Source organism: Companilactobacillus farciminis KCTC 3681 = DSM 20184, from assembly GCF_002706745.1.
In the GTDB taxonomy this organism is placed as follows: domain Bacteria; phylum Bacillota; class Bacilli; order Lactobacillales; family Lactobacillaceae; genus Companilactobacillus; species Companilactobacillus farciminis.
In genome coordinates this window covers 403,698-519,040 of record NZ_CP017702.1, presented here as the reverse complement: position 1 = coordinate 519,040, position 115,343 = coordinate 403,698, and the positions used below count along the sequence as shown (strand labels likewise).

At 36.3% G+C, this 115,343-nt stretch carries 112 protein-coding genes (2 of these 112 cut by a window edge); 38 read left to right on the top strand and 74 right to left on the bottom strand.

Going from position 1 to position 115,343, the window contains the following annotated elements:
- Positions 1–106 carry the 3' portion of an acetolactate decarboxylase gene (budA, locus tag LF20184_RS02440; RefSeq protein ID WP_010020912.1) on the top strand. 602 nt of this gene lie to the left of the window's left edge, so 106 of the gene's 708 nt are visible here — the last part of the coding sequence; its start codon lies off the left edge, out of view; the stop codon is at positions 104–106.
- Positions 107–437: 331 nt separating this feature from the next.
- Here the strand turns inward: budA and LF20184_RS02435 are convergent, their stop codons facing one another.
- The 3 genes from LF20184_RS02435 to LF20184_RS02425 form a co-directional block, all read right to left on the bottom strand.
- On the bottom strand, positions 438–1,310 hold the full coding sequence (locus LF20184_RS02435; RefSeq protein ID WP_010020914.1) for a DMT family transporter: 873 nt from the start codon (positions 1,308–1,310) through the stop codon (positions 438–440).
- 156 nt (positions 1,311–1,466) lie between these two features.
- Positions 1,467–2,240: a DNA-processing protein DprA gene (locus LF20184_RS02430; protein WP_010020916.1), complete on the bottom strand. Its 774-nt coding sequence runs from the start codon at positions 2,238–2,240 to the stop codon at positions 1,467–1,469.
- 91 nt (positions 2,241–2,331) lie between these two features.
- A complete protein-coding gene (locus LF20184_RS02425) occupies positions 2,332–3,252 on the bottom strand; it encodes a DMT family transporter (RefSeq protein ID WP_010020917.1) in 921 nt (306 codons plus the stop codon).
- A 243-nt stretch (positions 3,253–3,495) separates the two neighbouring features.
- On the opposite strand from LF20184_RS02425, the gene LF20184_RS02420 reads away from it, so the two are divergent.
- On the top strand, positions 3,496–4,452 hold the full coding sequence (locus tag LF20184_RS02420) for a LacI family DNA-binding transcriptional regulator (RefSeq protein ID WP_010020918.1): 957 nt from the start codon (positions 3,496–3,498) through the stop codon (positions 4,450–4,452).
- Between the two features lie 81 nt (positions 4,453–4,533).
- Complete coding sequence (locus LF20184_RS02415) at positions 4,534–5,934, top strand: 6-phospho-beta-glucosidase (RefSeq protein ID WP_010020919.1); 1,401 nt, start codon at positions 4,534–4,536, stop codon at positions 5,932–5,934.
- Positions 5,935–6,110: 176 nt separating this feature from the next.
- On the opposite strand, the gene LF20184_RS02410 is transcribed toward LF20184_RS02415, so the two are convergent.
- On the bottom strand, positions 6,111–6,935 hold the full coding sequence (locus tag LF20184_RS02410) for an alpha/beta hydrolase (RefSeq protein ID WP_010020920.1): 825 nt from the start codon (positions 6,933–6,935) through the stop codon (positions 6,111–6,113).
- A 17-nt stretch (positions 6,936–6,952) separates the two neighbouring features.
- The gene (locus LF20184_RS02405; RefSeq protein WP_010020921.1) at positions 6,953–8,917 is read right to left on the bottom strand and encodes a PTS sugar transporter subunit IIABC; all 1,965 of its coding nucleotides are present in this window, start codon (positions 8,915–8,917) and stop codon (positions 6,953–6,955) included.
- A gap of 250 nt (positions 8,918–9,167) precedes the next feature.
- On the opposite strand from LF20184_RS02405, the gene LF20184_RS02400 reads away from it, so the two are divergent.
- The 4 genes from LF20184_RS02400 (at position 9,168) to LF20184_RS02385 (ending at position 12,595) form a co-directional block, all read left to right on the top strand.
- Entirely contained in the window at positions 9,168–9,995 is an 828-nt protein-coding gene (locus LF20184_RS02400; RefSeq protein ID WP_010020923.1) for an EAL domain-containing protein, read from the top strand.
- Positions 9,982–10,494, top strand: coding sequence for a hypothetical protein (locus LF20184_RS02395; protein ID WP_010020925.1), 513 nt, complete (start codon positions 9,982–9,984; stop codon positions 10,492–10,494). The genes LF20184_RS02400 and LF20184_RS02395 overlap by 14 nt, the downstream gene beginning before the upstream one ends.
- A 9-nt stretch (positions 10,495–10,503) precedes the next feature.
- Entirely contained in the window at positions 10,504–11,832 is a 1,329-nt protein-coding gene (locus tag LF20184_RS02390) for a glycosyltransferase family 2 protein (protein WP_010020926.1), read from the top strand.
- Positions 11,833–11,902: 70 nt separating this feature from the next.
- Positions 11,903–12,595 carry a M57 family metalloprotease gene (locus LF20184_RS02385; RefSeq protein WP_010020927.1) on the top strand — a complete coding sequence of 231 codons (693 nt, stop codon included), beginning with the start codon at positions 11,903–11,905 and terminating at the stop codon, positions 12,593–12,595.
- Positions 12,596–12,619: 24 nt separating this feature from the next.
- Here LF20184_RS02385 and LF20184_RS02380 read toward each other — a convergent pair whose 3' ends face one another.
- Both LF20184_RS02380 and LF20184_RS02375 read right to left on the bottom strand, forming a co-directional pair.
- Positions 12,620–13,174: a TetR/AcrR family transcriptional regulator gene (locus LF20184_RS02380; protein WP_010020928.1), complete on the bottom strand. Its 555-nt coding sequence runs from the start codon at positions 13,172–13,174 to the stop codon at positions 12,620–12,622.
- 110 nt (positions 13,175–13,284) lie between these two features.
- On the bottom strand, positions 13,285–15,030 hold the full coding sequence (locus tag LF20184_RS02375; RefSeq protein WP_010020929.1) for a DUF262 domain-containing protein: 1,746 nt from the start codon (positions 15,028–15,030) through the stop codon (positions 13,285–13,287).
- Between the two features lie 254 nt (positions 15,031–15,284).
- Here LF20184_RS02375 and LF20184_RS02370 point away from each other — a divergent pair, with 254 nt between their 5' ends.
- On the top strand, positions 15,285–16,454 hold the full coding sequence (locus tag LF20184_RS02370; RefSeq protein ID WP_010020931.1) for an RNA-guided endonuclease TnpB family protein: 1,170 nt from the start codon (positions 15,285–15,287) through the stop codon (positions 16,452–16,454).
- Positions 16,455–16,592: 138 nt separating this feature from the next.
- Here LF20184_RS02370 and LF20184_RS02365 read toward each other — a convergent pair whose 3' ends face one another.
- Positions 16,593–18,074, bottom strand: coding sequence for an MFS transporter (locus tag LF20184_RS02365; RefSeq protein ID WP_010020932.1), 1,482 nt, complete (start codon positions 18,072–18,074; stop codon positions 16,593–16,595).
- A gap of 150 nt (positions 18,075–18,224) precedes the next feature.
- Positions 18,225–18,869: a CatA-like O-acetyltransferase gene (locus LF20184_RS02360; RefSeq protein WP_010020933.1), complete on the bottom strand. Its 645-nt coding sequence runs from the start codon at positions 18,867–18,869 to the stop codon at positions 18,225–18,227.
- 254 nt (positions 18,870–19,123) lie between these two features.
- Here LF20184_RS02360 and LF20184_RS02355 point away from each other — a divergent pair, with 254 nt between their 5' ends.
- Positions 19,124–21,562 carry an L-type lectin family protein gene (locus LF20184_RS02355; RefSeq protein ID WP_010020934.1) on the top strand — a complete coding sequence of 813 codons (2,439 nt, stop codon included), beginning with the start codon at positions 19,124–19,126 and terminating at the stop codon, positions 21,560–21,562.
- A gap of 81 nt (positions 21,563–21,643) precedes the next feature.
- Complete coding sequence (locus LF20184_RS02350; RefSeq protein ID WP_010020935.1) at positions 21,644–22,126, top strand: GNAT family N-acetyltransferase; 483 nt, start codon at positions 21,644–21,646, stop codon at positions 22,124–22,126.
- 13 nt (positions 22,127–22,139) lie between these two features.
- On the opposite strand, the gene LF20184_RS02345 is transcribed toward LF20184_RS02350, so the two are convergent.
- The gene (locus LF20184_RS02345; protein WP_010020936.1) at positions 22,140–23,084 is read right to left on the bottom strand and encodes a LysR family transcriptional regulator; all 945 of its coding nucleotides are present in this window, start codon (positions 23,082–23,084) and stop codon (positions 22,140–22,142) included.
- A 144-nt stretch (positions 23,085–23,228) separates the two neighbouring features.
- On the opposite strand from LF20184_RS02345, the gene metE reads away from it, so the two are divergent.
- From metE to LF20184_RS13130, 3 genes are all read left to right on the top strand, one after another.
- Entirely contained in the window at positions 23,229–25,490 is a 2,262-nt protein-coding gene (metE, locus tag LF20184_RS02340) for a 5-methyltetrahydropteroyltriglutamate--homocysteine S-methyltransferase (RefSeq protein ID WP_010020938.1), read from the top strand.
- Positions 25,477–26,343 carry a methylenetetrahydrofolate reductase [NAD(P)H] gene (gene metF, locus LF20184_RS02335; protein ID WP_010020940.1) on the top strand — a complete coding sequence of 289 codons (867 nt, stop codon included), beginning with the start codon at positions 25,477–25,479 and terminating at the stop codon, positions 26,341–26,343. The genes metE and metF overlap by 14 nt, the downstream gene beginning before the upstream one ends.
- A gap of 122 nt (positions 26,344–26,465) precedes the next feature.
- Entirely contained in the window at positions 26,466–26,552 is an 87-nt protein-coding gene (locus tag LF20184_RS13130) for a type I toxin-antitoxin system Fst family toxin (RefSeq protein WP_119318022.1), read from the top strand.
- A gap of 131 nt (positions 26,553–26,683) precedes the next feature.
- Here the strand turns inward: LF20184_RS13130 and LF20184_RS02330 are convergent, their stop codons facing one another.
- Positions 26,684–27,151: a glutathione peroxidase gene (locus tag LF20184_RS02330; protein ID WP_010020942.1), complete on the bottom strand. Its 468-nt coding sequence runs from the start codon at positions 27,149–27,151 to the stop codon at positions 26,684–26,686.
- A gap of 134 nt (positions 27,152–27,285) precedes the next feature.
- Here LF20184_RS02330 and LF20184_RS12650 point away from each other — a divergent pair, with 134 nt between their 5' ends.
- Entirely contained in the window at positions 27,286–27,423 is a 138-nt protein-coding gene (locus LF20184_RS12650; RefSeq protein WP_010020944.1) for a hypothetical protein, read from the top strand.
- Here the strand turns inward: LF20184_RS12650 and LF20184_RS12645 are convergent.
- Together LF20184_RS12645 and LF20184_RS02325 are read right to left on the bottom strand one after the other, a co-directional pair.
- Positions 27,393–27,572, bottom strand: a complete 180-nt coding sequence (locus LF20184_RS12645; RefSeq protein ID WP_056945227.1) for a hypothetical protein — start codon at positions 27,570–27,572, stop codon at positions 27,393–27,395. The two genes, LF20184_RS12650 and LF20184_RS12645, sit on opposite strands and share 31 nt — an antisense overlap.
- Positions 27,573–27,674: 102 nt before the next feature.
- On the bottom strand, positions 27,675–27,878 hold the full coding sequence (locus tag LF20184_RS02325; RefSeq protein WP_010020946.1) for a type II toxin-antitoxin system HicA family toxin: 204 nt from the start codon (positions 27,876–27,878) through the stop codon (positions 27,675–27,677).
- A gap of 298 nt (positions 27,879–28,176) precedes the next feature.
- Between LF20184_RS02325 and LF20184_RS02320 the strand changes: the two genes are divergently transcribed.
- The 4 genes from LF20184_RS02320 to LF20184_RS02305 are packed head-to-tail and all read left to right on the top strand — an operon-like array spanning position 28,177 to position 31,226.
- Positions 28,177–28,908, top strand: coding sequence for a Firmicu-CTERM sorting domain-containing protein (locus LF20184_RS02320; protein ID WP_010020947.1), 732 nt, complete (start codon positions 28,177–28,179; stop codon positions 28,906–28,908).
- Positions 28,905–29,525: an exosortase XrtG gene (gene xrtG, locus LF20184_RS02315; protein WP_010020948.1), complete on the top strand. Its 621-nt coding sequence runs from the start codon at positions 28,905–28,907 to the stop codon at positions 29,523–29,525. The genes LF20184_RS02320 and xrtG overlap by 4 nt, the downstream gene beginning before the upstream one ends.
- Positions 29,526–29,527: 2 nt before the next feature.
- Entirely contained in the window at positions 29,528–30,949 is a 1,422-nt protein-coding gene (locus LF20184_RS02310) for a TIGR03111 family XrtG-associated glycosyltransferase (protein ID WP_010020949.1), read from the top strand.
- Positions 30,858–31,226 carry a 6-carboxytetrahydropterin synthase gene (locus tag LF20184_RS02305; RefSeq protein WP_050783100.1) on the top strand — a complete coding sequence of 123 codons (369 nt, stop codon included), beginning with the start codon at positions 30,858–30,860 and terminating at the stop codon, positions 31,224–31,226. Before LF20184_RS02310 ends, LF20184_RS02305 begins: the two co-directional genes overlap by 92 nt.
- On the opposite strand, the gene LF20184_RS02300 is transcribed toward LF20184_RS02305, so the two are convergent.
- From LF20184_RS02300 to LF20184_RS02200, 21 genes are all read right to left on the bottom strand, one after another.
- Positions 31,205–32,170: a type II TA system antitoxin MqsA family protein gene (locus LF20184_RS02300; protein ID WP_010020952.1), complete on the bottom strand. Its 966-nt coding sequence runs from the start codon at positions 32,168–32,170 to the stop codon at positions 31,205–31,207. The two genes, LF20184_RS02305 and LF20184_RS02300, sit on opposite strands and share 22 nt — an antisense overlap.
- Positions 32,171–32,182: 12 nt before the next feature.
- Positions 32,183–32,527, bottom strand: a complete 345-nt coding sequence (locus LF20184_RS02295) for a type II toxin-antitoxin system MqsR family toxin (protein ID WP_010020953.1) — start codon at positions 32,525–32,527, stop codon at positions 32,183–32,185.
- Positions 32,528–32,676: 149 nt separating this feature from the next.
- The gene (locus LF20184_RS02290) at positions 32,677–33,069 is read right to left on the bottom strand and encodes a type II toxin-antitoxin system HicB family antitoxin (RefSeq protein ID WP_010020954.1); all 393 of its coding nucleotides are present in this window, start codon (positions 33,067–33,069) and stop codon (positions 32,677–32,679) included.
- 297 nt (positions 33,070–33,366) lie between these two features.
- Positions 33,367–34,389, bottom strand: a complete 1,023-nt coding sequence (locus tag LF20184_RS02285; RefSeq protein WP_010020955.1) for an Abi-alpha family protein — start codon at positions 34,387–34,389, stop codon at positions 33,367–33,369.
- Between the two features lie 143 nt (positions 34,390–34,532).
- On the bottom strand, positions 34,533–35,222 hold the full coding sequence (locus tag LF20184_RS02280) for a 2,3-diphosphoglycerate-dependent phosphoglycerate mutase (protein ID WP_010020956.1): 690 nt from the start codon (positions 35,220–35,222) through the stop codon (positions 34,533–34,535).
- A 150-nt stretch (positions 35,223–35,372) separates the two neighbouring features.
- A complete protein-coding gene (locus LF20184_RS02275; protein WP_010020958.1) occupies positions 35,373–36,836 on the bottom strand; it encodes a hypothetical protein in 1,464 nt (487 codons plus the stop codon).
- Between the two features lie 73 nt (positions 36,837–36,909).
- Positions 36,910–37,959 (bottom strand): AI-2E family transporter, encoded by a 1,050-nt coding sequence (locus tag LF20184_RS02270; protein WP_010020960.1) that lies wholly within the window; start codon positions 37,957–37,959, stop codon positions 36,910–36,912.
- Between the two features lie 10 nt (positions 37,960–37,969).
- Positions 37,970–38,773 carry a YdcF family protein gene (locus LF20184_RS02265; protein ID WP_010020961.1) on the bottom strand — a complete coding sequence of 268 codons (804 nt, stop codon included), beginning with the start codon at positions 38,771–38,773 and terminating at the stop codon, positions 37,970–37,972.
- 14 nt (positions 38,774–38,787) lie between these two features.
- Positions 38,788–40,212, bottom strand: a complete 1,425-nt coding sequence (locus tag LF20184_RS02260) for a hypothetical protein (RefSeq protein ID WP_148223974.1) — start codon at positions 40,210–40,212, stop codon at positions 38,788–38,790.
- A 118-nt stretch (positions 40,213–40,330) separates the two neighbouring features.
- Entirely contained in the window at positions 40,331–41,263 is a 933-nt protein-coding gene (locus LF20184_RS02255; RefSeq protein WP_235699486.1) for a peptidoglycan recognition protein family protein, read from the bottom strand.
- A gap of 125 nt (positions 41,264–41,388) precedes the next feature.
- Complete coding sequence (locus LF20184_RS02250; RefSeq protein ID WP_010020965.1) at positions 41,389–41,883, bottom strand: sigma-70 RNA polymerase sigma factor region 4 domain-containing protein; 495 nt, start codon at positions 41,881–41,883, stop codon at positions 41,389–41,391.
- A 165-nt stretch (positions 41,884–42,048) separates the two neighbouring features.
- Positions 42,049–42,816: a hypothetical protein gene (locus LF20184_RS02245; RefSeq protein WP_056945226.1), complete on the bottom strand. Its 768-nt coding sequence runs from the start codon at positions 42,814–42,816 to the stop codon at positions 42,049–42,051.
- 123 nt (positions 42,817–42,939) lie between these two features.
- Positions 42,940–44,496 carry a hypothetical protein gene (locus tag LF20184_RS02240; protein WP_010020967.1) on the bottom strand — a complete coding sequence of 519 codons (1,557 nt, stop codon included), beginning with the start codon at positions 44,494–44,496 and terminating at the stop codon, positions 42,940–42,942.
- 105 nt (positions 44,497–44,601) lie between these two features.
- Positions 44,602–46,326, bottom strand: coding sequence for a glycoside hydrolase family 73 protein (locus tag LF20184_RS13080; protein WP_010020968.1), 1,725 nt, complete (start codon positions 46,324–46,326; stop codon positions 44,602–44,604).
- Between the two features lie 128 nt (positions 46,327–46,454).
- On the bottom strand, positions 46,455–46,694 hold the full coding sequence (locus LF20184_RS02230) for a hypothetical protein (RefSeq protein ID WP_010020969.1): 240 nt from the start codon (positions 46,692–46,694) through the stop codon (positions 46,455–46,457).
- Positions 46,695–47,016: 322 nt separating this feature from the next.
- Positions 47,017–47,679 (bottom strand): hypothetical protein, encoded by a 663-nt coding sequence (locus LF20184_RS02225; protein WP_010020970.1) that lies wholly within the window; start codon positions 47,677–47,679, stop codon positions 47,017–47,019.
- Positions 47,654–48,187: a Panacea domain-containing protein gene (locus tag LF20184_RS02220; RefSeq protein ID WP_010020972.1), complete on the bottom strand. Its 534-nt coding sequence runs from the start codon at positions 48,185–48,187 to the stop codon at positions 47,654–47,656. Before LF20184_RS02220 ends, LF20184_RS02225 begins: the two co-directional genes overlap by 26 nt.
- Before the next feature lie 64 nt (positions 48,188–48,251).
- Complete coding sequence (locus LF20184_RS02215; protein ID WP_133278239.1) at positions 48,252–49,724, bottom strand: DUF6056 family protein; 1,473 nt, start codon at positions 49,722–49,724, stop codon at positions 48,252–48,254.
- Positions 49,725–50,000: 276 nt separating this feature from the next.
- Positions 50,001–51,377 carry a DUF6056 family protein gene (locus LF20184_RS02210; protein WP_056945225.1) on the bottom strand — a complete coding sequence of 459 codons (1,377 nt, stop codon included), beginning with the start codon at positions 51,375–51,377 and terminating at the stop codon, positions 50,001–50,003.
- A gap of 121 nt (positions 51,378–51,498) precedes the next feature.
- Positions 51,499–52,518 carry an acyltransferase gene (locus LF20184_RS02205; RefSeq protein ID WP_010020977.1) on the bottom strand — a complete coding sequence of 340 codons (1,020 nt, stop codon included), beginning with the start codon at positions 52,516–52,518 and terminating at the stop codon, positions 51,499–51,501.
- A 17-nt stretch (positions 52,519–52,535) separates the two neighbouring features.
- Entirely contained in the window at positions 52,536–53,891 is a 1,356-nt protein-coding gene (locus tag LF20184_RS02200; protein ID WP_235699487.1) for a DUF3329 domain-containing protein, read from the bottom strand.
- Positions 53,892–53,984: 93 nt separating this feature from the next.
- Between LF20184_RS02200 and LF20184_RS02195 the strand changes: the two genes are divergently transcribed.
- Positions 53,985–55,703 (top strand): 6-pyruvoyl-tetrahydropterin synthase-related protein, encoded by a 1,719-nt coding sequence (locus LF20184_RS02195; RefSeq protein ID WP_029606587.1) that lies wholly within the window; start codon positions 53,985–53,987, stop codon positions 55,701–55,703.
- Between the two features lie 16 nt (positions 55,704–55,719).
- Here LF20184_RS02195 and LF20184_RS02190 read toward each other — a convergent pair whose 3' ends face one another.
- The 6 genes from LF20184_RS02190 to LF20184_RS02165 form a co-directional block, all read right to left on the bottom strand.
- On the bottom strand, positions 55,720–57,060 hold the full coding sequence (locus LF20184_RS02190) for a DUF3329 domain-containing protein (RefSeq protein ID WP_268869555.1): 1,341 nt from the start codon (positions 57,058–57,060) through the stop codon (positions 55,720–55,722).
- Between the two features lie 141 nt (positions 57,061–57,201).
- Positions 57,202–58,665, bottom strand: coding sequence for an ATP-binding protein (locus LF20184_RS02185; protein ID WP_056945224.1), 1,464 nt, complete (start codon positions 58,663–58,665; stop codon positions 57,202–57,204).
- A gap of 95 nt (positions 58,666–58,760) precedes the next feature.
- Positions 58,761–59,723, bottom strand: a complete 963-nt coding sequence (locus LF20184_RS02180; protein ID WP_010020983.1) for an ABC transporter substrate-binding protein — start codon at positions 59,721–59,723, stop codon at positions 58,761–58,763.
- 146 nt (positions 59,724–59,869) lie between these two features.
- A complete protein-coding gene (locus LF20184_RS02175) occupies positions 59,870–61,354 on the bottom strand; it encodes a hypothetical protein (RefSeq protein WP_010020985.1) in 1,485 nt (494 codons plus the stop codon).
- A gap of 369 nt (positions 61,355–61,723) precedes the next feature.
- Complete coding sequence (locus LF20184_RS02170) at positions 61,724–61,936, bottom strand: DUF2922 domain-containing protein (RefSeq protein ID WP_010020986.1); 213 nt, start codon at positions 61,934–61,936, stop codon at positions 61,724–61,726.
- A 31-nt stretch (positions 61,937–61,967) separates the two neighbouring features.
- On the bottom strand, positions 61,968–62,174 hold the full coding sequence (locus LF20184_RS02165) for a hypothetical protein (protein ID WP_010020987.1): 207 nt from the start codon (positions 62,172–62,174) through the stop codon (positions 61,968–61,970).
- Positions 62,175–62,331: 157 nt separating this feature from the next.
- Between LF20184_RS02165 and LF20184_RS02160 the strand changes: the two genes are divergently transcribed.
- The 3 genes from LF20184_RS02160 (at position 62,332) to LF20184_RS02150 (ending at position 64,733) form a co-directional block, all read left to right on the top strand.
- Positions 62,332–63,201, top strand: a complete 870-nt coding sequence (locus LF20184_RS02160; RefSeq protein ID WP_010020988.1) for a lipoprotein — start codon at positions 62,332–62,334, stop codon at positions 63,199–63,201.
- Positions 63,202–63,359: 158 nt separating this feature from the next.
- Positions 63,360–63,812 (top strand): hypothetical protein, encoded by a 453-nt coding sequence (locus tag LF20184_RS02155; protein ID WP_010020989.1) that lies wholly within the window; start codon positions 63,360–63,362, stop codon positions 63,810–63,812.
- A 111-nt stretch (positions 63,813–63,923) separates the two neighbouring features.
- On the top strand, positions 63,924–64,733 hold the full coding sequence (locus LF20184_RS02150; RefSeq protein ID WP_010020990.1) for an SLAP domain-containing protein: 810 nt from the start codon (positions 63,924–63,926) through the stop codon (positions 64,731–64,733).
- 219 nt (positions 64,734–64,952) lie between these two features.
- On the opposite strand, the gene LF20184_RS02145 is transcribed toward LF20184_RS02150, so the two are convergent.
- On the bottom strand, positions 64,953–66,203 hold the full coding sequence (locus LF20184_RS02145; protein WP_157769878.1) for an ISL3 family transposase: 1,251 nt from the start codon (positions 66,201–66,203) through the stop codon (positions 64,953–64,955).
- Between the two features lie 274 nt (positions 66,204–66,477).
- Between LF20184_RS02145 and mazE the strand changes: the two genes are divergently transcribed.
- From mazE to LF20184_RS12640, 4 genes are all read left to right on the top strand, one after another.
- Entirely contained in the window at positions 66,478–66,729 is a 252-nt protein-coding gene (gene mazE / locus LF20184_RS02140; RefSeq protein WP_010020994.1) for a type II toxin-antitoxin system PemI/MazE family antitoxin, read from the top strand.
- Entirely contained in the window at positions 66,723–67,076 is a 354-nt protein-coding gene (locus tag LF20184_RS02135; protein WP_010020995.1) for a type II toxin-antitoxin system PemK/MazF family toxin, read from the top strand. Before mazE ends, LF20184_RS02135 begins: the two co-directional genes overlap by 7 nt.
- Before the next feature lie 140 nt (positions 67,077–67,216).
- Positions 67,217–67,588: a hypothetical protein gene (locus LF20184_RS02130; protein WP_010020996.1), complete on the top strand. Its 372-nt coding sequence runs from the start codon at positions 67,217–67,219 to the stop codon at positions 67,586–67,588.
- On the top strand, positions 67,588–67,758 hold the full coding sequence (locus tag LF20184_RS12640; RefSeq protein WP_010020997.1) for a hypothetical protein: 171 nt from the start codon (positions 67,588–67,590) through the stop codon (positions 67,756–67,758). The genes LF20184_RS02130 and LF20184_RS12640 overlap by 1 nt, the downstream gene beginning before the upstream one ends.
- A 126-nt stretch (positions 67,759–67,884) precedes the next feature.
- Here LF20184_RS12640 and LF20184_RS02125 read toward each other — a convergent pair whose 3' ends face one another.
- The 8 genes from LF20184_RS02125 to LF20184_RS02090 all read right to left on the bottom strand — a co-directional run bounded on the left by LF20184_RS02125 (position 67,885) and on the right by LF20184_RS02090 (position 76,754).
- A complete protein-coding gene (locus LF20184_RS02125) occupies positions 67,885–68,133 on the bottom strand; it encodes a P8 family protein (protein WP_010020998.1) in 249 nt (82 codons plus the stop codon).
- Positions 68,134–68,546: 413 nt separating this feature from the next.
- A complete protein-coding gene (locus LF20184_RS02120) occupies positions 68,547–69,998 on the bottom strand; it encodes an APC family permease (RefSeq protein ID WP_010020999.1) in 1,452 nt (483 codons plus the stop codon).
- Between the two features lie 193 nt (positions 69,999–70,191).
- A complete protein-coding gene (locus LF20184_RS02115; protein WP_010021000.1) occupies positions 70,192–71,385 on the bottom strand; it encodes an RNA-guided endonuclease InsQ/TnpB family protein in 1,194 nt (397 codons plus the stop codon).
- Positions 71,386–71,499: 114 nt separating this feature from the next.
- Positions 71,500–72,864 carry an aspartate aminotransferase family protein gene (locus tag LF20184_RS02110; RefSeq protein WP_010021002.1) on the bottom strand — a complete coding sequence of 455 codons (1,365 nt, stop codon included), beginning with the start codon at positions 72,862–72,864 and terminating at the stop codon, positions 71,500–71,502.
- A gap of 249 nt (positions 72,865–73,113) precedes the next feature.
- Positions 73,114–74,223 carry a hypothetical protein gene (locus LF20184_RS02105; RefSeq protein ID WP_010021003.1) on the bottom strand — a complete coding sequence of 370 codons (1,110 nt, stop codon included), beginning with the start codon at positions 74,221–74,223 and terminating at the stop codon, positions 73,114–73,116.
- A 66-nt stretch (positions 74,224–74,289) separates the two neighbouring features.
- Positions 74,290–74,628, bottom strand: a complete 339-nt coding sequence (locus tag LF20184_RS02100; protein ID WP_010021005.1) for a hypothetical protein — start codon at positions 74,626–74,628, stop codon at positions 74,290–74,292.
- Positions 74,594–75,673, bottom strand: coding sequence for a helix-turn-helix transcriptional regulator (locus LF20184_RS02095; RefSeq protein ID WP_010021006.1), 1,080 nt, complete (start codon positions 75,671–75,673; stop codon positions 74,594–74,596). Before LF20184_RS02095 ends, LF20184_RS02100 begins: the two co-directional genes overlap by 35 nt.
- The gene (locus LF20184_RS02090) at positions 75,663–76,754 is read right to left on the bottom strand and encodes a hypothetical protein (RefSeq protein WP_010021007.1); all 1,092 of its coding nucleotides are present in this window, start codon (positions 76,752–76,754) and stop codon (positions 75,663–75,665) included. The genes LF20184_RS02095 and LF20184_RS02090 overlap by 11 nt, the downstream gene beginning before the upstream one ends.
- 203 nt (positions 76,755–76,957) lie before the next feature.
- Between LF20184_RS02090 and LF20184_RS02085 the strand changes: the two genes are divergently transcribed.
- Together LF20184_RS02085 and LF20184_RS02080 are read left to right on the top strand one after the other, a co-directional pair.
- On the top strand, positions 76,958–77,164 hold the full coding sequence (locus LF20184_RS02085; RefSeq protein WP_133278260.1) for a hypothetical protein: 207 nt from the start codon (positions 76,958–76,960) through the stop codon (positions 77,162–77,164).
- Positions 77,165–77,427: 263 nt separating this feature from the next.
- Positions 77,428–82,941, top strand: a complete 5,514-nt coding sequence (locus LF20184_RS02080; RefSeq protein WP_198403324.1) for a BspA family leucine-rich repeat surface protein — start codon at positions 77,428–77,430, stop codon at positions 82,939–82,941.
- Between the two features lie 46 nt (positions 82,942–82,987).
- Here the strand turns inward: LF20184_RS02080 and LF20184_RS02075 are convergent, their stop codons facing one another.
- From LF20184_RS02075 to LF20184_RS02060, 4 genes are all read right to left on the bottom strand, one after another.
- The gene (locus tag LF20184_RS02075) at positions 82,988–83,617 is read right to left on the bottom strand and encodes an RloB family protein (RefSeq protein WP_010021014.1); all 630 of its coding nucleotides are present in this window, start codon (positions 83,615–83,617) and stop codon (positions 82,988–82,990) included.
- Entirely contained in the window at positions 83,586–84,878 is a 1,293-nt protein-coding gene (locus tag LF20184_RS02070; RefSeq protein ID WP_235699489.1) for an AAA family ATPase, read from the bottom strand. The genes LF20184_RS02075 and LF20184_RS02070 overlap by 32 nt, the downstream gene beginning before the upstream one ends.
- A gap of 180 nt (positions 84,879–85,058) precedes the next feature.
- Positions 85,059–85,247, bottom strand: a complete 189-nt coding sequence (locus tag LF20184_RS12815; RefSeq protein WP_010021016.1) for a hypothetical protein — start codon at positions 85,245–85,247, stop codon at positions 85,059–85,061.
- Positions 85,248–85,274: 27 nt separating this feature from the next.
- The gene (locus tag LF20184_RS02060) at positions 85,275–86,999 is read right to left on the bottom strand and encodes a pyruvate oxidase (protein WP_056945193.1); all 1,725 of its coding nucleotides are present in this window, start codon (positions 86,997–86,999) and stop codon (positions 85,275–85,277) included.
- 197 nt (positions 87,000–87,196) lie between these two features.
- Between LF20184_RS02060 and LF20184_RS02055 the strand changes: the two genes are divergently transcribed.
- On the top strand, positions 87,197–87,718 hold the full coding sequence (locus tag LF20184_RS02055; protein ID WP_010021021.1) for a DUF308 domain-containing protein: 522 nt from the start codon (positions 87,197–87,199) through the stop codon (positions 87,716–87,718).
- Here LF20184_RS02055 and LF20184_RS02050 read toward each other — a convergent pair.
- Complete coding sequence (locus LF20184_RS02050; protein WP_149029786.1) at positions 87,715–88,095, bottom strand: PaaI family thioesterase; 381 nt, start codon at positions 88,093–88,095, stop codon at positions 87,715–87,717. The genes LF20184_RS02055 and LF20184_RS02050 overlap by 4 nt on opposite strands.
- Before the next feature lie 98 nt (positions 88,096–88,193).
- Here LF20184_RS02050 and LF20184_RS02045 point away from each other — a divergent pair, with 98 nt between their 5' ends.
- Positions 88,194–89,651 (top strand): AMP-binding protein, encoded by a 1,458-nt coding sequence (locus tag LF20184_RS02045; RefSeq protein WP_010021025.1) that lies wholly within the window; start codon positions 88,194–88,196, stop codon positions 89,649–89,651.
- 392 nt (positions 89,652–90,043) lie between these two features.
- Here the strand turns inward: LF20184_RS02045 and LF20184_RS02040 are convergent, their stop codons facing one another.
- Complete coding sequence (locus LF20184_RS02040) at positions 90,044–91,390, bottom strand: M20/M25/M40 family metallo-hydrolase (protein ID WP_010021026.1); 1,347 nt, start codon at positions 91,388–91,390, stop codon at positions 90,044–90,046.
- A 130-nt stretch (positions 91,391–91,520) separates the two neighbouring features.
- Between LF20184_RS02040 and LF20184_RS02035 the strand changes: the two genes are divergently transcribed.
- Positions 91,521–91,940, top strand: a complete 420-nt coding sequence (locus LF20184_RS02035; RefSeq protein WP_010021027.1) for a MarR family winged helix-turn-helix transcriptional regulator — start codon at positions 91,521–91,523, stop codon at positions 91,938–91,940.
- Between the two features lie 3 nt (positions 91,941–91,943).
- Entirely contained in the window at positions 91,944–93,329 is a 1,386-nt protein-coding gene (locus LF20184_RS02030) for an MDR family MFS transporter (RefSeq protein WP_056945191.1), read from the top strand.
- On the opposite strand, the gene LF20184_RS02025 is transcribed toward LF20184_RS02030, so the two are convergent.
- From LF20184_RS02025 to LF20184_RS02015, 3 genes are all read right to left on the bottom strand, one after another.
- Positions 93,301–94,053 carry an alpha/beta fold hydrolase gene (locus LF20184_RS02025; protein WP_010021028.1) on the bottom strand — a complete coding sequence of 251 codons (753 nt, stop codon included), beginning with the start codon at positions 94,051–94,053 and terminating at the stop codon, positions 93,301–93,303. The genes LF20184_RS02030 and LF20184_RS02025 overlap by 29 nt on opposite strands.
- Before the next feature lie 77 nt (positions 94,054–94,130).
- Positions 94,131–94,406 carry a hypothetical protein gene (locus LF20184_RS02020; RefSeq protein ID WP_010021030.1) on the bottom strand — a complete coding sequence of 92 codons (276 nt, stop codon included), beginning with the start codon at positions 94,404–94,406 and terminating at the stop codon, positions 94,131–94,133.
- 1,055 nt (positions 94,407–95,461) lie between these two features.
- Positions 95,462–95,743 (bottom strand): hypothetical protein, encoded by a 282-nt coding sequence (locus LF20184_RS02015; protein WP_010021031.1) that lies wholly within the window; start codon positions 95,741–95,743, stop codon positions 95,462–95,464.
- Positions 95,744–95,839: 96 nt separating this feature from the next.
- Between LF20184_RS02015 and proB the strand changes: the two genes are divergently transcribed.
- The 4 genes from proB (at position 95,840) to LF20184_RS01995 (ending at position 98,960) form a co-directional block, all read left to right on the top strand.
- Positions 95,840–96,652, top strand: coding sequence for a glutamate 5-kinase (gene proB / locus LF20184_RS02010; RefSeq protein WP_010021032.1), 813 nt, complete (start codon positions 95,840–95,842; stop codon positions 96,650–96,652).
- A 12-nt stretch (positions 96,653–96,664) separates the two neighbouring features.
- The gene (locus LF20184_RS02005) at positions 96,665–97,090 is read left to right on the top strand and encodes a MarR family winged helix-turn-helix transcriptional regulator (protein WP_010021033.1); all 426 of its coding nucleotides are present in this window, start codon (positions 96,665–96,667) and stop codon (positions 97,088–97,090) included.
- 171 nt (positions 97,091–97,261) lie between these two features.
- A complete protein-coding gene (locus LF20184_RS02000) occupies positions 97,262–98,509 on the top strand; it encodes a glutamate-5-semialdehyde dehydrogenase (protein ID WP_010021034.1) in 1,248 nt (415 codons plus the stop codon).
- On the top strand, positions 98,490–98,960 hold the full coding sequence (locus tag LF20184_RS01995; RefSeq protein WP_010021035.1) for a GNAT family N-acetyltransferase: 471 nt from the start codon (positions 98,490–98,492) through the stop codon (positions 98,958–98,960). The genes LF20184_RS02000 and LF20184_RS01995 overlap by 20 nt, the downstream gene beginning before the upstream one ends.
- 82 nt (positions 98,961–99,042) lie before the next feature.
- Here LF20184_RS01995 and LF20184_RS01990 read toward each other — a convergent pair whose 3' ends face one another.
- Complete coding sequence (locus LF20184_RS01990; protein WP_029606592.1) at positions 99,043–99,471, bottom strand: hypothetical protein; 429 nt, start codon at positions 99,469–99,471, stop codon at positions 99,043–99,045.
- 68 nt (positions 99,472–99,539) lie between these two features.
- Positions 99,540–100,484 (bottom strand): D-2-hydroxyacid dehydrogenase, encoded by a 945-nt coding sequence (locus LF20184_RS01985; protein WP_010021038.1) that lies wholly within the window; start codon positions 100,482–100,484, stop codon positions 99,540–99,542.
- Positions 100,485–100,814: 330 nt separating this feature from the next.
- Between LF20184_RS01985 and LF20184_RS01980 the strand changes: the two genes are divergently transcribed.
- Entirely contained in the window at positions 100,815–101,534 is a 720-nt protein-coding gene (locus LF20184_RS01980; RefSeq protein WP_010021039.1) for an MIP/aquaporin family protein, read from the top strand.
- Positions 101,535–101,585: 51 nt separating this feature from the next.
- On the opposite strand, the gene LF20184_RS01975 is transcribed toward LF20184_RS01980, so the two are convergent.
- The gene (locus LF20184_RS01975) at positions 101,586–102,809 is read right to left on the bottom strand and encodes an ABC transporter permease (RefSeq protein WP_010021041.1); all 1,224 of its coding nucleotides are present in this window, start codon (positions 102,807–102,809) and stop codon (positions 101,586–101,588) included.
- Positions 102,802–103,698: an ABC transporter ATP-binding protein gene (locus tag LF20184_RS01970; RefSeq protein ID WP_010021043.1), complete on the bottom strand. Its 897-nt coding sequence runs from the start codon at positions 103,696–103,698 to the stop codon at positions 102,802–102,804. The genes LF20184_RS01975 and LF20184_RS01970 overlap by 8 nt, the downstream gene beginning before the upstream one ends.
- A gap of 121 nt (positions 103,699–103,819) precedes the next feature.
- On the opposite strand from LF20184_RS01970, the gene LF20184_RS01965 reads away from it, so the two are divergent.
- Positions 103,820–104,731: a DMT family transporter gene (locus tag LF20184_RS01965; RefSeq protein ID WP_010021045.1), complete on the top strand. Its 912-nt coding sequence runs from the start codon at positions 103,820–103,822 to the stop codon at positions 104,729–104,731.
- Positions 104,732–104,774: 43 nt separating this feature from the next.
- On the opposite strand, the gene LF20184_RS01960 is transcribed toward LF20184_RS01965, so the two are convergent.
- The 12 genes from LF20184_RS01960 to LF20184_RS01905 form a co-directional block, all read right to left on the bottom strand.
- Positions 104,775–106,127, bottom strand: coding sequence for an ABC transporter substrate-binding protein (locus tag LF20184_RS01960; RefSeq protein WP_010021046.1), 1,353 nt, complete (start codon positions 106,125–106,127; stop codon positions 104,775–104,777).
- Positions 106,127–106,957: a carbohydrate ABC transporter permease gene (locus LF20184_RS01955; RefSeq protein ID WP_010021047.1), complete on the bottom strand. Its 831-nt coding sequence runs from the start codon at positions 106,955–106,957 to the stop codon at positions 106,127–106,129. The genes LF20184_RS01960 and LF20184_RS01955 overlap by 1 nt, the downstream gene beginning before the upstream one ends.
- On the bottom strand, positions 106,957–107,898 hold the full coding sequence (locus LF20184_RS01950) for a carbohydrate ABC transporter permease (protein ID WP_010021048.1): 942 nt from the start codon (positions 107,896–107,898) through the stop codon (positions 106,957–106,959). Before LF20184_RS01950 ends, LF20184_RS01955 begins: the two co-directional genes overlap by 1 nt.
- A complete protein-coding gene (locus LF20184_RS01945) occupies positions 107,891–108,976 on the bottom strand; it encodes an ABC transporter ATP-binding protein (protein WP_010021049.1) in 1,086 nt (361 codons plus the stop codon). The genes LF20184_RS01950 and LF20184_RS01945 overlap by 8 nt, the downstream gene beginning before the upstream one ends.
- 117 nt (positions 108,977–109,093) lie before the next feature.
- Positions 109,094–109,744: a carboxymuconolactone decarboxylase family protein gene (locus tag LF20184_RS01940; RefSeq protein ID WP_010021050.1), complete on the bottom strand. Its 651-nt coding sequence runs from the start codon at positions 109,742–109,744 to the stop codon at positions 109,094–109,096.
- A 72-nt stretch (positions 109,745–109,816) separates the two neighbouring features.
- A complete protein-coding gene (locus LF20184_RS01935; protein ID WP_010021052.1) occupies positions 109,817–110,227 on the bottom strand; it encodes a cupin domain-containing protein in 411 nt (136 codons plus the stop codon).
- Between the two features lie 2 nt (positions 110,228–110,229).
- Complete coding sequence (locus tag LF20184_RS01930; protein WP_010021054.1) at positions 110,230–110,553, bottom strand: carboxymuconolactone decarboxylase family protein; 324 nt, start codon at positions 110,551–110,553, stop codon at positions 110,230–110,232.
- A gap of 193 nt (positions 110,554–110,746) precedes the next feature.
- Positions 110,747–111,193, bottom strand: a complete 447-nt coding sequence (locus tag LF20184_RS01925; protein ID WP_010021055.1) for a MerR family transcriptional regulator — start codon at positions 111,191–111,193, stop codon at positions 110,747–110,749.
- Between the two features lie 45 nt (positions 111,194–111,238).
- The gene (locus tag LF20184_RS01920; protein ID WP_010021056.1) at positions 111,239–111,943 is read right to left on the bottom strand and encodes an SDR family oxidoreductase; all 705 of its coding nucleotides are present in this window, start codon (positions 111,941–111,943) and stop codon (positions 111,239–111,241) included.
- 14 nt (positions 111,944–111,957) lie between these two features.
- Positions 111,958–114,483, bottom strand: a complete 2,526-nt coding sequence (locus LF20184_RS01915) for an ABC transporter permease (RefSeq protein WP_010021057.1) — start codon at positions 114,481–114,483, stop codon at positions 111,958–111,960.
- A gap of 10 nt (positions 114,484–114,493) precedes the next feature.
- Positions 114,494–115,195, bottom strand: a complete 702-nt coding sequence (locus LF20184_RS01910) for an ABC transporter ATP-binding protein (RefSeq protein ID WP_010021058.1) — start codon at positions 115,193–115,195, stop codon at positions 114,494–114,496.
- A 125-nt stretch (positions 115,196–115,320) separates the two neighbouring features.
- Positions 115,321–115,343: the end of a M13 family metallopeptidase gene (locus tag LF20184_RS01905; protein WP_010021060.1), read on the bottom strand. The gene runs 1,915 nt beyond the window's last position; only the last 23 of its 1,938 coding nucleotides appear in the window; its start codon lies off the right edge, out of view; the stop codon is at positions 115,321–115,323.

Below are 115,343 nucleotides of genomic sequence, written 5' to 3'. Positions count from 1 at the left end.
ACAATTCGATACTTTGGAACAACACTTGCCAATTCATAATAAGGATTTTATGAACTATGACTTCTCTGATTGGGATATTTTAGGAGAAATTCATAACGCTGAATGATATTAAAAAAACGAGATGACAAATTCCAGTAATTGGAGTTATCATCTCGTTTTTATTTTTGAACTATTGAATCTAGATTCAAATCATCCCCATGTATATGGGGAACACGAACTGGATTGCATGACATCATGAACTGTATCAGAATCATCCCTATGTATATAGGGAACACGCTAAGAAAAGACTGATATATCAACATTCTAAAATTAGAATATCACTTATTTTATCAACTTAAAAATGTAATCCTTCGTTTCCTAAAGAATAACCCCTTCTTTTATTCTAAGCAACTGTAATTTTAAAATTATAATACATTTTCATTTAAAAAAATTATCAATCATTCCGCAAATCTAATCGACACAAAAACACTGCCTAAAATCAAAATCGATCCAATAACAAAACCAACCGTAATACCTTCACCCAATAACAACCAACCTAACAGAGTTCCAACTATTGGCTGCAATAAATAAAACAGTCCCGAAACACTAGTGCTGACCATCGTTAAACCTTTGTTCCACATTACAAAAGCAGCTGCGGTTGAGACTGCTCCCACGTAAAACAAGCAAAGCATGATTTTTGGATTGAAGAAATTGATTGACGTGAAGTCGGCTGCATCGTTGATAACAAATGGTGTCAAACACAACAAGGCTATCGAGGCCGAAATAATAGTAATCTGAAGTGCTGAATAATTAGGGAGCTTTTGGATCATGACCGACATCAACGACCAAGTTAAAGCCGACACGATCAAGAAAAATACTCCGGTTAAAATATGTTTGCCACTCAAGTGAATTCCGACAATCATAATCACGCCTAAAGTTGCCATGACTAAAGACATAATTTTGACCTTAGTTAACTTCTCTTTTAATAGTAACCAAGCAAAAATTACCATAAACGTCGGCGTTGAAGAAGTCACGACTGCACCAGTTTGAGCACTGGAAAACCAGGTTCCAGTCTCCTGTGCCACTAAAGAAACTGCATAGCCAGTCAGTCCGATGGGAATAAACCACTTCAAGTCCTTTGCATGAAAATTCCACTTTTCTCGTTTTATGATTGAAAAACCAATCAAAAAGACTATTGCCACAGCATAGCGTAACCAAACTAATTGTAGTGGATGGATTTGGCCAACGATGACTTTGACCGCGACGAAAGTTCCACCCCAAATACAGGCTGCCACACTAAGTAGAATTGAACCAACTAACTTATTATTCATAATGCTATTTTCCTTTTTTCACTGGATTCCTCTCGCAAATCTCAGTGGGAATTTCTTTAAATATCCTCAAGGAAACCTTTACTAGAATCAGATTATAGCATTTTATTTTGGCAATAGTTCATTTCTAATATTACAGTTATAAGACATTTTGTAAGTCTAATTATTTATTTGATTTTTAAGTATTATTACCTCTCGTTTTTGTTTTAAGGCGTATTCGATAGTGATGTTAGTACCACTGTTTTCGTTGGTTTCTAAGACGATGACTTTATCACTCAAACCACTCTGCCACCGATCTCTTTCAGCTAATCGATATGGAGCTACCTTCGTCATCGGTGGATAAGTTGTTACTAACAAACCACCACTTTTAATGATTTCTTGAGCTAATTCCCCATTCTCTGGTGGATAAATTTGTTGAGCTAAACCGTGAGCCAAAACAGCAATCGTCTGACCATGATTTTGTAAACAAGTCTTGTGGGCAATTGTGTCACACCCTAATGCCAAGCCGGCCACAATAACGTGATCTCTTGATACTAAATATTTAGTCAGTCTCTGACCACGTTTGACTGTAATTGACTGTGGTTCTCTAGTTCCAATAATAGCCGTTAGTTTCGGTCGGTTCAAAAGGTTCTGGTTACCTTTGACATAAATTATGGGTGGAAAGTTGTCTAAAATTAATAGGCGCTGTGGATAAGCTGTGTCTTGATAGTTGATGACAGTTATTCCTAATTCTTGCGCTAAATTCCATTGTTTTTGAGCTTTTATTGCGTACTCGTCCCATAGTTGGTTAGGAATCTGTTTTGGAAAAGTTTTCCCCTTGTTACTAAGTACTGTTGTCGGATCGATTCCCGTTGCCAAAAAGTTCAAAACGGTAATCGGTCCAACGTAAGGTATCTGCAATAAAATTAAGATCAGCTTTGTTAGTGGCGGCATGAGTTTGTCCTTTCTGAATGCTTCTAAAAATAAATTACGCACTAAAAAAGACAAACCCAAATGGATTTGCCTAATATTTTATATTTAATTTTTAAATGCTGTTTCCGGCACTAGCCAATTGCGTTTCTTCATTAGAAGAGCCGTCATATTTAACTGATATCCAGACACTAGCCAAAATCATTGCTGAACCGATAACGAAGCCGACTGAAATTTGTTCGCCGAGCAATAACCAACCTAAGAATGAACCAACGATTGGTTGAATCAAGTAGAACAAACCAGATGAACCGGCACTAACGATTTGTAATCCACGGTTCCACATAACATAAGCCACAGCTGTTGAAACTGCACCGATGTAAAGTAAACTCCAAATTACCTTTGGATCTAAGAAATTAATACTTGTAAGTGATGACATATCACTCAAGATAAATGGTGTCAGAGCAACTACCGCTACTACTGTTGACATAATAGTAATTTGTAAAGAACTGTACGTCTTTACTTTCTTGACCAAGACAGACATCAAGGCCCAAGCGATTGAGTCGAGAACTAGGAGCAAAACTCCTAAGATAACATTTGTTCCGGACATCTTTAATCCGACGATCATGACTACCCCTAAGATAGCGATGACAACGGAGAAAATCTTAACCTTATCTAATTTCTCTTTCAGTATCAACCAACCGAAGATGATCATAAATGCTGGAATAGTTGATGTGATGACTGAACCAGTTTGGGCATTAGACAACCCGGTACCCATTTCCTGGGCAACTAAAGAAATTGTATTTCCGATTATTCCAATCCAAAAAATTAATTTTAAATCAGACCAATTGATATGCCATTTCTCTCTCTTCATGATTGAATAGGCAATCAAGAATACTAAGGCGATTAAGTATTCCAACCAAACTAATTGAATTGGATGTACCTCATCGACAATAATTTTTACAACTACGAACATTGCTCCCCAAATAATTGAAGCAATGGTTAAAAAGACGGATCCGAGAATCCTTTTGGACTTCATGAGTAATATTTCCCTTCGCTTTGATTTCATTTGAATTCATTGCTACGCTACCCTCGCGAATAGCCGAAATATTACTGCTGTCAATTAACGATAAATATTCACCTTCCTTATGGTTAACGACATCAGTATAACAATGCGAGATAATAAAACAACCGCTCTGACGGAGTAAACGTTTTCAATGTATAATTTACTCAAAAAGTCCATTATTATTTAATTAATACTAAAAGCGAAAGGAGTTTTTGAATGACAACTATTTACGATTTAGCCAAAAAAACTGGTATTTCGAAGTCAACAATTTCTCGGGTCGTCAGTGGCAACGGCTACGTCAGTGAAGAAAAAAGAAAGATTATTTTGAATGCCATGCACGAACTCAATTACATCCCTAATCAAGTCGCCAAAAACTTACGGCAGAAGCAGACCAAAACCATTGGTTTCTTAGTCAGCGATTACTTCCCCTTGGTTGGAGATTTTATTAATTCATTCACTAAAATTGCCGCTAAGTATGGTTATAACGTTAACGTCTACTTCACCCAAAATGCTAAAAATGAATTGAAAACTTTACGTTTACTAACTACTAGAGCACTAGATGCCGTCTTTATTTTAACTAGGATCAATTCTTGGGATACAATCAGTTCTTACGCTGACTTTGGACCAATTTCCACTTGGCAACGAGTCGAACATGCACATATTTATTCTAATTATATCGATCATTACCCTGTCTATACTGATGTTTTGAACCATCTGGACGGTCTAGGATATAAGCGTGTGGGTCATGTTTTATCCAGCTTGCGTAACGCCAATACGAGAGCCCGGGTCAAAGCTATTGATGATTTCAAATTAAAACATCCCGACAGCAATCAAGACTATCAACTGTTCTATCACGGACAACACAATGCTGGAGCTGATGCGGCTGATAAATGGCTACACGCTAAAGAACGCCCTGAAGCTATGGTTTTCTTCGCCGATTTTGTAGCAGCTGAATTCATAGCGTCGTTACGAAAGCACCACGTTAAAGTTCCACAAGATTGTCTAGTCGTTGGCAGCGATAATAGTGAAATTGCCAAATTGATGAACATACCTACGATTGATCTGTGCTTTAGAAACCAAGCTCATAACGCTTTTATTTACCTTTATAACGAATTAAATGACCAACAATTACCGTTCGAAAAGCAGACACCTCAATGGATTGACGCTGATTAGAAAAAAGTGCTTGCTATGGGATTAATCCCACAATGTATGCTCTAATTGTAGAAAAATTCATATCAATTGGAGGAAGAAAACATGTCACGTAACGCACTCAAAATGGTCACTATTGGTGGAGGTTCCAGCTACACTCCCGAGTTAATTGAAGGTTATATCAAGCGTCAAGATCAATTGCCTATCAAAGAAATTTGGCTAGTTGATATTCCTGAAGGTGAAAAGAAACTCAATATCGTCGGTAACATGGCTAAGAGAATGGTCAAAGCTGCCGGACTTGATTGGGAAGTTCATCTAACTTTGGACCGTCGTGAAGCCTTGAAAGATGCCGATTTCGTTTCGACCCAATTTAGAGTGGGACTACTAGAAGCCCGTGTCAAAGATGAAAGAATCCCCGGTAGCTATGGTTTGCTAGGTCAAGAAACTAACGGTGCCGGAGGAATCTTCAAAGCTTTTCGAACGGTGCCTATAATTTTGGATATTGTTAAGGATATGAAAGAACTTTGTCCAGATGCTTGGTTGATCAACTTTACTAATCCTAGTGGAATGATTACTGAAGCCATCCAACAATATGGGAAGTGGGATAAAGTCATCGGTCTTTGCAACGTTCCCGTAATGGCAATGATGAACGAACCAGCCACAATTGGTAAAGAACTAAAAGACTTAACTTACAAATTTGCCGGAATCGATCACTTCCACTGGCACAGAGTCTGGGACAACTCCGGTAAAGAAGTTACTATGGACATCATCAATAAAATGTACGACGGTTCAGAAACTGGTCTACCTAAGAATATCTTCGATGTGAAATTCTTCCGTGAACAGCTCAACCAAATGAAGATGATTCCTTGTGGCTATCACCGTTACTACTATCGTCAAACAGAAATGCTCAACCACAGTCTTGAAGAATTCGATCAAAATAAGACTCGTGCTCAAGAAGTTATGCGCATCGAACATGAATTGTTTACTCTCTATCAAGATCCAAATCTCGACCATAAACCAAAGCAATTAGCCGAACGTGGTGGAGCTCATTATTCTGATGCTGCCTGTGAAGCCATCGCCTCAATTTATGGTGACAAGAAGACTCACATGGTCGTTTCTACTTTGAACCGTGGTGCATTGCCAGACTTACCATCCGACCATACGGTTGAAGTTTCTTCAATCATCACTGCTTCTGGTGCTTTGCCATTGACATTCGGTCACTTCCAACCTGCTGAACGTGGCTGGATCCAATTAATGAAGAATATGGAATTGGTTATCGATGAAGCCGCTGTAACTGGTGACTATGGTCTAGCTTTACAAGCCTTTATCATGAATCCATTGATTCCTAGTGGTCAAGCTGCCAAAGACTTGTTGGATGAAATGCTCGTTGCCAATAAGAAATATTTGCCACAGTTTGCCGACAAAATCAAAGAACTTGAAGGCCAAGGTGTGACTGTTCATGACCAAGTTGCTGCCACAATTGACGAACACATTGGACAAATTTAAAGAAATCTCTTGACCTGGGACCCATCCCATATTTTATTATATAGTCGTACCGAAGAAGAACCACTGAGCCTTAGTCAAAAAGACGGGCTATCGTGGCTATAAGAAGATACCTCATTTATTTGTTTGTTACTAAGCAAAAATCCCAACTCTCATCAATTTGAGAATTGGGATTTTTTTTAACCTAATAGTTTCATCATTTGAAGCCAATTTAAAGCTAATTCGATCCATTTAGAAGTCCAAGCATTTAAATACTTATCCTTGCCTGGTTTTTGTGTGACATATGTACCAAAGACTAATCCATGAATGCCGGAGCCAAACATGTGATATTCAGCTTCCAAACCTAGTTGAGTCATCTTCTCAACATAAGTCAAAGAATTGATAACGTTGACCAATTCATCGGTTCTCGTCTGCCAAACAAAGGCTGGTTTAGAATTCTTATTCAACAAATCTTGAGCTTTCCAAAAGGTCGGATCATTACTGATTTCATGCAAAACCTTATCGTCATTAGGAAAACTACCTTTGACTGTTAAATCAATTGCGGGATAACCCAAGATGATTCCGGCATGTTCGCCAGTTAAATGGTCGATTTGGTATTTTTGACGAAGCTTTTCATCCGTGCCAATGCCGTTATAAGTCGCTACTAAGTTACCACCAGCGGAAAATCCAGCTAAGATGATGCGCTTTTTATCAATGTGTCGTGATGCTGGTTGCTTGTTGATCCAGTCAATCGTTTTTGCTAATTCTTGTAACGCTGTTGGATAGACCGTTTCTTGGTCAATCAATTTGTACTCTAGGACTACAGCGTGCATCCCAAAGGAATTGAAACGTAACGCTACTGGTTCTTCTTCACGAGCCGAATGGAAGGTAAATCCTCCACCCGGACAAATTACTACGATTGGATAATCGACTGTTTGGTTGAAATCTTCTACTTGATCAAGCCAATAACTTTTAACAGTAAAATCATGATTGGAGACTTCAAGATTGTATTTTTTTGCTTCCATTCTTATAATCTCCCTTGCTATGCCACTTTGACGTTTTCTACGTTCATTGGGTCATTTCTTTTTGCCAGCATTTTATCAGTATAGCCAAATAGATAGACAAGTACAACGGAAATTAACAATGTTGCGTAGTGTGAAATTAAATATCCATAGAAATTGCTGCCGATACCAACTCCTGGTGTGATGAAAGCTGGGAATCCAATCAAGGCACCTGATAAGGCATAATTATCAACTCTCAAGAATCCAGTCAAAGCACCACCGATAGCACTGGCGATACTTGCAACAACGAATACTCGCTTATATTTCAAGTTAACACCATAAAGTGCTGGTTCTGTAACGCCACAAAAGGCCGAAATAGCTGCTGCTAAAGACATTTCCTTCAACTTCTTGTTCTTAGTCTTCAAAAAAACTGCTAGAACAGCGCCACCTTGAGCAACCATCGTTATGGAAAGAATTGAATTGATATAACTGTGACCATTAGTAGCGATATCGTTGATAACGATTGGAATTAATCCCCAATGAAGTCCAAAGATAACCATCGTTTGATAAAGTCCACCAAGAATCAAACCAGATAAGGCTGGACTGAAGTTATAAATTGAAACTAAACCAGCAGACAAACCTTTACTAATAACGGTAACGATTGGTCCTACACCGATAAAGATTACTAAACTCAAAATTAAAGCTTCTAAAATTGGTACGAAGACACTTCTCAAATAAGTTGGAATTATTTTCTTCAAAAACTTTTCGACATATTTACCCAACCAGGCAGCTACGATGATTGGAAAGACTGAAGAAACATAAGATACTAAAGTTGTCGGTACACCTAAGAAATTAGTACTGGCTGTACTAGCTTTACCAGCTAAAGTAACAATCTGTGGATAAATTAAAATCCCACCGACAATTCCCAACACGATTGGATCAGAGCCTAATTTTTTAGCAGCTGTAAATCCTAAAACGACTGGCAAGAAGTAGAATGTTGCATCACCGACCGCATTTAAAATTACGTAAGTACCACTAGTTGCTGATAAAACTTTGAAACCTGTTAAAGCTGCTAAGATTCCCTTTAAAATACCTGAACCTGCTAAGATACCAATAATTGGAATCATTGAAGCGGTCAAAACACCGATAAAATTATTTACGCCTTGTTTTACATTTGGCCAAACTCCATGTACCTTCTTGGCATCCTTAGTTGTCTGTGCCACAGCTTCAGCAGTAGCGGCATCGTTAGTAAAACCTGGTCCAATTTGTTTAATAACAGCGTCATAAACATCTACGACCGCTTGACCGATGACGACTTGATATTGTCCACCGGCTTTGGCAACTGTGATAACACCATCGAGATTCTCGATAACTGCTGTATTAGCCTTAGATTCATCCTTTAAGTAAAAACGTAATCGAGTAATACAGTGGATCAAACTATTGATGTTTTCTGCCCCACCAACATTTTTGATGATTTCGGTTGCCAACTGATCGTATTTATTGCCTGATTTTGTGGTAGTTTGGTTCTCAGTTTCTTTGACATTCATTACAGCAACAATCTGACCACCTTTTACTTCCGATGTTCCTGTAATCATTAAATCATTTAAAATATCATTACTATTAGTTACTGCTAAAATCACCGTGGTACTTTTGCCAGCATCTTGAATCATCTTCAGATTCATCTTAACGACTGATTGGCCGCTAGTCACAATATCCCCTTGCTTAATCAAGACTTCAAATGGTGCGCCCTTCAATTCCACGGTATCGATACCCAAATGTACTAAGATATCTGCCCCATCATTTGTCTTGATACCAAAAGCATGCTTCGTATCTGAAACCAAAGTTACCGTCCCTGATACTGGTGCGACGATATCTGAAGAATTAGGTTCAATCGCGAATCCTTGTCCCATCAACCCTTGTGAAAAGACCGGATCGGGTACTTTTGACAGCGTTAGAAGTTTCCCACTGGCTGGTGCTGTGATAGAAATCAGTGCTTGCTTGTTCATAACGTTCATCCCTTTTTTGAAATAACTACTTTGTTTACGCTTACATTATATGTTCAAACATGTTGCTCGTCAATATTTATTCGAACAAATTTCTATTTAACTAATTTTTTTGAGAATGATTGCTGAATAATTGCTATCAAATATTTGTTTTAACTAAAATATCAAGTAATTTTTCATATTAAATGAATACGATTTATACTATCACCGTGGGTTATAATTAGATTTATAAAATTACATGTGGGTGTATATGATGAGCTTTTTAGAATTTGAGTTAACCTTACTGTGGCTAGTTATCGCGACAATTATTGTCTTTGGTATAACGATAGCCATTTTTTATTGGCGGTCTCGAAAAACCAATAATAATTATCTAGAAAATAAAAATTTCCATTTGCGCTACTTCATTCAGCGTCAAGTGGACTATCACGATAAAACAGTTGGCTATGAATGTCTCTTGCGGCAACAACAGCCAGACAACTCTTGGACTTTACCAAAGCAACTAGATTCATTGCCGTTACAACGGGTGGTCTTTTTATTAGAAGATACTTTCAAAGCTTTACCGACTGAACCTTACGTTTTATCAATCAACTTAGAATACAATCAGATCATCAGCCGTGACTTCCAATACTTCGTTCGCTGGGCCATTTCAAAAATTGAACCGATGAAGTTGTCGATTGAGTTTTCGCCGGGAAACATCAAAAAGTTTCACAAGAAACATCTCTTTGAAGAACGTATTCGTGAAGCTAGAAACTACAATATGCAATTCAGTATCGACAACGTTGGTTCAGAAATGGCTAATCTAAAAGCAATTGAGTGGATGTTGCCTTTTGTCGACAATATCAAATGTTCAATGAGGAGTTTTCGCAAAGATGACCCTAGTGTTTGGCTTGATCTCAATCTACAATCTTGGAATCGTATTTCTAAAGAACACAACATCAATTTAGTTTTGATGGGAATTGAAAACGAAGAAGACGAGGCTTTAGCTGAACAGTTGAACATCCCTACTCGTCAAGGCTATCTTTTCGGTCATCCCGTAAATCCAATCAAAACTAAGCAGGAAGAAGAACATGGAAACAGATAAACAGCAAAAAGATAAACAACAGCTTTATACGGATAAATTCTTTGAATCGGGTCACTGGTTATTAAAGATTCGCCAAGTCTTGATTGCTACCATCGGTTGGCTGGCAGTTATCATTCCAATCGTTATAACGGTCTTAGCCTTTTGGGCTAGTTTTGACCCACGAGTACCACATTTGTGGGCTTATCACGAAGGAATTTACGAAATCAAATTTATTGGTATCATTTTGATTTTTGCCTGGGTCATGACTCTGATATTTGCTGTCAGCATGACTATCATTCAAAATCGCAAACGTGACCGAATCGTTGAACAGTGGCCAACTTTTAACCCTATCAATCAAAAAGAACGTAAGAAGACAATTGATGATTTTATCGACAAACGTTTCGGACCAAAAGAATTTCGTGAAAACGTCCGTAGCTATACAGTTAAACCAGAACAGAATTTAGAAACACATCAAATCCAAGAGCTCTATGCCAAAAAAGATCTCGATGATGTCGATTAGGAGAAAAAGATGAAAAATATATTTATTGACCACATTGCTGGCTCAACTACTTTAGGCACGATTATCAATATTTGCCTGTTGATTCTATGTCTATATCCTATCATCGGCTCATTCTTTTGGTTCAGTGGAGCGTTATGCTATCGTTTCTTAAAGAAGAACAAGTACGACGACAACTGGGAAAATATTCCGCCAAATAAACAGCCGATGATCACTATTATGATACCAGCTCACAACGAAGAAGTGGTTATAAAAGAAACTATTACTTACCTATTTAATGAACTGAATTATCAAAATTTTGAGGTCCTCGTCACTAATGATGGTTCGACAGATACGACTCAAGAAATTCTCGAACGTCTACAACTAACTTATCCAAAATTACGAGTCATCAATATTGTTAAAAACAAAGGTAAAGCGCACGCCTTCAACATCGGTATGCACTTTGCTAAAGGTGAATACATTTTGAGTAACGATGCTGACACGATTCCTGAACCCGATGCTTTGATGAAATACATGAACTTCTTTATCCACAACCGTGATATGAATACTTCCGCTGTCACTGCCAATATGGACGTGCAAAATCGCAGTACGATGCTTGGAAAATCTCAAACCGTTGAATTTTCCAGTATTGTTGGAACTATTAAACGTAGCCAAACTTCTATCAATGATTCCATGTACGCCTACAGTGGTGCCAATACTTTGTATAAGAAGGATTTCTTGATTGACGTGGGTGGCTTTCGACAAGATCGGGCCACTGAAGATATTAGTATTGCTTGGGATCATCAGACAATTGGGGCAGTTCCAAGGTTTGCTCCGAACATCGTCTTTCACATGAATGTACCTGAATCAATCTCCCAACTATACAAACAACGTAAGCGCTGGGCTCAAGGTGGGACTGAAGTTTGGCTGACTAATTTGAAAAAATTCCTCTTCCATCCCATCAAACGTCGCTATCAAATGTCGATGTTTATCGATTCATCTCTTTCGATCATTTGGTCATTCTTCTTCGTTATCACCTCCGTTATATTCTTTATAACGATGCTCTGGTTCTTCTTCCAAGGTGATTTTGAACGAATCTTCCATGCCTTTGTCATATCGTTTATTTTCGTCACTTTCGAATTGATTGCCGGCTGTTTCCAATTATTCACGGCTTTACTACTCGATCACCACGGTGCCAAACTCAAATATGCCTTCTTTGCTCCTCTGTATATGCTATTTTACTGGATAATCAATCCGATTACTGTTGTGATGACTTTCATCCCCGCTGTCAAAACGATTCTAGGTTTCGGTTCAGGAACTTGGACTAGTCCTAAACGTAGTTCTCTGCAGAACAATAAGTAAGCTAATAGTGGACTTTTGATAGCTAAAAAACTATCATAAGTAGACACAGAATGAATTTTAAGGAGAAACAATGAGGAAAAATTCATGGATTGCTTGGTTGATTGTTTTGGCTGGTATTTTTGCTGTCGTTCAAATCAAGCCCCAGATTGTTCCGCAAGTTAAAAGTGAACTTCAATCAGCGAACAACCAAATCCAACCATACGTTTATTTAATTAAAGCTAATATCGAGAAAAAATTATCCGGTCAAAGAGAGACTACTACTGAAAAACAAGTTGGCAAAGCTACTACTCCTACTGAAGAACCGCTTCAAGGTATGACGACTGCCAAAACTTACTATTACCACTTCAAAGACAATGTTCCCCAATCAGCACGTCAAGTATTTGAATATGCCGTAGAACAATACAACAAAACTGGCATCGTCAATCTAGTTCCGGGCAAAGCCGATTCTGATCAAAACAGTGTGACTTTCTTCGTTTACCATAAAAAAATCGAGAATGTCATGTCTAGTTCAGTTGAATTAGGAAATGGTGGACCTTCTGCTCTACAATTAAACGACTATGCTATCAACACTAGTCGAGCGGGATTGAATCTGACCTATCCAACTTTGTCAGTCAAGAAATCCGTTGCTATGCATGAATTGGGTCACGCTTTGGGCTTAGCTCACAGTTCTTACACCAATTCAGTTATGTATCCTGTCGATCAAGGTGTCTATCAATTATCTGAGGCCGATTTAAATGGATTACGTAGTATTTACGACAAGTAAGTCACCTTGTCATTGGTGGCTTTTTTAGTATCCTTCAAGGATTAACTTCAACATCACTTCAAAACTATCTCGTGGAGAAATCAATTTGTTATTAAAACGATGATTGCCAACATGAACGATTTCCCCAATAATTAAGTTAACCAACATCCTAGCCAAAACTAATTGCCTTTTTGGATCAATTTCAATTCTCTTAATTAGGCCTAAGACAATCATTTGAATTTCTAAAGCATTTTGTTCCAATTCTTGATTATCAAGTTGTCCTGCCGGTAGACTAATAACTTGTTGCGTAATACGATACTTGCTCAAAGCATATTCCACCCCAACATTGCAAAAAGTCACGATGGCTTGTTTTCCAGATAAGCCCAATAAGTCAGCCTTCAAACGAACGGCTAAATCTTGATAAAAACTAACTGCTACACTAATTTTTACGGCCATTACATCTGGAAAATAATTATAAAGAGCCTGCGACCTAGTGCCTAATTTGCGACTCAATTTAGTAAACGTTAAATTTTCTTGATTATTGATCAGTTCAATTGCAGCTTTGATAATTTTTTCTTTGGATAATGTTTTCGAATTCATAGCGCACCTCCACATGAAAATTCACATCAAGCTTAATCGGGTATTGTGGGTTCGACAAGTATTTTAAATTGAAACAAAAAAGCCTGTAGATTTCTCTACAGACCCATGAATTACCAAATTACTGTTGCATCATCAGCAAAGCTATTTTGGCGTTTAATAATATTTTCTTTTGACCACTTGCCTGAGTTCAATACTTGAGCAAGTTTTTTATTTCCTGAAAGTTTTGATCTAGTCAATTTGTCAGCTAATTCAGCCTCATTTTTGAATTCATTTTTACTCAAACTCTTTTCAATCAATACCCAATTGCCAACGAATTCACGATGATCACCAATTTCTGGATCTAAACTAATTTGAACTAGACGATAGTCATCATCATTGAAGACACTGCTATAATAACCGTCTTCGAAGTCCCCATATTCGGTTCCATAAAGTTCTGACAAGAGGTAGACCAACGTCCACTTTTTTGCGCCACGTTGACCTCCAGACTTCTTCAATACTGTAAAACTAGCCTTAGTAGCTTCTGAAGATGGCAAAAGTTTCTTATTGAGTTCCAAATTGATATCTTCAATATTCTTCAATTCTAAGTTCCAAATCTTACGAGCAATATCTGAAAAGCCAGTCTCTAATTTATTCGTACCATCATTGATAATTGTGCGATGACGAATGAATACTGAAGTTATCTTCGTAATTACTTTCAACATTCCATCTTGACTGTAATTGTTATAATACATCGCCATAACGATTGGATAATACAATTTAACGTTCAAACGATTCAAAATATCGATGCCTTGGGTAACTTGTTTATTCGCGAAGAAATCATAATTAGCTTTGGGACTAGTTGGCGATTCCAAAACAGTATACAAATCAACTAATTTATCCAAATCATCCAAGAAGACTTGTGCTTCATTGAGGTTGTTGACCTCCGCACTGACTTCTCGATAAAGCTTAGATTCAGGCACGATACGTTTCTTCGAAGCCCAGTAAGTTCTAATGAAACGAGTAATACGATTGCTGTTATTGTCCAATTTTTCAGTCAGTTTGTTCCACTTCTCATTACCTTCTTGAATATCTTCGCCCATCAATGACATCAAGTGATTCTTGATAATATCAGACGCCATCAAATCTTTACCACGACTATTCAAAGTTTCAAAAATAGTGAAAGCATCCTTTCTACTAGGAGCTGAAATCATAACGATGTAAAAGTTGCTGAAAAATGACTCAAAAATCAATTGTAATTTAGCGATTCTCTCATTCAATTGTTTATATTGCTTCAAATAAGAATTGATCCATTGAGTAATATCCTTATAAGCGTGTTGCATATTTTTCTTAGGTTCAGAATTAGTCTTTTCATCACGAACCTTGATATCAGAATGTGTCAAAGCAAAGAAAAATGTTTGAACGTTTTGTTCTTGATTCTTAGAATTTTGTTGGACCATTAAGGACGATTCTTCTCCGTTCATACCACGGATAGTCTTATTTACCTCACGTTTGATGTCACGCAAAGAATCGCCAAGCTCTAGGTTTGATTCATCTTGTGAACCCTTGAAATTATCATCGTACATCTTTTGGGCAATATCACGAATGGCTGCCATGAAAATAGTACTAGTCGTCAAACGTTGCTGACCATCGATTATTTCTTGACTGCCGGATTCGTTTTTATAGGTTACAATTTGGCCAAAAAAGTGACTGTTTCTTTTGTCTTCAACTAAATCTAACAAGTCCTCCCAAAAATCAACGATTTCACTGTTTTGCCAAGCATAATTTCTCTGATAAAGTGGCACCATGAAGTTGTTGTTTTGAAATAGTTCTCCAATTCTAAATCTTGATGGCATTGGTATATCGACTAATGTACTCATGATAATTACTTTCCCCTTAGACATTTAATTTATAAAAGCTACATATATTTACTATAACGATAAACAAATTAACGATCAATATCATTATTGAATAAAGGATTATTTCTGTAATTTATAAAAATCGCTAATTGAGAAAACACGGTAATTTATTGCCGTGATGAATCAATGATTTATGCGATTTTAGACATTCTCACAAACACACGTTCCCCTTTATGCGATATAATTACGATACCAAATCATGGGAAGGGGTTCATATGGTCTTAAAGGGTATTAAATTACGCATCTATCCAGATAGTTATCAGAAAGAACTGATTGAATACAATTTTGGTGCTAATCGTTTTGTTTGGAACAATATGTTAGACATGATGATCAAACGCCATGAAAATAATCCTGATTTGAAATCTTTGAAAACATTTGACTTGAATTACATTTTAACGGCTTTCAAAAAAGAACATGGTTGGTTAAAGAAAGCTGAAAGTACTGGTTTACAAGTTTCTAATAAAGACTTATTTGAAGCATACAAAGGATTTTTTAGTAAAAAGCGTAAATTTCCACGATTCAAAAGTAAGAAGTTTCCAAAACAAAGCTATCAATCAAAATATGTTAATAAAAATATTGAAATATTCGATGATTCTTATATCAAATTACCCAAACTTGGAGTAATGAAATATAAGAATAAAAAATCAATCCCTAGTGTCATCAAGTACGTGACTATTCGTAAATCATCAACCAATAAATATTACGCTGTTCTTACGGTTGATGAGGATATTACTCAATTACCAAAGACAAACAAGTCTGTCGGCCTTGATATGGGTGTTTCTAATCTAGTAATCCGTTCAGACGAAAGTAAATATAAAACCGTCCGTTTTGATAAGAAATTAGCTAAAAAGAAACACTATTGGGAAAAACGACTAGCTAGAAGACGTACGCAAGCTCTAAAAGATATCCAGTATAAGAAAAAGTTTGGATTGCTTGATCCAAAACCCTTAGAACAATATTCCAACTATATGAAAGCTAAACTCATGGTAGCTAAATATAGTGAGAAAATTGCTAATCAACGAAAAGACTACCTTCATAAAATAACTCGTGAATTAGTTGAAAATAATGATTTGATTGTTATTGAAGATTTGAAAACCAAAAATCTTCTTGGTAATCATAACCTATCACGTGCTATCGCTAGTCAATCATGGAGATCGTTAAGGTTAATGCTTGAATACAAATGTGAATGGTATGGTAAGAAAATTATAATTGTTAATCCATTCAAGACTAGTCAAATCTGTTCCAACTGTGGTTACGACGATGGTAAACATGGGTTAGATATTAGAGAATGGGATTGTCCCAGTTGTGGTATTCATCATGATCGTGATATCAATGCAAGTAAAAACATATTGAATAATGGCTTGGAGCAAGCCTTAGTAAAATAGTTCTAGCCTCTACCGACTGGTTGAAATACTAGTCGGCAAGTATGGAATGTTCCTAGAAGCTCGGTACTTTAGTGCCGATGTAGTTCACGATAACGAACATATAAAAAAAGCAATCTCACCCCAACAGTGAAATTGCTTTTAATTTACTTTAATTTGACTCTTCCTAACAGCTTCTCTTCTAAATAAGTAACCCAAAATGATAATAACTAAAATAATCAAAATAAGTGCTGTCAACATAATATTATGAATCCCATGGAAGAAAATATTCTTCATTTCTGGAACGTAAGCTTTAGGTAATTCTTTGGCAACCGCGGCATTACTCAATTTGTTCATCATAGCCATCGTTATGTGACCGTTACTCTCTCTGACACCTTTGATTAAAGCGAGGTTCAAGATAACTCCGTAAATCGATGACATGAAGGTTTGACTCAAAATTCTAACTAAGTAGGCAAACGAAGTTGAAATTGGAACATCTCGACTCTCGACATCAAATTGTACGGCAATCAACAAAGCATTAAAACAAATTCCGACACCGAAACCTTCAAACACACCCATAATCAATAAGAATGTATAGCTGGCGGTTTGACTAGCCCAGTACAATCCGGCAAAAGAAATGAAGAATGACGCTGTTCCGATAGCAATAATTGCATAACGACTCATCTTTCTTTGAATCAATGGTTCCAATTCTGAACCGATAAAATTAGCGATTGCTCCAGGAATCTGTGTCATTCCTCCAATCAAAGCACTAAGCCCCATAATTCCTTGAGCCCACATTGGAATGTAGATATTAAAAGCTACAAACGAACCCCACAATAAAGCAAATAAGATCAAATCAATCACTAATTTTTCATTCTTGAACAAGCGATTAGGGACAATTGGATCTTCAACTTTATTTTCAACTCGTGACATCCAGAAAATCAATAACGCTCCAATAACGATGAATGCCAAAACAGTATAAATAGAAGAAACTCCTAATAATTGAATTCCGATTAAGAATGAAGTTAAACCTAACACCATCAAGATAGCCCCATGATAATCGACTTTAGCTTGGTTCAACTGCTCTTTGATCTTGAAGAAAATAGCCACAATCGTAATCGACAACAAAGCTAAAGGCAAATTGATATAAAAGACCCAATGCCAACTGAATGTATCTACGATCCAACCACCAATTAAGGGGCCGACAATTGAAGTTCCACTGAATCCGGCTGAAGCAATTCCGATAACCTGCGAACGACGTTTGATGTTCTTAAATATCTGCGAATAAATAATGAAAGGAATTGTGTTCATTCCCCCAGCACCAATTCCCATGACACTTCTAGCAGTAATGAACCAAATAATATTAGGTGCTAATCCTTGGAACAAGGCCCCAATCATGAAAACTATTGTTGCAGTAATATAAGCGACTTTATTACCCTTCTTTTCGCCAAATTTACTCCATAACGGTGTCGAAACGGCCATCCCTAACAGGAAAATAGCAACGATCCAACCCATATATTGAATCCCATGCAAATCACTGATGATAGCCGGCAAAGCGGTATTAATAATCGTTGCATCTAGTCCTGCCATCATATTGGATAAAACTAATGCAAAAGTAACTAAGATTTTGCGATTCCTACTCATACCCCTACTTCTTTCCTATAATAATTTCAAAAAATAAAAAATAAGACCCACACAATGTGCAATGTCTTACTCTTTAGTAACCTTCATTTACTGAAAAAGCTTCTCTGCTTTTCAATTATAGGCTTATAACCTTGATCAGACAAACATCAATTACAATTCATCAACATTATTCAAAATATCTTGTAATTTAATGAAGAATTGTGAAGTATGATAGCCATCACAAACAGCATGATGAATTTGGAAAGTAACTGGCAATTTAATCTCACTGCCAGTTCTCTCGAATCTTCCTGCCGTTACAGTTGGTAGTAAATAATTACCATTACTATTGTTGTTTAGGTTGAATTCGGTGTAATTAACCCAGGGAATCATCGAAATATTGACTACATTTTTTGGAACAAGTTGTTTAGGGAATAACTTGCCAGTACCACGGTATTTCTTAACATCGCTTAAATAGTCACGATCAAATTCCGCAAATGTGTAGGCATCTGGCGTATCGATATGAGAAGTCAATTCTGTACGACTGTCAAAAATCGAATAAAATGGCACGCTATTATCGTAATAGCCCAGTTCACCTTGTTCATTGAAATCCATGCGATAGAGATAGTTTGAATTAATCACTCTGACAATTGAATAAATAAATAGTGGATAAAAGTCATAGTTATTATCTTTAGCAAATTTAACTGCTTTAGTGATAGAAAGATTGCTGGTCATACTATATGTAGTTTTTTGTTCAATAAAGTGGTTAAACACTTCTTTGCGAGTCCAAGTATCCAAATCAATTTTCGTGAATTCCATAAATTCTTCCTCCAAACGTATTCTTACTCTTATGATACAACTTTTAGACATTTTTATCGGACAGGTACGACCGACTTTTTATTTCTGAAAACGGAAAATATTCAATTTATAACTCAACATTTCCTTAATTTCTTATAATTAATTCCTAATTCCCAAATATCAATAGAAATACATATATTTTTTGAAAATATTTTGATATATAACCCGATATAATATAACTTATAGAACAAATATTTGAGGGAGGGAGTTTTATCATGAAACTAAGTCAAATTTTCAAAGGGTTAATTATTGCTACGTTCTTTTTCACAATCTTGCCATCAACAAATGTCAATGCAGCTTTGACAAATGATGATTTAGCTGTTTTAAACAACGCTCCCAACGGTATTGGCATCAGCAATTATATGTCGAATGCTAAACCTAATGTCTACGATTCAAAAGATATTTACGATACTAACTCTGCCCAAATCGTTGACCATACCGGTAGTAATTCCGCTAATGGGAACGTTATTGCTCTGGCAAGTGGCAAAAACACTTATGGTTCAATGTGGTCGACCGATAAATCTTTTGATATCAACAAAGAACAAACTATCTCTGCTTGGCTTTATTTTGGTAGTGGCGATGGTTCTTCTGATGTCAATAGTGAAGGGATTGCCTTTGTCCTCCAAAACGACTCCAACGGGATTTCTGCTCTAGGTGCCGGACTAGAAGGTATCGGTGTTTATGGTTATGATGCTTCTAGAGTAAACTTTATTGCTGGTACCGACGCCGATCAAAGTTATATCAAAAATACTGCTATTCAAAATAGTGTCGCTTTGGAATTTGATACTGATAAAAATAATTTTTATAATTCAAATAATAAGCCGCTCAACAATAATAATGTTAAATTTCCAACACTCTATAGCTACTACTCTTTAAACGGCTTTGATACTCAATTTGGTACTTCAACCTCTAATTTGACCGCTTTAGGATTTCCTGATACTGCCCGCTATGGTTCTGGTGGTACTTATGGCCACATCGCTTTAGCTTATCCGGGAATAGCTAATAGTTATCAATTAGGTGATATTTCAGAGTACACTGCCTTTTCTCCTTTTAAAAAAGGTTATGGATTGGTCCACATTAGCCCTCAAGCCAATTACTTGATTGATGCTTATGATGAACAAAACAATCCTGTTTATTGGCACCATGTAACAATCAAATGGACTCCTGCCGCTGAAGGTAGTAACGACGCTACACTAACTTATTACTTCAATGATAAAAATCTAGATTACTCTGACAATACAACAACTAAGGGCGATTACAAGCCTACCACCGATACTATCAAAGTCGATACGACTAAGTTAAATACGACTGATGGCAAAGTTCGTTGGGGATTCACGGCCGCAAATGGACCATCAGATTCAGTTGCTAGTAAACTAGTAGCCCTCGATTCAATCCCCGACTTACTTTACGCTGATGCTGATGCTTCAATCACGGACACAATTTTGAACAAAACAATCAATGCCGATTCTACTGACAAAACTGTTGCTAATGGCGACAAACTGTCTCTCAATTACCAATTGAACTATCTTCAAGGTAACGTCAACTGGGAAAATATCGCTGCCAAAATTAAACTTCCTGACCACGTAACTTTAACCCCTGATAGTGATGGCAATATTGCCTATATTACTTACGCTGACGGTACTAAAGAAGCTATCAGTCAAAGTGAACTGACCGATCAAACCTTACAACATACCTTGGCTAAGACACTTGGCAATAAAACAGGTTCTGCTGGAACAACTGCCAAGATCACCATTTCAGCTACTGCCAATAATGACACAACTAGTGATATAGACGTCGACAAAGCGGTCGCTACGTTCACTGGTTCTAATCAAATTTCTTCCACTAATAGTCCTGAGTTTACCATCCTAGCTCCTAAGCAATATACACTTGATTTATCAAATGATAATTCTGACATTGACTTACTCTATAAAGCCGACAACGCCACATTGAATCTAGAAAATACACTTACATACAGTGATAACCACAGCTTTGGTGACAACGACTCTACAACTAATATCATTTACCAAATTACTGCTGGAAGCAAAACGTATAACGTTGGTGCAACGGCATCAGGAAGTAGTTTTAAACAAACGATTGACCTCAAATCACTAATGAATGACGATGACTTCTGGAATCTCTTTACCCTTAACTCCGCTCAAAAAGTCACTGTCAAAGCTATTGACCAAGCTAATGGATTAATCTCTAACACCGTTACGTACAATATAACGACTAAGCCTAACAAGATGCTTAGTCTTGAAGTTTCCAAATCATTGCAATTCCAAGATGTTAATTACGGTGATACGACAAAATATTTAACGAGAAAAAACGACTTTGATCTAAGCGTCACTAGTCTAAGATCTCCTTGGCAATTGACCGTTACAACTAATGGTCCGTACTCAAATAGCAAATCGTTAAACAACAACCTAGCATTGGTCTATCGTCAGTATAACGATGATAATTTCACCACCTTAAGTAACGAGCCAACCGTTATCGATCAAGAAAGTACCGCACACGAAACCAACGTTACTGAAAACATTGCCGACGAATGGACAAAAAGTACTGGACTCCTTCTAGAGCAACTCAATATTTCCCCTGCTGGCCAGTACACCGGAATGTTGACTTGGAACGTTGCTGAATCTCTTCCTAATGAATAACCAAAATTCACTTGCATATTCTTGCAGGTGAATTTTTTTGTGCTATGATATGAAATTAACAATTACAGAGAAGGTGTTTCTATGAATATTCGTCCTATCCAAGCTAGCGACAATCAAGCCATCAAACGTATTTTACAAACTGATCTAAAAGTTGCTCATCTGGACATTCCCGGTACCGCCTATTTCGACAAAAACCTCGATACTCTGAGCCAATTTTATGAAAAAGCCCGACGTGGTTATTTCGTTGTCGTCGATGATTTTCAAGAAGTCGTTGGTGGTGCAGGTTTTGCCGAATTTGACCTTGAGAAAAATATTGCTGAACTGCAAAAGCTCTATCTATCCAAGGCTGCTCAAGGACATCGGTTAAGCTATCAATTGATTTTTTTAGTCGAACAAGCTGCCAAGAATGCCGGTTACGACAAATTGTACCTAGAAACTCACCACAACCTAAAAGCGGCGTTACACGTTTACCCCAAAGCTGGCTTTACTAAATTAGCCGGACCAATCGAAGAAAGTTTGCATAGCGGCGCCATGGATGGATTTTTTATTAAATCACTACACTAAAACAGACCATACATCAATTTGTATGATCTGTTTTTTCATCTATAATATCAAAACCATAACCCCTAATATGCTCTTTTAGCATTTCCAAATAATTCTTAGCAATCGGACTGAGTTCTAGTTGACTGTGCTTCAACCAACCTAAAGTCATCGAATCGTCAACGTCTAACGGAATCGCCACAATTTTGTCGTCATTTAATTTGTTACTAATAATACCTGAACTGATAGTATAACCGTTCAATCCGACCATCAAATTAAAAATCGTTGCTCGATCACTGACTTTGATATTCTTCTTACGATCCAAAGTACTCAAGATTTCTTCTGAAAAATAAAACGAATTATTATCGCCCTGTTCATAAGACAAATAAGGATAATCCGCTAAATCAGCCAAAGTTACTCTTTTCTTTTTCGTTAGAGGATTCTGGCGACCAACGAAGACGTGTGGTAAGGCTTTGAACAGTGGTGTAAATTCTAGGTCATATTCTTTGAATAGTTTTTCTAATACACGTCTATTGAAGTTATTCAAATACAAAATCCCAATTTCACTCTTAAAACTCGATAAGTCGGTCAAGATATTTTCCGTTTCAGTTTCACGCAGAGTAAATTGATATTCATCAGCCGAAACTGTTTTGATCAGTTCTACAAAGGCGTGGACAACGAAGGCATAATGTTGGGCTGAGACTGAAAAAGCCTGTTTACGAACGGGGCTCTTCTCATATCGCCCTTTCAATAATTGCACCTGATCCAAAACTTGTCGAGCGTAGATCATGAATTCTCGACCCTCATCGGTCAAAGTCACACCCAACTTACTGCGCAATAAAATTTGAATTCCCATTTCCGACTCCAATTCCTTGATAGCATTGGACAGACTAGGCTGAGTCAAATAAAGTTGTTTGGCTGCTTCATTAAAGGAACCTGTTTTGACAATTGTTTCTAGATATTCCAGTTGTTGAATTCTCATTTATTTACTCCAGTTTTTTGTTTTATTATAGTCCACCTTATAGTTTTAAACTATAACCTATCATTATTTTTATCAGTTATTCAATATCACCTTTCGATGGTAGATTAGTAGTCAATAACTTACTACCACAAAGGGGACTTATTTATGACAACAACAATTATTGGTTTTCCACGCATCGGTGAAAATCGTGAATTAAAATTCAACACTGAAAAATACTGGCGCAATGAAATTTCTGAAACAGAATTATTAGACTTTGCCAAAGATTTGCGCCTCAAGCATTGGCAACTGATCAAACAAGCTGGTATCGACGAAATTCCTAGCAACGATTTTTCATTTTTTGACACAACTTTAGACACCGCCTACCTATTTAATATCATCCCAGACGCTGCCCAAAAACTAGATTTGTCAAAACTCGACCGTTACTTTGCCTTAGCTCGTGGCTATCAAGGAGAAAAAGGCGACCTAAAGGCTCTCCCCATGAAGAAATGGTACAACACTAACTACCACTATTTAGTACCACAATTCACCAAAACAACTGACATCAAACTAAATGACGATAAAATTTTCAACGAATATCAAGAAGCTAAAAATGCCGGCATTCAAACTCGCCCCGTAATCGTTGGTCCCTTCACACTCCTGAGTTTGAGCGAATTCCATGACGTAACAACAAATGATTTTGTCGACAAATTAGTCAAAGTTTATCAAGAAGTTTTTGAAAAATTATCCGATCAAGGTGCTTCTTGGATTCAATTAGATGAACCAGAATTGGTCAAAGATGTCACGGGCGATAAGAAGAGTTTGTTCGAGAATATTTACCAAAGACTCTTGCAAAATAAGTCTAACCTCAAAGTCCTAGTCCAAACTTACTTCGGCGATGTGCGTGATGTCTATCAAGATTTGATCAATTTAAATATCGAAGGCATCGGGTTAGACTTCCATGAAGGTCGAAAAACGACCCAACTAGTTCAAAGTGGTTTCCCTGATGACAAAATTCTTTTCGCTGGCGTGGTCAATGGTAAGAATATTTGGCGCAACCACTATCAAAAAACTATCGACTTGATCAACAGTTTGCCGGTTAAAAACCTAGTTATTTCAACGTCTTGTTCACTACTCCACGTGCCTTTCACGATTGAAAACGAGACTTTTACTCCCGAAATCAAACAACATTTCGCCTTTGCCAAAGAAAAATTATCCGAATTATCTGACCTACAAGCAATTCTCGATGGTAAAACTGACCTAATCGCCAAAAACCAACAATTATTTGATCAACAACGTGTTCAACCTAATGAATCAGTTAGAAAACGTGTCGCTAGTTTGACTGCTGATTCATTTATCAGACATCCCAGTCTAAAAGAACGAGCAACTATTCAAAAACAAGAATTCCAGCTTCCACTTTTACCAACAACGACTATCGGATCTTTCCCACAAACCAAAGCCGTCAAAAAGATTCGTGCTCAATTCAGACATCAAGAAATCTCACAAAATGAATACGATGAATTTATTGCCAACCACATCAAAGAATGGCTCGACTGGCAAGAAAAAATTGGCATCGACGTTTTAGTCCACGGTGAATTTGAACGTAACGACATGGTGGAATACTTCGGACAAAACCTCGATGGCTACTTGTTCAGTAAAAATGGTTGGGTACAATCATACGGAACTCGTGGCGTTAAACCACCAATTATCTGGGGCGACGTGGCTAGAAATAAACCTATCACTGTTAAATGGTCTAAATTCGCTCAAAGTCAAACCGACAAAATCGTCAAAGGTATGTTGACCGGACCCGTCACAATTTTGAACTGGTCTTTCCCTCGTGAAGATATTTCAATTAAAGACTCAACCATTCAAATTGCTTTGGCCATTCAAGATGAAGTATTGGATCTCGAAAAAAATGGTATCAAGATTATCCAAATCGACGAAGCTGCTTTAAGAGAAAAATTACCTCTTCGTAAAACTGACTGGTATTCTGAATACCTCGACTGGGCTATTCCAGCATTCCGACTAGTTCACAGCAAAGTTCAACCAACGACACAAATTCACACTCACATGTGCTATTCCGAATTTACCGATATTATTCCCGCTATTCAAAACATGGACGCCGACGTTATTTCATTTGAAGCCTCCCGTTCCAATTTGGAAATTCTCGATGCTCTTCAAAAAGAAAACTTTCAACTTCAAGTCGGACCTGGTGTCTACGATATCCATTCACCACGTATTCCATCAGTTGAAGAAATCAAAACTACCATCCACAAAATTTTACAAAAAGTCCCTCAAGAAAAAGTTTGGATCAACCCTGACTGTGGTCTAAAAACCCGTGGAATCAAAGAAGCCAAAGCTAGTGTCGAAAATCTCACGACCGCTGCTAAAGAAGTTAGAGAGGAGTTGTTGATACATGACAGAAACTAATCCTACATTATCATTTGAAGTCTTCCCTCCTAATTCCCAAGTTGGCGTGGATAATTTGACTGACACTTTGGATCAATTAAAGGGACTGAATCCTAGTTTTATCAGCGTCACTGCCAGCAATCATAAACTAAACTACGAAGAAACGACCATTGATCTCGCCAAATACGTCAAAGATAATTTACACTGTCACACGATGGTCCACATGCCGGCAGCCTACGTCACTAAAGCCGAAGTCAGCTCGATCTTGAATCGTCTTGAAAAAATGAATATTCACCAGGTTTTAGCTTTGCGTGGTGATATCGTTGACGGTTACGTTCCTGAAAAAGATTTCAAATATGCCAGTGATTTAACCCAATTCATTAAAACTGAAAAACCTAATTTCACAGTCTCTGGAGCTTGTTACCCCGAAGTTCATCCCGATTCCAAAAACAGAATTGACGATATCAGACATCTCAAGGACAAAGTCGATTCTGGCTGCGACCAATTAATTACCCAGTTATTTTATGACAACGAGCAATTCTACCGTTTCCAAGAAGAGTGCGCTATCGCTGATATCAACGTCCCCATTTTGGCAGGTATCATGCCTATCGTTAATCGTAAGCAGGCTCTTCACGTTATCGAAAATTGTGCTGCCAGATTACCTAAGAAATTCATCAATATTTTGGACAAATACAAAGACAATCCCGTTTCTTTAAAAGAAGCTGGTATCGCTTATGCAGTTGATCAAATCGTTGACTTAGTAACAAACGATGTCTCCGGTGTCCACTTGTATACGATGAATAAAGCCGATACTGCTAAACATATTTTTAAAAATACAGCTTCATTATTTAACATCGAATCTGTAATAGAATAAAAAAAGTTTCTCACAATTAAGTGGGAAACTTTTTTTGCATAATTAGATAGCTAGAAAATATTGAATCATGCTATACTTTTGCCGTTGCCTTACCAATCTGGCACAGATTGGAGGTGTTGGTCATGTGGACTACCTTTCTAGGGCCCCTTGCGGTCGGCTTGATAACCGCTTGGTTTGCTGAATGGCTACGAAACAAACACCGCAAGTAAAAGAAAAAGGCAATCTTAGCCCACTAAAAAACCCGAAACGAGTGCAATCGTTTCGGGTTTTGGTGTTTTATATGTGCCTACCTTTATGGGCAAGCAAAGTATAACATGGATTAATTTCTAAAACAATCGATTTACTGCAAAGCTGAAATGATCGTTTCTTCTATCTTTTCTGGCTTGGTTACTGGCGCAAATCTTTCAATTAACTGGCCGTCACGACCAATCAAAAACTTCGTAAAGTTCCATTTAATCCGACCATGTCCAGATTCATTTTTTAAGTAAGTAAACAGCGGATCTTCCTCACTACCATTGACCATAATCTTCTTAGTCATCGGGAAAGTTACACCATAGTGCATCTGACAGTAATCACTCGTAGCTTTATCATCATCTAACTCTTGGTGAAATTGATTACTTGGCAATCCCAAAACTTCAAATCCTTGATCATGATATTTCTGATAAAGACCTTCAATGCCTTCCAATTGAGGTGCTAGACCACATTTACTGGCAGTATTGACTATCAATAAAACCTTGCCTTGATAATCATTAAAATCAATTGTAAATCCATTCATTTCTGTTTCTTTAAACTTATAAATTGGTGCCATTTATTTCACCCTCTTTTATACATTATGTCGTAATCTGAAAGCGGAAACAACGATTTTGTTTATGCCTTTTACTTTCTTTTCCACAGCGGATTGTGGATAATAGACAATTAGATTATAAAAAGAAGGTATATCTTTTGAGTAAAGAAGAATTTGACGTTTCTAAATTGAGTCCCAAAGCTCAAATAAAATTAGAAGAGGTCAGAAAACAACACAATTTAAAAACCTTGGCTGAAGCTGCCAGCTACATGTTAGATTTCACAAAGCGTAAGTAAGCCCAGTCGACTACGTATAAAATTATCAATCCAATTAAAATCAACCAACCGTTAACATCTTTAGGCATAATTTGAAAGGTCACTAATGCAAAATATAATACCCCAAAAATTGCCAATTCATACACAAATAATAGATTAAGTTTCTTCATTAATTAACTCCTAAAACAAGATTAGTCTATTATACAAAAAAATAAAGCCTATGTAATAAACAATCTGTCATCAAACAAATCTGCTTATTACATAGGCTTTTATTAGATATCGGTAACCTTGATACCCGCTTGTTTCAGTATTTTACTTTCAATTCCATGTTCCAATTCCTTATCGTGATGAATCGGAACCGGCAAAGTCACATTCGTCTCAGGATTGTACATTTTCAAGTGCGATCCGTTCTGCGACTTCTTAACAAAACCATGCTGTCGTAATATTTTAACGATTTTTTGGGGTTTCATTGCCATAGATATACCCCCTCTCGGTATCTATTGTACACAATATTAGTGTAAACCCAAAAATTATTGCCATATACTTTGATCGATGATTATGATATTTTTGAGATAGTAAGCTAATGTAAACCCACTTTAAATACCTTAAAGGATATGATTTTTAATAAATTAATCCAATCTCTTTCAATTAAGGTATCTGTAAAATGATATTTAATGTATACTTTTCCCATATTTGTTTATAACTTTATCGAAAAAGGAACTATAATAGAGGTAGAAATTAATATATTTATAATACGTTTAAAGGAGGACCAGTATGAAAAGATTCGTCATTATTTTAATGAGTGCCTTATGTTTTTTTGCTAGTTTTGGAACAGTTGCTCAAGCTGCATCTGATAATTTAACACCCAATAATAATGAAAGTGGTGATTTGGGGATTACTATCGATGGAAACTTTGACGACTGGGCCGACAAGACTAAGCAGCCAATGCAACATCCTTGGGATAACGATAATTTCAAGTACGCTTCGATGTTGACCGACAATAACAACATTTATCTTTATATTCTGATGCAACCTGTTTTATCAGGTGGTGATACCAAGCTTCAACCAGATGGCTACACTTTAAACGTTGGTGGCAAAGTATTCAATATCGACTTAAATCATCATAGTACTGTTAATTTAAATGTTGGTGAAAAAAAAGCCATTGTTTTGGATATTTATGATCCTTCTACCGGTTCATATGATGTATTGAATAATTGCGTCTATGTCGCTAATCAATATATCAATCAAAAAATGGGTGATGGTAGAACCGTAAAAGGTAACGGCTATGTTTTTGAAGCTAAAATTCCATTCAAAAATCTCAAAGGAATTTCCAACACTTCAGGACAAAATATCAGCTTAGAAAATACCAATCTTTGGTCAGGAAAACTCCATGTAACCGGTGGTAGTACTGGACCAGTTGTTCTAGCAAGTACCGGATTCGTCATCGCTATAGCTGCTGTTTTGAAATACTCGGGATTCAGTTTTAAGAAACGGAGAACAGTATGAGTATTTATTTAGTAATAGGTATCGTTGTTTGGATATACCTACTATCCGTTTTAAAAAGAGCTCACGTTCCAGCATTCTTCTTTCTAATCGGAACTGGCGGGCTCTTTTTTATTCTAATCGGCTTCAGTGATCCTTATTGGGTCTGGTTTTTCACTCATTCAGTTATCAACGGTGTCAAATGGTTCGGCAATCTTACTAATATGAGTGAAGTCATGAATCGTTACGGTTTGATCAGCATCAACAATCCCACTCAACCGCTGACGATGACGATCGACTACGAATGTTCGGGGATTATCGAAACGATGGCCTACATCAGTATCGTTGTCTTCTTTCCTATCTTTAATCGTTATGAAAAAGCCTTTTTCGGAGTCTTCGGAATTCTTTGGATCTACTTGGCAAACGTGCTCAGACTGGCTTTGATCATCATTATCGTCCACTTTGCCGGTGGTAGTGCCTTCTTTATTGGGCACTCTATTATTGGAAGAATGGTCTTTTACATCTTAGTCATCGCTTTGTACTACAACGTCTTCACCTATTCACAAATTTCTCACAGTCTCTATCAAAATTTCCGGAGATTTATTACGAGAATTAAAAAACGTCTTAGCAAGGAGGGGTAAAAATGAGTTATTGGTTAGACTTAACCTTGTTTAAGATGGGATTCTGGCTGACTTGGGCTTTGATTCCGATTCTAGTTGAAATCATCCCTTCCGTTATTTCCAGTGTGCGTATCATGATCAGCAACCGCCATCCTAAAAAAATGGTTATGCCTGCAAAAATGCCAATGATTTCTGTTTTAGTTCCCGTCCACAACTCTGAAGATACTTTATTTGCATGTATCCAATCGATCCACGATTCAACTTATCCAACCAAACTGATTCAAGTTATTTTGGCTGACAACAACAGTACTGACAACAGTTTCCAAGTTTTCGCCCACGCCCAAAATACCTTTGCCGATATGAATTTGCGATTGATTCACACCGCTGCCGGAAAAGCCCAAGCTCTTAATGCGGCGTTATACGGAGCTATTGGGACTTACATTATCAACATCGATAGTGATGGTATTTTGGAAAAGAATGCTCTAATGAACATGGTTTTAAGATTTGAAAACGATTATGAAGTATCAGCTTTGACCGGTAGTATCTTGCCTAATCGCCTAATGTTAAAGAAAAACGGTTCGTTATTGCGTTATAACGAATACTTCGAATACGCCCAAGCCTTTCTCTCCGGACGAGTAATGGAGTCGCATAAAAATCAACTATTCACGATGTCTGGGGCTTTTTCAGCTTTTCGAAAAGAAGCCGTGATGAAAAGTTTCTTATATGATATCAACACAATTGGTGAAGATACCGATATGACTTTCCAAATCAGACAACGGATGAAACGAAAAGTCGGATTGTGTGCGAATGCCTTTTTCTACATTGAACCAATCAAAGACTTATCTGAACTTTACTTACAAAGACAACGTTGGCAACGTGGTGAAGTCGAAGTCATTCAAGAATATGCCAACAATTTGGAAATGAATGAGTTCTTCAAAAACTTCATGGTCAGACGACTATTGATTGACCACACTTTCCTATTTCCTCGAATGATTTGGCTCTGTGCCAGTGTCGTTTTGTTATTTTTCCGCTACTCACCTATTATGATGGGGATGTCATATTTCATTATTTATCTACTATATATTTTTGTAGAAATATTAAACTATATTTGTGTGATTCAACTTTTGGAAGACTTCCCTAACGATCAAACCTTTTATAAGAAGCAGTGGTGGGTCACTTTGACCTTGCCATTTTACAATTTCATCTGTGCCGGCATTCGTTTGATTGGCGTTATCAACAGTATGACCACAACAGCCGGTTGGAACTCAATACCTTTCAAAGAAGAATGGAATAAAGTAACTACAATTGTGAAAAATGACTTTCGGATGAAGGAGAAAAAAACTACTAATCATGATGAGATATCAATACCACACTTACAAAATCAAGTATTACGTCAACGCCAGTCACGCTATGCGCTGGGAAAACGGCGAAGGCAAACAACATAACCACACCTGGGAAATTGTCTGCGAAATTCACAGCAAAAATGACCAAATGATTGTTTTTAATGATATCGAAAAAAAGCTCAAAGAAGTTTGCGATACTTTTGAAGGAAAATTCTTGAATAAACTCCCTGCTTTCCAATACGTTAATCCAACCACCGAAAACGTTGCGATGTGGCTATTCAATTTGTTCACACCACGTTTGGAAGAATTAAACGCCGAATTGGTCAGATTGGAAGTTGGTGAATCTCCTACTCGATCTTATTGTAAATCTAGTGCATAGTTATAAGGAATAACGGCTTTCATTTTAGTATCTTGATAAGCTTTTTCTTGATGAGAATAATCAGTTATTTTCTTAGCATTGTAGTCCTTGAAGTCGTCAGAAACAGTTTTGAGTACTTTTAATTCTTCATTTGTGAAAAGATTTTTATTAAATTCTTGCGCACTAATAAACATTTCCCCATGTCCATCATTGAACGGTTTTGTTTCTATTTCGTCATTATCCTTCAGCAGTGTATATAACAACTCAAAATCGCTTGGAACGGGACCATAGTAGTCGTGGATATAAGTTGTCCCACTGATAGAAACAGAATTTTCCTTAAAAAATCTAAAATCACTGTAGAACAATAGCTTATTCAGTCTCGTTTTAGATAACTTGGGATTATTCTGGGTAAAATACAAAACCATATTCGTAAACTTATCTAAATCAAATTTAGAGAATCCATCTTCAATCGTATGTTGATCATTTTGATTTCTGAATAAATAAGCATTCAGTAAAGAATCACTTTTTATTTGTTTATCTATTTTGGAGATAGCCGCTTCAATCTTTTTTTGATCTTTAGCACTTAATTTAAATTTATTTTGATGAAATAAACTTACAAAGTAACTACTATCATCTTTTATTTTTCGTAATAAGTTATTAATGCTTTCAGAAGGCAAAACGCCTTTTTCATATCTAGCAATCGTAGCTGATCCTACATCCAGTAGTTTAGCCAGAGAACGTTGAGATAATTGATATTTCTTTCTAAAAGCAACCATCTCAGCAGGTGAAATAAGATTGTTCTTTTGACGGTATATATTAAAAGCTAAATCAATAGCTTGATTATCTAAATCCAAATCAAACAAAATTTTATTTGTTTTGTTGTCAATCAAAGCATCGGCTTCCACCGTAATGTTTTCATCGCGTACTTTAAAAGTTTGTTTACGTTTCTCAATGTGAGTTGTCATGACTTCACCCCTTTAATCGTTAAAATAAGGTAAATAGTACGGTTTAGTGCTTCTATGGAAAGATAATATCTTGCATTCATTACCTTGAAATTTTATTTTTATATAAATCGGAATCCCATCTAATTCATAAATAAATTCCCAGACTCGTGTACCATCACCATTAAAATCCGGACTAGGTCCACGATAATAATTATTAGGTGTCGGTGCTTGAATTATTTCTAAAGCATCTTGTAAGTCAATTCCTAACCGAGTAATACCATCAAAAGTCCTCGGTACCCATTCTATTTCACGATTGGAAATTGCCATCTTAACTTCTATCAGGAACAAAACTATTGTATTTCTGGTTGTAGAAGACATAGATTTTACCATCGCTATTTCAAAATTATTCTAACGAATATAGTTCATTTTTGCAATCAATTGATATCACAATCCAATATTCATTATAATTTTAAATTACGTTGAATAATCTTATTTACAAAAAAAGCACATCCATAAGAGATGTGTTTTTACATTTCCAATTTATTTTTCAAAGCCTCGGTCAAAACAGCAGAAAAGTTGATGTTCTTCTTCTTACCTAAAACCACCAAATACTCTGGTACAGTTACATTTTTGCGAACCGTCTTAGGATTATTGCGATGGTATTCTTCCATATCAATATAAACGACTGTCTTAATGTCATTAGCTTTAATTTTAATGTCTTCCAAGTCAGTAGGTTTAGGGTATTCTGTTTTATCATCGAGCATAATGCCAATTGCATCTTGAGCCATTAATAAAGCATCTTTCATATTATCTCCTTGCGTCCAAGTGCCATTGTCAATATCAGGTATTTCCACACTATAACCTTGATCTTCTGGGTGCAAAATTACTGGATAAACTAAAATATTTTTCTTTGCTGGCATTTTGTAACCTCCTATAATCGACATTATTTAAGACCTGCTTTCAAAATTTTCCTTCATAAATTATTATACACATCAATACTTACTATTCAACTGTAATGCTTACAACTAAAATACGAAGGTTTTTGGGATTATCTTTCACAGTCATTGTTTTTACAGAAAAAAAAGACCGCACACAATATGCAGTCTTAATAATAAAAAGCTAACTAGTTTATCTTTAATAACTTAGTTAGCCTTTTATATAATCCATAACTATTCAAAATGATGACTTTTCTGTGAAAATACACTCAAACATATAATTCAAATCTCATCTTCCACTGGTACTGGAATTATCTCTCCAGCAAAATCATTCATTTCCGTAGATATAATTAATAAGTCCGTCAAATCAGTATTGATTATCTTAGCTATTTGACTACCGAATTCAGTAAATTCCACTATTTTGAGATTAAATGTTACTATCAAATCTTCAAATGATTTATCAAGTTCCTTTTTATAATTGATGAATTCATCACTATTCGACAAAGCCTTTTTAAATGCTCTATCGTATTCATCTGTTTTTATAAATGAAAGCTTAGTTTTATTATTAAATCGTTCTATACTAACAATACCTAATCTGCTTAAAATCATAATTTGTCTGTCAAATTCATTTATATCACACTTTATTACCTTGTCTAACTCTTCGCCAATTAATATACTATAATTTTTTTCTAAATTTTCTCTATAAACTACAAATTTTGGCTTTTTTTTATGTTGTATCCCTACTTCCATGCGCATTTCTTTAGATATATATTTGGGATCCGACGTTATAAAAAATCCTGTACAAGTATACAATTTATTTATCACATCTACGTCTTGAGGGGTTAATTGTTTTATTGTTTCTACAAACGATGGATGAACAATATATTTAAAATCCTGATTAGCACTCGCTACCATCATTTTTGCAAACAGCTTTCTTACTCCATCTACATCCAAATAATTAGGTATGTTATCCATCAAAATCGCTATAGATTGCTTATCCGGTAATACAATTTTATCCTTTGGAATTTTTAACAATTCTGATCCTATTTCATTCTTTAATTTTCCTATATTTTCGAGCTTTAATTTTTTTTGCTTTTCTTGCAAATTTAGTTCATAGTTATCTAATTTTGCCTTTTGCTCTATCTCTTTCTGTTGTCTCCTCAATTCCATATTTGATCCAAATGTAATATAAAACCAACTATCAAAGACTCTTAAAACTGGATCTAATACTTTAGCACCCGAATTTCCCGCTAAAGCTGCAGTAAATGGTATGACAGCATTCTGTATAAAAAAATTCAAAGACATGCCTTAACCTCCTAATAATTTTAGTATAAATCGACATATTGAGAAAAAATATTTATACATTATTCTCTGTAATAAATTTTTCTCATCTAAATATAAAAAAAGACCACACAATGTGCAGTCTTAATTTCAAACTAATTCAAAAATTAGTTAAGCTTTGTCTTGTTAACAACGTTCAACTTTTCGTCCAAGTCATAAACAACTGGTTCACCAGTAGTCATTTCAACGTCCATGATGTCAGCATCAGAGATGTTTTCGATGTACTTAGTCAAAGCACGTAGTGAGTTACCATGGGCAGCGATGATTACGTTCTTGCCGTCTAATAGCTTAGGAGCAATTTCATCTTCCCAGAAAGGAATTACACGTTCCAAAGTAACTTTAAGGTTTTCGCCACCAGGAATAATTCTTGGGTCAAGGTTTGCGTAACGACGATCGTTAGCTGCTGAACCTTCATCAGTTTCTTTCAATAGTGGAGGTAATGTATCGTATGAACGTCTCCAGATGTGAACTTGTTCATCACCGTATTTTTCAGCTGTTTCTTTCTTGTTAAGACCTTGAAGTGCGCCATAGTGACGTTCGTTAAGTCTCCATGTCTTTGTTTCAGGAATCCATAGTTGGTCACAGCCTTCAAGAGCGTAGTGCAATGTCTTGATAGCACGTGTCAATACTGATGTGTAAGCTTGGTCAAATTGGATGCCAGATTCCTTAAGAAGTTTACCAGCATTTTGAGCTTGCTTTACACCTTCTTCACTAAGGTCAACATCAACCCAACCAGTAAATTGGTTTGATAAATTCCATTCACTTTGTCCGTGACGAATGAAAACTAATTTTGCCATTTATATGATCCTCTTTTCATTTCTTTAACAAAGTACATTTTACACGAATTTGGCAATAAAAAAAAGTTTCTTTATTAAGTTTGACTAAATTGCAAAATAAAATCCTCACTAGAATGTTCCAATGCATTCCAATGAGGATTTTTAGTTTGATTATTCTTTATAAATAGGTGTATCTAATTCCTTTAAAGTAGTGATATCCAACTTATTCTTCGAATTCTTGTTCAAATAAGTATTAACTTGATCAGAACCGGCCAAGACGGCATTAACTTTGTCCTTGCCTTCGATCAAATCAGAAACTATTTGAGCATTTTCGCTCTGTTTCATAATAATTGGAATTACTTCAAAGCCGTAATCTCTGAGTTCCAACAATTTCTTGTAATATTCAGAATTAATCGAAACAAAAATCGTCGAAGTACTTTGTTTAAGAGCTTGATTCTTCAACCACCAGAAAATCAAGTCTTCATCATTATCAAAGGTACTGATCAAGACATTGCCTTCACTGAATAGTTGAATATAAGGCTCCTCAGCTGTGTAACTCTTAATCAAGACCAATGTTCCATCTTGACGATAAAAGTTCTCACGAACGACTTTATTGGCATTTCTGTGGTCATAGAATTGGGTAGCTGAGATCACGCCATTGACGTCAAAAATATCACGGCTCAATAGTTGACTGCCATCTTTGTAGTGACGAATGATTTGTAGTTGATGATTGGCATTTCTAGAAACTTCCATAACCAATTTATCATCAGCATCCAAAATCTTATCGACCTTATCACTGACATGTTGAACACGATAGTCAGCATCGAATGGAATTTCAGCGGGTGCTACAGGAGTATTCATATTGCGACCTTGCAAATCATTGTACATGTTCAATAGATAAGCATTGCCATCCACGAAACCGGCGTTTTGATAATTCATCCAAGCTTCGTCAACTTGATCGTTGTAAGTAACTGAAATGGCATTAGCCAACAAACCTTTGTCAGCCATAGTCATAGTCAGTTGTTGCCACATGTTTGTCGTGTCGCTATCAGGATTAGCAGCTAAATCATCAGTGAAAATGTAATAGTCACTATTGGCGTCTAAGTAAATCTCATTAGCCATTTCATCTGTTCCAAACCATTCCTTCAATGAAGCGTTGATTTGGTCGATTCTATCAGTAGCTTGTTTTCTTTCCTCGACTTGGTCGCTACCGACATTTCTCAAAATATGATTGCAATAACTACGGTCAGCCAATAATTGACTACGTAATTGCGACTTCAAATCAGCACTTTGATCCAAAGTATTTTGCAAATTTTGTTCAGTATATTGCCACTCTTCACCGTTATCCATCCCCGGTTGTGGATTTTGGTTAGGGTCCATTTGTGATTGTTGCGGCTGCATTTGTGGTTGGTTTTGACCAAAGAAATAATCGTTACTGCCAGGTTGTGCTGCTTGGCTTGGTTGGTTAAAATCGTTGCCCCCAAATTGCGTCCCATTGTTCATTTGAGCATCATTGTATTGATTTTGTGCTTGATCAAAATTATTTTGATCCGGTTGAGGATTTTGATATGAAGGATTGTTTAGATCAGAATAATTATCATCGTTTTCTTTCTTTTTTCTATCGAAAAATGACATAATTTAATCTCCCATCTACGTCAGTTGACTACATTTATCTCCATTATATATGACAAAACTTGCATAATCTTAATTATAACGTTTTCTTTAACTTTATTCTGCGCTTTTTGGGACCACCGATTGAGTGAACGCCCAAAATATCGAGGAAGAAAACAAAAATTGGAATACCAACAATCAAGCCCCAAGTACCAAGCAATTCTTCCGAAACAATCAAAACGATGAAAGTAAAGAAGATTGGCAAATGGGTCATGCTGGACATAAATTGTGGATTCAAGAAGTATGTTTCAATCAAGTGGATAACGATAATCATGATGACAATGTAGATAACGTAACGAATGCCACCGACTGAATAAGCCACGAAACTCAATGGTACCAAGGAAATAATCACTCCAGCTACGGGCACTAATGACAAGATGAAGACCATGGCAGCCAAAGCGATGATTCCTGGCATCCTCATGAATAGCAAAGTAATCGTTGTTAAAGCAGTATTGACGACCGCAATCATCAATTGAGCTTCTAAAACAACTCCAAAAGTATTGACGAATTTTTGACCATAATACTGCAAATCAGCAAAGATCCAACTGTATTTGCTATCCAAAAATTGACGACCAAAGGAATTCATCTGTTCAACTTGACTCGTGTAGAAGAAACTGAGTAAGAACGATATGACGATGTTGAAGCCAACTGCCCCCACGCTACTGATGTAGTTGACGACAGAAGTGACAGCCACTTTGATCTGATTATCCAAATTGATCTGTTGCAAATAATTATAAATAACATTCAAATAAGGGTTGGAGCGAACTTCCTCACTCTCATAAAACGACTGCAAAGAAGTAAACATTTTGACTGTCTGATTAACTAGCTGTGGCACGTAATTAGCAATCACGAAAACTAATAGCGCAATGATAATCAAATAAGTCGGCGCAATGATCCAAACTGGTTTAATTTTGGGAATTTTCTTTTGAACTGTTCGAACTAATTGGACCGACAAAAAAGTAAAGATGAAAGTTAACAAAAACATACTCATCATACTTTTGAATAAATAAAATACGCCGATGACGATAATTAGTAATACCACTCGTCGCAAGCGCTTATTTTCAACAAACTTATCGTACAAACTCATATAACGCACCTCAAATATACAAACTCAACGAATACAGCACATCTATCCCAACGACTATTGCGATGACGTAACGGTCATACCACAATAACGCCGTAAACTCGCGAAACATTGCCGGCCACTTCAACATGCTCATCGTTTTAGCAGAAACATACTGAACTTTAAAACCTAACCTCTTAGCTTGCAGCTTCGTTCGAGGAAGATGGTAATCGCTTGTAACTATGATAACCCTTGGTCGAGTCTCTTTAGACCAGAAGCGATGAATCTTAATAGAAGAAAACTCCAAATTCTGAATCGTATTCATAGCTTTTTTCTCCACAATAATGTGGTTTGCTGGAATACCTGCTTCTAACAAATATTCTTGCATCATCTCTGCTTCAGATTTATCCGAAAGACTGTGTGGGTTTCTCCCTCCACTGACAATTATTTGCGGTTTATTCGCCGATGTCTTAAAAAGTTCAATCGTTTTATTCAAGCGACTAGCTAAAATCGGCGGAATCCGTTCAGTCATACACTTGTTACCCATGACTAATAAAAAATCAGCTTCTTGTTTCATATTAACCTTTTTTTGGTCGCGATGCATTAGCCACATGTAAACCAACATTACAAATAAAAAGAACAAATTTAAAGATGCAAGTCCGAATGTATAAGCGCCTAAAAATTTGTTCAATGAAATATTAGAAATTAAATAGAATATAAATATAATAATGGCCACGATACCAATTCCCCAAATTGGCTTGCGACTGTAAACGTACCTTATCTTGTAAATAACCATTATTTCCACAACGGTTACTGCCAGTAGTATTAAAAAAATCATTTTTCCTCCACAGCTTAATTCAAGCTGAATTTCAATTTAGGCACGGTAAGTGGAAAATCTTTAACCATCGTCCAAGTGACGGTCGTCGAATCCTTGTCTGGTTGTTTTAGCAAAAATAATTTATTATCCAATGAACCATAGATCAAAAACTTACCCTTAGTAGTTGTCACAGCTGGTCCATTTTCTGAATAAGCTGAAGGTGAAACTAAAAACATATATTGCATCAAAGGCTGCTTACTGCCACTGACGCTAATCCCCTGGTAATCGCTTGGTTGCAAATTGGTACCATATTGGTCGCCAAAATTGACCCCGAGGTTACCGACTTTTTTGTCATTATTATCCGAAATAGCTGCTACTAACTGCATTAAGTCAGCGTTTGAAGCGATTGGATTTGACAAATATTGATCATAATAATCTTTTGTCTGAGTAATGGAATCTTCCAAACTAGTTTGTGCTGAATCAGATTTCGTTAACAAATTAGCCTTGGTATTGGCTTGGTTGTCACGCGTTCTGACGGTAAAGTCACTCGAATACAAGTACAACTGATTACTGTCATTTTCAATACGAATCTTTGCCCGATCGATTTGATTGCCGGTCGCCTTAGAGTTCACTTTTAGGTTAACTTCTTTTGGCAACAAACGGTTTTGATTCTGGCCATGATAGTAATAGTCGATCGTCACGAGATTTTTCGGTGTCAAATACATCTTGCCGTAGAGACTCTGGACATTGCCGGATTCAACCGTTGTCATCATAACGACCTTGCTATCAGTCGTATCGGACAATTTTTGAGCTGAATGCTGGGTCAAAGTCATTTGATAAGTCCCATTTTGATTGATAGTCAAATTACCATCAGTTCGGCGATAATCGATAATAGTCGAAAAATAGAAATTGCCGATCAAACTGTTGTCAGCACTCAAAGGTTTGGTGTTTTGGTTGACGTCGATAATGTGATTAGCCATCTGTTTGTAAGAGATCGATTGGGATTCATGCTTGGTAGATTTACTGATATTGGCCTTGTCTCGCTTGGTAATATAAGCAAATTTATAATTTTCATTGCCCACTTGGACATAGTAACCCTTCATATGCTTACCATAAACATTTTCGTGATAAGTCTTCACTAGTTTTATAACCAAATCCTGCTTAGCAGTTTTAAAAGTCATCGTCTTGCCATCACGTCCTAAAACGTATTGTGGATTGTTGAAATGCGTATTGAACCGGTTGATTCCAACTTTGCCGTCAATATTCGTGATATCTTTGATTTCAGCCCGTTGATCTTTTAAAAATTTGATTGAAACTGTGTCATTTTCACCTTGGTCCTGAAATAAATACCAAGTCTTGTTGGACGAAACAATTTTACTAGTTTCCTTTTTTTGGCACCCAGTTAAAATTACGCAAAAAAGAAACATCACACTCAAAACAATATAAAATTTTTTTCCCATATCGATTAAGCCTTTCTCATATGACAATTATACAACACCAAACACCTTCTATTATTAAGTATGATATCAAAAAAAGACCCGCATTTCAGCGCGCCTTTTAGAATAGTTTTTTATAAATTTATTTTGTAACGTAACCTTGGTCGACCCATTCGTTAGTAGCAACACGACGATAAGTCAAACCTTGATAAGTCTTAGTTTGATCAGTATACCATGGAGTGTTGTTAGCTAAAGCACGGTTAGTGATCTTCTTAGTAGTACCATCGCTTTGGAAAGCTACCAATGGAACATATGAACCTTGTGTATTGTTTACTGTAATAACGTTTGAATTAGCAGTACCGCCGCCATTGTTGACACCGTTGTTAGTGTTACCACTATTAGTATTACCCTTCAATTGGTTGTAATACTTACCAACTAGATCATAGAATTGATCCATGCTGTAGCCCCATTTTGCAAAGTAGCCAACAGGATCAGTGTGAGTTGTTTCGCCCCACTTCTTAGATACGTCGTTGTGTGACATAACTGTAACGCCTGGTGTAAATGGCAAGTTGTATTGAACCAACTTAGAAGCTGTGTAATAAGCTTGGTTAGCAACTGATCTAGCGAATGAGTAAGTAGTACTTACTTCACACAATTCAACTTGAACGAATTTAGCATTGGCAGTTGGACCTGCACCCCAAACGGCATAGTCAGTATTCTTGATGTTTAAAATTTCGTTAGCATCAACGAAGGCATGCACGTAACTGTACATATTTGGCCATTCACGATTGAAATATGTTGCTTCATTTCTAGCAGATGCTCCTGGAGTAGCTGTTTCATGAATAACAACACCCTCTGGCTTACCAACACCATTTTCATAAGGTGTCCAGTAACTGAATGTACCTTCTTCGTTAGTAATTGAAACTGGCGTAATGTTGTTGTTTGTAATAAAGTCATTGATTGCTGAAGTTGCAGCTTGGGCTGTTTGAACTTGTGCCCCCATTTGTGGAACTACTTGTCCTACTGTTGTAAAACCAATACTTGCTAATGCAACTGAAGTAGCAAGAGTAGTCATAAATTTCTTCTTTGATACCATAATAAATATTCCTTCCCACCGTTAATTTCCTTAACGTTATAAATTATAACAACTTTTTTCACAAATTTGATAAAAGTAATAAACCTGTAATCAGATAGTAAACTTCAATGTTCGCTCATATGTCGCAATTTTTTCAAAAGACTGTCACGCCGGTATCTTAAAGCCCTTGCAGTATGGTTATAACGTTTCGCCAATATTACTAACGGATGACCCTCAATGAAATGTTCTTGCAATATAGCACAGTCGAGTTTCGTCAGTTTGGAAAAGTTCACAAAGTCTAACTTTTCGGCCACCGATTCCTCTGGAACCCTTTGGAAATCAAACTCTTCAAGACTGTGAAAATCAAAATAACGTTTCTCCTGACGTAGCATATCGATCAGACGCCAAGTTAATTTTTGGAAGACGTACTTATGAAACTTCGTCATATCGCCGTTATTCTGCACGTATTGTCGATAAGTCTGAGCATAATTTATCATGGCTTCTTGAAAATAATCTTCATAGTCGACCCTAGTTGTGTAAATGTGGGCTCTTTTCAAAGCACCGTGGATCAAACGTTGATTTTGTAGTGCATCTTCAAATCCTAATTCCAATTCATTCATTTGTGAGTTCTCCTATTTTTACTCACAAGGCCTTGTGTGGAATTAATATAACGAATCTGAATAAAGATTATTAGTTGCCAAAATGAAATTGAAATGCTGTTATATCAACGTTTTAAAATTCAAGTCAAAATAAAAACGCCCATTTAGACGTTTTTTCAATTCATTTTAGTAATGTTTTTTTAATCGCGATAAAAATCTTCGATAATGTTTTTTCTCTTCTTCAGGATTAACGGACTCAATTCCTAAATGATCAATAATGAAGTTAATGAACATTAATCCAATAATTTGAGGATCATTGCCGTATTTGACCTTATTATGTAAAGGGCAATGGCAATTTCCAAACTTAACTACTAATCCGGTAAAAGAACATCCTTTAACGTCAATTCCACCATCAATAATCAATGGTAAAAAAAATGCCACACATTTCTCACATAACACACAAGCATCATGAACACGCCTATCCAAATCGCCTTTGGGAAAAGTAACTTTAATAATGAAACCCTGGGTAGTAATAAAATAAGCTTCCTTTTTGTTTTGGCGACAACTATTCATCAAATGTAAACCAATCCAATCGGTATTTTTGCGAGTACCTCCAGATATTGGCATGTAAACAACGTACATAAACACAAACGGTACATAATGTTTCAAAGAAAAAAAGTTGGCCAACACTTTAGACAAAGCGAAGCCAACTGCATTTCTCTTATAAAATTTATTAACTAATTCTTTCGTTGTTTCTTCCACCAAAAATGCACCATATTTTTCGTGTATAACCAAAGTATTACCACTGAAACGCTTATCATCAGATACATTTAATAAAGCGTCACATTTATAATCAATTTCAAAATCTGTGGGACCTTTTAAAAGTTCAAATTCATATTTCAAAATGTTCTCTTTAGTAATTTCTTTGTTGCTAAAAGCAAGTAAATGTACCATGTAAACACCTCAATTATATTTTTTTGAACCTAATAAATAGGAACAAAATCAATATAACAAAAGCCAAAAAAATTAGTGTGCTTACTTGCAGAATTTACAAACTTTTTACGAAGGTACGAATTTCTATTTCTTTTCAAACAAAACATAGTAAGTATTAGTACTATTTGAGGCAACAGATCTAACCTTATAATTGTAAAGTAAAGCGTCATGCAAATGTGGATCAATCGACTCTTTAGCCTGTAATAGCACGGTTTTGCGGTCGCTTGTTGGCGGAGCTTGAACATTAATTATGACGAAGTCAACAGCTTTTTGACGCATATTTTTTTCAAAGGACCAGTACATCTTAGGTAGCTGTTTGTAGTTCATATTCAGCTTTTGCCAGAAAGGTGTCGTTGGTAAAATATCGGTAGCTAAGAAAAATCCTTCATCCAAGTCGTTAATCATCAAAAGTGAGGGCTTCTTGTAGTCTGATTTCATAATTTTTGAAAATTGTTCTTGAGCTTGATGGGTCTCGCCGTTGAGTGAATGTTTCTCACCATTGACCACTAAGTGATACAAATTATCATTATTTACGAATGGCATAATTATTAAACTGGCTACCAACAAGATTTTTACGGGTGCCAATAATTTTTTGTCAAAAACGGCAGTTCTTAATTTCTGCAATCTTAACAAACGAATCAACGCTACCGCAAAAAATGGCATCCAGATCAAAGTATAGTAATCATCTAGCCAATGCTGTAAGCAGACAAATAATATAGCTCCGAAATACATTGCCACTTCAATCACAACGTGTTTCTTTTCAGAGATAGCTTTGAGCCAGCCACAAATTATGAAGATGAAGACGATGAAATGTGTTTTGAGCTGCATTCCCATCAAGTACAACAAATACCAGAATTGTCCAAGAAAACTCTGCTTGGTTTGCCGATATGAGGTCAAATTCTGAACGAAATAAATGTTGATCAAGTCTTTAAAAGCATTGTGCAATCCAAAATAAATTGCCACGATAACCGCCGTCAACAAGAACCCTAATAGTGATGCACCGATAATTTTAAAGAGTTTTTTGAAGTCTTTTTTGTAGAGCAGCTCGACAGCCACCCACAGGAAGAAGACGATGTATGACCCAGACAAGGAATATTTGTTCCAAAAAATAAAACTCAAATTCAATCCTAGCCAAAAATAAGTCTTCAGTGGAATATCTCCAACTCGCTGGCGATAGTGATTCAAGACGTACAACAAGTACAAGACTGAAGTGAAAGCAAACTCTTCCGGTGCTCCACTCATACTAAAGGCTCTGGTTCCAACTAAAGCCAGTGGTCCCATAAAGCCGGCATATTTAGGAGAAATAACATTTTGCTTCAAATCTTGAGCAATTCTTCTTGCCAAATAATAAACGACACTCAAATTAACTAATTGTAAGAAAAATACGCCCGAAAAGCTGGTCCCCTTAATACTTGCACCCACGGCAAATAAGGCATACAACAATGGACCACGCTGATCGATAACGTCACGATATGGCACTAATCCATGTAACATCGACTTTCCCATTGTTAACATGGCGTTGCTGTCGACCCACGGATTAGTTTTGAAAACTGGCGAAGAACCGATTACAAAAAAGCCAATTATTATCAAAAACAATATTGGCAATATCCATTCACGTATAAAAGTTTTATTTAATCTCATTTTGTACGACCCACCCAAAATACTTTTTAACCTACTAATTATAGCAAAAACAAAAAATCATAGTGCAGGCTTTTTTGATTCAGCTTACACTATGATTTTTGATTTTTAATCAGCATTATAAATACAATATTTGCCATTTACCCAACCGGCATTGACTTTGTACCAAGTTTGTCCATCAACGATTTGTTTGGATGTTACTCGCCAAGTCGTACCGTCAGCTAAACGTGTTCCTGTGAACTTGTTGTTTGATGCAGGACTGTTATAAACGTTAACGCCGTATCCTGGAATATAGTTGATTTTTACCATACCAGAAACTGAAGTTACGTAATTAGAACCTTTAACTTCAACGTCATTTGCGCTGACCCATTGATCGGTAGCTACTCGATACCAAACTGAGCCGTCGGAGTGGACTGATTTTTGATCAATCTTCCAGTCGGTTCCATTAGCTAAACTAACTGCCAAAGCATTGTGTTTGTCATCATAGGCTCTAGCACTTGGCGTAGCTGTTACATGGACGATATCGGGATAAGATGTTATCTGGTCGTCTTTGTAATCTTCATTTGGTTGCTGTGACTTCAAAGTGGCGTCAGTGGCCAAAATATAAGCGTCAGTTCCAACGAAGTAGAAAGTATTGCCATCATCGTCAACTACATAAGCAGTCGTGATCCAACTGGATTGATATGGCAAAACTCGATCCGTGGCAGCTTTTTTATTGGCAGCACTATAAACAGTCGCACCACTATTATTAACCACGATGGCAGCGTCTGATATCTTCACTTGTGGATTAGATTTCTCAGAATCCAATTGAACATCATTTGCGTTGACGTATTCATTAGCAGCTACTTGATAGTAAACTGTTCCGTCGGCCGCAACGACTTTCGAAGAGACGTGCCATTTGGTGTTGTAATCTAGCGCACGGTTAGCCGCAATTTGATTAGGATTAGCATTGATATAAATTGTCGCAGATTTTTGATTGGTTACAGTAGCGGTATCGTCGATCGTAGTCTTGGTACCACTAACTGAATTATCATTAGTACCACCGGTACTAGCTTCGTTATCGTATTGTGTCAAATTATAGGTCTCGATTATTTTATTCAAAGTTGATGCATAAATTGGACTTGTCGCATAACGTCCTTGCAACCAAGCCGTCGCATCTTTATAAGAGGAAGCATTTTCCTTCCAAGTACCCTTGTAAAAATCACTTGCCCCACTGATACCGTACCTCAATAAAGCACCATTATCGGCAAAGGATTCCGTTGCACTAGGGTATTTTCTAAAGTTGGCATAAATTGTGTAATAGCCCTTGTCAGCACTCCACTCTGAAGTTGGAAAGCTGACGTATGAGCCGTTGTAATCACCTTTAATACCAAAGTAATTGTTATATTGGCTAGACAAAGTCGAAGTTCCCCAAGCACTCTCAACAATTGCCTGTGCCATCATAACTGATGCATAGACGTTGTATTGAGATCCTACTGCTTGAGCAACTGGACCGATTTTCTCCAAAAAAGCCTGTTGTTGAGCCTTTGTCACTCCGGCACTAGTTGAAGCTTGAGTAACGGCGGCCACAGCATTAGCTGGTAAAACACTATTAAAACCTGAATTCTCATTAGCTTCAATGGCGTCTGCTGCATCTTCATTGATAGGAGCCCCCTGTTGGTCCAAAACACTGGCTACAGTGGGGTCTTTTTTATCAGTCGATGACTTGTGATCTAAGTCGTCCTGATTTCCATCATCATTTGAGACAGCATTCACTGGAGAAGCATTCGATGATACGCCAACTGCTGCTAGAATACTAGCTAAGGCAGTAGAGGCAACCCATTTCTTATTCATAATTGTCTCCCTCCAATTAAAAATATAACTAACGCTAGCCTACTATTTAAAGGGAGAGCCTTCAATAAAACCTTAAGAAATCAGGCAAATTTTAAACTTTTAAGGGTAAATTTAAATCTTTTGTAATATTATTCGTCGGTGTCAACGTAAGTAACGTATTCGGCTTCGATCCATTCGCCATCCTCAGCGATACGATAGAATACTTTGCCATCGTCGCCGGTACCTTTAGCATCTGTGTACCAAGCTGATTCACCTTTGACATATTTGTCTTGGAGCATTTTACGGTTCACTTCATAAGTATCAAACAAGAAAACAACATAACGTGCATCTTGGTTGACCTTAACAATACCATGTACGTTTTCAAGCATTGCAAATTACCACCTTTTAAGTTAATACTGCTTTTATTATACATTAAATGGATGATTTGTTGGGATGGTTTATTGTTATTGATAGATGAAGTATGCCGTCGTCCGCAAAAGCTCTGTGATTGGCTGGAACGTTGCCGACGCCACTTTGAACTACCGCATGGACCAAGTGCGCGGCATTTCAAAGCTGGGTCTTCTACTAAGCAACAAGTTGCTAAGTAGAATTTGGCGACTGAGCCATCACAGAGCTTTTGCTCCCGACTAGATTCTGCATTCTACCTTTATCCATTAACGTAAAAAGCCTAACCAGCTGGCATAATGCTAGCTAGTTAGACTTTTTAATTAAACCATCAAAATCTCTTATCAAGTCTTCTTGAACTTTCGAATGATATTTATCATCTATTGAAATTCTACTAAGACTCATAGCATTCTTTTCAGAAGAATAATTTTTAACTTCTTCTCGTCCCGGAAAAATCAAATGATACGGATCATAGAAGACAATATATAGAACATTCCCATCATCTTCTAAATAATCATGAATAACGAATACTCTAAATGCTCCGTCATGAAAAAAAGGTTTAAAATTTTGCGAAGTTATCTTTGATTCATACAAATGCTCATTGATTTTACTCACAGTATCTTTATCCATGTACTCGTTTAAAACCGCATTCAATTTACCAGTATTACTTTGGTGGAACCTAATAACTTGCAGTTTTTCAGCAACCTTTTGTGGATTAGAAACTATTTGTTTCAAACAATCATCTACTGCTGGATAATCCATTTTGTAAATATAATTAATGAAATGATATTTCTCCAAATCAACTGACATTCCACAATTAGATAAAAACATCACTTTTGGCTCATCATCATGTAAATTAAGAGGATTAATATCTTTTCTTTGCATGAGCTTAGGTGAGGATCTTACTTCTAGGTCATTGGCAGGTTTTATCCCCAAATTTGGACTAAATCTCAGATTGTTTTTTGACATATCCCACGTAGTCCTTCTTTATATCTTCAGGATTCATTTCAATATGATTATATCCATCTTTATAAACTTTCTTATACGAACTATCTTCATGGGATCTGTTAACTAATCCAAAATCATTCACGGAATCAATCTGCTTTAACAAATCATCCATAAACAACTTAATTTCTCTATCTTGGCTAGTTTTTTCGACATTTTCATCATCAAACTTAGCCTGAAATTTATTCTCAAACCCAGCTATACGACCTGTTTTGTCCCAACTATAGACATCGTTATCTACGGGACCATATCTCCAGGCTTCAAAGGCTGGTTTAAACAATTCTCTGGGATACTTTTCTTCAGAATTAAATTCAGAATCTTGATTATAATCGATATTTCCATACGTGGCTGCATAAAACGCCCACAGGAAATACATTGCTTTTTGCAATTTGATTGGTGTTGGATCTGATAATTTATGATAAATGTATGAAACAAGATTTTCTTTATTCTCAAATACATATTCACTTGTCATAGTCAAAACACTCCCATCAATTCATCTACAATCTTATCAAAAATAAATTCTAACTACTAACGATTTACTTTGATTCATGGTTCAGTATATCGAACACCTGTTTGATTGGCAAATGATAGTTACCCTCTTCAACATAGTGCTTCCAATAAGTCGTATTCTGTTGATTCAACAAGTCATTAGTTCCCACAAATTGACGATAAGGCACATGCTTAGTCAAACCAGCTTTGCCATTATAAAATTGTGGATCAGAGACACGTTCCAAATTGACTTGGTAATTCGTGTAGATCATCGATTGGAAACTTACACCCATGAACAACACGGCTATCAACAACAACCAATTGACAAATTTAATCTTGCTAAACGCATCAATCACGAATCTTGTCGCAATCAAATACATGAAGACGTAAGCGGCAAAATAGCCACGACTGTTAACTGGTGAAGCAACGAACAACAATTGACCAGAAACGATACCAGTCATTAAGAAATACAGCCACATCTTAGCATCGGTCTTATAAAATAGAAAAATACAATAACCGATAAAGACTATCAACAACAAACTCATGACTGAATCCATTACAGCAACTTTATTTGGAAAAATGGCTGAATTGAAAGTGAACATATCATCCTTAGGATACTTTCTAAAATAGACCGTTATGGCAGTGTAATAAAGCAAGAATAATGCAGAAATTCCAGCTGTTACTGTCTTTTGAAGCTTTGAGAAATCAGACTTCAAAGTCAAAGTGATAATCGCCAACAAAATAGCCACTAACAACACGAGATTGAAACTGATCAACCAATAGTGAGTCATTATCTTGTACAAACGCCAAATTTCAGCAGGATCAAAGGTCGTCAAACGATAAGTGCTCTTTTCATGGTAACTAGGATGCAAGAACATTATCGCTGCTGAAATCAAAGTCCCGATAAAATAAGTTACGTGATAAAGCTTGGTTTTCTTGCGGAAATATAAAATTACTAGAACAGCTAAGCAAACTTGTCCCAAATTCAAAGTTTCCGTGAATAGTCCAGCAATTGAACCGATAAATAACGTTAATAATGCAAAAGTCCAATGCAAGTCTTTTTTCTGACCGTACTCAACAATTACTAAATACGTCAAAATCAAAGCAATCGGTGGCACGTAATTGACGAAACCGGCGTTCCAAGCGAGGACGTTATTGATATACGCCCCTTGCAAAGTAAAGATAAACGCCAATGACAACAACAGTGATGAGATACTTTTGCCAGCTAATCTCCACATCGCCCACAACAAGAGCGTGAAGAAGACACCATAACTGACTGTGGCAATCGTGATACTGTGCATCGACAAAATCTCCAAGGTATTACCTAAGAATCGACCGTTACTACTTCCTCCATAAGTAGCTTGTGGTCCGTAAAAACCGTGAAGAATCAAATACTTCCCTTGAGCTCCTCCCCAAAAGTAATCATCCCCGGCAGGAATCATAAAATAGCGAAAGGCTGCAAAATAGACAAAAGATAGCAAAAAAACTAATGGTGCAAATAACTTTCCCTTAAAAAACAATTTTATTTTATTCAACATATTTACTAGTATAAGACAACCTTATAAATCGTGAAATAGAAATTTGACGAAATATAATGCTGCCGTCCTCCATAGCGAAGAAAATTTGGCTGGAACAATGTGGGCACGACTTGGAGCCTTTGCTAAGCCCAAGTTCGGACAAAGTCTTCAAGCTCGACCTTTCACTAGGCAATAAATTGCCAAGAGAAATTTCACATTTGAGCCAATTTTCTTCGCTATTCCGAATTAGATAGTGGTTCTAATTCTTATTTCAACAAATTACTTTCCTAAATAATTCTTCCAGTAAGTTGGATTCTGTTGATTTAACAAATCATTCGACCAAACGAACTGACGATAAGGCACATGTTTCGTCAGAGCTTTCTTTCCATTATAAAATTCGGGATCAGAGACTCGCTCTAAGTTCACTTGGTGATTTTGGTACAACATTGATTGATAACTTGCACCCAGCAAAACTACAACAAGAGCAATAACCCAATTGACCAATTTTACTTTGGAAAAGGCATCAACCACGAAGCGCATTGCAATCAAATACATGAAGACATACGTTAAGAAGTATCCTCGGCAGTTAACTGGAGCTGACACGAACAACAATTGTCCAGCAATAACCCCGGTCATCAAATAATAGAGCCACATTTTGGCATCGGTCTTGTAAAAAATGAAGATGCAATAACCGATAAAAATTATCAACAATATGCTGACTAAAGTATCGGTAACTGCAATCGGTTGACTGATTGAATTGTAGCCGTACATATCATTCTTGGGGATGGTTCTCAAAATTGCATTCGCTACTGCATAGTAAAACAAAAACGCTACTGAAATAATGGATAAAATGATTTTTTTAACTCTTGAAAAGTCTGATTTCAATACTAAAGTCAAAATTGCTAACAAAATTGCTGCCAACAAGATCACGTTAAAAGTAATCAACCAAAAATGCGTTACATTGGAGAACCAACTCCAAATAACTTTCGGGTCAAAAGTAGTCCCTCGATAAGTACTCTTTCCGTGATAACCGGGATGAGAAAACATAACGATAGCTGAGACGATTGTCCCTAACAAATAAGTGATGTGATACAACTTAGTTCGCTTGTTAAAGTACAAGATCACCAACACAGCCAAACAAATTTGTCCCAACGTCAGAGCTTCAGTGAATAATCCTGCTGAATAGCCCAAAACTAGCGTCAATAAGGCAAACAGCCACGGTAAAACTTTCTTTTGTCCATAGTCGACGATAACTAAATAGCTCAGTACTAACGCCATTGGTGGCACGTAATTAACGAAACCGGCGTTCCAAGCTAAGACGTTATTGATAAAAGCTCCCTGCAAGGTAAACGCGAAAGCTAACGACAACAACAAGGCCGTAATACTTCTGCCAGCTAATCTCCACATTGCCCACAATAACAATGTCCAAAATAATCCGTAACTAAAAGCTGCTAGTGGCAAACTGTGCATCGTGAAAATTTCTAAAGTATTCCCAAAATAACGACCGTTGCTACTTCCTCCATAAATAGCCTGTGGCCCATAAAACATGTGACGAATCAAGTAAGCTCCTTGTTCCCCGCCCCAGAAATAATCATCTCCGGAAGGAATCATCAGAACTCTAAATAGTCCAAAATACAAAAATGACACTAAAAACATGATTGGTGCAAAAAATTTCCCTCTAAAAAATCCCTTTATTTTCTTCAACATAGTTACAAGTATAGAACAACCTTATAATTCACGAAACAACAAAAAAACGCCCATTTTAAACATAGACGTTTTACAATAATATTTTTCTAATTAGAGGAATCTTGCTCAAAACAAATATCACGACTAGAGAAATCAGCGATGCCAACAAGAAATTAGTGAAGTAGGCACTTTTCCCGAACCACTGTTCAACTAAATTGATCACTAACCCGTGAACCAAGTACACGCCATACGTCAACGGCGCTAAAATCTCAATCAATCTGCTGAACCAGTGATGATACTTGTTTTCAAACGAACGCAGAACAACGAATATCAGTCCAGCGATAAAAGGTACTGAACCAATCGAGAAGATATTCAAAATCTTCCAAACACTGTGATTATTAATTAAGCCTATTTCAATATTTATTGTGAACAAAATTAAAATAAGCAAAATTCCCACGAGCCAATTAGTTTTGCGATGCTTTTCCTGTGAAAGTTTGTAGCCCAATAAGAAATAACCCAAATAACTGGAAAAGACGATTTTACTCATACTGTAGACTTTAAAATAAGATCTGATATCAGCTGGCAAAACAGGGATGACTACCGGCATTATCATCGTGAAGATGAACCATAGAATCAATAAGTAATTTAATCCGGTACTGCTCAAACTATCGACCATAGCTTTTAACAGCGGTGACAGCAAGTATAATGATATCAATGGATAAATGAACCAGTAAGCGATAATTACCGGTTGATGATACATTGACAGAACTGCATGCATGAAACTGTGGTAAGTATAAGTTCCATCGATTTGGCGGGCAAAATAAGCTGTGATAACCGACCAAATTATAAATGGTATCAAAATCTTCGGCAAACGATGTTTGAATAAATAACGAATGCTGTGAGTTTTTGGACTATTCAAAATTGTCGAACCACTGATCATAAAAAACAGCGGTACCGCAACTTCGGTGATAATTACTAAAGAATGGGCAATATTCCAATCGATTGAATTGCTCTTATGTCCTAATTCAGAAGCACAGGCATGAGCCAAAACAACTAGAAACATTGCCAAAACTCGGATGAAGTCTATATAAACAATTCGCTTTCTTTTCATACTCTCCCCCAGTCATATCATTTCTTGTAATATCCACTAATTTGATTTACATCAAAAAACTTAGATTCCCAACGATTCATAATCTGCCATGGTTCTTTAGCCAAACCAATAACACCATTAGTAGCATTATACTTGCTCTTTTGTGGAGTTAGAATTTGAACAGTCGCGTTTTTAGGATTCTCATGTTGAGCTTTTTTAATAGCTTCATACTGATTTGCAGTCTGATGATAGCTGAGATTAATATCTTGATAGGCTGGTACGAAACTAAAAACAAAACAAACTGAACATATAGCCATCAAGCCTAATAGACTAATTCTTGTATTGCTAAAAACACAATACATTAGAATAAAAATAGCTATCCCCAAAAACATTACTCCCCCAAAGAAAGTTCTCTCAGGATGTTCTGGTGAAAATGCCATTGCATAAATTGCTGCTAAATGACCTATGAAAAAGAAAGTTACAGTCAATAATTCATCAAATGTAATCTTTTTCATCCCAATAGCCAACAGTAATAGAACAATAAATATTAAATAAGCCCATTTTAAATCATTAAATGACAATTTAAAAATGTCTTGAAGATTATTTTGAATAATTTCAAAAGTACGTTGCATCGTACCACGTTTTTGTGAGCCTGGGGATAACATCATAGTTAAAAAGCCAATGGCACTGGAAACTATCCCAATTACTGCGACTGAACTTACCTTTCGTTCTTTAAAAAATCGTCTTAACATAAATAATAGAACAATCAATACTGCCGCAGGACCAGAATTTTCATTACTAGCTCCGGTCAAGAAACCTAATAAAATTACTGATAAAATATTAGTAAAGTTTCTTTCATGATTCTTGAGATTAAATAAAATAAATCCTAAATAAATCAAACTCATCCATAAATAGTTACCTGATCCAGACAACCACAAAACTGATTGACCAAAGAAAGGAATAAAAAACCACGTAAAGAAGAATATCAATGCCAACATATAAGGATTATTCTTCTTATTAGTGACCCTTAGTGAAATCCAATTGATCAAAGAGACTAATCCAACATATGCTAAACTATTGAAAATATTAAACGGAATTTTCGTATCAAACTGCATGAAATATTGAACAATTGAATGCGAGACAAAACGTCCATTCCAATTTAAATAATGATTCCACATTGAATAAGGAATAAGGCCAGTTGTAATTTTTTCCATATGTTTTTCTGGTGTTGGTAAATGATAAACAAACCGATAAACATAATCATCTGCTGTATACAAAGTTTTGGAATTCAAAATTAATAATATTGCAAAAATAATTACTAAAACACCCACTGTTAGCTTATTTTTCTTAATAAAGCAGTAGATGTCATTACTTTTTTTACTAATAATAATCACCTCATAACAAATAAAAGAGCTCAATAGTTATAATACCTAAAAAATAACAATACCTAGTATAATTAACTTAATCTTATTTGGAAAGGTTTAAACATGTCGTCTATCTTAAAGAATAAATACTTCAAAATAACCATTATTACTATCATTACTTTAGGCATTTTTGCCATTGCTAGTTTTCTTTCTATCTATCAAACTGAATTTTATCATAATTCCATCTGGTCGTTTTTAGGTCCGAGCGATAATCGTTTCCACATGATGCGAATTGAAGGATTATATCAGTCGATTCTTAGACACGATTACTTTCCAGTCATCAACATGTCATTCATGGATGGATTCGGATACATCTCAAATATTTTTTATTCGGACTTTTTACTCTATCCGGTCGCTTTGATGAAACTACTAGGATATTCCACCGCTCAAGCAATTGCTCGTTATTACGTCCTTTTAAATTTCTTGACCTTCGGTGTATCTTTCTTGTGCTTCTACAAAGTTCAAAGAAAGTACTGGAACAGTTTAGTTTTCAGTTTCGTCTATACGCTTTCTAATTATCGTTTACATGACTTATTGTTCCGTCACGATCTCGGTGAAGTTGGAGCATTCTTGTTCTTACCAGTTGCGATGCTAGGAATTTACGAAATTTTCTACGGTGAACGTAAACGAAACTGGCTCTTCTTAACTTTCGGGATGACGGGGATTATTTATTCTCACGCTCTCTCACCAGTTTTAGTCGCCATTTTAATTGTTATCGTCGCTCTTAGCCAAATTCCTGAATTAAAACTACACCCTAAACGTCTACTATCACTGCTTTGGGCTACTATTTGTTCAGGACTGTTGAGTGTCGGCTATTTCCTACCAATGTTAGAACAGCTCAAGCACACCACGTTCCAATTAACAAAATCTAAGAGTATTTTAGTCAAAGGTTCCAGCAGCCTGCAAGATAGTTTCAACTGGAGTCTAAGTAACATCATCGACAATCCCAACATCGGTTTGGTTTTGTTATTAGCATCAGTAATCATTATCGTTTCGGCTCACAAGATTCAAAATAAAGCTATCAGACATTTTTCAATTATCGGTGTAGCGACTTTCATCTGTTCAAGTTCAGTCTTCCCTTGGATTTTATTGAACAAAACACCGCTCAAGATGATCCAATACACTTGGCGCTTTGACATGATAACGACGATTCTTCTGGCAATTTTCGTCGCTAGTGATCCGTTAAATATCTTAAAAGGTAAGACGATCAAAGGATTATTAGTAGCCTTCGTCTTGTTATTGTCGGTCTCTTCTGGCTATCGACTCATCCAAAGCTACACAGCCGCTCTAATTCCCTATTCTGAGTACAACAAGATGTCGCCCTACAGTATTGGTGGCGGACAGGAATACTTGCCAGTAGGAACTAATACGACTACTTTGGAACATACTAAACACCAACCTAAGGTCGTTTCTGGTAAAGCTAAAATTACTGATTTCAAACAATCTGGCACAAAACTGACTTTCAATTTCAAGAATGCTAAAAACGCTCAAGTCAATCTACCAATTATCGGTTATTATGGTTTCCAGTCAAAGAATTCTACCGGACAAGTTTCTAAATTAACAATGGACAAACAACATAACAACCTAGCTAAAATCACTCTCAACGGCAAAGGAAAAGTCATAGTTGATTATTATGAAACAAATATCCAGAAATCAGCTCGTCACTTCTCAGCCATCTCTCTAGTCATAATGATATTAATCATGATTGCTTATCCATTTAGAAATAAAATCAAACCACTACTACTCAAATTAAAACCTAAAAATGAAGAAAAGCCTATCTAAAAATAGATAGACTTTTTTATTTGATGTGATAGCCATAAACTTTTCCAATATCGAAATACTTAGCAACCCAGAGATTCATCAACTGATCCGATGGTTCATCCAAAGTAAACGTCTGGTAAGTCGCATTATAAGTACTCTTCGCAACTGGCAAAATTGGCACGTGAGCGCTGTTTTTGCCCTCTTTTTTGGCAGTGAGAATCTTTTCGTACTGCATTTTATTAACCTGATAACTCTGATTGATATCTTGATAAGCTGGCACATAACTTCTGACAAACAAAATTATCATTAGAATCGACAAGACTGGCAGCACTAATTTAACCTCGCTGAAGAGTGCATAAACGGGAATAAATAAAGCAATTCCTAAGAAAATAACTCCTCCAAAGAAAGTCCTTTGCGGTTCTTCTGGGGATAACGCCATCGCATAAACTGCCGCAAAATGCCCGACCATGAAGAAGATAATCGACCAGCAACTATCGATCGATAACTTTTTCAAAACTACTCCGGCAATCATCAAGACAATCACCAACAAATAGAGCCACTTCCAATTATCGAAAGTTAGATTATAAATATTTTCGAGATTCTTGTGGACAACTGGCCAAGTTCGACTCATCATACCACGCTTTTGTGAACCGGGAGATATTAACATGAGTAAGAAACCTACTGCACCGAAAAACACACTGATTGAACTTACTAAGCTGATTTTATGAGTTTCGATAAAACGTTTGATCATAAATAATAAGACAATCAAAATTGCGGCTGGACCAGAGTTCTCGTTACTAGCTCCAGCTAAGAAACCAATGATTCCTGCCGCAACGAATGTCTGTAAACTAGCTTCTCGAAACTTCAAGTTGTACATGATAAAGCCGAGATAAATCACACTCATCCACAAGTAATTACCCGCTCCAGACACCCAAAGAACCGATTGCCCGAAGAATGGCAAATAAAACCAAGTAAAAGCAAAAATCGATGGCAGAACAAACGCCTGAGCTTTCTTATTAGATAATTTACTGGCAAATCTATCCATCATCATGATTAAAATTACAAAAATCAAACTGTTACAAATATCAAACGGAATCTTAGTATCAAATTGCATGAAGTATTGCACGATCGAATGAGCTACAAACCGACCATTCCAAAGGAAATAATGATTCCACATCGAAGCTGGTATCAACAACGTAGAAATCTTTTGCTGATGAGCAATCTCAGTTGGCGACGACGTCTGATAGAAAAAGTGGTAGACATAATCGTCAGCGATGTATAAGGTCTTTAAATTCAAAATTAATACAAAAATGAAAATGGTCAGGAGAATTATCAGTGACCATTTGTTACGCTTACATTTCAAATATAAGCTGTTCACTAAATTTCTGATAACAAAATACCACCCTTGCAAAGATAACTTCTCTCAAAATTATAATTCATTGGAGTGGAAATTTGAAGAAATCAAAGAAAGACATTAAAAATACTATAAATAAATTAAATCTCAATTCTCAAGGAAATATTAATTTGAACAATTCAATATTTCTAAACAACTTCTCAATATCTCACGATTATTTACAATTACTATAAACAATTTTTTCCTAGTCCTAGTAATATTCTCAAATAACATTTTAGTTGAGTCGTAATAACTATCCTCACTACTATTTAACTTACCATTTTCATCGTAATAAAAATTTTTTCCCATAAAAACAGCGACTCTATCAAATTCTTGACCAATTACCTTATGCGAATTTAAATCACTATACTCTAATTGATCAATATATTCCTCATTATATAACGATGTTGTCAAACTAATTACTTTCCATCCGCCTCTTTCCAATCTAGTACCAAATGAACGAGCAACTGTTTCATTGCCAAAGTATTCAATATAAATGTTTTCTTTTTTTACATTTTTAGAATCAATTTTTTTATTATCAAATAGTTGTTTTATAAACGTGGAGACCTCCTTATTTGTTATTATCTTTTGGGTTACTTTAAACTCCTTTTTCAATAAATTACATTCTTTCAATTTATTAAATGTTTTTTCCTTATTTTCCCAAGAACCAAGCCATTGATTAGTATCACCACAAAAAAGTGTCTTGCCTTTAAATTTACTAAAGTCAGTAATAATTTCTTCAACATTTGATGCTCTTTGAAATTCATCAAAAATTACCACATCATAATTGTTAAACTCAATAAATTTATAACTTTTAATCGGAGAAATACTCCATCCATTACTATTTAATTCTTCCTGTCCATCATTCAAATTGGCACAATGAATTATTTTGACCTTCTTTTCTTTCTCCATTTCCTCATACGCAATATCATAAGCTAACAATGTTTTCCCAGTTCCTGCACCTCCCTGAAGAGAATACATTCCAATACCTCCATTTAAAAAAGTCTTTTCTATTTCTTGTTGGTTCTGGGTTAAAAAGTACTTATGCTCTAAAAATAATTCTGTAGAATTAAATGGTGATATCAAATAATTGCTTGGATCACAAATAACTGATAAATCTACTTCCCTACCAGTGAGTATCAAATCTCTCTGCATGCGACCAGGAGTAACTTCATTTAGTGCTCCATCTTTCAATTCATATATCTTAAAATTGTTTTCATACTCTTTTACCGCAGTATATAAATGAACATCACTATAGTTTTTAAACATTTTTAAATAATACAAATTCTTCTGAAGTTGTCTCTTTATCTTTTCCTCAGAAATCATTTTACTTTTTAATTCAATATTCAAAATATAGTCACTTGTAAAGCGTAATAAATCGAATTCTTTATTAATTTGAGGTATTTTGAATCCAACATAAAAATTAGATAATTCTACAGCAGGCTTCAAGTAATCAAATAAAAGTTTGGTATCATTTATCTCCTTACGTTCAAATTGTTTGTCCATATTCAAAAAGATCCTATATTCATCCAATAATTTTTCATTATCTAAAATATCAAACAATGATTCTAAATTCACAGGTCGTAACATACTTTTACCTCGATATTATTTATTAATTCAATAATATCTCACTTAAAAAATTTAACAAAAAAAGATATCGACCTGTGTCGATATCTTCTTAACTATTATTTAACACCTTTAACTTTCAAAGTGTATTTATTGTAACTAATCTTACCTTTAAAGTTCTTTTGTGATTTAGCAAATTTGAAAGCCTTCTTGAAGTCAGACTTCTTAACTTTGTGAACCTTCTTGAACTTAATTTCCATATCAGTAATGTACTTAGCACCCTTATCGTTAATACCAAAATCTCTTAAGGCAGCTTGAGCAGCACCGTAGCCCATTACTTTGTTGATATTCTTAATTTCAGTATTAAGAACACTAACTAGAATTTGAGTTGAAGAAGCATTCTTCTTAGTAAAGTCTTTGTTGGCAATCAAAACTTGTCCGTTATCTTTACCAGTCTTTTGACGATTCAATACTTTGGCACTATTACCCTTGGCATTACTGATTGAAGGGTCTTCCAAGACGGCGGCATCGATATCACCAGACTTCAAAGAATCAACACGAGTACTGTCGGCATCAATTTGTTTAACCTTAACACTTGAGTACTTAACCTTGTTCTTCTTCAAAATCTTCTTTAAGTATTGTTTTGAACCAGACTTCTTGTCGATAGCAATCGTCTTGCCCTTAAGATTTTTAATCTTCTTGTACTTCTTGTTAGCAACTAGACCATAGTAACCAGGCAAAGTACCAACAATCTTCCAAGTAGAATTCTTTTTGGCAATTGATGCAAAACTTACTAAATCGGTAGTAGCAAAGTTAACATCACCATTAGCGATAGCATCATTCAATTCCTTATTAGAATCATATGATTTCACATCAGCTTCGATATTGTTACGACTAAAATCAGTAGCTTCTTTGGCCATAACAGCAGGCATTGCAGCAGTATTCTTGATTGTTCCGATAGTGATCTTATCATTACCATTTGCATCAGCAGCTTGGGCAGTTAAACTCATAAATGGCAATGATCCGACAATCAAAAGTACAGTCGCAATCATGATAGCAATTTTTTTCAAATTACGTGACATAATAAACTCCCTTTTCTATAAAAGTACACTAGTTCAGTGTAAACTTTTACAGTAATAAAAACCATATTTCAGTACATTCTTATTAATTTTTTAGATAAAAAAAGACCCGCTTACGCGAGTCTTTTTGAAATTATACTAACTAATGATTAGTATGCTGAGTAGTTTACACCACTACCAGCTTGTACCCATTCACCAGTAGCAACGTGGTATACAGTAACTCCAGCAGCGTTAGTTGCCTTCTTATCTGTAAACCATGCTGAATCACCAGTCAAGGCACGGTTAGCAATTTGTCCACCATTGTTGTCGTATAGGAAGTATACGAATGATGAAGGACCATCAAGTGTAACTTTACCATTCAAAGCTTGTACGTCAGTGTATTCACCTTCGTCAGTTGTAGCTTTGTCTGAGAATGTTACATCATCAGCGTCAATCCATTCACCAGTAGCAACACGGTATTGCTTGTTACCATTGTTGTCTGTACGAACTTTGTCAGTAACCCAAGCAGTGTTCTTTGCAAGAGCACGGTTTGTAATTGTGTTATTGTCGTCATTCTTCAATGTATAGTATGAGCTATCAGCTTTAGTTGTAACAACACCTGAAACATCTTCTGTTGTCCAGCTAGCATTTTGTGAAACGTGAACTTCACGAATAAATGTTAGTGTACCAGCATTTGCTGGATCTGCATCTGTAGCAGTTGCAGCAGTTGCTTTCAAAGTACCATTAGCAACAGCACTCAATGCTGAACCATTAACAGTAACTGAATAGTCATCTTGACCAGCAATATAGTTATCAACGATTGTCTTTGCATCGTTAGTACCTAACTTACCACTCTTGATAGCAATAGTTACAGGTTGATAGTAAGTTTTATCTTCATCACCAAATGTTGAATCTGAATATACATCAGTAGCATCTGCAGCAATTGCACCAGCAAATGACTTGTAAAGTGCACCAGCTGAGGCTTGATCACTATCTAATTCAACAGCATTACCATTCTTGTCAGTAACTTTTGCATCGATTGTTGATGAAAGACTTGCATTAACAGTCTTTGAACCATAAGCTACTTCCAATGGATTTGTGTATGTAACAGCCAATGACTTAACAGCTGAAACAACATTATCATTTGTTAATGTAAATGTACCTGTAACAGGTGTTTGTGCGTCACCATCAGTATTGTTATACTTAATAGTATATGCATACTTGATGCTTCCGTTATCTGATGCAACTGAAGCAGCCAATTTAGCATAGTCACCACTGTTAATCTTGTTACCATTTGCATCCACAGCACTAACTTTAACTTGAGCGTTAGCTTCAGCAAGAACATTCATATTAGCAGTTGATAGAGCCTTGCTACCCATAATAGGTAGAGCCATGAAATCTTCTGCTGACATATATGTATCGTATTGTGCACTTGTCAATGCTGTAGGATATGCACCATTAGTGTTATTGTCACCAAATGTTGTATCTGTTAGGACACCTTGAAGTGCTTTAACAGCTGTAGTAATATTGTCATCTGTAACACCTGCTTCAGCAGCTTGTACAGAAGTTGTACTTGAAACAACAGGAGCAGCAACTGGAGCAACAGCTAGAAGTGTAGCAGCAGCGATTCCTGCGTATTTAATAGATTTTTTCAATGTTAATCCTCCCCTGGACTACAAGAATTTATTATTTTTAATTGTCGTGGGGCTATCCCACTGACAACCATTATATGAAACTCCGGCTTTATAATCAACTCGAAATTAAAAACTCCCTTGTTTTGTAACATTCCTGTATTAAATATCACATTTCTGTAATATTTGGGCAGAAATCTGTACAAAGTTTGTAACTTTTTGATCAAAAATAATCATAAAATTACAAAAGTATTACAGACGTTACGTATACATGGAAACCAATAAACTCTAGTCAACCTAAATGAGCCTACTCTTATTCTAATCGAATTAAGTCGTAGGCTCAAGGTTTATCCCTTAAAAAGTTTAATAATTATGTCTAAATACTGAATAATTTTAGAATACTTTTGTTTCAGTGCGGTCAATATACTTGGCATCAACAACTTCTTGATAAAGTTCGACAGTATCCTTTTCAAAAAGCTTACTGGCACTGATTTTGTCCATTGCTTGGCGGACGGTGTTTTCATCGAGACCAGATTTGACGTAATTTAGTACGAGATTGCGTTTCTTACCTTCGGCTGTTTTGAATCTTAGTTGTAGTTTCTTCATATTAATTTCTTCCCTTCTTATTTAGGTACGTTTAGTCAGCGCTTAGTTCGTCGTGCTTGATTACTTCTGATCCTAGATAGGCATCCCCGTTTGACAATAGTTGCAAACCTTCGGCAAACATCTTGATTTGTTCTCTAGTGGGTTCTTCGATGATGTTGTTGTAAGTGAAGAATTTAATTCCATTAGGATAGTCTTTGTTTGCCATGATGATTTTGATTGATGTTCTTTTCCAACTCATTTTAAGTACCTTCTTTTTTATAATTTTGTAAGAACTTTTTGCCGGCTTAAGTAACTTACACATATAGTAACGATTGGAAGTATCCAAAACGGAAATTAATTTTGCATTTTTTTGGAACATGGTATAATTTGCCCAGTACTTATATGGAGGAATTAAAATGAAAAAAGCATTATTACTACTTACGACTGGATTTGCACTAGTCCTAGCTGGTTGTGGTAATTCTTCATCATCATCAAACAGCGCTAATAACAACGACAGTAAATACAAGACGGAAATGACTAAGGGGAATACTGCAGTAGACAATGGCAAGTATGCTAAGGCATCTGATCACTTTGAAGCTGCTACTAAACTCAAGAAGACTGACAAAGCATCTGCTTCTGAAAAACAAGCTGACAATCTAGTTAAGGCTAAGAGCTTGATGAACCAACGCAAGTTCTCTGACGCTAAGAAGGCTTTGAACAAGGTCATCGACCAAGACAACGGCAACAAGAAGATGACTTCTCATGCTAAGGATCTTAAGAAACAAGTTAACAAGATTCAAAAGAACCGTAACAACTACAAGTTAGATATCAAGAATGCTAAGGCTATGATCAAGGCTGGTAACGGCGACCAAGCTAAGTCATTACTAGAACAAGTTACTAAGGCTAAAGGTATCAAAGGTAAGTATTATTCAGACCTTTATACTCAAGCTAAGACTTTATTAGAATCAGTTCCTGAAACTTCAACTAATGACACAACTACAACTGATACTAATAATAGTAGTAACGATACAAATACCGATACTACTACTTCATCCGATGACCAAAGCGACAATCCTGCTGCTAAGGGTGACTTCGATGTTGAAAAACGTGAAGTTGGCGGCAAGGAAATCACTGATCAAGATATCGCCAATGCTAGACAACAATTGACTGACCAAGGTGTTAAGACAGTTGGTGCCTGGAGTGACAATGATATCATCCGTGCTATCAAGAATGCCCATGCCGATGGACGTACTACTATTCAACCTTCAGATGCTAAGGTTAGATAATTAGATATTTAGATATTTAAAAACCATGACTTCTATTTTGAGGTCATGGTTTTTTTACTGTTTTTTCCGGTATTCAAAAAATGATTTACGGATTTTTTTAAGCTATTTTAGAAATCCACGTTATAATACTTAGGTTAGATTTTTTTAAGGAGGGACTAATGAAAGCAAAACTTCAAAAGTACAAGCATCGTGCGGTTTTGATTGGTTGCGTGGTTATTTTGGCACTGGCCTTTCTCATCCCTCAAATGTATCGTAACGCCCACTCTGCTCCTTATTGTTACTCTTCGGGAACGCAGATTACTTTGCAAAATAAAGATACGCATAAATTAAATGATTATCAAAAACAACAATTTACGAAAATGGTCCGACTGGCAATCGATAAAAATGACGGGCCGTTTGACTGGTCTAAGTACAAAACTGTTTCGATGGAAGTTTATAAGATGAAGAAACCGTCTGTTTATGGAATTATTTATAAAATCAGACCTCGCTTCCATCAAGAAAACACCATCACTAATTCCGTTATCATCAAACTCTCCGACCGTGATCTGAAGACTTATCACAAATTTTCGATTCAAGGATATTCTTCTGATTTCTCAAATTATCTAAATTAATTTCTAAAGAAATAGTAATGTTTGTCTTAACTGTTTTTAAAATAGGTTGTAAAAAACCGAATTGCATTATAGTTTAAGGTGAACCGCAAAATAATTACAGGAGGTTAAACGATGAAAAAGAACACAGCTTTAATTGGTTCGGCGTTAGCTTTGTTAATCGCTCCAAGTGTCCTGTCTAATTTGTCACCTCAAACCGTAAAGGCATCGGTCCCTGATCGAGTCGATTTAGTGGGAACTGTCAACGGTAGCGGTGTTTTAGTTGATGACCAAGGACAAGCTATTACTAGTACTTTCTTACCCAACAATAGTTCCTGGAAATTGGGCAGCACTAAATATCTCAATGGCGTACTTTATTATCAAGTTGCCACGAATGAATGGATTGCTGCAAGTAGTCTAAACGTTTCTCAGACACAAGCTCAAGCACAGACACAAGCAGCTGCCCCATTTACTACTAGTGGACAAGTTGCGACTGCTAAATGGAACAGTGCTGTTATCAACAGTCAAGGCGCAAAAACTGGTGTAACTTTGCCAGCTGGTAGCACTTGGAATACTGGTACGACTATTATGATCAACGGAAATTCTTACGTCCAAATTGCGACTGATGAATACGTTGCGGTCGGTGATGTTTCAATCAACTCTGCTACTCAAGCCGCAAATACCAATGATCAACAAGTTGTCGGAACAGTTGTTAATGGTCCAGCCGATGTCTACGATACTTCGATGGATTCTTTCTCCGGTCGTCAATTGCAAGATGGCTCTTCTTGGAAGGTCAACCAGATGGTTCAAAATAAGTACGGCTATACCTTCTATCAAGTTTCTAACAATGAATGGACACAAAGTACCAATATGCAATTAAACGACGCTGGTCAACAAAAACAAGCAACTAGCGAACCAGAATTTGCTACATCAGTTACACAATAAACGGGATTCGTTATATTTAAATTTTTATATTTCACAATTTCTTCACATTTAGTGTTTATTATAGTAATTGGTAAACAAGAATACTTGCATTTACTATAATGAGAAATTTAATAAACAAACTAATATAACCACCCTCCCTGATATTTATGGCTCTTTGTCAAATCGTATTGATGAATGATTTTGAGCTCATTGAGCATCCTCACCGAGGATGCTCTTTTTCTATGCACAAATCAGTTTTATTCTCTTAATAAAGTGTTCAAGATTTCTAAAGCCATAGGAATTTCTTTTTAGTTTCTTTATCTTTCCAATGGTGCCCTCTAGAGGGCCATTGGAGTATGGCAATAAGCAACTATTTTTTACATAATTTTTATTTTTTCGTAACGTTGTAATGGCTGTATCCATTGCAGTCCCATTTCTTTTATATCCAGAAATAGTTTCCTGAAGTAAGTCTATGTCGTGGTACCTTATCGATCTTTGAATACTCTGGTAAGTATCATAGGCCTCCTTGAAAATTGGTATTTCATCAGTAGCTATATCGATGGCATTTTGAATAGTCATGAATTCATTTATACCGACAATAAATTTTATATGGGTATCGTCTACATCTTCCTCTGGAAGATGATATAGACGCCAATCAGATTTCATTGCTTTGTATATACGAGATTTTTTATCAGGTAATTTTTTTAAAGAATTGATACGTACTTGATCTAGGGCTCTACTACAAAGTTGAACTATATGAAACCTATCTACGACAATGCGAGCGTTTGGGAATATACGATGAACGACTAATTGATAATTGGCATTTAAGTCGATTGATACAGTTTTTACAGCTTGTCGTTCTGATAAGCTGTAACTGTTTATAAAATGTTCAGTTATTGTTTTAGACAGCCTGTTACGTATCAATTCGACCAATCTATGTGTATCCGCATCGATAGCGATAAATGTAAAAATATTTTTTACGGATCGAAACTCATCAAAACAAAGATTCTCTGGCAAATGCACACATCTAGTAGGAATTTTGGTATTACTATATAGAATTCTACTTACAGTATTGGCTGAAATGCCAATGATTTTAGCTATTGATGACAGAGTGAATGATTCCTTAGCCATGGAAAAGATTCTATTCTTGATCTGTTTGGTCATAGTATGATTTTTAATCAGTAGATCACTGTGAGCACCGCAGGTGCTTCCACAGTTCCTACACAAAAATCGTTGCTTTTTTAGTACTAGGTGGTACTCGATACCATTAAAGCTAGCTAATCTTGCATTAGTAGTTCTTTTACCGTTTTTAACTAGTGTATTCATTCCACATTGAGGACATCTATGTAAAGAATAGGAAAGTTCAGCATTTACTATTTTAATGTGTTTTATAACGCCACGTTTTTTTATCTTGGCATCCTTTACTGAAACATTTTTTATATTATTGTCTTTTATGTCTAGTGCACATAGTATAGAATTGTCTTGGGACATCATTGTTCACTCCTGTTTGATTTGGTTTGGTCGCTTAAATCTTAACACGAGAACAGTGATGTTCTTTTTTTATTTCAAAGAGTATAAAAAAACTGGTATTGATTGTTCATCAATACCAGAAAGTTTAGAACCATATTTATGAAGTCTCCTATATATAGGAGGCTTTTTTGTTTTGTCTAAAAACAATTCATGCTTGTCCCAAAGTACATATGTATTCACATGTGTATTCACCAATGCTATAATTTAATAAGATTTTGAAATGGAGGATGGCCCTATGGAAAAATATGTAAAAGCTAGAAAGCAAGGAAATTCCATTGTTGTTACAATTCCGAGTAACCTAGCTGTAGCCCCCGGAACTCAGTATAAAGTTGAAAAAAAAGATAATGGCGAATTAATTCTTAAACCTTCAAAAAATATGGCAACTAGTTTAGACGGCTTATTTGAAGATTGGCATGGAAGCTATCAGCGTGCGCATGATCTGAATGACTGGGAAAATACAAAGCCAATAGGAGAAGAATTATGGTAAATATGCCCAAAAATGGAGAAATCATTTACATTGATTTCGATCCATCTGCTGGAGCTGAAATACAAAAAAGGAGGCCTGCTGTGGTTGTTAGCAATAATCAGCTGATGGCTACTTCCCCATTTGTATGGGTTGTCCCTATATCACATGGTAAGTTCAATGGGGAAGATTATCCTTTGCATGTACATTTAGATAAACGAACTAAAATGGATGGCACGATTTACACTGAGCAGTTAAAATCTTTTGATTACATCAACAGGAATTGGCAATTTGTGGAGCAACTACCAACGGATTTAAGAGAGGAAGTTCAAAACAAGATACAATTAGTTGTTCAATTTAATAATGATTAGGTAGTTTTATGAAACTTGGGCAAGAATAGCTTTAGCGTTAAAGATTACTTTCGAGGATTTATGTCACAGTTCCTTTTTTATTTTCCTTTTGATTTAAGGAAATATCATTCTATAATTAATCTTATTAAGGGGTGTGGGATATGACTGTGGAAAATGATTTACATCGGATAACTAAAAAGATTGACGATTTCAATGATGAAACAAAACTCAATTTGAAATTACACGTTGAACATGAAGCCCAAACGCATCGCAGAATTTTGCCAACTGGTTTCTTCTATGGTGCAGTTCACGAGGAGATCCAAGCCATAGTAGATGAACGGATGCACGACTTTACGAAAAATACCGACTTGAAGCCACAAGAGTTGTACGTCTACTTGCAAGAAGAGATCAAGCAAAACCCTACTTTGTCAAAACGACAATTACATTATTTGGCATATAGCCACCTCGAGAGAATTACTACCAACAAATTTCTCAAAAAAATCTATAAAACGATGAAAAAGAGGATGAGATAATGGGGAAACTAAATAACAACCACATTTCAAAAATTTTCGTCAACTTTACTGCCAAACAGATGACTAATTTCGTCTCCAGTAAAGAATTCAAGAAACGCGTGATGGATTTCATCTTCAATGCAGTTGATGATGTGGTGACGATTGTTTACGATGAAGCACACAAAAAATAAGGAAGATTCCTAATAGAATCTCCCTTATTTTTATATTCATGTTATATATTAAATATTTCTAAAAAAATGCATAAAAAAATCCTTTAGGCTTCTTATTTCAGAGCCTAAAGGAAAATTAAAGATTTATTATTTTTTAAGGTTTTTCTCGATCCAGTCACGGACGTCAGCATCCTTCATATCAAGGAATGGTTTCTCCGCTTCTTCGGTCTTAACTGTGTCATGATTGTTGTTCTCCATGAAATAATCCCAGATTGCGTCACGAACAACTGTCTTATCATCGCTCCAGTCGAAAGCCTCACTCATCTTTAGGTTTAGTACTTCTGGTTCTTTTGCAATGGCTGCATCAGCCATCTTTGATGGATCTACTTCTGCCATATTTTCAACAACCTCCTTAGTTACAAGCTCATTATAGTTCTAATTTGAAAAAGTGACACACTAAATGCCCATATTTTTTTACAATTTATTTAATTGGCATAATTTTTATACTGATAAGAGTTGATACAACTTGATTTTATAAATAAATTGTACCTTTTATACAAAATGTATAACAAATTCAATTGATTTTTGAGTTTCCATATGCCCATATCCATGCTAAAATAGTTCTTGTATAAAATTATTCCGGGAGTTCTTACTCCTCCGTCGACAGTTTTCTCCTTACAGATCTGACTGACGACGCGCTAAAAACCGCCTTGTGGAAATTGGCGGTTTTTTGTTTGCTCTTATTTAGCTAAAACTAAAGATGCAATAAACTTCTGAATTCAGAAATTTATTGCATCTTTTATTTTGTCTTATTTATTTTTTTCAGCGTCATGCTTCTTGCCTAGAGTTGAATGGTGCATCCCGTAAGCAAAGTAGATAACTAATCCGATAGCGAACCAGATTCCAGCGTAGAGTTTAGCTTGAATATCTAGTCCCCAGAAAATGATTAGTGAGCCGATAAATCCTAGAGCTGGTAGCACTGGATAAAATGGCACTTTGAAGTCTGGCATGGCGATGTCTTTTCCTTCACGTTTTCTCAATGGATAAATTCCTAATGATACGAACATGAACGCAATCAACGTCCCGGCTGAAATCAATTGAGCTAAGAAGGCGAATGGACAAAAGGCACCGATTAAGATACCAACGATTGATAGAACTAATAGTGCGTGATTAGGAAGATTCTTGTCGTTCAACTTACCTAACCAACTTGGTAACATTCCGTCACGTCCGAATGAGTAAACTAGTCTTGAACCAGCTAACATCATTCCAATCAAAGCGGTGAACATTCCGATAACAGCAACAGCTTGGATAACACTGGCAACGATTGGATGACCGGCATGTCTTAGGGCCCAACCAACAGGTTCAGCGTTATTAGCGTAATCAGAGTACTTGAACATTCCAACTAGAACTAAAGCAACAGCAACGAACAAAACAACGGCAATCAATAATGATCCTAGGATTCCTCGTGGCATTGTCTTACCGGGATTCTTAGCTTCGGCAGAATTTGCGGCGATTGAATCAAATCCGATATATGATAGGAAGATCATTGAAACACCGGCGTAGATTCCTTGCCAACCACCAAAGGCAGTTCCGTCAGCGTTCAAACGATATTTTGGTATGAATGGGAAGTAATTTTCCACATGAATGGCAGTTAAACCAACGATGATGAAAGTTAAAACAGCTAAAACTTTTAAGACAACTAAAACATTTTCAACTTTAGCAGCACCACCGGCACCACGAGAAATCAACCATGCGACTGCGGCAATAACGACGACGGCGACGATATCAACGACACCACCGTTATTACCAAAGGTATTGGCAATCGCATTCGGGAAGTGGATTCCTAATGGTTCCAACAGCCCACGGAAATTGGCGGACAGCCCCGAACCAACGAAGGCTAAAGCGATGAAGTACTCGGCTAACAGGGCCCAACCAGCGACCCAACCGAAGAACTCACCGAACATAACATTGATCCACGAATACGCAGACCCGGCAAATGGCATTGCGGCAGCCATCTCCGCATAAGCAAAGGCGACTAACCCGGCAACGATAGCAGCCACGATAAATGAAAAGACCACTGATGGACCGGTATGTTGTGCGGCAACGACCCCTGGCAAAGTAAAGATTGATGTGGAAACGATTGTCCCGACACCCAAAGCCAAGAAATCCTTAACTGTTAAAACTCGAACTAAATGTGAATCTTTATCCTCATAAATACTCGGATCTTCTTTTAAGGTTAAACGTTTAAAAAAATCACTCATAAAAAATACACTGCTATACAAAATATGGAGAAATGTAAAAAATTAAATTTCCTACATTCAGAAAGGTTTGTATATTTCCTTTCTTTATTTTATTTATTGCCGTTATAACATTGATATCCCGACAACTCCACAAAGGAGTAACCGCATTGATCAACTATGACAATTTAAGGGATAAGCCACCCCCATTTATTACTTAAATCAAATCTAATAAATTTGCCACCGCATTTTTATCTCTATCAATTCTTGCACCACAGGAATAACAAACATAGTCAGAATGATTAGTATGATGCTTTAAATTCCCCTGTAATCCAAGCTTTTCATTTCCTCTTTTAACATAACCGCACTTAGAGCATCGTTGTGTCGATGGATATATTTGACTAGCTAAAATAACTTCTTTACCATACCATTCACACTTATATGATAAAACTTTACGAAAATACCCAAACAATGCTCTTTGTAGGCCCTTCGAAGCAACATGGCTCATTTGCATAGACTTAATATTTAAATCTTCAATAACAATTTTGTCATATTGAGCGACTAAATTAGATGTAAATTTTTGAATAATATCATGTTGAATATTAGCAGCTTTACGATAATCACGTTGTAACTTGTCTCTCATTACAATGTAATTATTACTCTTTGTAGCATTTCCACCATTAATCACTCTTTTTCGAGCTAAACATTTTTGATAAATTTTTATACGCTCATACAATTTAATTAAACCTTTTGGTAATGTATTAATTAACCCATTTGTATAATTAAAGTGTCCAACATTAACATCCACAGCGGTACTTTTTCCTGTCATAAGTTTATGTTTTATACATACTTCTAACGGAAAGCTAGCCCAATATTTTCCATTTTCTTTATAAACACTAACAGTCTTAAGTTGTCCATTTAAATTCACATGTTTACTAATATGAATATCGAACCACTGCTTTACTCCCAGAGGTTTATCTAAACGAAGCTTTCCATCAACAATTTTTGCACGATCAGTCTTAAAACCCTGACGGGACATTTTCTTTGATTTAAATTTTGGTTTCCCCCAATCAGGTAGAGATTTATCAAAATAATTTTTCCACGCAATACCCAAATCCACAATTGTTAGTTGTAAAGTTCTTGACGACAAATTAAACTGCCAATCCATTTTATTAAATACTAATTCATTTCGGACAGAATATACATTTGGAATAGGAATGCTGGAGTCAATGGTATGCAAATCATACATATCGTTCCATGTTTCTAGCGCCTTATTCCAACAATAACGACGATAATCACAAAGTTGATTTAAAACCACCTTCATGTGTTGGTTGGGATATAGTCGAACCTTTTGAGTACGAATTACAGTTATCAAACAATCTTTTTTTTGACCAACTTCATTCACTGACATAGTGTTCAATCTCCATATTTAATTTCTATGAACAGAATATCAATTTCAGGTTTTTTATTCTACATTTTCATACGGTATTTCATATAAAATTTAACTATCGTTAATTTCTCTTGATTACCAACCAATTTTTTCGTTACTTGGAATAATTACTTGATTATTTTCTGCGGCCGCAAATGCATCATCTAACACATTCAACGCTTTATCCAACTCGTCGTGCGTGATGACCAAAGGTGGTTGAAATCTCAAAATATTACCTTTCAGCGTAATCATAACAACTCCGTGTTGAAATGCATAATAAATAACTTTGTTGGCAAAATCAGGATCAGGAGTCTTTGTCTGACGGTCCTTGACTAATTCGATTCCCCCATCTAAACCATACATTCTCACATCGCCAATTTCTGGATAGTGCTTTTGCATTTCCAAAAATCTCTCTTCGGCGTATGCCCCTTCGACGTTGGATTTTTCCATCAACTGCTCTTCTTCCAAGACGTCCAAGGTTGCCATTGAAGCGGCACAACAGATTGGGTTTCCAGCAGTAGTAAAGACGTGTGCTGGTGAATCAAGACTCTGCATGATTTCCTTTTTTCCAATCGTGGCACTCAAAGGCATCCCTGAAGCTAGTGACTTACCTACGGACATCAAGTCGGGTTCGATATCCTTAAATTGTTGGTAGCTCCACATTTTACCCGTGCGACCCATTCCTTGATTGATCTCATCAACAGCAAACAAGATTCCGTTTTGGTGACAAAAATCATAAACTAGTTGCATGAATTCTTCGGGAGCTTTTCTAATTCCACCATCACCTTGAATTGGTTCAATCAAGACACAGGCTACTTCATCAGCTGGCAAGAAACTTTCAAAAGGCTGCTTGAATTCGTCGAAATATCTCAAAGCTACATCGTGTTCCGTTTCGTTCTCATATCGTCGATATAAGTCTGGATACGGTACGTGCACTACTCCGGGAAGTAATGGACCCATCTTGCGAGCCATGTTCAAGCTAACTCCAGAAAGTGTCATTGAGCCGTAAGTTGAACCATGATACGAATCCATGAAGGAAACGATGTAAGGACGACCGGTATAAGCTCTGGCAAATTTGATGATAGCGTCATTGGCTTCAGAACCAGAATTTGAAAAAGCCACTTGTTTCTCAGCTCCAGGAACTAATTTAGCCAAACGTTCAGCTAATTGTTGTCCGGGACGGTGATGAAAATAGGCAGGTGTGTAATGAATCAGTTTCTCGGCCTGCTCTTGAATTGCTTGCACGACTTTTTCATTCGTATGACCAACGTTAATGGCTGAAGCACTTGCCAACAAGTCGATATACTCGTTTCCATCTGCATCGACTAATGTTGCATTGTGTGCAGATTCGATGACAAGGTCATAATAATTGATTCGTGAAGATTTGGCGTAGTACTTATTCTCTTGCACAATCAATCGATGGTCCACCTCGTGATCATGATCTACTTTTTGCGTTGTCATAATGACACCCCCTATTAATTTTTATTGGTTGAAATATTGCTATTTTAATTGTTTTTTAATATACTTGCAAGATTTTTATTAAAGTTTTTGCTTACAGAATCAAGGAAAGACGTATGATTACCGTGGCTATAGGGATTGTGAAACATTTATATTTATTAAAAAGTTTTTAATTTTAGAGTGTGAATGTCTTAATATTAAAAAAAGCCGCTTCATTAGAGTGAAATTTCCATTCTAGTGAAACCGCTTATTTTAGAATAAATTACTTTTTAAATCTTCATAATCTGCTGTAGAAATGACAACAGGATAGATATTTTTGGGGGTCAATCCGGCAGTCGCACGTCTTAAACAATAAGTATGTTGATTAAGTCTTCTTTCCATCAGGAGATATTCTCTTCCAACGTGTCGCATATAAACATCGCGAAAGAGTTTTTTCCAAATTTCTTCATAGCCAACTGCCACTAGACGGACGTTAGTTTTAGCATCTTTGATCCGATCGACAACTTTTTTACTGATATTGTGCAATTCTTCGTTTTGACGTATCTCTTTGACCATATCTGAATACTCAATATTGCTATGAAATGCTTCATAATTCACGTAAGGATCGATGTTACAAATTTTTAATGAACTGATTCTTTCGATTAATTGCTCGGGGTTATCCCTTTGACTATACAAATCTCGCAAGACACTAATTTTGCCACTATTTCGGGCTGTCAAAAGTGGATAATAGTACGTCTCTAAGAAATAGTAATGATCTTCTTGAGCAGCTTTTTCTTTGACCAGTTGAGTCAGTTCATGTTGCAACTTTGCCTTGAAATTTCTTTCTAGCACTTTTTTGTCAGTTTCTGAATAATCTTTGGCAAAGTCGTTAAAAGCAGCCATTAAACGACGATATTCGTTATTTCTTCCTTGAACGCGTTCTTTATCGAGTTCTTCAAAAGAGTTGCCAGGAAGATAATATTTGGTGGTAGTTCCTTTGACAAACTCGTCAGTTTCTTCTTGGATTTCGTCTTTTATAGTTTGGGAAAGATGAATGCCGTAGTCTTCCGGCATTTCGACGTCTGAAACGACTCGCTCTGGTTTCTTAAAAACATCATCAGAGGAATAGTTTTCTCCATATTTGATAGTTGTGCCGAAACGATTGATGATTTTTTTGTAAACTTGTAGCTCTAATCCAGGAACTTGGTCCTGTTCTAGTAAGCGCTTAACTTCTGATATTAAAGCATGTTTAGGACTGCTCGACATGTTGTGGTCAAATTGGTCGAAGTCGTTTTGATAATGCCAGCCGCAAATGATTAAATCGGCGTTTTCTACCTCGCCATTGATAATCAAATTCACATCGTATTCAGTTGTCTGTTCCATTGTAACGTCCCCTTTTATCTCATTGATAGGGTCATTGTACAAATAATAAAAGACAAAATCTGTCGCCTATTGGATCTTGTCACCCACTTCTAAATCGTTGAATTCGGGAATACGGTCAACTTCCTTACCGACTATCCAGGTGAAATGATCATCTTTGATTTCTAGATTTTCTTCGGAAACTCGATACAAACAAACTACCAGATTAGTTTTTTCGGGTACACCAACGACATATTTTACTTTTTTGGGATCGTGATTATTTAAAGGAATATCGGTCAAAGTTTCATCTTTTAACAACTGTGATTCTTGATTAGTCAAAAAGAAGTACGACAAATTTTTGTGCATTATTTGATTTAATTTATCGTTTTTATTGTTAAGCTTTACTATCCAAATCTGTTGAGATTTCATTTTTCTCTCCTTTTCTTGGATACATTTTGAGCCCGTCTTCTAGTAAATTACGCAAATCTTCCACTACTTCTGGTGGCGAAAGAACTTTTAGAACAGTTGCCTGACTCAAAAGCCACATTTTGACACCGTCCGAATAATGAATTTTGACCCGCATCTTATGGACTGGAAAGCCGAACTTCTTTGGTTTATCAGGCTCCACTTTTTCTAGTTCGACTTGAGGAAATTTGTCGTAGATGTAGTCGGGAAAACCGTAATACTCGAATTCAAGACTCTTTTCTTCACCGTCATAAGCGAACAAACTCTTGGGATCTTCTTTGGAGTTCTGGGGCATATTTTGACCAATTAGTTTAATCTTAGATTTAACTTTGATGATATCCTTCATCCAATCGATTCGATAAGTTTTAAACTGTGAGCGATTATTTTCAAACTTATAGCCCTTCAGAAAGAAGTAATAATTGTCGAAGAAAACGTGCAGCGGCAATATCTCTTCATTAACTTCGGACCTACCACTCACTTCTAAATTACGATAATTAAAACTGATATTAGAACGACTTTGGATGTATTCTTCCAACTCCCAAATCGTTTCTTCCCGGTCGTTGCTGTCGATAATATAGGACTCGTTGTCAAAATTCTCGTTTACTGCCGATTTGATAGTCTTTCTAGCCTTAGTGGAAATCATATTTTGCCACTTATTGATGATGGTGGTCGCTTCCTGATCATTTAGAGCCCGGCTGGCTAATAGAATTTTGGTCAAAACTAGCGCTTCTTGATTATTGATAAAAGTTTCGCCATTGTAATCGATGGAATACTCGTAAACCTTGCCGCTTCGCTCTTTGTGATAAGTGAAAAGTTCTTTCATTCGTGGATCACTTAGAGCATCCTCAATACTTTTTAGTCCTCGTTGGATTGCCCTTTTTTTGGCGGACACTTGCATATTGTGGTCGAAGTCAAATATCTTATCCCATTTTTGTATCAGTTCTTCGGTGGTCAGAGCTTGCGCATTCGTTAGTAGGTAGTGGAATAGTCTTAGTGGTCTATTTTCCATTTTGAGAATTCTTTTCGGAAGTTTGTTTTGTTTCTTCCTCTTTCTTATTCTCTAGGATACTTGACTGAATTTTTTTATAACCTGAATTTTCTATTTTTTTACCTGTTGAAATAGCTTTAACATTATTCTTTGTAATTGATCCGCCCCTACTTGCAAACTTATAAAAACAATCTTTGAACAAAGAATTATATTCTTTATTTACTTTCTTAGAGTTCTTTCCTGATAGCTTTTCATCTCTAGAAATGATTTCCATTCGAATTCCTAATTCTTGTTTAATAACTCTGGACCATTCATCATATGCTCTAAAAATAAATACCGGTTTATCTTTAGTTTTATCTTTCACTCGGTCAATAATCAAATTGGCTACGTATTGTGAAGATTTTAAATCTCTATATGATTTTCCAGATTTAAATAAATACTTTTTATATTTAGGTCTAGTCTCTGTACGGTACGCAAATAATTCCAAATTACATATTCTTAATTTATCTATATTAAAATCATTCTTTGAAAAAGTATCATCTATAATATCTTTTATTCTTTTTGCTTTACTACCTTTAGCTCCATCCGTTTCAAATAAGAAGTAATAGTAATGAGACAAATAGTATAGTTTATTAATATTTGTTTTTGGGTGATCTTTTAGATATTTAAACTCCTTTGCTAAAATATTTTGATTATCAATTATGTGTGAGTAATATCCATCATTATTTTTAAAATACTCATCGTCGTTATTATTCTCAATATTTACATATGTTTTTACATTAATATTCTTTTTGCTCTTTTTGATTGATTTACTATCCTGCACTCTTGGATTAAATAAACACAAGAATAAGCTGGCTTCTTCAGGATTTCCATGAACTTGACTTGGTAATCCTTTCTTAATAGTTACTGTATCTGTGTTGAATTCTGAAATTTCCTTTTGTTCTTTTTTATCTCCTACAACTTTCATTTTATTTAGATTTAAAACTTCTTTATCTTCATCTAATACCCAACTAAAATCATCATTTTCTCCAGAGTTATATAATTTATTATATTCTCCACCCAATTTTTCAATGGCTCTATTATCCCAAACATTCTCTGTCATACTAAAATCCCTCCATAACAATTAATTTATGACTTAATTATAGAAATCGAGGGCGACAGCATTTGTCGTATTACGTTCGTTGAGAGAATTTTTTTAGTTAATTTTTGCCACCAATTACACCATCATTGATATATCAGCTTTCTAAGAAAAATGAGAATTTGCTAATAATTAATTTAGGCACTACTATGATGGCGGAGGCAGTAATGATGATTACAGAAGATAATGAATTATTAGATTACTTGTCAAAATTTTACGGAATATCAATCGACGAATTAACTCAAAAATACACGATGTCGCAGTTGGAAGATGCTTATAACGAAATTGAGCATAAGACCAAATATCAAAAACATTTAGACAATAAAAAAGAATTCCCTACCGAATATGTGATCAAGGAATTCAGTCCACTTTAGAAAGTCATCTTTTTAGATGGCTTTTTTATTTTATTCTAATAAATATATACTCATGATATTCATCACTATTTATGTTAATCATTTTCTATAAAATTATTTCGAATTTTAACATTTAATTCACTATTATTAAATAATTCTTATAGTAATTGGAATATATACAAATAGTACAGAATTATAATGATTATGAAATTATCAAAAATCTGTAAATAGTGGGGTTATTTATTATGAGATTCCAACAATTAAACCGTGATCCTAATAGTATCATGAGAAAAAAATTAGTTAAATCTAAGAAAAATTGGATTGTTGTATCCAGTTTATCTTTTGCCGGAGGGTTATTGCTTCTGGGTGGTCCAACTGAAATCGTTCATGCCGCAGATACAACTGTTGCACCTACTGAACAAGTTGCTACACCTACTTCTAGCGATTCCAAAACTGATGCCATCAAGACTGACAGCACTAAATCAGCAGATGTAACCAAAGCCGTCGCACCTGTAACTACTGAAGAAAATAATGACAGTACTGTCCAATCAGACACAGTTGCTCCAGTTGAAAAAGAAACAGCTACAACAGAAAAAACTGATGCAACTGACACTAATGCTGTATCTGAAACTTTAAATAAGGAAACAACAACTCCTGATATCAAAGAAACTAGAACAACATCCGAAGCACAACCTGTTGTTGCTAAAGATGCACAAACAATTGCTGAAAGCGAAAATACTGAAGTTCCCGTTTCCAATACAGATGTTAAAGACACTCAAACAACTACTGAAGACGTTAAAAATATTGATGGCGAAAAAGTTGATACTCCTGTTCCCGATTCAGATATCGCTACTGATGAAACTACCGATACTACTCAATCCGATGTTAATAAGGAAAACGTCATTCAAAACGATGGAGCTCAAGACGACATTTTAGCCGCTAATTTGGCCGTATCTAAAGCTCAACTAGCTAGTTTAGGAATCAGTGCTGAAGATTTAACTCTTACACCAGAAGCAGAAGTTTTGGCTGATGGAAATATTGCTGAAGGTACACAAGGAACTACCCCTTGGAAGATTGATGCGGATGGAGTTTTACACTTAGGTACTGCTGGTGAAACTACATCTTTAGCAGACAACACGGCTACAACTACACAACACACAAGTACAGGATCATCACAAATTGACAGCTCATCTACTGAAACTAAAGAATCTCCTACTTCTCCATGGATGAAACATGCAAATGACATCACACGTATCAACTTTGAAGGTGATGTCAATGCTGCATCAGATATGAGCTACACGTTTGCTGATTTAAATAAATTAACTACGATCACAAACGCCAACAAACTACACACTGTCGTCAGCAACGTATCCATGACAAAAACTGTCGGAATGTTTGCTAATGACACCAATTTAAAGGAAATATCCAGTGATTCTACAACAAATGAGACTAAACCTACCATTAATTTATCCTCTTGGAACTTTGCTTCTGTTACAGATGCCAACAGTATGTTCTTAAACGATAGTTCGATTGAATACGTTACTTTTTCAGAATACAAAGAATCAACTTTAAAATCAAACGCAAATTTCAATTACATGTTTAAAAATAATACTTCTTTAATAACCGCCTATATGCCGCAATTACAATTCCGTAGAACTAAATCTATGATTGGAATGTTCCAGAATGACAGATCACTTACAGCATTAGATATAAGTTCATGGAATATGGCCAATTCATCTTCTATAGATACTGGCGATTCTTCTAAAGGTGAAGGCATGTTCGATGGTACTGACAGTTTAACATCATTAACATTATCTTCAATTAATAGGTTTTCAAGCTATACTGCACTATCTTCAAAAAATGGTAGCAGTTGGATTGAAGAAGGTGGAAAGTCTATCATGTCTGATCCTAGTAAGGCTGATAATTCTACTACTTTTAATTTAAATTCTATCGTCAGCAATTTGGGAAGTGGTATTTTAAACCCAACCGAATTTAAAACAGACGGAAATGTACCTGCAGACATCGAAGCAAACCTTATAATACCTTCAAATCTTGGTGATATAGAGACATCTATCTCAGGACCTATTTACAGTTCACAGGATGTAAAAGTACCAACAAAAGATGGTTATACAGCTAACGTTTCAACCATCACGGCAAACATTTTAAATGATAAGGCTGTTACTAATTACTACGTAACTTATACACCTGTTGCGTCAAACCCCGGACAAAAAGTAACTTTCACTGCTCCAGACGGCCAATCTAAAACATTGAATATTCCCGATGGTGTATATGGTACAGACGGTAGTATCACCATTCCAGACTTTGACGGATATACCCATACCAATACAACTGTTCCCGTTATTTATGGTCCCGATGGAGTTGCCATTGTTAATACAAAAGATCTCTATACTCCCGTTAAATCAAAGTCCGGACAAACAGCAACTTTTAGTACTCCAGACGGTCAATCTAAAACATTGAATATTCCTGATGGTGAATATGGTACAAATGGTAGTATTACTATCCCAGACTTTGATGGATATACTCACAAAGATACAACTCTTCCCGTTATTTATGGCCCCGATGGAGTTGCCATTGTTAATACAAAAGATCTCTATACTCCCGTTGCGTCAAACCCCGGACAAACAGCAACTTTTAGTACTCCAGACGGTCAATCTAAAATATTGGAAATCCCTGCTGGTGAATATGGTACAAATGGTAGTATCACTATCCCAGACTTTGACGGATATACTCACAAAGATACAACTCTTCCCGTTATTTATGGCCCCGATGGAGTTGCCATTGTTAATACAAAAAATCTCTATACTCCCGTTGCGTCAAACCCCGGACAAACAGCAACCTTTACTACTCCAGACGGTCAATCTAAAACATTGAATATTCCTGATGGTGTATATGGTACAGACGGTAGTATCACCATTCCAGACTTTGACGGATATACTCACAAAGATACAACTCTTCCCGTTATTTATGGTCCCGATGGAGTTGCCATTGTTAATACAAAAGATCTCTATACTCCCGTTAAATCAAAGTCCGGACAAACAGCAACCTTTACTACTCCAGACGGTCAATCTAAAACATTGAATATTCCTGATGGTGTATATGGTACAGACGGTAGTATTACTATCCCAGACTTTGACGGATATACTCACAAAGATACAACTCTTCCCGTTATTTATGGCCCCGATGGAGTTGCCATTGTTAATACAACAGACATTTATTCTCCTGTTAAATCAAAGTCCGGACAAACAGCAACCTTTACTACTCCAGACGGTCAATCTAAAATATTGGATATCCCTGCTGGTGAATATGGTACAAATGGTAGTATCACTATTCCAGACTTTAACGGATATACCCATACCAATACAACTGTTCCCGTTATTTATGGCCCCGATGGAGTTGCCATTGTTAATACAAAAGATCTCTATACTCCCGTTAAATCAAATCCCGGACAAACAGCAACTTTTACTACTCCAGACGGTCAATCTAAAACATTGGATATCCCTGCCGGTGAATATGGTACAAATGGTAGTATTACTATCCCAGACTTTGACGGATACACCCATACCAATACAACTGTTCCCGTTATTTATGGCCCCGATGGAGTTGCCATTGTTAATACAACGGATATTTATTCTCCTGTTAAGTCAAAGTCTGGACAAACAGTAACTTTCACTGCTCCAAACGGACAATCTAGAACGATTGATATCCCTGAAGGTGCATACGGTACAGATGGTAGTATCACTGTTCCTAATATTGACGGATATACTCATGATGAAGAAGTTCCTGTATCGTATGACAAAGACGGAAATGCCATTGTAAATACTGATAAAATTTATACCCCTATTCACTTTGACGCTACAACTACAACCGTAAAAACTCCTGAAGGTAATAAAACAATCACTATTCCCGAAGGCAATTATGGTGACGATCCTAAAACTGTCGATGTTCCATCGGTCACTGGTTATATCTCTGCTCCTTTAACTGTTACTTATAATGCCGATGGTACAACTTCTATTAATACACCAAGTTCTTTGTATACTCCTGTTCACTCTAACGGTGGTACTGCAAAGTTTACTACACCTGATGGACAAACTCAGACTGTTAATATTCCCGCCGGAGACTTTGGTACAAATGGTAATATTAGTATTCCTGATTTCGAAGGATATACTCACGAAGATAAAACTATTCCAGTAATTTATGATGCCAACGGTAATGCCATCGTGAAAACAGACGGTCTTTACACACCTATTCACTTTGATCCTACAACTACAACTGTAAAAACTCCTGAAGGCAATAAAACTGTCACTATTCCTGAAGGTAATTATGGGGACAATCCTAAAACTGTCGATGTTCCATCAATCACTGGCTATACAAGCAATCCTTTAACTGTCACTTATAATGCCGATGGTACAACTTCTATTGACACGCCAAATAAACTCTATATGCCAGTTCATTCTGATGGTGATAAAGCTACTTTTATCACTCCTAATGGAGATACTACTGTCGATATTCCTGCTGGTGATTTTAGTAAAAAAGACGTTACAATTGACGTTCCTCAAGTCACTGGATACAACACCAATGTCGATAAAGTACCTGTCACTTACAACGCTGACGGTTCTGCTTCCGCTGACACTAAAGTCATTTACACTCCGGTTCATTCTGATGGTGGTACTGCTACTATCAAAACACCTGATGGACCCGTTACTATTGATATCCCTGAAGGCGACTATAGTAAATCAAATGTAACAACGGTTAATGTCCCTAAAGTACACGGATATACAACAAGTACTGATACTTTGAAAGTAACTTATGATGCCAACGGTAACGCTACAATCAACACCTCGGATGTCTCTTACACTGGAGTAGAAAACAAATCCACATCCATCAATCTAAAAAATCCAGATGGCAAAGTAACTTCACTAGATATCCCTGCCGGACGTTTTGGCGATGATCCAGTTACCATAACTGCTCAAAACATCAGTGGATATACAGCCCCATCCATAATCGTTACCTTTGGAGCAGATGGTATACCAACAATCGTTGATGCCAAAACTCCAGACAAAGAAATTTCTACTTCCGATACTTTGACTTACAGTAGAATTCCTTCAAGCCACACAATTATCCAAAAGGATACCGAAAAAACTGACATCGCTACGCCAAAACAAAACAGCCAAAACGTTGCTACTTATAGTGAAAAAGGACAAATTCTCCTTTACACTTTAGGCGAAGACAATAAAATGACTGCTATCAGCAATTATGGTTTAGCAAAACAATCAACTTGGTACAGCGATGAACAAATCACCGTCGATGGTATTCAATACTTGCGTGTCGCTACTAACAAATGGGTCAAAGCCAGCCAAGTTTACTCATATCAAGATTTGAACCAATATGTCAGAACTTACGATAAAACCGCCAAGGTTCTCTACAAATCTGAAGACGAAGTAATTAATAATCGTATTTTGCAACCAAATACTAGCTGGTTCAGTGATCGCACGACTTACGTAATTAATGGTGACAAATATTATCGTGTCGCTACTAATGAATTTGTCAGTGCCAAAGATGCCTACATTTACCAACCAACTAATATGGTCGTAAAGACTCATACTGACTCCCCATCCAAGAACCTCTATACAGCTAAAGGTGAACTGATTACCAACAGATCACTAGTCGCTGATTCAAATTGGTTAGTCGATAGCATTGTTTACATTGAAGGTATTAAATACTATCGTGTCGCTACCAATGAATTTGTAAAAGCTTCTGATGTAGATATCAATCATTAATGATCAAAAAAAATCCAACCAAGATTAATTTCTTGGTTGGATTTTTTTAGTCTTCTCTACCAAATATGGGTTTTATAAATTCCTGAACATTAGTATACGGTTGGCTATTGACCATATCATTATTACTTCTATAAAGACTTTTTCCATTTGCAACGGCAATTTTTACTTTATCCTCTAAAAATGGGCCATATTCACTACCTTTAAAATGGTCATATGTATTTTTTCCCAAATTAAAGTGCTTATTATCAGCCAGTTTTCTATTTAATTCTTTTTTGGTAAAAATTCTACTTACTGGCTCAAAATGCATGAGAATCCATATCTCAAAATTTATATTGGAAAAAATAATTTGTATATTTTTCTTCTTTGCCATCGACATACTCTGCTGGATATCATTCTTAGTTAGATTATCACAATCAAATACTACGTATACCTCATCTAAATCTGGAATCGAATTTCTCTGTGCCGTTGCCGATGTAACTATTGAAATGCCTTTTTTCCCTTTCAATTGTTTTATATTCAATTTATGGGCCCCAACATTGGATTTTCCATATTTTCTCTGAAGCATTTTGAAATACTGTAATTCTGATGCTCCTTCACAAAATATTCCAATTATTTTCTGCTCAGGTAAATTCTTGCTAGTTCTTCTAAAAAGTTTTGCCTTTCTTGACTTCACCATCTTGAATTTCTCCACTACCAGATTGAATTTGGGTCAAGGCCTCCAACATCTCATCAGAGTCAATAATCGGGGTTGCCCCAAATCTTCCTTGAATGTAGCGTTTCATATAACTAATTCCACTACGAGTAGTATTTTTAGTATCTTTGAAATCAAAAATTGAAATTAAATTACTCTTTCCTTGAAAGTCTTTTTGAACCAAGTATATTTGATCAACTCTAACATCCGAATCCAGAAGTTGTAATTCATGAGTAGTAATAATGAATTGATTTTGATTAGCCTGGGAATTAAAAATTTTGACCATTGCTTGAGACAACTCCAAATGAAGTGAATCATCAAATTCATCAAACAAGATAGTCTTTCCATTATTATTTAACTCGGCATTCAAAAAAGCCAAAGCTATCATAAAGATTTTTTGAGTTCCACGGGATTCTTCTTCTAATCGAAATTTCTTTGTTCCAATTACATCACCATTATTATCATAAATTTTATGTTTAGTATAAATACGATTAACCTGTTTAGTTCTAGTTTTTGGTTTTTCAATCGCATCAAGAAAGTAAAAATATGACAGTGGCTCTTCAACAACTTCCAAACCATTTATATTAAAGTCGGCAAAATGAAGAAATTTCAAAAACTGATTATTTAATTTAGGAGTCTTCAATATTTCTGCCATTTGGCTAATATGATCATTCTCTGTAAAATCCTCAACAAAAATCAAATCTTCAGAAAACCACTTAAAAACGTCGATTGCATATTTATCATTGTTGAGCTGAGCATCAAAGATAAATAATCTATTCTCATTAGTTCTATTTTCAACGTCAGAAAAGTTAGCTATTTTAACATCAAATTTTTGATTTTCTCGTGAAAAATATATTTTCCAATTATTTTTATTAAGAACTGCCAACGTTTCTCGTGTAATTTTAGTTTTATTAAACGCAAAGGAGTATTTGTATATATTTACTCCCCTTTTAAAAATTACTTCAAAAAAGACATCTTTCTTCCACGATTTATCATCTAATTTAAAATTATTTGCGATTAATTTTTCGTTAACTGTTTGCGGTGGTTGTGTAACCATAGTTTGCATCAATTTGAGACCATCTAAGAGATTTGATTTCCCAGATCCATTCGGCCCAAAGATAAGTAAATTCTTTAGCAAGGAAATTTTTCCTACGGAAATAGTATTACTCTCTCTGAACTTGCTAAGTCGCTCACCAGTTTCTAATGACAGAGTTGTCTCATCTTTAAAAGATTTAAAGTTCTTCATTGTAAAGTCTATCAACATAGTTAAAATTCCTTTCTGATTTTTTCTAATTGTATCATCAGATAGCACTTTTTTGCTACCACAATGTTTTTTTAACTTAGATAATCGCCTTTTACGTTTATAAATTACGTATTATTGAAAATAAAAAATCCAACCAAGATTAATTTCTTAGCTGGATTTTTTTCATAAGTTACGAGAATGCTTCTTTCTAAATTCTTCTAAAGGAATTCCGTCAAAGGAATCATCTTCTTTATTTAATGCTTTTATAAGTTCAATATCTTTTCCCCAATCAACTTCAGGAGTGGAAATATTGCCATATTTCTTTTTTTGCTCGGCAATAATTTCCCAAAGGCTCTTTTCCTTATCTTCCATCACAAACACCATCCTATCAACATTATCCTACAAGAACGAACGTAAGATTTCTTTCATTGGTGGCAATTCTGGCAAGCTCTTCTTATCAATCACGTGTCCCAAACCAAACTTAGCATAACCATGAGCTTCATCCATCATGATCTTACCAGGAAGTGGGGCTTCGTCAGTCACGGCCACATCCAACAAAACTGGCTTGTCAGGACGACGATACTTCTTGATTGCATCCGCAAATTCTTCATCAGTCGTGATTCTTTCACCGATTCCACCACAAGCCTCTGCGACTTTAGCAAAATCGATTTCTGGTAAACTGATTCCATAATTTTGTTGACCGGCAGATTGTTGTTCGTATTCGATGAAGGCCAACAATTTGTTATTCAAGACGATGTACAACATTGGCAAATTATATCTGACGGCAGTGGCGAAATCTTGCATGACCATAGCTGTAGCACCATCGCCGGCTACCGCATAAACGGGACGGTCTGGGAAGTCATGTTTTGCAGCAATTGCTCCTGGCAAAGCACATCCCATTGTTCCTAACCAAGCTGAAATTGTGTACTTTTGACTAGATTTAGCAGTTAAGAACCGAGCACCAAAGGCCGTTGAAGTTCCGACATCAATTGACCAGATCGTATCGCTAGGAGCATTCTTACTGAGATTGTGGAACATCAAGGATGGCAAGACACCAGTGTGCTTTTTCGTATAAACGTCGTGCATCCAGCTGTGCCATTGACCAATTTTAGCGACGGCTTCATCCAAAAATGGACGTTCTTTAACAGGTTCGCCTAATTCATTCAAACGACTAATAGCTTCTTTAGCATCAGCTTGAATAGCGATATTGACGTGACGGCGCTTGCCCAATCTATCCGCATTAGTATCGATTTGGATGGCATCGACCTTCTTATTCAAATAAGGTGCGTAAGGATAATCAGTTCCCAGCATGATAACGAGGTCAGCTTTTTGCATCATTTCAAAGGCTGGTTTAGTCCCTAACTTACCTAATTGTCCCAAATTGTAAGGATGATCATCGTCGACTAAACCTTTGGCTGGCATGGTCAAAATAATTGGAATTTTGTATTTTTCGATAAACTCTTTAGTTTCTTTCTTAGCATCTTTAATTCCGACACCTGCTAAAACGATAGGATTGGAGTGAATCTTAATCATTTCGAGAGCTTTTTTAATTTGAGCATCATCAACTTTGTAGTTTTCCATTTGGAAATTATCAACGTTAGGTGTGAAATTATCTTTGATCATGTGGTCAGGAATATCATCAGGGATAGTCAAAACAGCCACACCCTTTTTGGCAATAGCGGTTCTGATAGCTTCATCCATAATTCTTGGCAATGATTGTGGATCCATGATGATTTTGTTGTAAACGGCTACATCATCGAATAAAACGTGAGTATCGACTTCTTGGAAGAAATCAGTATTGAGTAGTTTAGATTGAACTTGTCCTAAAATTGCTAAAACCGGTGCATGATCCATTTTGGCATCATATAGCCCATTCAACAGATGAATCGCCCCAGGTCCACCGATAGAAAGACAGACTCCAAGTTTTCCAGTTAATTTGGCATGAGCAGCAGCGGACAAAGCAGCAACCTCTTCATGCAAGACGTGAGTAAATTTAATTTTATCTTGGGCTCGATATAAGGCATCGATGGTCGTATCAACAGAATCCCCGGGTAGACCATAGATGTTATCGACACCCCACTTTGCTAAAACATCAACCATTTTATCAGACGCACGAACACTCATTATAAGTTCCTCCTAATATCTATTAACTCTAAATTACCACATTGGTTTCACAATTAAAGTAAAATGCTCATTGCCGTTAGATTAGTCCATATTATAAATTTATAAATAAGTTTGTGAAGCATATTTCTATGATTAAATCTATTTAAAGGCTTTTCTGGTATCATATATCTAAAGAGTCTTTTAGGGGGAGTATAAAAATGGTTAGACAGTTCCAACTTTATCGTTGGTTACGGTTTATTTTTCTGTTGGTGGCAGGAATCTTAATTGTCATCGCACCTATCAAGAGTTTTAATATTATCATTTACATCGTTTCTAGCTACATTGCCATTTACGGTGTACTTTCTATTATTGATGGTTTGAGTATTCGCAAAACGACGGGGGAAAATAATATTGCTATCGGTTTAGGCGTTGGAGCGTTATTTTTAGCTTTGGGCGTCTTATTGTTTGCTCGTTATTTCGTACCTTTGGTGCCGCCAGTCTTAGGAATTATCTTGTTAGTCAACGGCATCAACCAATTTCGAGATTCTCATGAAATGACAAAAAGAGTTCAGATAACACCCTACTTGGACTATTTTTATTCAGCCCTACTAATGATTGCAGGAATCGTGTTTATTCTGAACCCTTCAAAAACAATTATTTTTATTTATCAATTATTTGGCGTCAGCTTAATCGTCTTAGCCTTTTTTGAAATTATCAACTCCAGAATCTATCACAATTAGATCTGGATTTTTTTTAACGTTATTGTGCTCAAACTATTGCTGATGGCACTCTCTTCATAGTGAGTCGTAGCTTGCCAAGTTTGGACATTTTCACCAACTCGAACGGAAATCGCTTCCACAACGAGTTTTCCCAGTTTAAGTGTGTTTAAATTATGTAAGGACACACTCAAGACGGCAGCGGAACTGTCATCTTCAACATTCAAGTTTGCTCCAATGCTTGCGGCAGTTTCGGACAGCATTGCATTGATCACGCCGGTCTTATTATTTTCCATTTGTAAGTGTTCTTCGGTCAAATCCAGTTGTAAAACCACTTTGTGTCTACCCTGTTCGACTACTTCTATACCTAAATCATCTAGCAAACTCATTTTATACCTCAATTTTTTTCAGAACTTAGTTAAATTTTATTGTTTTTATGTTTTACAATCAAATTATATACTTAAGCGTATCAAATTTTTAAAGGAAAAGAGGTCATATTTTGGAAAATTGGTTAGTCAAACGTGCCAAACTCGATCCTGATAAGATTGCTCTAATTCTAGAACACGCGGATTTCACTTTTGGCGAACTTAATTCAACTGTCCAAGCCTTTGCCGGCAAATTATATACTAGCGGTATTCGTAAAAATGACCCCGTAGCTTTATTTTCCGATAACTGTTTCAATGGCTACGTTGCCATTTTAGCACTTCAACAACTAGGGGCACGAACAATCTTCTTAGATACCGAATTACCGCTAGAGACATTGACTTATCAAGTTAACGATTGCCAACCCAAAACTATCTTGATCAGTGATTCAGCACACACTGATGAAATCGTAAAGATCAATTGGGATAAGGTCTTTATGTCTGAAGTTTTGAGTATGAATGGCAACTTAGATTATCAACCTGTTTCAGAATACCCAACTGAAGAGATTGCCTCAGTCTTCTACACGCCGAGTGCCGATAAAAACGATACTGGTGTAATGTTGACGTACGGCAATTACTTCTATTCAGCTATGGGAACAAGCTTAAATTTGGGCATCAATAAACGAGATGTTTGGGTCTTGTCGCTACCAACGTTTAACATACCTGGATTCTCAATCATCATGCGTTCATTGATTTATGGCATTAGCGTTTATTTGATTGACGGCTTTGACATCAACTTGATCAATAAGATCTTAATTAACGAACGGGCTACGATTATTTCACTAACGCCACCACTATTGCGAGAGTTACTCAATGGCTTACCTCGTGGACAAAGATACAATGAGCACTTCCGTTGCGTCTTTTTGGGAACTGGCTTGATTGATAGCTGGACCGTTCTTCGTTGCAACATGCTGGACATCCCTGTTTTACAGACGTATGGCATGACAGAAACCACCGCTAACATCTCAGCTTTAAACTTCAACGACGCCGAAATCAAATCCGGTTCTTGCGGTCAGCCCTTCTTCACGACTCAAATTCGTATCACCAATATCAATCAAGATAACGTCGGTTGCATCGAGGTCAAATCTCCAACAGTAGCGTTAGGATATTTGAATAAAGATGAATTATTCCAATCTCGTTTTACGGAAGATGGCTTTTTCAAGACCGGCGATGTTGGGTATTTAGATGACGACAACTTCTTATATCTTAAGGGTCGTCAAGCTGATCTAATCTACATTGCGGACAAAATCGTCTACCCTGAAGAGGTGGAAAATGTCTTTCGTAGCGTTAATGGCATCAAGGATATTTGTGTGGTCGGAACGAAATCACGTGCTGGAAAAACTGTTCCCATCGCTTATCTGACTTTACGCGACAATGCTTTTTTGACTAGTGCCAATCTCGCTGACTTTGGCAAACATAATCTGTTAAATTATCAAGTTCCAATGGAATATCGTCAAATTGACGAGTTTCCGCGTTCTACTAATGGGAAAATACTTCGTAATCGTTTAGTTGATTTGGAGTATAAAGTTATATAGGTTTTGATGTTACACTGCCGTCGTCCATTCGGCCCTGGAAAATTGCTGGAATGCACGTTGTGGGCACGACTTGGAGCCTTTGCTAAGACCAAAACCGGGCAAAGTCTTCAAGCTCGACCTTACACTAAGCGATAAATCGCTAAGTGTAATTTCACAACTGAGCATTTTCCAGGACCTCACTCCCGACTAGATAGTGATTTCTATCTTTATATAAATTACTTCAAAAAATAAATAGAAGATATTATTGGAATTGCAGAATATTGCTGCAAGTCTAGTAATATCTTCCTTTTTTATATGGTGCTATAAGGAAATAGAGTAGTTATTGAAAATAACATGTATTTAATTCTATTCAAATAGAAGATGAAATTTTTGCGGACGACGGAATTCTTAACCTATCCCAATCTTAATAATTCATAACTAATCTTAATCCCGTCATAGAAGGCTTTTTCAGTTAAATTCTCATTGAAATCGTGATTGTGCTCATCGTAATTGGCGTACGGAATTGTGAAGACTGGAACGTGTAAATTATCTTTCCAAACGTAATTAGGTACGCCTCCGGGCATTACTGGTTCGATATAAGCTTTGCCGGTTGCTTTGACGATAGCTTGTTGGATTTTTTCAACTTCTTCTAAATTGACTTCTGTATGTTCTGGTGGAATGCTACCCAAATAATTGAGTTGGACGTCTCCTGAAGCTATTTCTTTGGCAAAAGCCCTTTCCAAATCCTGTTTAATGGCAGCAATCGATTGATTACCAACTAGTCGACAATCAACTTTTAAACTGGCTTGATGCGGAATAATAGTTTTGACGCCTTTTTCCATGTAACCTGATTTGACGCTGAAGAAATTGAAAGTAGGCTCAAACATTAACTTCTCATAGTAAGTTTCTTTGTCAAAGTCTAGATGCTTGATACCAGATTGCTGCAAGATTGATTCTTTATCATATGGTAACTGTTGAATCCAATTCTTCTCTTGTTCGGTTGGCTTTTCCACACCCTCATAAAAATGTGGCAATTTAACGGTTCCAGTTTTGACATCGTAAATCTTATCCAAATATTTCAACAACTGCACGAACGGATTATCCATGATGTTGCCCAAATTTCCTGAGTGATTGTCGTGACTGCCGGTCGTGGTTGACAATTCAAAAGCGAAGACGCCTCGATTGCCTAATCTCAATACGTGAGTTCCATCAGCATTGAAAGCTCCATCCATTACAAAGACTTGATCGATTTGTTGCAATTTAGTTTTGGCAATTTTTTTGACTGTTGGTTCAAGGTTGATACTGCCCTGTTCTTCTTCCCCTTCGATAAACAAAGTAACGTTGAAAGGAAATTCGTGGTGTGTTTGCAAATAGGTGTACATCCCTAAGATCTGGGCCAACAACTGTCCCTTATTGTCACCAACTCCCCGAGCATAAAAACGATTATTTCTTTTATTTACCTCAAATGGATCTGAATCCCAATAGATTGTGTCTCCGGGTGTCATGACGTCATAGTGACCATAAAATAAAACGTGCTTGTTTTCTTTACCGGCAATATTGGCCAAAATAACCGGATTACCCGCTGTCGGAATGATCTCGACTTTTGCATTTAATAGTTTCGTTAACAAATTACGCAAGAACTGAACAGTTTCATCAATTCCTTCTCCAGTAGCACTGATACTCTTTAAAGCAATCAATTCTTTTAATATTTTTTCAAATTCATCTTGGTGCTCCGCAATAAATTGGTCTCTTACATCCATCGAATCACTCCTTTTTATTAATGTAATAATATGCCAACAATTATTTTTTGTTAAATTAAATTGCACATTTCGATGAATTGCAGTAGCATATAATTGCTAGCCATCTAACGAATTATAGAAAGGAAATCATATGTCTAAAAAATATACCAACATGTTACTGAGAATTGCTTCCAATCATATTGCGAAGAATTTTGACAATTTCGCCAAAACTTACGATATGACTTGGATGCAAATGTCAGTCATTGATTATTTGAGCCGCAACAGTGACAAAGAACTTTTCCAACGAGACATCGAAAATGAATTCTTTATTCAACGTTCGACGACAACCGTTCTATTGCAACGAATGGAAAAAAAGGATTTGATCTATCGACAACCTTCCAAACAAGATGCTCGTCAAAGATCAGTCTTTTTAACTGACAAAGCTCACGCCCTTGAAAAAGACATCAACAACTACATGAAAGGGAAACAAGAAACTCTTGAGGCAAATTTCTCTGTAGCAGAAATAAAGCAATTCGAGAAAATTTTACACTATTATGCCCAGGAGGTTTAATTTATGAAAGATCAAAAAATACCTATTAACGTACTCCTGGCAGTCATTGCCACTGGTTTAATGTCATTTTGCGGAGTAATCGTTGAAACTTCAATGAATATCTCCTTTCCTACTTTGATGAAAGAATTCAACGTGACAACTTCAACTGTTCAATGGATGACAACTATTTATTTATTAGTCGTCGCTATCATCGTTCCCTTATCATCATTCTTAAAGAAAAATTTTAAAACCAAATCATTATTTTTATGTGCTAACTTACTGTTTATTCTTGGTTTAGTAATTGACACTCTTGCACCAGTATTTCCAATTCTTCTGTTGGGACGCATCATTCAAGGATTAGGAACTGGGATTGCTTTGCCATTGATGTTCAATATTATTCTAGAAAATGTTCCAACTTCCAAAATCGGTTTGATGATGGGAATCGGTACCTTGATTACTGCCGTGGCTCCAGCTATTGGACCAACATTTGGTGGCCTAGTCGTCAATAGTCTAGGTTGGCGTTATATTTTCGTTATTTTAGTACCTATTTTAATAATTTCCTTCTTGTTAGGAATCAAAAATATCGAACAAAAAAGCCAAATACAAAAAAATGCATTCGACTTACTTAGTTTAATTTATTTAATTTTTACTTTTATTGGCCTGATTTATGGCTTCAGTAATATGAGTAACTTCAATCTTTTGATTGCTCTATCATTTATCATCGGAATTTTGGGATTGATTGGTTTCGTCGTTCGTTCTAATAAAATCGAGCACCCGTTGATCAATATTTCTATTTTGAAAAATCTCAAGTTTTCCGGTCACGTCTTGAGTTTCTTCCTATTCCAAGTCTTGTCTTTAGGCTTTGCGTTTATTTTGCCCAACTACATTCAACTAGTGAACAACCAAAATGCTACGATTGCCGGAATGGCAGTTTTGCCTGCTGGTGTAGTCGGTGCTATCTTCGCCCCATTGGGTGGTAAGATTCTAGACAAATTCGGAGCTCGTCTGCCTATTTTGTTTGGCGTAGTTCTAGCCGATATCTCACTGTTAGTATTCACCCTCTTGAGTCGAAATTTGAGTACAACTGTTATCGTCTGGGTTTACATTCTTTACATGTGCGGTATGGGAATGTGTTCCGGAAATATCATGACTGACGGCTTAAGTTTACTACCTGACAAAAACCAAGCTGACGGTAATGCCATTCTTAATACTCTTCAACAATTTGCCGGTGCGACAGGGACATCAATCGTCTCAGCTATCATCGCCTTAAGTCAAAGCAACCACGCCTTGTCGACTGAAGTTTCTACTGCTATCGGAACTCAACATGCTTTTATTATTTTGTTAATTATCGGTATTATCAATTTCTTTATCTTATACAAAACTATTCCAAGTAATACTCAAAGAAATTAGCAATTTTATCCATCAAACGTGGTTCAACCAAATGTCCTGCTTTGTAACCAGTAATGAAGGCTGTCTGTTGACCGTAATTTTCTGGATGGATTTTTTCAAAGAATTTTCGTGACTGTTGGTATGGAATCCGTCTATCATCGGTCCCGTGCCAAAATAATAGTGGTCGGTTGTTGATTTTTTCCGGTTGAAGATTCAAATCATAATATCTGATCCAACTCGTCAATAAGTCGAAATCTTTTGGTACATAGATATTTCTCTTCTTAGCATCTTCACGAACCAGTTTGGCATAAGCGGATAAATTCGGCGTTCCCATGATGATAGAAGCAGCGCTGATTTCTGGATGAGCCGTCATTAGAGCACCAGTCGTCATACCACCCATTGAATAACCGCCAACACCAATTTTTTGGTTTTTGATCAATTTCTTATCGTTATAAAAATCACGAATCAACGAAAATTCAGCAATATTTCCTTGAATGCTATTCCAAAACGTCATTGAAGGAATTGAAGAAATATCCGTGTGTCTTTGCCCATGATTAATTGCATCTGGCAAGACGACACGGATATTTTTTTGCGCTAATTTACGAGCTTGAGTCAAAACTAACTCCTTGCTAGAACGCCATCCGTGATAAAAAATAACTAGCGGCAATGGTTTGTGAATATTTTCTTCTAATTCGACTTCTAAAATTGGAACATCTTGTATTAAAAATTGATTTATTTTTACCACACTATCACCTCATTTATAATATTATCATCACGATTATAAAAAAAATGTAGGAATAAATTAAATTCCTACATTATATATTAGATATATGGTAAATTTCTATTTTTAATTTTAAATAACAATTCTTCAACGTCACGATTGTTGCGGTGACCTGTATTGATGTCATATTCGATTAACTCTCGGCGGAAATTGATCAATTCGGTTTCCAAGTTATCGTTATATTCTAGCAACTTCAAATGCTTAAACACCAAATTGATTAGCGACCTCTCAGAGCCCAAATTGAAGGATCCAACTGATTCTTCAACGGAACGAATAAAGTTATCACGTTCAACGTTGGAAACTTTGACTTGTTTCAATATGTTACCACCCTTCTATTGGAATATCTTAATATGCAATTATTTTCTTTATTCTCATTCATCGTCATTATTATGCACTCCTGCATAGACGATTTGTTTTCAACTTTATATAAAATACTTATAGCAATTTGAATTTTCTATATACCATCAGTATTTTTTCTTCATATAGTTGATAATTAAATTATGACATGGTGCTTAAAGCGTGTCACGTCATTTCACAAATCCAACAATATATTATATGGAAATGGACTATACTTTTAAAATATTGCTATTTTGTTCAAAATATTTTTTCTTAGATGTAGAAAAGTTTTTATATTCGACTTATAATTAAATTGGTTATATAGGCGAGATGTATTAACCTAACAATATTTTCATTGTTATCCTTTTTGAAAGTAGTACTCCTTCTCAACTGCTTAGGAATCAGGGTTTGTGGTAGGCTCTGATTTAAAAAATTCTCGCAAAAGTAAAGGCTAGTGGTAGGCCTTTATTTTTTTTGCTGTGAAAAAAATGGACAAAACAACTAAAGGGGGGTTAATTGTTTTGTCCTTTTCTATCTATCCTACCGATATTCATGATATATGCTTTTGGGGTAAATTTGTTCTCATATACATTAAATTAAATTTACCGATTTTGGGTTAGCGTTTTCACGTGTTTAAACATTATTGACGTATTACTAAATATGCCGTCGTCCGCAAAAGCCCTGTGATTGGCTGGAGAATGTCGACACCACTTTGAACTACTGCATAAAAAAAAGAAGATACTACTAGAACCACAGCAATCTACTGCATTTCCAATAATATCCTCTATTAATTTTCTGAAGTAATTTATATAAAGATAGAAGCCACCAATCTAGTCCGGAATAGCAAAGAAAATTGGCTCAAATGTGAAATTTCACTTGGCAATTTATTGCCTAGTGAAAGGTCGAGCTTGAAGACTTTGCCCGCACTTGGGCTTAGCAAAGGCTCCAAGTCGTGCCCACATTGTTCCAGCCAAATTTTCTTTGCTATGGAGGACGACAACTTTAACATCAATTAAACTATAAGTTTCCTCTATCCTTAATCTTTCTTATTGTATTCTGGATCATCCAAGTCTCTTGCAATATCGACACCGTAAAGTTTATTTACTTCGGCATCTTTATCAGCAGGATGTACTACTACAATGGCAATAGCGCCTTTGCTACTGACGTAACCAACGAAGGTCGTAACTTCTTCAACGTAGTATGGCAAACCGTCAGAATGGATGATATATTGGCCAGCAACGGGCATACTTTCTATGTAAACCTTGTTCATTCGAATATAATCGTCACCGTCATGAAGCATAATTAATATCTTGTACATGAAATACACCCTTTTCTTATTCTCACTCTTGTTCTATCTTAATAGTATTGGAAAATAATTATTTGGTCAAAATCTTTTTTTATGAGGGAATTATTTATGCAAAATAAGCGTCACATCATTGCTGATCGAATCGTCGTTAAAATTGGTACTAGTACTTTGATTCGTCAAAACAGCAAAATCAATTTAAAGGTCATTAAAGAATTAGCTCACGTTTTGAGTACTTTGAAAAAAGACGGCAAAGATGTCGTTTTAGTTTCTTCCGGTGCTATTGGTGTGGGAATGGGAGTTTTAGGCATCGACAAGCGTCCAGTCAAAATTTCTAAGCAACAAGCTGTGGCTGCTGTCGGTCAAGCTGAATTGATGCAAATTTACAACGAAGCTTTCCACGAATACGGTATGTCGGTAGCTCAAATGTTGATTACTCGTGATATTATCGACTATCCTGAAAGTCACACCAACGTGATGAATAGTTTTCAAGAATTATTGTCGATGGAAAATACTATCCCTATCGTCAACGAAAATGATACAGTAACAGTCTCAGAACTTGATCACCATACTAAATTTGGCGACAACGACCAACTTTCAGCAATCGTGGCTAACTTAGTCGACGCTGACTTGTTAATCATGCTATCCGATATCGATGGCTTTTACTCAGCTAACCCACTCAAAGTTCCTGATGCTAAACTAGTTTCTAGTATCCAATCAATCAGTCCAGCAATTATCGCCGCAGCTGGTGGTCACGGAACAAAATTTGGAACTGGTGGCATGACGACGAAACTCAAAGCCGCTGAACTAATTTTGAAGCACAACCAAGAAATGGTCCTCACAAATGGTAAAGATCCTAATATCATCTTTAATATTTTATCAGGTGACCCCGTTGGTACTCTGTTCTCAAAAGTCAGTGACTAAAAGGAGAAATATATGGAAACAAATTTTCCGATTGAAAAAGCCATTATCAGCTTGATCAATTGCTACAAAAATTTAGTCACTAAAAAAATGCGTCCACTCGGTCTCTACCCGGGACAAGATATGATTTTATTGGAATTATTAAAAGAAGACCGCATTGCTCAAAATCAACTAGTAGTCGCTCTTTGCGTGGATCATTCAACTATTGCTAAGTCCATCAGTCGCATGCTAAAAAGTGGCCTAGTTCGAACTGAAAAATCCACTAAAGATAAACGTATCACCCTAGTTAGTCTGACTCCTAAAGGAACAGCTTTAGCTAAACAAGTTGAAGAAATCTGGCAAGAAGCTGAACAAAATGCTACTGCTGATTTGAGCAGCGAAGAGCAACGCTTGTTTATTGAAATGATTGATCACATCATCAAAAATCTTAATCATGAATAATTTATGTTGACAGCCACGTATTTTTGGAGTAGCTTTATTATTACGTTGACGGCAACATAATCAACAATTAAATTAATACTTAGACGTAAATAGTGGATGCAGCCGTCCACTATTTTTTTGTACAATGATATACTTAAAGATAAATCAAAAAAGCGTTTTAGGAGTGATTTTATGACGAACCTTGAACAAATGGGTCAAAATGCTCAGAGTGCTGCTTTTGAATTAGGACAATTAGGTACTAAGAAAAAGAATACTGCCCTTTTGAATATGGCCAACGCTCTAGTAGTTAATACAGAAAAAATTATCGAAGCTAACAAAGAAGACGTTGAAAACGCCAAGAAAAATGGTATCAAAAAGGCTATGATTGATCGTCTTTTGTTAACTCCTGATAGAATCAACGACATGTCTGACGGTTTGCGCCAAGTAATGGACCTTGAAGATCCAATTGGCAAAATCGACCGTGGTTGGCAAACTGCAACTGGTTTGGACATTACTCAAGAACGAGTTCCTCTAGGTGTTATCGGAATGATCTATGAAGCTCGCCCTAATGTAACTGTCGATGCTGCTGGACTATGTTTTAAAGCCGGTAACGCAGTAATCTTACGTGGTGGTAAAGAAGCCATCAACTCTAATATCATCCTGTCAGAAGTTTTGCGTCAAGCCTTGAAAGACTCTGATATCGATCCTAATGCCGTGCAATTAATCGATGACGTTAGCCACGAAACAGCTCAAAAGATGATGGAATTAACTGACTACATCGACGTTTTAATTCCTCGTGGTAGTGGCAAATTTATCAAGATGGTCGTCAACAAAGCTAAGGTTCCTATCATTGAAACTGGTGCCGGCAATTGCCACATTTATGTTGATAAAGACGCCGACTTAGAAAAAGCACTCAAAATTATCATCAATGCCAAAGTTCAACGCCCTTCTGTCTGCAACGCAGCTGAAAAGGTTATTTTGCACAAAGACATCGCTAATGAATTCTTACCTGACCTTTACGATGCCTTACGTGCTAACAATGTCGAAGTTCGTGGCGACGTCTTAGCTAAAGCCATTGAACCAGACATCATCCCTGCTACTGAAGAAGATTGGGGCACTGAATACGACGACTACATCATTGCTATCAAAGTAGTCGATTCAATTGACGATGCTATCAAACACATCAACAAGTACAACACTAAACACAGTGAATCAATCATCACAGAAAACTACACTGCTAGTCGCAAGTTCATGAAACAAATCGATGCTGCCGTAGTTTATACTAATGCCTCAACTCGCTTTACTGATGGTCAACAATTTGGATTCGGTGCTGAAATTGGTATTAGCACTCAAAAACTACATGCTAGAGGTCCCATGGGTGCCAATGAATTAACTACAACAAAATACCTGGTCCAAGGCGATGGTCAAATTAGACACTAAAATAGTCGCCTTCCACAAAGTAACCTCAGCTCACTACAATTTATTACTGACAGCGGACCCCTCCAAGGAGATTGTCGATAGTTATCTTGATCGAGCCTATAAATTTGAATTAATCAATTGCGGAAAACTCTTAGGGGTTATCTTGTTAATTGATACCAGACCTAAAACAGTAGAAATTGTTAATATTGCTGTGGATGAAAGTGTCCAAAATCAGGGACTCGGTGAAAAGTTACTACATTTTGCTTTGAATTGGGCCAAAGAACAATATTATTCCACAGTTGAAATTGGCACTGGCAGTACTAGTTTTGCACAACTCTACTTGTATCAAAAATGCGGTTTCCGAGTTACTAACATTGATCGTAATTTCTTTGTTGATAACTATCCTGAACCTATTATTGAAAATAAATTAGTTTTGAAAGATATGATTCGTTTGAAGAAATCAATAATCTAACATTGTCACCTTTCGAATTAAAATTGATGAACTAAATAAAAAAGAGAATTACCAACAATAATTTATTAGTAATTCTCTTTTTTTAATTTGAGTTCTTTCTAGACAGAACGACTGAATTCTTAATGAATTTGTAAATATGTAAATCTTTAGCAATCAAAATCACATCGCCGACCATTACCGCCAAGACGATTACGGAAAACAACACAATTTGATTAAACGAAACAGCATCTAATTGAAATCCTTGAAACCTCAAGTCAGTCAAAATCGAATAGACGATATATCCAACTATCAAGAATTCCAAAATTTCAAAGGGTCCCTGAAACTTAACGCCAAAACGTTGATTGAGTTTTTTATCTAAAGTATTTAATTTTTCATCAGAAAAGAAAGATAATTCTATTATCGTGTTTCTCATGTTTAAAATTATTTCCAAAAGTAGTAGTAAGAGCCAAAACAAGAAAACCAACATGAAGCCTATAAAATAGTCACTAGATAACATCATTTTTCCTTTCATATATCTAGTAACATTTTAATACATCTGACGATTTTCTCAAACCACTTTTCTATTGTAAACGGGTACAACTAATAGCCAGTTGAGTAGTTGACGACATTTTCGACTACTTCGCCATTTTCGACGTATGATTTCAAATTGCGTTTGAAGATCTTGAAGGCACGTTCGCCATAGTGAATACTGTCGCCAGAATCGTGAGGTGTAATAATGACATTTTCCATGTCCCAAAGTGGACTAGTACTTGGAAGTGGTTCAGGCGTTGTTACATCAAGACCAGCTCCGGCAATCTCGCCATTATCAAGCGCTGCTACTAAATCATCCATATTAGTAGTCTTGCCACGACCAACATTGATGTAATAAGCTTTCTTAGACATTAATTGGAAAACTTCTTGATTGAATAATCCCACAGTATCATCAGTTCCAGGCAAAGCGTTAACTACAAAATGAACTTCATTGATACGTTTTTTCATATCTTCCATTGGAATCATCTCATCGATATTTTCAACCGGTTTGTCGCTTCTTCTAACGCCAATTGTCTTCATTCCTAAAGCCTTAGCGTATTGAGCAACCATTTTACCAATGTGACCAACACCGACGATCATGACGGTCTTATTGTAAACTTCGTCATAGCCTTCTTCGTGTTTCCATTCTCTAGCGTCTTGGCGTCGTGCAGTGTAATTCATTCGACGAACGAACATCAACATGTAAGCCAAAGTTTGTTCAGCAATGTTGATGGCATTAGCACCAGAACCGTTAGTTAAAATAACACCCTTTTCATTCAATTCGCGCAAAGGCAATGCGTCGACGCCAGCACGGACAACTTGAATCCAGTTCAAGGTATCGCTCTTTAAAACGGCGTCTTTCAAAGTATTGGACCAATCATAAAGTACTTCTACTCCATCAAGATCTTGGGCAGTGACTTTTTTAGGAGAAATAACTTCTAAGTCTACACCAGAAATTGATTGAATTTTTTCCGTTTGTTTCTTTGTTAAATTAACTAAACTGAGAACTTTCATATTCCTACCTCGCTTTTAGAATTATTTCTATTATAGAGCAAAAACTATTCAATTTTTCTGAAAATAACCAAAAATATTCGGAATGTATGATACAATGTTAAACGTTGCTTACCATTTGATTTATTTTGAAATTTATGTTAGTAATTATTGCCCCTTGTTGTTGGAGCAATTTTTTTATGTGAAATTTGAACTAGATTCACTCATAAAAGACAAATTATTACGAATTTATATGATTTAACCCATTTTTGAGTGGATTTTAATATTCGTGTTTTACTAAATTTCAAAAATCTTGATAAGCCAAATCAATTAAATTTAGGGGTAGTATTAATTATGCATTATACGTTGTTAGTACGTTGTATCGCTGAATTTATCGGAACAGCTATCATGGTTGCCCTCGGTAATGGTTCAGTTGCCAACGTTGAATTAAAAGGAACAAAAGGATTCCACGGTGGGTGGATTTTGATTGGATTCGGTTATGGTATCGGTGTTATGGTACCGGCTATGATGTTCGGTCCCATCTCAGGTGGTCAAATCAATCCGGCCATGACTTTAGCTTTAGCCTTCAATGGTGAATTTCCATGGGCTGAAGTTGGTCCATATCTTATTGCTCAATTCTTAGGTGCAATCTTTGGTCAAATGTTGATTGTTGCAGCCTACAAACCTTACTATAACAAAACAGAAAACGTTGAAAGTATCTTGGGAACTTTCTCAACAATCGATGCTGAAAACAGTCGTTTGAACGGTTTTATCAACGAATTTATTGGAACATTCATCTTGGTCTTCGGTGCTGTAGCATTGACTTCAGACCACATTGATCCACGTGCCGACTTTATCGGTCTTGGATTCTTGGTTATGTGTTTGGTTGTTTCATTCGGTGGCCCAACAGGTCCTGCTTTGAACCCAGCTCGTGACTTAGGTCCTCGTATCTTGCATGCTCTATTACCTTTAAATCCTAAAGGTTCTTCTCAATGGAAGTACAGTTGGGTACCAGTTCTAGCTCCAATCCTTGGTGCTATCGTAGCGGTTAAAACTTACGCATTATTCTTTTAGATAATAAATAAAGGCAATCTACTAATTTAGTTTAGTAGGTTGCCTTTTTAGTTATTTACTATAAGAAAGTCCACGAGTGAATCTCTTCCAGAAACTAGAATCATCAGTTTGTAGCATCAAGCCTTGATAAATTTTACCGATATACCAAGCTAACAAGATACAACTTGCTACTAGGACTACTAGTGAAATGACGATTTCCATACCGGCGGCATCGTTGTTGATGATTCGCAATGGCATGAAGTATGAAGAGAAAAATGGTACGTAGGATAGGATTTTTACGACAATTGAGTCGAGATTGTTTTGGAATGGGAAAGTTACGAAAAATGCTAATAAATTCAACATGATTACTGGTTGAGCAGCCTTAGCCGCATCTTCAACTTTAGCAACTAAAGCACCTGAGAAAGCTGCCAAAATTGTGAAGATAACCACTCCTAAGAGTAAGTACACTAGGTTGATGCTCAAGAGATTTTTCAAAACAGAAGTAATCAATGATTGATTTTGAGCAACGATATCTTTAGTTAAATCTGAATTTTGGGCAAAGATATACGCACCCCAACCTCCGAAGAGATAAATCAGAATTTGAAGCAGAATAACTAATAACACTCCGAATACCTTACCTAAGAAATACTTCACGGCTGTCGTACTGGAGAAAATGATTTCCATAATCTTCGTACCTTTTTCGGAAGCAATTTCTTGAGCAGTGATACTCGTATAAGTATTCAAAATCATGTAAACCATGATGATCGTGATCCAAAATGAGATGGTCTTTGCCATGTTGGCTGTTCCAGTCTTCTTTTGGACAGTTTCTTTAAAACTTGGTTGTTGAGCTAGAGCTTTGATTTGTGCTGGTGAAAGTTGTGCATTAGCCAAATTTAATTGTTGTTGGGTTTTAGCTAAATAACTGTTCACTTTAGTTTTCAAAGATGAACTTAGTGAGCTCGTCCCGACATATTTAGCGCTGATTTTTTGATTATCAACGTCTAAAAGCAAATATCCAGCTAAGCTATCACTGTTCATTTTCTTCTTGGCAGTTTTGACATCAGTGACCTTTTTCATGACATCATCTTTATTTTCTTTGATAAAACTTTGACGAAGTTGCGGTTGATTACTGATAACAGCGATTTCTGAACTCGTACCGCCACTTTGATAGCCTAAATATCCAGCTCCAATAGTAATCGCAAACATAATAAATGGTCCTAGAATCAAAGTCAAAAAACTCCAAGACTTAACTTGTCTCCAAAAAGTTTCTAGGGTGACGATCCATAATTTATTCATTTTGAGCACCTGCTTTCAAACGGAATATTTCGTTCAAAGTTGGTGGTTGTTGATTGAATTCCTCGATATATTGACCGTGAGTTAACTCATCGAAGATCTCTTTACCAGCTGTTTCATCGTCTAATCTTAAAACGAAGCGCTTTTCTTCTTGCGTTTCAACTTTGATAACGTGTGGCAATTGTTCGAGCTGTTCTTTAGTCCAATCGGTTGTAACAAAAATTCTCGTACGACCGAATTCCTGACGAACTTGGCGAACAGTTCCCTTCAAGACTACCTGACCATTTCGAAGCATCACTAAACTGTCACAAAGTTCTTCGACGTTTTCCATATCATGACTAGAGAAGATTATCGCAGCCCCTTGGTCTTTAGCTTCAAAAATAGCCTTTTTCAAGAGGTCAGAATTAACTGGATCGAGTCCACTGAATGGTTCATCCAAAATAATCAACTTAGGATGGTGGATCAAAGTGCAGATTAATTGCACCTTTTGTTGATTACCTTTGGACAAATCTTTGATCTTATCTTTTTTGGTTCCTTTGACCGCAAACTTTTGTAGCCAAACATCAATCTGTGGACGAATTTCTTTAGCTGTCTTCCCTTTCAAACGAGCCAAATAAATAATCTGTTGTTCAACCGTCAATTTGGGCATCAAACTGCGTTCTTCGGGTAAATAGCCAATTTGATTGAAAACATCCTCAGTAATCGGTTGATCATTCCAAGTGATAGTCCCCTGATAATGCAAAAAGTTCAAAATACTGTGAAATGTAGTTGATTTTCCGGCACCATTTTGTCCAATCAGACCCAAGATATGTCCATCATCGACATCGAATGAAACATCATCTAAGGCCTTTAAATCGCCAAAATTCTTTCGAATATCTTTAATTTTTAACATTCCAAATCCCCTTCCCTACTTTAATAACTAAAATTATACAGGAACTAATATTTTTTTACTGGACATATTGGATTAAATTTTTAATGTGTTAGCATGAGACCTATGCGAAAGGGGGATTATCATGACTGATAAGCAAAAAGGTTTCTTCTACGCGATTACTGGACCAGTTCTATGGGGATTTTCTGGCAGTATCGCGCAATATTTATTCACTCAAGAAAGCATCCCCACACAGTGGATCGTCGGTATTCGCTTGCTCTTTGCTGGCTTGATGCTAGTCATTTGGTGCTACTTCATCGATTTCAAAGAACTATTTGCCATTCTAAAAAAGCCACGCTATATTTTTCAATTATTAGCTTTTGGACTATTAGGAATGCTGCCGGCTCAATATACTTACTTCATGGCTATCAAATATGGCAACGCACCAACAGCTACAGTTTTACAATTCTTAGGGCCATTATTCATTATTATTTATATTTCATTGCGAAAACTGCAGATGCCACGAAGAATCGACTTGATTTCGATTGTTTTAGCAATCTTAGGAACATTCTTACTAGTGACACACGGACATATCAATCAATTGATGCTATCGCCAGCAGCGGTTTTGTGGGGTGTTGGAGCTGGTATCAGTCAAGCTTCTTATACTCTGTTGCCACGTGAATTATTAAGGCGTTTTGATGCACGAATCGTTACTGGTTGGTCGATGCTGCTCGGTGGAATCGTTTTTGCTCCATTTGCCGATTTAACCCACGTTCCAGAGTTAAACTGGACGGCTATTATTTGTATCATCTTTATCATAACTGGCGGAACAATGTTTTCTTACTTGTTCTACTTACAAAGTCTCAATTACTTAACTCCAGCTACTACTGGTATGTTGAGTGCTTTTGAACCATTGACCGCAACTGTCTTAGCAGTGACCATACTCAATACAAAGGTTAGTTTTGCCGAATTAATGGGAGCACTGTTGATTTTGGGGATTACCTTCTTACAAGCATTGCCGCCTAATTTGTTTAACTTACGTAGAAACTCTAAATAACATAAAGAACCTTATCAGAAAAATACTCCGATAAGGTTCTTTTTTATTTGTATCCGTTAGCCCGATTCAATTGCGTTAAATTATCGTTGATATTCTTATCAGCGGTATCCAAAGCCTTCTTGATGTCGCCACCATTGTAGACTGTTTCCATAGCTATTTCTTCAAGTTGACGTGTTAATTGCATTCCTTCCATCAAAATACCAGAGTTTGAATAATTAGCTTTGGCAGTAGCTAATTGTTGACCAGGTACTTTTGATTCAGGGTTTTTGGCATAGAGATCTTTTAGGATAGATGTCTTTTGTGAGTCTTTATTCAAAGCCAAGTATCCAGTAGATTTTTGCCATTGTGCTTGAACTTCTGGCTTCAAAGTATATTTGATGAACTCAAAAGCTCCGCGTTGAACATCTTTTGGCTTATCATTAGAAATCCAAAGTGCTGCCCCACCGATAGCTACACCATTGGCTTTTTTGTTATCGGGATGTGGGAAGTATGTGATTCCTAGTTCATTTTTGTTGTTCTTAGTCAATTGACCGATACTTGCAGATGATTGGATAAAGATTCCAACCTTGTCAGACAAGAAGCCGGCAGTTTGATTAGCACCAGCACTGGCACCTGAGCCGTAGTCGATGAAATCACCAGATTTGATATTTTCTCTGATCCATTCCAAGAATTCTACGGTGTCGGGATTATTGATAGAAACTTTAGTTGGATTACCAGTGTGTCCGTCGTTATTGTTTGCTAATTGAGCATTGGCATTGGCTAAAGCTTGTTCCAAAAACCAACCGTAAACTTGAACGGTCATACCTTTAACCTTGTGATGAGATTTTTCATACAATTCTTTGGCAACTCTAGTGATATCACTGTATGAAGGCGAAACTGGTGGTGGCGTGATGTTGTATTTCTTCAACAAACTAGCATTGTAATACAAAACTGGTTGTGAAGTATTGAATGGCATCGCTTGTTGCTTACCTTTGTTGGCATAAAAGGCACGAGCCACTGAAGAAATCTTACTTACATCGTAATTATCTTCATCAATAAAATTTTGTACTGGCGTCGTATAACCACTGTGGAGCATTTGAGCAGTCGAAATATCAAAAGCTTGGAAGACTGCTGGTGAAGTACTAGTGTTATGCGTCTGTAAAATCTTTTGAATTGCTTCATCGTAAGTACCTTGATACTTAGGAATAACCTTGTACTTTGTTTGTGACTTGTTAAAACCATCGACTACCTTTTCCAAAGCATCCTCTGAAGGTCCACCCATTTCATGCCAAAAGACGATTGGAATTCGATCATGATTGTCGGCCGATTTAACCGAAAGCGTATGACCAAAAACTGCAACTAATAAAATTCCTAAGACAGCAATCAGTGGCATAACTAATTTCTTATACTTAGACATTATTTAACTGCCCCCTCATTCATCCCTGATTTGAAATAATGTTGACCAATGAACAAGACGATGATCGTTGGAATAACAATAATCGCTGCACTGGCTTGGATCATACCCCAATCGTTAAAAGTTTCTTCGGATTGTAATTGTTTCAACCCATTTTGAATCATTCGAGAATTGTTACTAAATGTCGTCAACATTGGCCAGAGGTATTGATTCCATGAACCTAAGAAACTGTACGCTCCTAGAGTTATCATACTAATCTTGTTGTAAGGCAAAACGATGTTCCAATAAAATTGAAAATGGTTCAATCCTTCAATATCAGAGGCTTCTTTCAATTCAACTGGCGTTTGCATGAATGATTGACGAAGCATGAATGTTCCAAAGGCTGATGTCAAAAATGGCACGATCAAAACTGCATAATTGTCTAACAAGCCCATTTGCTTAACTGTCGCAAAGTTAGGGATAATTTCAGCTTCAAAAGGCAACATCATCGTAATCAAGAATAATGTGAAGATAGTCTTACGATACTTGAATTTCAAAAAGACAAACGCGTACGCACTCATCGAACAGAAGATTAATTGAGCAATCATCGTAATCGTCGATATCACTAACGTATTCAACAAGTAACGTAAAATCGGTGTCTTAGTAAAAGCTGCTACGTAGTTATCCAAAGAAATGTCGGTACTGAATAGATTTCCTTTGGCAATATCCATTGTTGGTAGGAAACTAGTCCAGATTCCAATGAAAAATGGTGCCAAAATTATTACTGCTAAAACAATCAATAATAAATAGTTGAAGAATTTTTTCAAAGCCGCTCTTTCATCAATTTGTGTCATTAGTAGTTCACCTTTTTCTCTAAAAATTTGAATTGCAATAAGGTGAAGAAAGCAATGATAACCGTTAAGATGATTGCTTCCGCACTAGATTTAGCGTAATTTCCACTGTAAAAGGCGTCTTTGTAAATTCTATAAACTAACATGTTCGTGGCATTAGTAGGACCACCTTTAGTGATCAAATCAATCAAACCAAAACTCTTGAATGCATCAATAATTGTAATTGTTGAAACAAAGAATAGAGTTGGTGAAATCATCGGAATAGTAATGTGGAAAAATTGATATCTGGAAGATGCTCCCTCAACATCAGCCGCTTCATACAAAGTACTAGGTACTGATTCAATGGCTCCCAACAAGATTAAGAACGTAAATCCAAGGTGCATCCAAACTGTTGTGATGATAACCGCCCACATGGCATTAGTAGGACTAGTTAACCAATTGACTACTGGCAAGTTCAACCAATTACTCAATAAAGCAAAGAATCCGGTTGAAGGATTAAAGATGAATAGCCAGAATATCGCAGCTACAGCTACGGAAACACCCATTGTTACAGAGTAAAGCGTTCTAAAAATACCGATACCAGGTAATTTTTGACTAGCCAAATTAGCCAATAATAATCCTAAGGCAATCGTCAAAACTGTCACTGCTAACACATAGACAAAGGTGACCCACATACTAGAAATGAAATCCGGTGAAGTAATCAGTTTGGCATAATTTTGAAAACCGACGTAAACTGTCGTTTTACCTAACGTATTAGTCAAAAACATACTGATGTAGAGCGTTTTAAACATTGGATAGAAAACAAACAATCCCAAAATCAAAATCGATGGTCCTAAAAAGATTGAAGCAAAATATTTATCTTTAGCATTTAAACGAAAACCGTGACGTTGCTTTGCTTTAACATTTTTTTCTGGAACAACATCAGTCGTAGAAGTTTTAAGCATTGACTACGGCCTCCATTTGCGTAATGTTGACCCCTTCATGATTAAACAATAATGCCTTGTCAGCAGCTGAAACTAGAATCGTATCATACGCTTTGAATTCAGCGTCACTGGCAACAACTGCCGCAATTTCAACATTATTGTGAGCCATTTTGGCATAAACAATTTTTTCATCACCCAAAAATTCAACACTTTTGACGGTAGCGTTAGCTGTCAATTCATCGACTTTTTCAAGCATCATTTCGTTTGGTCTAATTCCAACTTGGAAGTCACTTTCGGGAACTTGTTGATCAATGGACATTTCAAAGTCACCATTAACTTTGATAGTTTGATCATTGATTTTAACAGCAGGCATTATATTGATTGGTGGCACTCCGAAGAAACTGGCTACGAATTCATTAGCTGGATGTTTATAAATCTCAGTTGGCGTACCAATTTGTTGAACTTGAGAATTATGCAATACCATAATGTGATCAGCCATAGTCATTGCTTCAACTTGATCATGGGTAACATAGATTAAAGTTAGACCCAATTTTCTTTGCAATGCATAAATTTCTTGGCGCATCTTGATTCTCAATTGAGCGTCCAAATTAGAAAGAGGTTCATCCATTAGACAAATCTTGGCATCACTAGCAACTGCTCGAGCTAAAGCCACACGTTGTCTCTGACCACCTGATAATTCACGTGGTTTGCGGTCTTTCAATTCTTCTAAGTTAACCATCTTCAAAGCTTCATTAACACGTTCTTCAATTTCTGCTTGTGAAGTATTTTTGCGTGCCTTTAAACCAAAGGCCACATTATCCCAAACACTTAAGAATGGGAATAATGCATAACTTTGGAAAACCATTGTTAAATTACGATCTTTTGGTGGTAAATCATTGACCATTTGACCGTCAATATGGATTTCACCTTCACTGATAGAAGTTAATCCTGCAATCATTCGCAATAAAGTACTTTTTCCACAACCTGATGGACCAACGATTACGAAAAATTCCCCTGTTTGGATCTCAGCAGTTACATCATTTAGAACTGTTTTATCCGAATCATAAGACTTAGAAACATTTGTCAAAATTGTCGACATCGATATTCCCCTCCACATATGTCATTGACTACAGTATGCAGTGAGGATGTATATATATAATCTATTTAATGTAAAAAAAGTGTAAAAAAATAGGCTGCTTTCACAGTCTAATTTACATTATTCATTTGCTTGATGAATCTTCTGCACTGAATTAATTACTAGTGGAAAACCAATATAAGGCAACAATGTTAAGGCTGTCCAAATCAATTCTGATTCAGTATTTCCTGCCCTTAAACTACCTAAGGCGTGAGCTTTAATTTGAAAATCGACATTCATTGTAATCAAAGCTGCCAATAAATATCTTTCACGATCTTTGACTGGCAAAGCACCTCTAGTGTAATAATCGCCAAAGAAATTCTTAGTCAGCCATTCTGGCAACAATTTTCCGGCATTAGCTGGTAAATCTGCCATCAAGTCTTTAATTTCATTGCCATAAAGTGGCTCTTGAAATTCTAATCCAGCTTTATAAGCATCCTCTGGAATTGCAAAATGTTGCCCATCTTTTTTGGTTACTGTATTTAGAATCCTCAAAGCATTTTTAACTTTGCTTGAACCAACAGCTGGACTTAATTGATAAACTACTTCACGAATTAAATCAACCGATACTGTGTTCAAAGCAATTGAGAAATGTTCTTTCAAATCATCGTTAGCTTGCAGAACAGTTAAGGCACTGATAATAGTCAATTCTTGTTCTGCTTTTGAAAGTGGATTTTCACTCGTTACCTCATCTTTGAATCTCTTCAGGATTGTTTTATAATCTTGATCCATTCAAATCACCCCTAATTCAATGATATTACATTTAGTTAGTAGGTTAAACGATAAAGTGATATCGATTACATTTTATAATTTGTCATATTCTTCATCAGTAACTTTTTCAAGCCATTCAGAATTACCTTTAGTAATAGCAACGTGGCTGAACCAGCTATCTTTAGTTGCACCATGCCAGTGTTTAACGCCTTCTTTGATAACGACAACGTCGCCTTGTTTCAATAATTGAGCATCTTTGCCCCATTCTTGATACCAGCCTTCGCCACCAGTAACCAAAAGGATTTGGAAACCATCGTGGTGAATGTGCCAGTCATTACGACAGCCTGGTTCAAAAGTAACATTACTGATTCCAAAATCAATGTTATCTTCAGGTTTTACCAAACTATCTAAATAACTTTGTCCAATAAAATACTTTGCGTAATCAACGTTCTTATCTCCGACGGGGAAAACTCCACCATTTTTTAATTCTTCGTTTTTAGCCATAATTAATCTTCCTTCCAAATTTCTTTTGCACGATTGAAAGCACTCCAAGCCTTAGGCCAACCTGCATAAAATGATAAATGTGTGATTTCCGCTACGATTTCATCTTTAGTGATACCATGCTTCTTACCAATTTTTAAATGAGCATCTAATTGTTCCATGTTTCCTGCTGAAATGATACTAGCGATAGTAATCATTGAACGGTCGTGAGCTGAAAGTTCATTTTCCTTACTCCAAACTTCGCCAAATAGTACGTCATCATTTAAGGCTGCAAATTGAGGAGCAAATTCTCCCAAATTATCGCGACCTGCTGTTTGTTTTTCTGCCATTTTTATTCCTCCGTCCGTTAAGTCGATAACCATATTAAACAACTTAAAGTCGACTTTAAGTCAAGAGATAGATTTAAATTATTTTATTCCGACAAAATAAAAGAGAATGTCACTAGAATCACAGCAATATACTGCAATTCTAGTAACATCCTCTATTAATTTCCAAACGTAACTTTTATAAAGATAGAAATCACTATCTATCTTCCAAATACTCGTGATTCAAATTCTTCAAATACTCAGAAAAACTTTCACTATCTTCAATGTGTCCGCCTTGTTTACCTTTGTACCAATCTAGCTTGTCATTTAAAATCGTCCAGCCATCTTGAAGTCTTTGATATTCAACTTCAAAATTGCGACGAACTTCTTCTAATAATTCGATTCGTTGGTTGATAGTCGAGTCGCCTTGAGCACGCAATTGAACATAACGCTTTAATTGATCAATCGACATTCCGGTACTCTTGAGATGCAATAAGAAATTGACCCAACGGACGTCTTGTTCAGTGTAATAACGGATACCACTTTCATTTCGATGTGGTCTAATCAGTCCTTCTTTTTCATAATAGCGTAGCGTGGGGCTGTTTAAGCCGACTATCTCAGAAAAATCACCGATACGGTATTTTTTATCAATTTTTACTGGCATTTTATCATCCTCCACTTAAAGTTGGCTCTAAGTATAGCACATTCACTATAAATCAACGCCGCCGTCGACTTTTAGAACTTGACCAGTAATAAAATCATTTTCCATCAAGTAAATATAAGCAGATGCAACTTCATCAATTTTGGCTACTCTACCCAATGGGACGTTTTCTGCCACATTATCTTCTTGCTTGGCTAATTGCTTTGAATTCATATCACGCCACAAGCCAGTTGGAGTCCACGTTGGCGATACGGCATTGATTCGATTGTTAGGCGCCAATTCGACTGCTACACCTTCAACCATCGTATTGATAGCTTGGTTACCGATAATGGCACCAGAAGCGTCATACGGATGACCTCCGGAACCAGAAGTTAAAATAATCGATCCATTTTTGCGTAAATTTTTGCTAGCGATTTGTACTAACTGCAAATTGGCAAAAAATTTATCTTCAATAGCTTTACGAATTTCCTCAACTGGACTGTCCAAAAAGCCACCACCCATAGCTCCACCTAACATAGAAACTATATGATCGAATGAACCATATTTTTCAAAGAAACGAGTAAGTTGCTTAGGATCTTGGGCATCTAATGAACTACCTTGGATATCATCGTTATATCTAACTTCATTAACTCGAGCTTGATCGCGTCCAATCACATAAACTTCGGCTTTTCTATGTTGAGCTTTGATGGCGACTTCCTTACCAAAACCGGAAGTTCCACCGATAACTAAGACTTTATCATTTTCTAAACTCATTCTAATACCCTCAATCATTCATTAGATTTCAATGCACCAATCATATCAATGTGCTGTAATTTCTTGTGCGTTACTAGCATGACAATTGCTGTAAAGACAATCATCAATAACGTAGCAACTAAATATCCAAACCAACTGATAGTCAATGGGAAAATAACTTGTTCAGTGGCCGCTTGATTCAAAATATAAGCTGTCAACAAGTTCCCAACGCCATAGCCAACAATGATGCCGACGATTGTCAAAATGATATTCTCACGCACAATGTACATCGTCACTTCATTATTATAAAAGCCTAGGACCTTGATTGTCGATAATTCTCTGATTCTTTCAGAAACATTTATGTTGGTTAAATTATACAAAACAACAAACGACAAAATCCCTGACAAGAGAACGAAAATCAAAATAATTGGCTTCAAAGATGATGACATTTTTGAAACTGTACTCAAGACATCATGCGTATAACTAGTCCCCATGACTTCACCAGAATCTAACAATTTATTAGCCAGATTCTTACGCTGACCCTTAGTTTGTGACTTCAAGTGTAGCAACAAAGTATTGCCAGAGGCTTGTTTGCCAAAAGTCGTTTGATACATGTCGGGACTGAGATAAATAAAATGTCCGATAAAGTTTTGCGTGATAGCTTTAACTTTGACCGTAACTTTTTTACCATTCGTCACATTGAGATGAACTGTGTCACCCTTCTTTACTTCTAGTAATTGAGCCGTCTTCTTGGAGAGAACAACTTGATGCTTCTGCAAATCTGTTCCCAAATGAACGTACTTATCAAAATCTTTGATCGATTTAGGCGTATAAACATTAACGTCATTAACTTGCTGTTTATTAGCTTTTAATTTAGCGGTCGTAGAATTGATGACGGTACTATTCAAATACTGATCATTTTGGTTCAAAATCTTTCTAACTTTGCTCAAATTATTATTATCGTTTAACTTCACAACTGCTTGGTAATCAAATATCTCTGAATACTGACGATTGCCACTGGCTGAAATTGAATTCTGAATTCCAAAACCAGTTAAAATTAAAGCCGTTCCACCAGCAATTCCAATAATCGTCATAAACATTCTCGACTTGAACCTAAATAAATTACGATAACTAACCTTACTATTGAAACTCAAATGGTTCCAAAGTGGCTTGATTCGTTCCAATAAAATCTTTTTGGCAGATTTAGGACTCTTAGGACGCATCAAAGCGGCTGGACCAGCAACTAATTCCTTTTTGATAACGATAATTGCAGCACCGAATGTTGCTAATAATGAGAAAATCGTTGCAATCAAAATGACTATCCACTGCAAGTCCACGACCCAATCTAAGGCGATATATTGCTTATACAAGGCTAAAACGATTCGTGGCAGCGTTTCGTTACCAATGACTGAACCTAACATTGCCCCAATTAAACCAGCTGAAATTGCATAGTAATAATAATTACGGGAAATTTCCCATTTAGTATAACCGAGAGCTTTGAACGTACCGATTTCACTCCGAGCTTCTTCGACCATTCTCGTAATCGTAGTAAAGGTAATCAAAGCTGCAATTAAGAAGAAGAAAACTGGGAAAACATTGGCAATAGCCGCAATTCGATCAGAACTTTCTCCATAAGCTGAAAATCCCGCTAAATCTTTACGCGTTTGCCAAGTATACGAAGTCTTAGATTGTTTCAAAACTTTGATACTAGCAGAATTTAATTTAGCCAGCTGTTCACTATAGGCTTGAGGATCAGCTGCTTTTAAAGGCTCTAACTGTTGTTTTTGACTGTCGACTTGTTGTAAATAGTCCCCAGCAACCTCATTTGTTCGTTGATTAGCACGCCCTTTAAATTCCTGCTTTAATATTTCCAATTTTTTATTAACAGCTTTTTTATAAGATTTGCTGAAGGTATTCTTATCCTTTAACGAATTAAAATGCAAATTCAACATCGTTCCAACAGCCATATCTAATTGGTTCTGTGGCACATAAGCAAACAACTGCACTTGTCCGTCAGCGATATTTGTCGAACCACGCGATTGATTGTCGATATATTGGGGCGAATCGGCGAAACCAACAATCTTATAGGAGCGCTTTTTTAATCCCGCATCACTAGCAAATTTAAATTTTTGCCCTATTTTGTAATCATATTTGTTCTTGGCGTTCTTATCTAAAACAATTTCATTGCTGTTTTTAGGTAAACGACCGCTACGCATGATCAATTGATTTTGTTTGGCATTTTCGTCATAGCCATACAAAGCCACAGCTACTTTACTTTTGCCACCGATAACGTACTTGAATTTAGTTGCTTCAACTTGAGCTCCAGGAACTTTTTTGGCTAGATCAATGTCTGTCTGATCAAAACCAGTCGTCGACAGGACTTGAATATCTGATAAATTCTTGTCCGCAACTGTCTTATTCAAAGAATCATTCAAACTAGGTCCAGCGGCTTTAACACCAACGAAAATCAGCACACCTAGCATGATAATCAAAATGATAGCGATAAAGCGTCCTTTTGATTGTTTGATTTCTTGAATCATATTTTTGGATAGTGGTTTCATTTCCAATCACCTACCATTCAATGTCTTTGACAGGCATAGGATAAGGATTATCTTCAATTGATTGAACTTTAGCATCGTGAATGCGAATGACCCGATCAGCCATCTTTGCCAAAGCTGAATTGTGAGTGATGACGATAACGGTTTTGTTATCCAAATAACTGGCATTTTGCAACAAAGTCAAAACTTGCTTACCAGTTTGATAGTCTAATGCTCCAGTTGGTTCGTCACAGAGCAACAATTTTGGATTTTTGGCCAAAGCTCTAGCGATAGCCACACGTTGTTGTTCTCCACCAGATAATTGGGAAGGAAAGTTATCGATTCGATCTCCCAAGCCGACTGCTCGCAAAGTTTCGGATGCATCCAGAGCATCTTTAACAATAGCTGAGGCTAGTTCCACATTTTCCTTGGTCGTTAAATTAGGTATCAAGTTATAAAATTGAAAAATAAAGCCAACATCATTGCGGCGATAAGTCGTCAACTCCCGTTCAGAGAATTGGGCAATATCAGTCCCATCAATGATAACTTGACCCTCACTTGGTGTATCCATTCCACCTAAAATATTTAAAACAGTCGATTTACCAGCACCACTAGGCCCTAGAATAACTGTTAATTTTCCTCGTTCAACATCAAAGGAGAGATTATTGTTCGCATAAATAGTCGTCTCTCCCATTTGGTATCGCTTCGATTCGTTCCTGACTTCAATATATGCCATTATCCTCACCTTTCCTCGATAATAATATTATAAAGGAAAACGAATACATCATTAAGGTAAAAACATATAAATTAATTCATAAAAAAAGCAAACTTCCTTTTCAGAAGCTTGCCTTTAAATTATTTCTACCAAATATTTACACGTTTAT

Bases quoted from the DNA above. Each gene is read 5' to 3' on its own strand.
- LF20184_RS01985 (WP_010021038.1), bottom strand. From the start codon at position 100,484: ATGAAAGTTCTCAGTTTAGTTAATTTAACAAAGAAACAAACGGAAAAA.
- LF20184_RS01935 (WP_010021052.1), bottom strand. From the start codon at position 110,227: ATGGCTAAAAACGAAGAATTAAAAAATGGTGGAGTTTTCCCCGTCGGA.
- LF20184_RS02090 (WP_010021007.1), bottom strand. From the start codon at position 76,754: ATGACAGAGAATGTTTGGGATAATAGAGCCATTGAAAAATTGGGTGGA.
- LF20184_RS02270 (WP_010020960.1), bottom strand. From the start codon at position 37,959: ATGAGTTTGTACGATAAGTTTGTTGAAAATAAGCGCTTGCGACGAGTG.
- LF20184_RS01925 (WP_010021055.1), bottom strand. From the start codon at position 111,193: ATGCCAGTAAAAATTGATAAAAAATACCGTATCGGTGATTTTTCTGAG.
- LF20184_RS02400 (WP_010020923.1), top strand. From the start codon at position 9,168: ATGAGCTTTTTAGAATTTGAGTTAACCTTACTGTGGCTAGTTATCGCG.
- metF (WP_010020940.1), top strand. From the start codon at position 25,477: ATGACAGAAACTAATCCTACATTATCATTTGAAGTCTTCCCTCCTAAT.
- LF20184_RS02135 (WP_010020995.1), top strand. From the start codon at position 66,723: ATGGTAAATATGCCCAAAAATGGAGAAATCATTTACATTGATTTCGAT.
- LF20184_RS02390 (WP_010020926.1), top strand. From the start codon at position 10,504: ATGAAAAATATATTTATTGACCACATTGCTGGCTCAACTACTTTAGGC.
- LF20184_RS01980 (WP_010021039.1), top strand. From the start codon at position 100,815: ATGCATTATACGTTGTTAGTACGTTGTATCGCTGAATTTATCGGAACA.
- LF20184_RS02250 (WP_010020965.1), bottom strand. From the start codon at position 41,883: ATGAATGAATTGGAATTAGGATTTGAAGATGCACTACAAAATCAACGT.
- LF20184_RS02075 (WP_010021014.1), bottom strand. From the start codon at position 83,617: ATGGTGAAGTCAAGAAAGGCAAAACTTTTTAGAAGAACTAGCAAGAAT.
- LF20184_RS02080 (WP_198403324.1), top strand. From the start codon at position 77,428: ATGAGAAAAAAATTAGTTAAATCTAAGAAAAATTGGATTGTTGTATCC.
- LF20184_RS02425 (WP_010020917.1), bottom strand. From the start codon at position 3,252: ATGAAGTCCAAAAGGATTCTCGGATCCGTCTTTTTAACCATTGCTTCA.
- LF20184_RS02295 (WP_010020953.1), bottom strand. From the start codon at position 32,527: ATGTCTTCTACAACCAGAAATACAATAGTTTTGTTCCTGATAGAAGTT.
- LF20184_RS02115 (WP_010021000.1), bottom strand. From the start codon at position 71,385: ATGTCAGTGAATGAAGTTGGTCAAAAAAAAGATTGTTTGATAACTGTA.
- LF20184_RS12815 (WP_010021016.1), bottom strand. From the start codon at position 85,247: ATGGAAGATAAGGAAAAGAGCCTTTGGGAAATTATTGCCGAGCAAAAA.
- LF20184_RS01950 (WP_010021048.1), bottom strand. From the start codon at position 107,898: ATGCTTAAAACTTCTACGACTGATGTTGTTCCAGAAAAAAATGTTAAA.
- LF20184_RS12640 (WP_010020997.1), top strand. From the start codon at position 67,588: ATGGGGAAACTAAATAACAACCACATTTCAAAAATTTTCGTCAACTTT.
- LF20184_RS02095 (WP_010021006.1), bottom strand. From the start codon at position 75,673: ATGGAAAATAGACCACTAAGACTATTCCACTACCTACTAACGAATGCG.
- LF20184_RS02360 (WP_010020933.1), bottom strand. From the start codon at position 18,869: ATGGAATTCACGAAAATTGATTTGGATACTTGGACTCGCAAAGAAGTG.
- LF20184_RS01990 (WP_029606592.1), bottom strand. From the start codon at position 99,471: ATGAAAGGAAAAATGATGTTATCTAGTGACTATTTTATAGGCTTCATG.
- LF20184_RS02180 (WP_010020983.1), bottom strand. From the start codon at position 59,723: ATGTCACGTAATTTGAAAAAAATTGCTATCATGATTGCGACTGTACTT.
- LF20184_RS02060 (WP_056945193.1), bottom strand. From the start codon at position 86,999: ATGAGTGTTCGTGCGTCTGATAAAATGGTTGATGTTTTAGCAAAGTGG.
- LF20184_RS02300 (WP_010020952.1), bottom strand. From the start codon at position 32,170: ATGACAACTCACATTGAGAAACGTAAACAAACTTTTAAAGTACGCGAT.
- LF20184_RS13080 (WP_010020968.1), bottom strand. From the start codon at position 46,326: ATGAATAAGAAATGGGTTGCCTCTACTGCCTTAGCTAGTATTCTAGCA.
- LF20184_RS02350 (WP_010020935.1), top strand. From the start codon at position 21,644: ATGAATATTCGTCCTATCCAAGCTAGCGACAATCAAGCCATCAAACGT.
- LF20184_RS01940 (WP_010021050.1), bottom strand. From the start codon at position 109,744: ATGGATCAAGATTATAAAACAATCCTGAAGAGATTCAAAGATGAGGTA.
- LF20184_RS02325 (WP_010020946.1), bottom strand. From the start codon at position 27,878: ATGGCAATGAAACCCCAAAAAATCGTTAAAATATTACGACAGCATGGT.
- LF20184_RS02185 (WP_056945224.1), bottom strand. From the start codon at position 58,665: ATGTTACGACCTGTGAATTTAGAATCATTGTTTGATATTTTAGATAAT.
- LF20184_RS02260 (WP_148223974.1), bottom strand. From the start codon at position 40,212: ATGGGAAAAAAATTTTATATTGTTTTGAGTGTGATGTTTCTTTTTTGC.
- LF20184_RS02420 (WP_010020918.1), top strand. From the start codon at position 3,496: ATGACAACTATTTACGATTTAGCCAAAAAAACTGGTATTTCGAAGTCA.
- LF20184_RS02345 (WP_010020936.1), bottom strand. From the start codon at position 23,084: ATGAGAATTCAACAACTGGAATATCTAGAAACAATTGTCAAAACAGGT.
- LF20184_RS02125 (WP_010020998.1), bottom strand. From the start codon at position 68,133: ATGGCAGAAGTAGATCCATCAAAGATGGCTGATGCAGCCATTGCAAAA.
- LF20184_RS02320 (WP_010020947.1), top strand. From the start codon at position 28,177: ATGAAAAGATTCGTCATTATTTTAATGAGTGCCTTATGTTTTTTTGCT.
- LF20184_RS02170 (WP_010020986.1), bottom strand. From the start codon at position 61,936: ATGAAGAAACTACAACTAAGATTCAAAACAGCCGAAGGTAAGAAACGC.
- LF20184_RS02105 (WP_010021003.1), bottom strand. From the start codon at position 74,223: ATGGAACAGACAACTGAATACGATGTGAATTTGATTATCAATGGCGAG.
- LF20184_RS02085 (WP_133278260.1), top strand. From the start codon at position 76,958: ATGATGATTACAGAAGATAATGAATTATTAGATTACTTGTCAAAATTT.
- mazE (WP_010020994.1), top strand. From the start codon at position 66,478: ATGGAAAAATATGTAAAAGCTAGAAAGCAAGGAAATTCCATTGTTGTT.
- LF20184_RS02385 (WP_010020927.1), top strand. From the start codon at position 11,903: ATGAGGAAAAATTCATGGATTGCTTGGTTGATTGTTTTGGCTGGTATT.
- LF20184_RS01930 (WP_010021054.1), bottom strand. From the start codon at position 110,553: ATGGCAGAAAAACAAACAGCAGGTCGCGATAATTTGGGAGAATTTGCT.
- LF20184_RS02245 (WP_056945226.1), bottom strand. From the start codon at position 42,816: ATGGTACATTTACTTGCTTTTAGCAACAAAGAAATTACTAAAGAGAAC.
- LF20184_RS02375 (WP_010020929.1), bottom strand. From the start codon at position 15,030: ATGAGTACATTAGTCGATATACCAATGCCATCAAGATTTAGAATTGGA.
- LF20184_RS01965 (WP_010021045.1), top strand. From the start codon at position 103,820: ATGACTGATAAGCAAAAAGGTTTCTTCTACGCGATTACTGGACCAGTT.
- LF20184_RS02370 (WP_010020931.1), top strand. From the start codon at position 15,285: ATGGTCTTAAAGGGTATTAAATTACGCATCTATCCAGATAGTTATCAG.
- LF20184_RS02160 (WP_010020988.1), top strand. From the start codon at position 62,332: ATGAAAAAAGCATTATTACTACTTACGACTGGATTTGCACTAGTCCTA.
- LF20184_RS02015 (WP_010021031.1), bottom strand. From the start codon at position 95,743: ATGTACAAGATATTAATTATGCTTCATGACGGTGACGATTATATTCGA.
- metE (WP_010020938.1), top strand. From the start codon at position 23,229: ATGACAACAACAATTATTGGTTTTCCACGCATCGGTGAAAATCGTGAA.
- LF20184_RS02230 (WP_010020969.1), bottom strand. From the start codon at position 46,694: ATGCTTGAAAACGTACATGGTATTGTTAAGGTCAACCAAGATGCACGT.
- LF20184_RS02355 (WP_010020934.1), top strand. From the start codon at position 19,124: ATGAAACTAAGTCAAATTTTCAAAGGGTTAATTATTGCTACGTTCTTT.
- LF20184_RS01945 (WP_010021049.1), bottom strand. From the start codon at position 108,976: ATGTCGACAATTTTGACAAATGTTTCTAAGTCTTATGATTCGGATAAA.
- proB (WP_010021032.1), top strand. From the start codon at position 95,840: ATGCAAAATAAGCGTCACATCATTGCTGATCGAATCGTCGTTAAAATT.
- LF20184_RS02165 (WP_010020987.1), bottom strand. From the start codon at position 62,174: ATGAGTTGGAAAAGAACATCAATCAAAATCATCATGGCAAACAAAGAC.
- LF20184_RS02210 (WP_056945225.1), bottom strand. From the start codon at position 51,377: ATGTTTTTAGTGTCATTTTTGTATTTTGGACTATTTAGAGTTCTGATG.
- LF20184_RS02255 (WP_235699486.1), bottom strand. From the start codon at position 41,263: ATGACTACTCTTGCTACTTCAGTTGCATTAGCAAGTATTGGTTTTACA.
- LF20184_RS12645 (WP_056945227.1), bottom strand. From the start codon at position 27,572: ATGAAGAAACTTAATCTATTATTTGTGTATGAATTGGCAATTTTTGGG.
- LF20184_RS02110 (WP_010021002.1), bottom strand. From the start codon at position 72,864: ATGACAACGCAAAAAGTAGATCATGATCACGAGGTGGACCATCGATTG.
- LF20184_RS02220 (WP_010020972.1), bottom strand. From the start codon at position 48,187: ATGACAAGTGAATATGTATTTGAGAATAAAGAAAATCTTGTTTCATAC.
- LF20184_RS02285 (WP_010020955.1), bottom strand. From the start codon at position 34,389: ATGTCTTTGAATTTTTTTATACAGAATGCTGTCATACCATTTACTGCA.
- LF20184_RS02305 (WP_050783100.1), top strand. From the start codon at position 30,858: ATGAGATATCAATACCACACTTACAAAATCAAGTATTACGTCAACGCC.
- LF20184_RS01970 (WP_010021043.1), bottom strand. From the start codon at position 103,698: ATGTTAAAAATTAAAGATATTCGAAAGAATTTTGGCGATTTAAAGGCC.
- LF20184_RS01975 (WP_010021041.1), bottom strand. From the start codon at position 102,809: ATGAATAAATTATGGATCGTCACCCTAGAAACTTTTTGGAGACAAGTT.
- LF20184_RS02205 (WP_010020977.1), bottom strand. From the start codon at position 52,518: ATGAAAAGAAAGCGAATTGTTTATATAGACTTCATCCGAGTTTTGGCA.
- LF20184_RS02330 (WP_010020942.1), bottom strand. From the start codon at position 27,151: ATGGCACCAATTTATAAGTTTAAAGAAACAGAAATGAATGGATTTACA.
- LF20184_RS02195 (WP_029606587.1), top strand. From the start codon at position 53,985: ATGTCGTCTATCTTAAAGAATAAATACTTCAAAATAACCATTATTACT.
- LF20184_RS02225 (WP_010020970.1), bottom strand. From the start codon at position 47,679: ATGTCAAAAAACAATCTGAGATTTAGTCCAAATTTGGGGATAAAACCT.
- LF20184_RS01960 (WP_010021046.1), bottom strand. From the start codon at position 106,127: ATGTCTAAGTATAAGAAATTAGTTATGCCACTGATTGCTGTCTTAGGA.
- LF20184_RS02380 (WP_010020928.1), bottom strand. From the start codon at position 13,174: ATGAATTCGAAAACATTATCCAAAGAAAAAATTATCAAAGCTGCAATT.
- LF20184_RS02310 (WP_010020949.1), top strand. From the start codon at position 29,528: ATGAGTTATTGGTTAGACTTAACCTTGTTTAAGATGGGATTCTGGCTG.
- LF20184_RS02120 (WP_010020999.1), bottom strand. From the start codon at position 69,998: ATGAGTGATTTTTTTAAACGTTTAACCTTAAAAGAAGATCCGAGTATT.
- LF20184_RS02395 (WP_010020925.1), top strand. From the start codon at position 9,982: ATGGAAACAGATAAACAGCAAAAAGATAAACAACAGCTTTATACGGAT.
- LF20184_RS02265 (WP_010020961.1), bottom strand. From the start codon at position 38,773: ATGATTTTTTTAATACTACTGGCAGTAACCGTTGTGGAAATAATGGTT.
- LF20184_RS02430 (WP_010020916.1), bottom strand. From the start codon at position 2,240: ATGCCGCCACTAACAAAGCTGATCTTAATTTTATTGCAGATACCTTAC.
- LF20184_RS02415 (WP_010020919.1), top strand. From the start codon at position 4,534: ATGTCACGTAACGCACTCAAAATGGTCACTATTGGTGGAGGTTCCAGC.
- xrtG (WP_010020948.1), top strand. From the start codon at position 28,905: ATGAGTATTTATTTAGTAATAGGTATCGTTGTTTGGATATACCTACTA.
- LF20184_RS02275 (WP_010020958.1), bottom strand. From the start codon at position 36,836: ATGTCATTTTTCGATAGAAAAAAGAAAGAAAACGATGATAATTATTCT.
- LF20184_RS01920 (WP_010021056.1), bottom strand. From the start codon at position 111,943: ATGAGTTTAGAAAATGATAAAGTCTTAGTTATCGGTGGAACTTCCGGT.
- LF20184_RS02055 (WP_010021021.1), top strand. From the start codon at position 87,197: ATGGTTAGACAGTTCCAACTTTATCGTTGGTTACGGTTTATTTTTCTG.
- LF20184_RS02040 (WP_010021026.1), bottom strand. From the start codon at position 91,390: ATGGATGTAAGAGACCAATTTATTGCGGAGCACCAAGATGAATTTGAA.
- LF20184_RS01955 (WP_010021047.1), bottom strand. From the start codon at position 106,957: ATGACACAAATTGATGAAAGAGCGGCTTTGAAAAAATTCTTCAACTAT.
- LF20184_RS02435 (WP_010020914.1), bottom strand. From the start codon at position 1,310: ATGAATAATAAGTTAGTTGGTTCAATTCTACTTAGTGTGGCAGCCTGT.
- LF20184_RS02030 (WP_056945191.1), top strand. From the start codon at position 91,944: ATGAAAGATCAAAAAATACCTATTAACGTACTCCTGGCAGTCATTGCC.
- LF20184_RS02000 (WP_010021034.1), top strand. From the start codon at position 97,262: ATGACGAACCTTGAACAAATGGGTCAAAATGCTCAGAGTGCTGCTTTT.
- LF20184_RS01995 (WP_010021035.1), top strand. From the start codon at position 98,490: ATGGTCAAATTAGACACTAAAATAGTCGCCTTCCACAAAGTAACCTCA.
- LF20184_RS02150 (WP_010020990.1), top strand. From the start codon at position 63,924: ATGAAAAAGAACACAGCTTTAATTGGTTCGGCGTTAGCTTTGTTAATC.
- LF20184_RS02100 (WP_010021005.1), bottom strand. From the start codon at position 74,628: ATGAAATCTCAACAGATTTGGATAGTAAAGCTTAACAATAAAAACGAT.
- LF20184_RS01910 (WP_010021058.1), bottom strand. From the start codon at position 115,195: ATGGCATATATTGAAGTCAGGAACGAATCGAAGCGATACCAAATGGGA.
- LF20184_RS02070 (WP_235699489.1), bottom strand. From the start codon at position 84,878: ATGAAGAACTTTAAATCTTTTAAAGATGAGACAACTCTGTCATTAGAA.
- LF20184_RS02365 (WP_010020932.1), bottom strand. From the start codon at position 18,074: ATGAGTAGGAATCGCAAAATCTTAGTTACTTTTGCATTAGTTTTATCC.
- LF20184_RS02410 (WP_010020920.1), bottom strand. From the start codon at position 6,935: ATGGAAGCAAAAAAATACAATCTTGAAGTCTCCAATCATGATTTTACT.
- LF20184_RS13130 (WP_119318022.1), top strand. From the start codon at position 26,466: ATGTGGACTACCTTTCTAGGGCCCCTTGCGGTCGGCTTGATAACCGCT.
- LF20184_RS02035 (WP_010021027.1), top strand. From the start codon at position 91,521: ATGTCTAAAAAATATACCAACATGTTACTGAGAATTGCTTCCAATCAT.
- LF20184_RS02240 (WP_010020967.1), bottom strand. From the start codon at position 44,496: ATGAGATTAAATAAAACTTTTATACGTGAATGGATATTGCCAATATTG.
- LF20184_RS02145 (WP_157769878.1), bottom strand. From the start codon at position 66,203: ATGTCCCAAGACAATTCTATACTATGTGCACTAGACATAAAAGACAAT.
- LF20184_RS02155 (WP_010020989.1), top strand. From the start codon at position 63,360: ATGAAAGCAAAACTTCAAAAGTACAAGCATCGTGCGGTTTTGATTGGT.
- LF20184_RS02005 (WP_010021033.1), top strand. From the start codon at position 96,665: ATGGAAACAAATTTTCCGATTGAAAAAGCCATTATCAGCTTGATCAAT.
- LF20184_RS01915 (WP_010021057.1), bottom strand. From the start codon at position 114,483: ATGAAACCACTATCCAAAAATATGATTCAAGAAATCAAACAATCAAAA.
- LF20184_RS02130 (WP_010020996.1), top strand. From the start codon at position 67,217: ATGACTGTGGAAAATGATTTACATCGGATAACTAAAAAGATTGACGAT.
- LF20184_RS02405 (WP_010020921.1), bottom strand. From the start codon at position 8,917: ATGAACAAGCAAGCACTGATTTCTATCACAGCACCAGCCAGTGGGAAA.
- LF20184_RS02290 (WP_010020954.1), bottom strand. From the start codon at position 33,069: ATGCCAGCAAAGAAAAATATTTTAGTTTATCCAGTAATTTTGCACCCA.
- LF20184_RS02280 (WP_010020956.1), bottom strand. From the start codon at position 35,222: ATGGCAAAATTAGTTTTCATTCGTCACGGACAAAGTGAATGGAATTTA.